We start from the raw sequence: 115,343 nt of genomic DNA, 5'->3' as shown, positions 1-115,343 counted from the left end.
GGTAAGCCGCTTCCAACGTCTCGCTATCGCACTCGCCGTGGAGGTGCACACTGCTTTGTAAACCGTTCTGATCAATCAGCTGTTGCACGCGTTGTGTAAACGCCGCGTCTCGCGCGCCGCCATAGCAGTCGCACTGCCATTGATCACCGGCCACTCCCGCTAGCGCTTGAACCAGAACATCTTGCCCCTTGCGCGGCGTTAGCGTTGCCACACATAGCAGGCGCAGCGTTTCACCAGCTTCTGCTTCTGGGCTAACCGGTGCCTGGGCCACGCCCGGTTCCACTACGGTGACACCTGCATTGATGGGTATGGCGTAGTGCGCCGCCAGTTCCGGCAAACGCCGAGCGGTAAAATGGCTGGTGACAATAGTGCGTGCCACAGAAGCCAGCGCGGTTAACTCGCTGCGATGAAAGCGCTGCTGATCAGCCTCATCAAGGCCCAGTTCATCGCCTAAGGGATGGTGCAGCAGCGCGGTAATGTCCAGCCGCGTTGCATGCTGGGCAACCACGTCAGGCAGCGCCCCCATGGCCAAGCCATCGATCACCACCGCCGCATGGTCGGGAAGTGTCTCAAGCGCTTGAGCTAGTGCCGCTGCCGCTTCGGCGTCCGCATCAGGAAACACGCCTGCCAGGCCCACGACGTCAATCTCCCAGCCCTGGTCACGTAGGGCCGAGACAATACGCGCATCGTAGATATAGCCACCGGTGCGCTGAGCAGGGTCACCGGCAACGATCAAGGTAAAACGCCGACTCATAGTGCGCCTTCGTAACTAGCCCAGGCCACATGAGACTCGTGCAGTTTGATCTCCATATGGGTAATGCCCTGGGCGGTGGTGCCCATTTTGCCTTCGCCGATCGCTTTGGCTAGCTGGTCGAAAATCACCTTAGCCATAAATTCGGTGGTGGTGTTTTTACCTTTAAATTCACTTACGTCATCCAGGTTTTGAAAGTTGTAGCCTGCCAATACCTCTTTGACTGTTTCGCTGGCAAGGCCAATATCGATCACTAAGCCATCCTCATCCAGCTCAGGGCGCTGGAAAACCACATCCACCACATAGGTGGCGCCATGGGTACGCTGGGCGGGGCCAAATATCTCGCCGTTAAAGCTGTGGGCAATCATAAAATGGTCACGAACGCATAAACGAAACATAAAAACTCCTGATTAATTGTTTAAAAACACAAGTTATGCGGAATATCGCAGCCGATGGCAGAGCTCAACACTACCGCGCCCAAACAGCGTATTAGCAAGCGTAGGCAATTGTTTAAAGTCGCTTTCACCGCTGATCAGTGCATCCAACCGCTCATCCACCAGTAAGCTCAGCGCGAGCCTAAGGCGACGCTGGTAGTCCCAACGTGGGCGAAGTTTTGGTGGCAGTTGGCCTACCTGGCTGGCTTTAAGCGTCAGCCGCTGGGAGTGGAAAGCGCCGCCCAAAGGAATCGCGACGTCGCCCTCGCCAAACCAGCTCATTTCGATAATGCGCCCTTCGCTACCCACTAACTCCAAGGCCTGGCGCAAGCCAGCCGAGTGGCCGCTGGCATGGATCACGCAATCTTGATCATGGGGGGCTTGTTCAGGTGTGGCGAAGGCAACGCCTAGCTGCTCGGCGAGCTGGCGGCGCGCTGGGTTGATATCGACCAAATGCACATCGACGCCGGGTACCTGGGCACACAGGTACGCCACTAGTGCACCGACGACACCAGCACCAATAACGCAAATCCGCTCGCCCAGCATGGGCTCGGCATCCCACACGCCGTTGATGGCCGTTTCCATATTGGCGGCCAATACGGCGCGTTTAGCGGGCACATTGGCAGGCACTTCAAGCACCGCTGAAGCAGGTACGGTGTAGTAGTCTTGGTGGGGGAACAGGCAAAAGACGGTTTTATCTAAGAGCGCGTCCGGCCCTTGTTCAACGCGACCAACGCTGCAGTAACCGTACTTGACCGGGGCGGGAAACTCACCCGACTGAAAAGGGGCGCGCATGCGCGAAAATTCGCTTTCAGGCACTCGACCGTTAAACACCAGCGATTCGGTGCCTCGGCTAATACCGCTGTACAAGGTGCGTACCTGCACTTCATCCTGAGCGGGCGTCGCCAGAGGCTCAGCCCGCAACTCGCCTTGGGCTGGGCTGGTCACCCAGAAGGCGGTGGCGCAGCGGTTTTTGCCAGCGTGAAGGTTTTTGCCAACGTATAGTTTTTTGCCAACATCGTCAGGCGTCGACATGAGCGATCCTTTTCGTTACAAGCTCAACTAAACCGAGCTCTATTTCATTCCATTGAAAGTAGCGTGGGGCCATGGCGCTGCACATTAAGGCGAGGTTGCTCGTTATGTGACTTGGCCCCTTACCATACTGGACGGCCACCTCTTGAATGGCCTCATGCAGAACAGTCATTAATGGCTCACCATCTTTAGCGTAGCGGTTGAAGAGAAATTATTCGATTAACAATGTGCAACACTTGAAGCTAACTAGGCTATTTTCCTTGATCATATAGACAACCCTACCTTCTTCTACAAGAATGGTACATATAAAAATACTTGCATCATTTATTTCAACTGCGGACAGCGATGCCGCTTCGTGAGCCACCATGCCGTTTTTTTCAAATGCCTCATCCATGACACTACCCAAACGGCTTTATAGCGCTGCAGAGCTACTGCTGGGCGGCTTGGTGCTGATGGCTGTGGGTAAAGCATTACCGCAATTAATGGCTACCTCGGCTAACTGGTGGGTTGCCTCGGCCTTCTACACGTTTATATCTATCTTAGTGATGGTGTTCTGGACCCACGGTTCACTGGGTTGGGCAAACCGGGTCACGCTGGCCCGCGCGGTATTAGTCGCGCTGCTGGCAGGTGCGCTCGCCGCCAATGCGTTTGTAGAGGTCATCTGGCAGTGGTTGGCAATTGCGGTGATCGCTCTACTGTTGGATGGCGTTGATGGCTGGATTGCCAGGCGCACCAAAAGCCACTCACTGTTCGGCGCGCGCTTTGATATGGAGCTGGATGCCCTACTGATATTGCTACTTTGCGCAGGATTGCTGCGGTTAGAGTCTCTGGGCCTGTGGGTGCTGATGATTGGGGGGATGCGCTACCTGTTTGTAGCCGCCAGTTGGCCGTTCCCCTGGCTTGCAGAACCGCTGTTCGAAAGCTTTCGCCGTAAAGCCGTATGTGTCTGGCAGGTGGTTGCGCTGCTGTTGGCGTTAACGCCACTTACCTCCCACCTTGTTGCCAGCCTGCTGGCCATTAGTGCGTTGCTTTCATTGCTATATTCATTTGGCATTGACGTTTGGTGGCTGTCACGAAAAACACGCCGCTACTAATGCACTGCGTCTTCTAGGGAGCCATTTCGCAGCTTAGCGATAAATGCTTGGATAAGCTGTTTCTTCCTTACTATAGTTATTTTCAAGCTATTCGTAATTTTCAAATTGTCAGTATTTTTTAAGCTGCTTTTTCGCCTGTTCGTGTGCTGGGAGATTCCTATGGATCACTCGATAACAGCACCCTATTCATCCGCCCAGCAAACAGCCAAGGCCATCGCTGCTGCTTGTGAGCCGCTGCCAAGTTTGCAAGAGGAAGACGCATTCGGCGCCCATTTTGATCGTTTCGGCGATGCCAAGATTGTGTTGCTAGGTGAGGCGTCCCATGGAACCTCTGAATTCTATCGCGCCCGCGCCGCCATTACGCGACGACTTATCGAACAGCACAATTTCAATATTGTAGCGGTTGAAGCGGATTGGCCGGATGCTGCATACATCGACCGCTATGTTCGGCATCGCGCTGCAACAAGTGACGACCGACAAGCTTTCACACGGTTTCCCGCTTGGATGTGGCACAACGAAGAGGTGGCGACTTTCACCGAATGGTTGCGCCAACACAATGCCGAGCTGCCTTTCAGCCAACGTACCAGCTTCCGTGGGTTGGATATCTACTCACTGCGCGCGTCCCTTTTCGCCGTGCTTGATTACCTGGATCGAATCGACCCGGAAGCCGCTCAAGCGGCCCGTCAACGTTATGGCTGTTTAACGCCCTGGCAAAGCGAACCAGCCTTGTACGGTCACGCCCTATTACAAGAAGAACAAGATACGTGCGAAGAGGCAGTGGTTGAGCAACTTCAGGCGCTACTGGAACACCGCATTGAGTATATGGCCAAGGAGGGCGAAGAAGCCTATTTCAATGCCACCCAGAACGCCCGCGTAGTGAGAGCCGCCGAACAGTACTATCGGCTTATGTACCGTGGTTCCACCCAGTCATGGAACCTACGAGACCGCCACATGTTCGATACGCTACAGCAGGTGATAGAAGCCAAAGGAGCAGACGCTAAGGTAGTGGTCTGGGCGCATAATTCCCATATCGGTAATGCGTCGGCCACTGAAATGGGCTGGCAGGGTCAATTCAATATCGGCGAGCTGTGCCGCACCGCCTATGGCGATCAAGCTGTTTTAATCGGTTTCGGCACACACACGGGGATCGTGGCAGCGGCTGACAACTGGGATTCGCCAATGAAGATCAAGCAGATCGTGCCGTCACGGGCAGACTCCTTTGAACGAATTTTTCATGAAACACAGTTGCCACGCGCCTTAATTGAGCTGCGCAACCCTCAACACTCTAAGGTTCGAGAACAGCTAACCCAAACACGCCTGGAGCGTGCTATTGGCGTCATCTATCGTCCGGAAAGCGAGTACTACAGCCATTACTTCAAGGCCTCGCTAGCAGAGCAGTTTGATGCCTATGTGTGGTTCGATGAGACCACCGCAGTGACGCCACTGCCGAGCGAAAGGCCCCAGGGAGTACCCGACACTTATCCTTTTGGGGTTTAGGCCGCTTGGCGCTTAGGAGCCACACATGCACACGCAACAAGCACTTTTTGATAATCGACGAGCAGCAGGACGAAAGCTTGCCCACGCATTATCCGGGGCGCGATATGACCTAGTGCTGGCACTACCTCGAGGGGGTGTGCCCGTTGCCTACGAGATAGCGATAGCCCTTAAACTTCCGTTGGATGTGGTCATCGTGCGTAAGATTGGCGCGCCTGGGCAACCCGAGGTTGGGCTAGGCGCTGTCGTCGATGGCGACCCACCTCAGGTGGTATGGACCGCGGATGTGCTGCAGGTTTTTCAGCCTTCTGAACGTTATCTTGAAGCTGAAGTAGAGCGCCAACTAAGCGAGATAACCCGCCGCCGTCAGGCCTATATTGGTAACCGGGCGCCCATTAACGTGAGCGAACGTCATGTATTACTGGTGGATGATGGTATCGCCACTGGCGGAACCGCAAAAGCAGCCGCCAGGGCACTACGCCAGGCAGGCGCCGCTTCCGTTACTCTGGCAGTGCCTGTCGCTCCGCAATCCACATTGGATGAGTTAGCTACCGAGGTTGACGATTTGGTCTGTTTAGCTACTCCCGAGCCTTTTATCGCCGTTGGCCTTCACTATCAAGATTTCACCCAAACCAGCGATGATGAAGTGATCACCCTTTTGCAGAAGGCCCCCTCTTTTTAACGCACTCTTTTGAACGTTCTCTTTGATATAGATGAAAAGACAAAAAAGCCAGCTTTCACGACGTATGAAAGCTGGCTTTGTTTAATCTAGGTTTAGGCTTTTACGCTGCCTTTTTCGTACAAAACCTAGGCAGCCATCGCAGCACACTCACTGGCGCAATGATGGCACGCCTTAGCGCACTCCTGACAATGCTCGGCATCGTGTTTGGCACACTCATCACCGCACGCTTTGCAAATATCAGCGCATATTCGGCAGATGTCCTTGGCGTATTCACTCCCCTGGGCCATGAAGGAAGCTGCCAAGCGGCAAATTTGCGCGCATTGGCGATCCAAACGGATACACTCAGCCATCATTTTCACATCATCTTCTTGCAAGCAGGCAGTAGCGCAAGAATCACAATAAACGGCGCAGACATTACACGCTTCAATACACGACTTATATTTTTCAAATTCCATCTTTCCACCCTCCTTGTCAAAAAACGAGAACACGGCTGGCCATTCGCAAGGCAGGCCTTGCAAGCCGTACGTTGAACTCCAATGGGTCGCATTTCTATGGAGTGCGTATAAAAGAGTAGAACAGCCTGTTTTCAACACAAGCGAAGCAAGCGGCCTCATTAACGGCCTAGCACTCCAATCCTAGCCGCTGGTGCCACTCGGCAAGACTCTCATCCGGGTACTCATCAAAGCATTTGTCTTGAAACTGCGCATTGACCTCGACCCAATCCGCCCGGCTTCCCAGCATCATGTGTGTTTTCTTGGGAGGGGTCGGCAAGTCGGTATCAATCGCTGAGGCAAAGGGATGCACCAGCTCGGGCCAATCGGGGTCATAAACCCATAGCGACGATGCACAGTGTTTGCAGAAATGCCGCTCCCCTGTGCTCTGCTCCCCCTTGATAAGCGCGCGATAGACGCTGATATGCTCTTCACCCGTCACCTTTAGCGTTTCGTTATCGCCGCTAAGGTTGATGGCGTAGCCGCCACCACCTGCCGTTTTGCGGCAAATGGAGCAGTAACAGCGGTTGAAAGGATAAGGGTGGTGTGACGTCACACTAAACGTCACTGCTTGGCAGTGGCATGAACCTTCGAGCAGCATAGTTGCCTCCGTTTGCAGCGGTTACCCAAGACGAATATCAAGGCGCGACAGCATGAACCGAGTGCGATCTTAAGCTCTCTCTTAAGTTCTCACTCAAGCCCTCTCTTAATATCTTAGCTTAGCGCATAGGATCTAGGCCGCTTTTAACGGGGATAATTGACGCTGTTTGTAAGTCAAGGCATCAGCGTTCAGCCTCTAAGGCTTGAAGCAATTCAGCCACGGCCATCTCCCCTTCAGGCTCGTCAAACGCTTGTGCCAGGGAACCTTGTACATAGCTCAAAAAACGAATGGCGGCGGGGGGTAAGCGGCGTTGTCGCCTGACCACAAAGTGCCAACGACTTTTCAGCGGAAAGCCCTGCAGCGGCAGTTCTTGGACACCGTTGGGCGAATCTGCAACAACGTGGCGAGATAGCACTGCTAGGCCCATGTTTGACGCCACCGCTAGCCGAATAGCCTCATTACTGGCGATCTGCTGGGTAGAGCGTAGCTCAATACCCGCATTATACAGCCAGGCATCAAAGGTATGCCGAGTCGCAGAGCCCGGTTCACGCAGCAGAAATCGCTCCTCTTTGAGTGCGTCCATGTTGAGACCCTCTACGCTTGCCCAACGACAATGCTGGGGCCCCACCACTACCAATGGATTGCTCAGAAAAGGCGCGGCTAACACATCGTCATCAATGGGTGGATGACTAAATACGTAGATGTCATCCTCATGGCGTTCAAAACGATTGAGCATCTGCTGGCGATTACCTATCTCCACCGTGACATCTACCTGGGGGTTAGCCTGACCAAACGGCCCTAACAGCCGTGGCAGTACATATTGCGCGGTGTTCACCAAGCCGATACTGAAATGCCCGCGCCCTCCGCGGTTGTACTCTTCCAGGTACTGATTAAACACATCGGCACGGCTAAGCAAATCTTGGCTAAGTTGATAAAGCGCCTGACCAACCTCAGTGGGCACCAAGCGACCTTCCTCGTGGCTCACAATTGGTTCACCGACAATCTCTCTCAGCCGCTTTAACTGCTGAGACACCGTGGGTTGGGTCAGGTGGAGCCGATTTGCAGTGGCCGTCAGTGAGCCTGTGCGAACCACGTCGGCATAGACCTGTAGCAAACGAAAAGTGAGTTGTCGTACTTTCATAGCCAGCACCATAGAAAATCATCTATGACTGTATAAAGTCTATTTGTTTTCATCAATCTCTTTGGATCGCTAAAGTAACCGCTTTAAAACCCATCAAGGAGATTGGCCGTGCCGGATATTGTGGTGATGTTTTTTGTACTAGGAGTGGTTGCCGGTGTGGTGCGCTCTGATCTCAGTATTCCCAAAGCCGCTTATGACATATTGAGCCTGCTGCTGATGCTGACCATTGGCCTTAAAGGCGGCATGGCGCTGCATGGCAGTTTGAGCATATCGCTGCTGGTCGAGTTAGCTGGTGTCACTCTGCTGGGGATCATCATTCCACTGATTATCTTTCCGGTGGTTCACTATTTGGTGAGGCTATCCATTGCCGACAGCGCCAGCCTTGCCGCCCACTATGGCTCCGTTAGCGCCGGTACGTTCGCCGTGGCCCTGGCGTATACCGAAGCGCATAGCCTAATAACAGGTGGGCAGGTGACGCTCTACCTGGTACTGCTCGAACTACCGGCCATCATGCTGGGCCTGTTGCTCTACCGGCGCTTCAGCCGTAAAAAGGCCACTGACACAACGTCAGAGCCGATCAAAACTTCCGGATTGTGGCACGAAACTCTGACCAATCGCGGCGTGATCCTGTTGGTGGGCGGTGTCCTTATTGGCTGGCTATATGGCCCCGATGCTGGTGAGTCGGTGACTGGCCTATATACCAAAGCCTTCCATGGCATTCTGGCGCTGTTTCTGTTGGAGATGGGCCTGGTCGCGGCAGAAACACTGCGCAGCCTGCGGTGGGGGCACAGCCGTCTGATTATATTCGCGCTGGCGGCACCTATCGTGTTTTCTTGCTTTGGCCTGCTAGTGGCGTACTGGCTAGGGCTACCCACTGGCTCAGCGGTAATTTTGGCGAGTCTTACCGCCAGTGCCTCTTACATTGCCGCCCCCGTTGCCATTCGCGCCGCTATCCCAGACGCCAACATTGGCCTAGCCATGTTGGCGTCATTAGGACTGACCTTCCCTTTTAACGTGCTAATCGGCATTCCGCTCTATCATCAACTTTGGGCATGGCTGGTAGGATGAGGTGAAGTATCCAACGTAGAGCTGTGATGGCTGACCAATGGGCCAGACAATTTACGCAGCGCCACGTAGAACACCGGGGTTAAAAACAGGCCAAACAGGGTGACGCCGATCATACCGGCAAATACCGCCGTACCCAGTGCTGCCCGTACCTCGGCACCCGCGCCGGTGGCAACTACCGAAGGCAACACCGCCGCCGTGAAGGCGATCGACGTCATGATGATCGGCCGCAGCCGCAACCGGCAGGCTTCCAGGGCCGCTTCCACTACGTCCTTGCCCTGCAGTTCCAGCTCGCGGGCGAACTCCACGATCAGGATGGCGTTCTTACACGCCAGGCCAATCAGCACCACCAGCCCCACCTGTACAAAGATGTTGTTGTCACCCCCGCCAAACCAGACGCCGATTAGCGCCGCAAGCATCGACATGGGCACGATCAGAATCACCGCCAGCGGTAGCGTCCAGCTCTCGTAGAGGGCCGCCAGCACCAGAAATACCAGCAGGATCGACAACGGAAAGACCACCAGCGCCGCATTACCCTGGGTGGATTGCTGATAGCTCAGGTCGGTCCACTCTAATTCCATGCCCGGTGGCAGCACCTCTTCCGCCAGGGCGGTAATAACATCCATTGCTTGTGTGGAAGAGAGTACCCGAGGATCGAACTCACCAGCCAGATCCGCTGCTGGATAGCCGTTGTAGCGCAGCACCGGGTCTGGGCCGAAGGTTTGCCGGATATCCACCATCGTACCGATGGGCACCATCTCCCCCTGGTCATTACGGGTACGCAGCCGGGCGATATCTTCTACGCTGGCCCGGAAAGGTGCGTCCGCCTGGGCGATCACCTGCCAGGTACGGCCAAAGCGGTTGAAGTCATTCACATAGGTCGAGCCAAGATAGGTCTGCAGAGTGTCGAACAGTTCGGTCAACGGCACGCCCTGGGCCTTGGCCCTCAACCGATCCACCTCGGCATCCAGTTGCGGCACGTTGGATTGATAGCTGCTGATTGGAAAGCCCATCCCCGGCGTTTGCGCAATCGCACCCTGGAGTTGATTGACCGCCTGCTGCAGCGCGCCATAGCCAAGGTTGCCGCGATCCTCGATAAACAGCTGAAAGCCCGACCCATTGCCCAGGCCCAGGATCGGCGGCGGCATAAAGGAGAATGCAAAGCCTTCTTTCAAGCCGCTAATGCCCTGGTTGATGCGGGCATTTATTTCCGCAGCGCTCAGGCTGCGCTCACCAAAGGCGCTGAGAGTAAGAAAAGCTACCCCGGTGTTGGAAGTATTGGTGAACTGCAGCGCGTTAAGGCCGGGAAAGGCAACGGCGTGCTCCACGCCTTCGGTCTCCATGGCGATGTCCACCACGTCCTGAAGCATCTGATCGGTTCGCTCCAGCGACGCACCTTCCGGCAGAATGACGCCCGCAATCAGATAAAGCTTGTCCTGCACTGGAATAAAGCCGGGTGGCACCGCCTTGAACATCACCCCGGTGCCCAGCAGCAACAGCGCGTAGACCACAAACACCGCGCCACGATGCTTCAGGGAGCGGGCTACACCGCCCTGGTACTTGTGGGAGCTGGCGTTAAAGAAACGGTTGAAGGGCCGGAAGATCCAGCCGAATAGTGTATCGATCACGCGAGTGAGTCGGTCTTTGGGCGCGTTATGCGGCTTAAGCAGCATCGCCGCCAGCGCGGGCGACAGGGTCAGCGAGTTGATGGTGGAGATCACCGTGGAGATGGCAATCGTCACCGCGAACTGGCGGTAGAACTGCCCGGTCACGCCAGAGAGAAAGGCCATGGGGATAAACACTGCACACAGCACCAGCCCCACGGCGATGATCGGCCCGGAAACTTCCTTCATGGCCTGATGCGCGGCGGCCTGGGGCTTGAGGCCCTCCTCGATGTTCCGCTCCACGTTTTCCACCACCACGATGGCGTCGTCCACCACGATACCGATGGCCAGCACCAGCCCAAACAGGGTCAGTGTGTTGATGGAGTAGCCCAGCAGGTAAAGCGCCCCAAAGGTGCCGATCACCGAGACCGGCACCGCCAGCAGCGGAATAATGGAGGCCCGCCAGGTCTGCAGGAACAACGTGACCACCAGCACCACCAGCAGTACGGCTTCCATCAGCGTTTTCACCACGGACTCAATCGAGTCATTGACGAAGATCGTGGTGTCGTAAACCGCTTCATATTCAACGCCTTCCGGGAACTGTTCGGACAGCTCGTCCATGGCGGCGACCACCTGCTCGCGGATAGCCAGTGCATTGGCCCCCGGCGCCTGGAAGATACCGATGGCGACCGCGTTCTGGCCGTCCAACTGCGAGCGCAGCGTATAGTTCCCGGCACCCATTTCCAGCCGGGCCACGTCCGAGAGCCTCAGGATCTCGCCGTTCTCGCCGCGCTTCAGCACGATGTCACCAAACTCCTCCACCGTCTCCAGCCGCCCTCGGGCATTGATCAGGGTGAGAAAGTCACTCTCTTCAATGGGTTCGGCCCCCAACTGACCGGCGGATACCTGCACGTTCTGTTCGCGCATGGCCCCCACCACGTCGCTGGCCGTCAGGCCACGGGCGGCTATGCGATCGGGATCAAGCCACGCCCGCATGGCGTAGTCACCCCCGCCGAATATTTGCGCGTCGCCTACGCCTTCAAGCCGGGCCAAGCGATCACGGACATTCAGCCGCACATAGTTGCGTAAGTAGAGTGTGTCGTATTCACCGCTGGGCGAGGTCAGGTGAACGACCATCAAAAAGGTAGGCGACTGCTTCTGAGTGGTGACACCTTGACGACGCACGGCTTCCGGCAACCGAGCCTCGGCCTGGCTAACGCGGTTCTGTACGCGAACGGCAGCCTGCTCAGCATCGGTGCCGGGACGGAAGGTGATGGTCATTTGCAGCACGCCATCAGAACCCGCAACAGACTTGAGGTACATCATGTCCTCGACGCCATTGATGGCTTCTTCCAACGGCGTCGCCACGGTCTCGGCGATCTCCTTCGGGTTGGCGCCGGGGTAAACCGTCCTCACCACCACGGAGGGCGGCACTACATCTGGGTACTCGCTGATGGGCAGATTGGGAATGGAGATCAGCCCCACCGCAAGAATGATGATCGACAGCACCGCCGCAAAAATTGGTCGGTCCACGAAGAAACGGGAGAAATTCATGGCGGTTTACTCCTCCCTGGCCGCAATGGTGGGCTGATCGTCGGAAATAGGGGCATCAGCCGCTGGGGCGGCCGCTACGCTTTGCGGGCTCACTTCCATTCCGGGGAAGAACACTTTTTGCACGCCATTGACGATCACTCGATCACCCGCTTGAAGCCCTTCGGTGATGACTGTTCGTTCTGCCACCTGCCGCCCTGTGGTTACCTGGCGCTGCTCTGCCTGGTTATTCTCATTGACGACATAGACGTAGCGGCGATCCTGATTAGTCAGCACTGCCTTGCGGTCTACCAGTAATGCTTGCTCTAAACGAGCGACCGGCATTTCGACCCGTGCAAACTCTCCAGGCCGAATGCGGCCCTCCGGGTTGGCCAGCACCGCCCGGAATTGCAGAGTGCCCGTATTGGGGTTTAAGCGATTGTCGATAAAGTCCAGGGTGCCCGTGTACAGCCGCTGGGGGTCGCCGCCCAGCTCGATTGTCAGGCTATTCGTCGCGCCAACGGTCAAGAGTGTCTGGCTGGCAAACGCGGCCTGCTCATCCGCCTCAAAGTAAACGTGTACTGGATCAATGCTTACCAGCGTGGTCAGCAGGCTCTGATCGGCATTGGCCAGATTGCCGCGGGTTACCATTGTCCGACCGGCACGACCACTAACCGGCGCCGTAATGCGAGTGTATTCCAGGTCTAGCTCGGCGGTATCTAACGCTGCCTCGGCGGCATCCACCATGGCGCGAGTATTATTCAGTGCCGCTTGACGCTGGTCATGCACCTCTTGGGAAATGGCCTGACGCCCCAGCAATACCCTGGCACGCTCGGCTTCGCTGCCAGCTTGAGCCAGCTGGCTCTTGGCCTGAGCAAGGTCCGCCTGGGCGGCGCCAACACGGGCCTGGTAAGGCCGCTGATCGATCAGGAACAGCAGGTCCCCCTGCTCGACCAGTTCTCCCTCTTCAAACGCCACTTCCTGAATATAGCCACTCACCCGGGCTCTTAACTCGACCGTTTCAGCCGCTTCCACCCGCCCGGTAAACGACTCGCTCAAGACCACCGGCCGAGCGACGATTTCCGCGACGTCGACTTCCGGCGGCGGCGGTGAAGCAGGCGCTGCTGCCTCCTCACTCTTGGCCTCGCACCCGGTCAACAAGGCCGTTAGTAGCAGGAACAGAATCACCGCCCGGCTGCTTACAAAACGGGTTCTTTGAGACAGACTTCCCATGATCACTTGCTCCAATGGCTACCGAAAACCGATAGCAGCGTTCGTTGTACATTGCGCACCGCGCAGGCGGTTGACGATTAACTAGTCGTTTAAACAACGTCAGAATCGACAGTCATTTATTGTTATCAGGAGGGCTGAATGGGCTGGCATGATTGAGCAGTGCCTTACTGTCAACCGGACGTTACTCACCATAGGCGACACGAACGCATTCGAGGTAGCGGGTTTCTGCGGGAAGATTGCCTAATTCTGCCGTGGCGGTTGAAAGCATTAACAAGGCGGGCGACTCAAGATAAAGCGTTATTTCCGCGCCTGAGCTTGATGAAGGACTGATGACACTCAGTGTGGATTGCCGGTTTCTGCGAGGTGCTTGCCTGAACCTGCAAAAACACATGAAAAAGCATTCGATTGGTGAAGCGAAAGCATATACTTCGAGCTATTAGGGAGGAGAGCCATTGACCGTTATCGTGCCTGAGCAGATCGCCCATTTCAGCGACAGCCTGCCCCAGCAGCTGAGCCAAATCGCCCGCCGTTGGACGCCCTTGGAAGAGCTCCAGGATACGGCGATTGCCGAAGTGCAACTCGTGCGTGCTGACGCCCCCACCAGCTTTCACTGTGCCGTATACGAGCCATGCCTGTGCTTTGTCATTCAGGGCAGCAAGACCGTGCTACTGGGTGACAAGGAGATCGTCTACACCGGCCCCAGCTACATGGCGAGCGCCGTTCATCTACCGGTGGTAGGCAGGATTGACCATGCGACTCCCGAACGCCCCTACTTGGCGGTAAAGGTGTCGGTGAATCCTCAGGAGGTAGCGGGACTGATACTGGAACTGGGCGACACAGCGCCGCCCGCGGGGAATGACACTATCTGCCCCGAGATGGACTGCGGCTTAAAGTCGGCCCCGATGGATTCACGTATGCAGAGCGCGCTTTACCGACTTTTAAGCCTGCTCGACGCTCCTGAAGATATTAAGGTGCTTTCGCCCCTGGCCCGTCGTGAGCTGATCTATCGGGCACTGATGGGTGCAATGGGGCCTCACATGCGTCGGTTTACCGCCTCGGACTCCCAGGCTAACCGCATTGCGCGGGTCATCTACGCCCTTAATGAACACTACGCCCAGCCGCTAAAAATCCGCGAGCTGGCGGCAGTCGCTAATATGAGCGAATCAACCCTGTACCACAGCTTCCGGCAAGTCACCCGTATGTCGCCGCTACAGTTTCAAAAGAAGCTACGCCTGCACGAAGCGCGGCGGCTCATGCTGGCCGAAGGGTTGGAAGCAGCCACCGCAAGCTACCGGGTAGGTTATGAAAGCCCTTCCCACTTCAGCCGCGAATATAGCCGCATGTTTGGAGCCCCACCGCGGGCAGATGTTAGCCAGTTGCGTGCAGCCGGAGCAGCACCGCTGCCCGCTTAGTCGGCAGCGTTATGGGTATCTAACGCAGTTGATGGGGAAGCAAACTCACTATGCAGGCAAACGTTGGCTGCATCGGCACCTGTTTTATCGAACGTGTCGTAAAAACACATCTGATTAGAACCGGCTTTTTTGGCTTGATACATCGCCTGATCCGCGGCTTCCAACAACGCATCGGGAGAGGAGGCGGCGCCAGGATAAAACGCGATCCCAATGCTGACGGAAATCTGAATGCGCTGTTGCCCCATGTGAAATGGCATCGCCAGGGCATCGATGATCGTCTGCGCCACAAGTTCTACATCTTTGCGCTGCTCGGCGCCGGTGAGAATCACGGTAAATTCATCCCCACCTAGACGTGCCACCGTATCGTTGGCTCGCACACAGTCGGCAAGGCGTTCCGCCACATCAGACAGTATGCGGTCACCCGCTTCATGGCCAAGCGAGTCGTTGACGTCTTTAAAGCCATCGAGATCCATAAAGAGCAGCGCAAGAGGCCGACTACGGCGATTGGCATGTTTGATTTCCTGTTCCAACCGGTCCAGAAAAAGGCGCCGGTTCGGCAAGCCGGTCAAAAGGTCATAGTGGGCGTTATGCCATGCTTTCTCTTCCGCAATGGCCTGCTCAGTAATATCGCGGGAAATGCACACCGTCGCTTCAGTGTCTTGTTGCTCATCAAGCACAGGGGCAAGTAGATACTCGAACCGCTCACCCTGGCCAGAAGCAAAGGTATGGGCAAACTTACCGCGAAAAGTAGTCTGTTCAGCAATGACCTTATCCAAATTGCGCTGAAAGTCAGAGGCAAAGGAAAAGCCAAGGTCAAATGTGGATTTACCAATAATCGCCTCAGGCGCCATCGCGAACAAATCGGCAGTGGCCTTATTGGCATAGATAAACCGACCGTCGAGATCCAATACATAAATTGGGTCTGGGGATGCGAGCAGAATGGCACCGAACAGGCGTGTTTCCATCTCTTTTTCGGTAGCGTACTGCTCCAATGACTCTGCGACGGCCTGGTCTATCGCTTCATGGAAACGGGTGAGATCTTCAAGCCGTTGGCCCGCAAGCGTTGGGTGCGCTTTACTCCAGTGCGACACCACGCTCGCGCGCAGCGCCCGAAACTCAGATACCGTTTCAATAACGGTGAAGCCGCTATTCTGCCGGTCCCCACCGTGCACTTCTGCCCAGGTCTCCTCCTCGCCCTTTGGTGTGCCCCCTTTCGATTTAGCAGCCTGTGCGGACTCATCCTGAGGTGAATCGATATCAGCGGCAATCGCCAACAGCATTTCCTTGGCATGATCGCGCAGACTCTCCCTGTCCATATTCTTAGCATGATAGAGGGTCTTAGAAAATCGTTCCCAATCAAGCAGAATCGCCTCAATTTCAGCCCGAATAAACGCCGCTAATCGCATATTAATCTCTACTTATTTAGCTCAAAGTAACAGCAGAAAAGATCAAGAAAATGCCCGCTTCATGGGGACTTTCACTTAATAGCACTGTTTCAACCATACTCAGCATGCTAGCGAATACCGGCGGAAATTCAGTGAGTACATACTGTAACACGAGCACCCAATGGTGAAGCATGATTTTGTCTGCCCGGCGGTGACGACCAAGTGCTTGCACAGCGAGCAGCTAAATAACAGCACTTAACCTTATTAGCTTAAACAACCAAACATGGCCGTCTATCAAAACATTTAAGCCATGATTTAAAACCCACAAAATAATTAACACCATCTTAAACATTAAAAAACCGAGCCTATTAACCAAAGTAGATACAACATTAAAAAAGGCAACAAAATCAGCTAGCACACACATTGTTAGCCAAGGCTATGTTAGTTCGCTATTTCAAACTTTATTTTTATAAAACCACCTTGTTTGTTTATTAAAAGCTGATAGGATTCAGCACTATTAAATACCCGACGATTAAACTCAAGTATGGATTCTGCTTTCATACTGACGGGGTTCTACGCGGTACTTTTTCAGCGAGCGAGTTCATATTTCATGACGCCTTTCACCCTGTTGTTCCTGGCCGTTTCCATGTCGGCAGACGCCTTTGCCGCCTCCCTCAGCAAAGGCGCCGAGCTGAAAAAGCCCCGTTTCCGGCATGCTATCGGTATTGGTTTGGTATTTGGCGTGATTGAAGCAATAACACCGGTACTTGGCTGGGCGGCGGGTAAGGCATCGCAGCAGTATGTGCAGGCCTGGGATCACTGGGTGGCCTTTACGCTGCTCTCGATTATTGGCCTGCATATGATGTATGCCGGACTCAAAAAAGACGACAAGATAGAACAGCGCAAACAAACACTGTGGCTATTAGTGTTAACCGCCACGGCGACCAGTATTGATGCCATGGCCGTGGGCGCCAGCCTTGCATTTATTGATGCCAACATTGTCGCCACCAGCTTAGCGATTGGCCTCGCCACCACCGTCATGGCTTCCATGGGCACCTTCCTGGGCCACAAACTCGGCAAGTTTGTTGGCCACTGGGCGGAGTTGATTGGCGGCGTCGTATTGATTGGTATTGGTTTAGCAGTATTGGCAGAACACACCGCGTTTTTTTGAAGAATTCCCTCCCCTTCAGGCTTCCTACTTCCCCAGCTCGTTAGCGCGTCTACCTGTACTGTTCAAGCCTTAGGGAGTAGGGTAGCCCATCCGGATTGATCCTCTCAGCGCTTTGCTGCTGCTTTATTGCAGCTTTCTGCGCGCGTTTAATCCGGCCCCTCTATTAAGGCGCTTCCAACGCCTGAACTTGCACGACCAGGCTGCCAACCGCAGTCTCATCTCGCTACAGACATACCTAGAAAGATGTTCTGTTTTTTACTTACGTCCTGTCGCGGCCACCCCGTAAAGGGAGCTGTGGTTGCCATTTAGGATGCTAGGGCTGCAAAGCCTACGGGTATTCAATGAACGAAGAAAATTTCTATCAATTCTCGACTCTGACTGTGCTCGCCTTGCTGGCGGCTTTTTATGGCGGCACTTACCTGCTCACTCTGCTGATCAAGAAGAAAAAGGAGAATACCGACGCCTTCATGGTGTCCAATCACCAGATCGGTTTTGGCCTTGGCGCTGCCAGCATGACCGCCACTTGGATCTGGGCGGCCTCATTCTACGGCGCCGCTACCTCGGGTTACACCTACGGCATTTCCGGCCCTTTGCACTACGGGCTGTGGGGCGCGTTGATGATTCTGTTCATCTACCCCTTTGGCCGTCGCTTTCGCAAACTGGCGCCCAACGCGCACACCCTCGGTGAGCTGATCCATGCCCGCCATGGCTCTTCAAGCCAGTTGATTCTCGCCTCCTCCAACATTCTGGGTAGCATCATCAGTCTGATGGTGAACTTCACGGCTTCTGGCGCGCTGGTCTCGGTGCTTTCACCTCTCTCGTTTCAGGCCGGTGTGGTGATTGCCGGGGTCGGCGTGCTCTCCTACACGCTGTGGTCAGGTTTCCGCGCCTCGGTGCTGACGGATTTCGCCCAGCTAATGGCGATGATGGCCGTAGCCATTTTGATTATTCCAGCGGTGATGTTCGCCCTCGGTGGCCCAGAAACGCTGTCAGATGGCATGAGTCTCCTTACGCCAGAACAAGCCAACCTGTTCTCGATGGACGCGATTCTCAATCAAGGTGCGCCCTTCTTTGTGGCGGTGCTGGCTTACGCGATTGGCAACCAGACCATCTCCCAGCGGCTATTTGCCGTTCGTGAAGACCATATCAAACCGACCTTTATCACCGCGACCATTGGTTACGGTGCGATCGTTATCGGTTTGGGCATGATTGGCTTGATGGCGCTGATGACCGGCATGGAGCCCATTGGTGGCGACATGAACAACCTGATCCCGCAGATGGTTTCGATGTACCTCTCGCCAGTGTTTATCGGGCTGTTCTTTATCCTGGTGATCGGTTCGCTCTCCTCTACTGCTGACTCGGACCTCTCTGCCATGTCGGCGATTGTGATGGCCGATGTGTACGGCAAGAACATCGCCAAAAACAAACCTGACCCGACCAAGATGCTGTTTATCGGCAGGCTGACCATGATCGTTGCAACGCTGATTGGGGTGATTCTCGCCAGCTTCTCGATGGACATACTGATCATGCTGGTCTTTGTTGGTGCTCTTTGGGGCGCGATCGTGTTCCCGGTTATCGCCAGCTGCTTCTGGGATCGCGTGACCAACAAGGCCTTCACCTCTGCGGTGATCGCGGGCTTGGTGATGTTCTGCGTCGCACGATTCGAGCTAGTACCGATGATTGGCGTCACTGCGGGGCTGTTTGAACTACTCGCCGCCGTCGGCGGTGGTGTAGTGCTCGGTTTAATGGCCTTCGGGTTCTGCGGACGCCGGGTTGGCTTGGTCTTCGGCACACTCTGCGCCATCGTGCTGGCCTACTTCTGCGTCGGATTCCTGCGGGACTACACGGTGCTACTGGCCTCCTTAATGGCCTACGGCGTCAGCACCATTGTCTGCATCGGCGTCAGCCTGATGAGCTCCAATAAGTTCGACTTCTCCCAGATCGATCAGAAAGTGATCAACTACGATCCGGCCAAGCCTGCTACACAAGGCTAAGCCCGGCGTTACGTTCGAGTCACTTCATCCGCTGGTGCGCCAAGCGCACCAGCCAGACAATAGGAAAGCACATGCAAACCTTTATCTTGGCGTTATACGTACTGATCTGGCCGTTAATATCACTCGCCATATTCGCGATCATCGGCATCGCCACCGTCAAAGACATCCGCATTGCACGACGTTATAAGCGTGAGCTGGTGTGACATAGCTATTCATAGATGAGCAAGTAGTAGGGGAAATAAGTGCGGCAAAGGACTGCCGTGACTTATAGGCCTACATCAAGCTCCAAAAAGCATCGACCAGCGGATTTTTTAAGTTTTTCTTCAACGTAAACAAGCCAATATCGTAGGGTTCCAGCTCCGGCGTCACGTCGAGCACCCGAATACGATCCACCAATGGGCTGTTATCGAGCACAATTTTTGGCACCACGCCAATGCCGAAGCCCAAACTCACCATACTCACAATCGCCTCATTACCCGTGACCTGTGCATAAATGCGCGGGGCGATATCGCGTTGGCGGAACCATTCGTCTACACGCGCTCTTGAGACACCGCTCTCCGATAAGATCATTGGGATACTCGCCCACTCTTCCGATGCGGTTGGCGAAGTCGTGGGAACGTTCGGCACTTGCTGCTCAAGCGGCGCAATAAATAACAAAGGCGACGTCGCAATGGGCTTAAAGGCTAACCCCCGAGGTAGGTTGGCGGGGCGTGCCGCGATGCTGAGGTCTTCTTTACCATCCAGCACATGCGCAATCGCGTGTTCCGGGTCCCCCGTGCGCAGCTTTATTTCAATTGCAGGATAGGCAATACGAAAGCGGCGCAGCAGCTCGTATAGAAAACTGTAGCTAGCGGTGACGGAACCGTACAAGCTGATTTCACCGCTTAATTGATCAGCGTTGTCGGTTAACTCATGGCGGATCAAGTTCCACTGGCTGCTGGTATCGCGCGCGTATTTAAGAAATTTCTGGCCTTCCTGGGTCAACACCACGGTTCGATTGTCGCGATTAAACAACGGCACACCCAGCTCGTCTTCTAAATGACGAATATTGCGCGACAGCGCAGAAATGCTGATATGGCACTCATCGCTGGCGCGCCCGAAATGCAGCGTTTCTGCCAGGGCGAGGAATTGCTTTAACAGTTTAATATTCATAATAAAATCGGCGCTCCGCGACTGCGCTCATGGCAATATCCGAATACTAACCGACCGTTGCTAAAAATGGGACGTGTTATTGCAAATATATCAATTTAAGAAAGAGTCGTACTTGTATACATTAGCCCTACTCACATGCTCTTAAAGACATGCTCTTACAGACATGGCGCTAGCGCTCATTCCTAGCGACGGTGTCACCCTTTTTAATATCGGTGTACCTTACATCGACACATTGATCATAAAATTAGGATGTTAACGATGGCTAACTATTTCAATACCTTACCGCTTCGCGAGCAATTGGCTCAGCTAGCACAATGCCGCTTCATGCACACCGTTGAGTTTGCTGATGGCGTCGAAGCGCTGAAAGGCAAAAAAATGGTGGTTATCGGCTGTGGTGCACAAGGTCTTAACCAAGGTTTGAACCTACGCGATAGCGGCCTGGACGTTTCTTACGCACTGCGCCCGGAAGCCATTGAGCAAAAGCGCCAGTCTTGGAAAAACGCCTCTGAAAACGGTTTTGTAGTAGGTACTTACGAAGAACTGATCCCCACTGCAGACGTTGTGTTGAACCTCACCCCCGATAAGCAGCACACCTCGGTAGTGAACACAGTGATGCCGCTGATGAAGGAAGGCGCCTGCCTGTCTTACTCTCACGGTTTCAACATCGTGGAAGAAGGCATGAAAGTGCGCGATGACTTAACCGTCATCATGGTGGCACCGAAGTGCCCAGGCTCTGAAGTTCGCGCTGAATACGTGCGTGGTTTCGGTGTTCCCACCCTGATCGCTGTTCACGAAGACAACGACCCCAAAGGTGAAGGCCTTGCGCTGGCAAAAGCCTACGCGGTCGGTACTGGCGGCCACAAAGCGGGCGTGCTGATGTCCTCTTTCATCGCGGAAGTGAAATCCGACCTGATGGGTGAGCAAACGATCCTGTGCGGCATGCTGCAAACGGGCTCACTGCTGTGCTTCGACAAGATGATCGAAGAAGGTATCGACCCGGGCTACGCCTCTCGTTTGATTCAATACGGCTGGGAAACCGTCACCGAAGCGCTGAAGTACGGCGGCGTAACGAACATGCTAGACCGTCTTTCTAACCCAGCGAAGATCAAAGCGTTCGATCTTTCTGAAGAGTTAAAAGAGATCATGCGTCCGCTGTACAACAAGCACCAAGACGACATCATGAGCGGCCACTTCTCTAAAACCATGATGGAAGACTGGGCGAACGATGACGCGAACCTTCTAAAATGGCGCGCCGAAACCGCTGAAACCAACTTCGAGAAAACACCCGCTGGCGATGTCGAAATCACTGAACAAGAGTTCTTCGATAACGGCATTTTGATGGTGGCAATGGTGAAAGCCGGCGTTGAGCTTGCTTTCGAAACCATGACAGCAGCAGGCATCATCGCTGAGTCTGCTTACTACGAGTCGCTACACGAAACACCGCTCATCGCGAACACCATCGCACGTAAGAAGTTGTACGAAATGAACGCGACTATCTCGGATACTGCGGAGTACGGTTGCTACCTCTACAACCACGCCTGCGTACCGCTGTTGGCAGACTTTATGAAAGGCATCAAATCCGACGTGATCGGTAAAGGCCTGGATGTCGACGACAACGGTGTTGATAACGCACGCCTGATCGAAGTTAACACCGCCCTTCGTTCACACCCCGTAGAAGCCGTTGGCTCGGTTCTTCGTGGCTATATGGCTGACATGAAAAAAATCGTTTAATCGCCTGATTAACCGATAGACGTTCAGGTCTTCAACACCTAGGCCGCCAAAAAAAGCCGAGATATCACCACGATATGCTCGGCTTTTTTGTTCCTCGAACAGCATAAGGAAGACAGTAATGGATTCGTTAACCCGCCTAGACGATATTCACCAAAACCGTATCCGCCTATCAAAAGCGACGGTCAGCTTTGATGATCGTTTCACGCTAAGCGAGATTGATTGGACCATTACGCCAGAACAACATTGGGTTATCACTGGCCCCAATGGCGCAGGTAAATCCGCCCTAGCGGCTGCGCTCGCGGGCATTGGTGACATTCAGAGCGGCAGCATTCAAGGCGTTCCCAACAACGTGGAAATCGTCTCTTTTGAAGTCCAGGCGGAGCTCATCGCCCAGGAGTTGAAGAAAGACGACGCCGACATTATGGACGTCATTTCACTCGGCACCCCCGTCAGTGAAATGATTTTCGACCACTGCCAAGACACTGAACTTGCCCAATCCCTGGTCGAAAAATTTGGCCTAAGCAAACTGCTAGATCGTGCGTTTCGCAAACTTTCCACCGGCGAAACCCGTAAAGTCATGCTGATTCGCGCACTGGCCAACAAGCCTGATTTACTTATTTTAGACGAGCCGTTCGATGGCTTGGATGTCGACACCCTCGCCATGCTGCAAGCACATCTAGCCTCACTCATCGACACCGTTCCCATGGTCATGGTGCTAAACCGCTTTGATGAAATGCCAGACTTCATCACCCATGTGGCCTATTTAGATAAAAAACGGGGGGATAAAGACCGTTCGGTTAAACAGCGTGGAGACAAAGGCCGCCTGAAGCTCACGGTTGACCGTCAGGACGACGCCGCCTTCAATGAGCTCTACCAATTACTGCATTTAAAAACCACCGATCTAAGCGTGCCGGAGGCCGACCCCACCAATAAGCTCCCCGCTCTCGACCCGAGCCAGCCATTAGTCAAACTAACCAAAGCGACCATCCAGTACGGCGACACGGTGATTGTCGATAAGCTCGATTGGACGATAGAACGGGGCCAACATTGGCAGCTGAGCGGCCCTAACGGTAGCGGCAAAACCTGCGTTTTATCGCTGATCACCGGCGACCATCCGCAGTGCTATACCAACGATATTTTCGTGTTTGGTTTCCAGCGCGGTAACGGCGAAAGCATCTGGCAGGTTAAACAGTTTATCGGCTATGTCTCCACTAACCTGCAGTGGGAATATCGGGTGAGCACCAGCTGCAAAAACGTGATTATTTCCGGTTTCTACGACAGCATCGGCATGTACACCAAGTCTACCGACAGCCAGAAAAAAATTGCCGACCAGTGGCTGGCACTACTCGGCATGCAAGACCGCGCCGACCAGCCGTTTAACAAGCTCTCTTACGGCGACCAGCGCCTGCTGCTCATTGCACGCGCCATGGTCAAACATCCGCCCCTGCTGATTCTAGACGAACCCTGCCTTGGCCTGGACGACATCAACCGCCAACTCGTCCTCGCCCTGATCGAAAAAATCTGCCAAGGCTCAGAAACCACCGTGCTCTACGTCAACCATCACGCGGAAGACCAAATCTCAGGCATCGAGCATTATTTAGCGCTGGAAAAGAATCACTAGATGCCATAAGCCCGCTCGACCTTGGCAACTCGGACTTTAAATTCGGCGTACCACGCTTTGTGCCCCAGGCGCTGGGCTTCAAGATGCTCAGCGTTCTGCTTCCACTGCTTGATGGCTTCCTCGCTTGCCCAGTACGACACGGTGATCCCCACCTCCTCACGCGCTGACTCAATACCCAGAAAGCCTTCCTGCTCGGCAGCCAGCGCCAGCATTCTGTCAGCCATGGCCCCATATCCATTATCTCCCTCGGTGCGCACAGAGCTGAAAATAACCGCGTAATAAGGTGGGCTGGGGGTGTTAGCGATGGCCATTCAATCCTCTGCTTGCGTTACGTCTGCGTTAATCGAGATTAGCTGAAAATCTCATTGAGTTCATCGTCCATCAAGGGTGGCACGATCAGCTTCCGCAACGATGTCAGAATTCATTTCTTGGATTCCTATACGAGATGTTAAAGGCCGTTACGCCGCAGGGTCGTCACCTTGTTCAGGCACACCGGGTAAAACCCCAAGCTGCTGCATTAAGCCCATCGTATCCATAAGAATGCGGGTGGACTTCACCTTCTCCCCTTCAAACTGATCAATGACCATGCCCCACACGCTGACGGCACGGTGAGTCGGTGGTATTCCCAGAAAAGCACCTCGCTGAGTTCCTTCCCAAACGAAGCGTGTTAAGACGCGGTTATCTTCTGCAATCTGCTCCTCGACGCGCCAGCGCATATCTGGGAAGGCTGTTCGCAGTTCGACTAACGTTTCCATGAGACCTGCAAGGCCTGGCCCCTGGCTTGGAAACGGAACCTCTTCCACCATATCTTCATGGAAGTATTCACCAGTGGCGGAAATCTCCCCGGCTGTGAGAACACGGTCGAGAAAAGCTGCAATATGAGCTTTATGTTGTTCTGACACGTGAGCCTCCTGTTGAGGATCAGTGGGCTAGGCGCCCGCTGACACGCCTCCAACGGGTCGTTATTCGCCAACGTTTAATAGGGGTATTTGGCAGTATAGCGGCCCATTTCGATAATACCGCTGGAGATGTACGACGCGGAATAGCGCCAGCAAAATCACCGGTGTGCTTCTCAAATGGGGTGGCTTTCGATATGGATATTCTACAATTGATCCACGAACGGCGATGATGGCAGGCAGTCACAGCAGCATCACTGCAGGAAATACACTAGGAGAGTGAGATATGCAGACGATCGAACTAGGCGGCGTAAGCGTACCCCGTATCGGCCAGGGCACTTGGCATATGGGCGAGAATGCCGGGCAGCGGCAGGCTGAAGTCAGGGCGCTGCGTGAGGGGCTAGATCTAGGCATGAAGCTGATCGATACCGCCGAGATGTATGCCGAGGGCGGCGCTGAAGAAATCGTGGGCCAAGCGATCCACAACCGGCGCGATGAGGTGTATCTGGTCAGCAAGGTCTACCCACACAACGCCAGCGCCAAGGGTGTTCAAGCCGCCTGCGAGCGCAGCCTGCGCCGATTGGGCACCGACACTATCGATCTATACCTGCTGCACTGGCGCGGCCAGTACCCGCTGAGCGAAACGGTCGAGGCCTTCGAACGGCTGCGCGAGCAGGGCAAGATTCTGCGCTGGGGCGTGTCGAACTTTGACGTTGACGACTTAGCTGAGCTCGACGCGCCTGCTTGCGCCACCAATCAAGTGCTCTACAACCCCGAAGCACGCGGCATTGAATACGACCTGCTGCCCTGGCAAGCACAACACAACATGCCGCTCATGGCCTACTGCCCCATCGGGCAAGGTGGCGCGCTACTGCATGACATCGCCCTGCAACGCATCGCCGACAAACACAGCGCCACCACCGCGCAAGTCGCCCTTGCCTGGGCACTGCGCCACCCCGGTGTGATTGCTATTCCTAAAGCCGTGAATCTGGAGCACCTCAAACAGAACTCTGAGGCAGATAACGTTAGACTCGACGCCGATGATCTGGCCCAGATCGACGCCACCTATCCTCCGCCAACGCGCAAGCAGTCTTTGCAGATGGTGTGAGGAGGAGCCATTAACGGCCCAGGATTAACGGAACAGGACAGGAGCGATGTCATGTCACTGCCCGCCCCACAACCCAACGCCTGGATCAGCTTCCTCGCCCACCTGCTGTTTATACTCGCGGCGTGGACGCTATTCATCAAATACCTGTTTCCCATGGGTTACTCGCTGGCATACGGCGAGCCCTGGGCACGTTATATCTATTGGGATCTGTGGCCACTGGCGCACGTCTGGCTGGGCTGGGCGCTGCTCGCAAGGCCTCGCTATACGCGCGCATTGGCGGTAGGCATGTCCGTCATTGAAATCCTCATCATCTGTACCCTGTTCGCCGGTTTTCTCGCCGACCCAGAGTGGACGATCTGGCGTACCAACTGGTTTGTGAATAAGGTATTTGTACTGACCTGCTTTGTGCTGGTGTTGGCTGCCACGGTGCCGATTCAAAAAAATCGGAAGGAGCGACCGCTATGAACCCTCTCATCAAGCATCGCATCAAGCATCGCATCACGCGCAGACAAAGCCTTACGCTCATCGGCGCCACGCTCGCCGTCATGGTGCTCCCCACCGCATCGCTTTTTGCCAACACCGGCGGGCTGCGTCAGAAGACTTTTGCAGGTACGGACAAAACGCTGCCCGTTATCGGCATGGGCACTTGGCGTACCTTCAACGTTGGCAGCGACCCAAAATTGCTCGATGCCCGCACCGAGGTGGTTAAGGCATTCTTTGAGCATGGCGGTGGCCTGATCGACTCTTCGCCCATGTATGGCTCGGCGCCGGACGTCATGGGCTATGCCCTGCAACAGCTTGGCACGCCCGAAAGCCTGTTTTCCGCCGAGAAGGTCTGGAGCCCCGCCGGTGGTTCAGCCCGCGAGCAGGTAGCGGAGCTTAAAGAGCGCTGGAAGGTGGAGAACTTCGACCTGGTGCAGGTGCATAATCTGACCGACTGGCGTGAGCACTTAGCAGCGTTGCATGAGATGAAAGCCGAAGGCATCATCCGCCATGTCGGCATCACCACCTCGCACGGGCGCCGCCACAGCGAGATGGAGCAGATCATGACGTCAGAGGACATCGACTTCGTTCAGCTCACTTACAACATCACCCACCGCGAAGCAGAAAACAGGCTACTGCCCCTGGCAGAAGAGCGTGGGATCGGCGTGATCGCCAATCGCCCTTACGATGGCGGCAGCCTGATCAAAAATCTCAAACGTCGTAACCCGCCATTGCCCGAATGGGCCAACGCTGAATGCGGGTGCACAACCTGGGCGGACTTTCTGCTAAAGTTTATCGTTAGCCACCCGGCGATCACCTGTGCAATACCCGCCACCACCCAGGTCGAGCACCTGCACGAGAATATGCGCGCTGGCTACACTCCCATGCCCTCACCCGATGCTCGGCAGCGGATGGCCGCCTATATCGAGTCACTATGAACGCGTGGACGAGCTACCAGCTGCAGGATTTTATTCCCTTCACGGCGGATGTTTACTTTCGCCTGTTGGAGCGTATGGGCGAAACCTTCTGGCCACTGCATCTGCTGACCCTCGCCCTAGGCGCTGCCACTCTTGTATTGGCGCTGCAACAGCGTACGCAAATCGCCTGCCTGCTACCCGCCCCACTCTGGGCCTTCGTCGCCTTCGCGTTTTTCTTTCAGCTCTATGCAGAACTTAACTGGGCCGGGGGCTATGTTGGCGACGCTTTCATCGCCCAAACCGTACTGCTGGTAGTGATGGCGATAACGGGCTGGGGAATGGATAAAGCCTCGCGCCGCACCAGCCCACCCGTCGTTATGGGCACCGCCATCACCCTCTTCGGCCTGATCATCATGCCGATGATGGCGCCGCTAAGCGGCGGCTCCTGGTATCAGGCAGAAGTGTTCGGCATTCATGCCGACCCCACTGCGGTTTTCACGCTGGGCATGGTGCTTATCATGCTTCGGGGTTTCGCCCTTTGGATCGCCGCCATCATTAGAGCGCTCTGGCTGGTCGTTTAGGCCTGACGTTGCAAGCGCTGGATTCGTCAGGCACCACGGTATTGTTCGCCGTACTGGCGATTGCGCTGGTTGGGCTAGTCTGGAAAAGCATCAAGGCCAAGCGATAACGTGGCAGCACCTTCAATGGGGAATGGTGTTGGCCAGCCCTTTCCATCAACATCGAACTGGGTCCCGAAAAGCTAAAGCTGAATCTTGCCAGATAAGGAACGAACACCGACAGGGGTATTCCTCCTTTCTTGAACTGACTCCCGCATACCCAGCACTGCAGCAGGCAAAGCGCTTTATGCTATGGCTTATCATTGCCTTTTTGAATTCAGCACTTGCTTAATAGCATCATGCCTACCCAGTCTATTCCCTTTATCCCGTGTACCTTCTTTAGCAAGAGATTTATAGTGATATATCTCTTTAATGCAATCAGAAAAGTATCTTTCAAGCAACTCTTCATTATCATAATTATCAATAAAGTCGCGATAATTTTCCACCTGCCTTTGTGAGAGATTTAGCTGATCAATTGTCAACTCATAAACAGCAGTAAACAAGCTATACAAATGCACTTGTCTCCTGAGAATCTTAACTCTCTCTTTATTTCCCTGTATCACGACTCCTATTTCGTCCAATACAGACCTAAACCTTTCTATATCATCATCTTTAGAAGGGTAGCTATCATTATACAAGTCATATATAGTATTTAAATTATCATTTCTTATATCTTCCTGAATGCCTTGCTTCATAAAAACTAGCAGCGTACTTATAAATGAAATATCACGCATACGTCTTCGATCAGCTATTCCAAACAAGGAATTTTCAGTCCAGAAATCTAGCTCTGACAAATATGATGTGACTTTCATAAACTCACCCTCGAATTCAGCATTTCTGAGCTCTTGAGGATTAAGAGTCATATTATTACTATTTAGCCTTAAAAACATAGTAACTATATCTTCTCTTCTCACACTATTTCTAATGACTCTTATAGAGAACACATAAGCCCAAATAGCTTTCTTATCACTGGGGTCTAAATCTTTGAAAAGCCTATTTTTAATCCTACCAAAACATTCATTAAGTTCATTCAGAGCTGACTCGTTTAACTTAAAGGAATTAGCTATATATTGAAAAATTGCGCCAGTTCTTTGCTGCCCATCAACTATCGAATAGCAAGTATCTCCAGAATCTTCGTCCGTCCCTGTATTCCAAAGATAAACTTCTGGGATTGGATAGCCCATCAATATAGATTCAATTAATTGAACTTGGTTTTTCTTTGTCCAAACATAGTTCCTTTGAAAAGAATTATCGACAATCAATAAGCCTTTATTATGTAGGTCGAATAACCACTTAACGGTTTGAGGCTGGATATCAATTGAATCAATTAATTTCATTATTTATTTCACCCTTAAGTTTTGCTATCCCTCTCACATGGTAGTCTTGTACTGACTCCCAGTCGGAGTAAATGCGATAATTTATTTCGTGGTATATTTTAAATTTAAGCTGAAGATCTGCTTTGAAAGTTCGCACCTTTCTTTGCCAATCTTGAAGCACATCATTTCCGTATGTCTGGTCCGAATCTTTTATGCTAACAAACCCATTAAATATATTTGCACACTTCCACTGAAAGCCTTGCAAATAACTTTGCTGTGATATTTCTCTATAAGCAGACCATATCTTTTTATACAAATCATTAGAAACGATAATTAAGTCAAAATCGGACCTATCATCAAACTCCTTAAATTTCTTTTTCGGAGAAAAACTATACTTTGTTTTTGCACTACCAACGATAGAAATATTATTAAAAGGGACATCTAATTTTGTAGAAATAAATTTTTTAAATTCATCATAATTTGCACTAAACTCACCTCCATCTCGTTGAAAATACCACACATCCTGGCCAATTAGATATTTGTAATAGATTTCCACTTCATTGTTTGAGTCAATAAACTCTTTTAGCTCAGCCTCATCCATCTCAATTCTTTAACCTGCTGATTTGATAATTTTATTGAATGGCCATCATAATTATTACAAGCCCTGTTCCATAACATCAATGATGCGGCGGATCGTTGACTGAAGTTATGCATCTACTAAATTTGACTGTACCCTACTATTCCACTTCAGAGCAAAGCCAATTTTGGCAATATACTCAAAATTCGATGCTTGCACGATTTGTCACCTCCAATCCCCCTCTTGCACCTCACTTACCCGCCTCCTACCCTTCACTCACGAAGGAACCTCATGATTAACTATTGCGCTTGCCTATACGGCATTGAACTTGTCCTAAAAATGCTCATTTACCCCCGTTTAAACACCGCCTTTTAGGTCAATTTCGCCTTGTTTAGCCTTCGCTCATTACGTTACTCAGAGGCTCCTAATAGCTTGACGTGTGCCGGTGATATCCGGCTGAGATGGCGCAGGGTGAGCCTTTGGCTGCCAAGCGCTGGTCCCGCTGAACCTGATCCGGCTAATGCGCTGCTCACATAATGAGCGGCGCGGGTACCGGCGTAGGGATCAAGCGATGGCCACGGCTTCATTTCACGCCACCTTCCGCGTCATTCCCTCGATTTTTCTCGCCTGCCCTCCGGATCATTACTACCAGAGGCAACATGGGCTACCGCTTTACAGATCTCACCACCGCCTGCCAGTAAGATTGGCGCACCCTTATTGAGCGCGATGCTGGAATGTTGCGAAGCGCTGAAACGATGCCGAAAGCGATGCAAAACTGCTGTTCGCTGATTCCAGAGGTTTGTGTGTATCAAGTGTTAGGTATTCAAAGCCTTTCGATCAACATATCGATAAAGGCGCGTACAGCAGGGTTGGTGCGACGGCTCTGTGGCCATAGTGCAACAATATTATGCCGCTCTACGTCGAAAGCGGGCAGGATTGGTACCAGTTCTTTTCGCCTAACCCGCGGGGCAGCCATGAAACTTGCAGCCATACCAATGCCTGCCCCCGCTGTCATAGCGGCTATGACGGCTTCGCTTGAATCAACGATAACAGGGGAAGGTGGCACTATCTCGACCTCCTTCCCACCGATCCGGAACGGCCACCGAAACATTTGCCCCGTACTTTGGTAGCGCAAATTGATCGTTTCGTGCCCCATCAGTTCATCTGGATGCTCGGGAGCTCCAAACCTAGTCAGGTAGTCTGGCGAAGCGTAGCAAGAGAGCCTGTAAGGTGAGAGTCGCCTGGACAAAAGTGACGAATCCGCAAGATCACCGATCCGTACTGCAAGATCAATGCCCTCTTCAACCATACCGACGATGTGGTCGCTCAGCCGCAGGTCGATCATCACCTTCGGGTAGCGTGTTCGAAAATCCGTAATAGCAGGAGTAATCAGGTGCAGTCCCAGTGGAAGTGATGTCGCAATTCGTAATGTGCCTGCGGGCTCGGAACGAGCAGACTTCACTACCTGCTCTATCTCTTCTGCCTGGCGCAGTAGCTCTAGCACACGTCCATGCAAGTCGCGACCCTCGGCCGTGAAAGACAGCGAGCGTGTCGTACGAGTGAAAAGAGAGACGCCGAAGTGACGCTCCAACCGCTGGATGCTTTTACTGATCGCAGAGGGCGAAACAGACAGCGAGCGCGCCGCAGCGGTGTAGCTGCCTAAAGAGCCGGCGCGTGCAAATGCGATAAGCCCCGTAAGGCGTTCCAATCCGATTTGTTCCTTCATGGAACTATTAAAACGAATCTACGCACCATTATCAATTACAAGGAACTTCCTTACTATTTGCCATGTGACTATTCTTGAGTGAGGTTGTGATGAACGACATGATGAAAGCAGTGCAGCTGCATAGTTTCGGTGGCCCTGAGGTCTTGTTTTACGAAGATACTCCCCGACCCGAAGTACAAGCCGGTGAAGTGCTTATCCAAGTGCATGCGGCAAGTCTTAACCCACCAGACCTTTACCTGCGTGACGGCTATCGGGCGCTACCGCCAGAATGGCAGCCTAGCCCCAACTTTCCGCTGATATTAGGCACTGATGTGTCAGGCGTCGTTGCTGCCGTTGGCGACGAGGTTTCCAAGGTCAGCGTAGGTGACCACACCTTTGCAATGGTTCGTTTCCCTGAAGATTTGATGAAGGGCAGCGGCGCCTATGCCGAATATGTCAGCGTTCCTGAAAGCCAATTAGCGTTGAAGCCAAAGAGCATTTCTCATGTCGAGGCAGCAGGTGCCCCGATGTCATTGCTTACTGCCTGGCAATTTCTGGTTGACCCTGGTCATGACCGGCTCAACCCATTCCAGGCATTTCGGCATGTGCCTGTCCCGCTCGAAGGCAAGACCGTCTTGATCAATGGGGCTGGCGGTGGCGTGGGGCATCTAGCGGTTCAAGTCGCTAAATGGAAAGGGGCGCGTGTGATCGCGGTTGCCTCAGGCAAGCATGAAGGGCTGCTTCGAGAGCTGGGTGCTGACGACTTCATTGATTACACCAAGGCAGCCGCAGAAACGGTCGCACATGACGTGGATCTGGTGCTTGACGCTGTGGGTGGCCCGAACATGGAGCGCTTCCTCAGCATCATTAAACCAGGCGGCTCGCTCTTTCTGGTCAACCCCTTGGGCTTTTCTGCCAAGGATGAAGCCGACAGGCTAGGGATTACGGTTTCCTCGCTACAGGTGCAATCAAACGGAATGCTGCTGGCGCAGGCCGGTCGCTTGCTCGACGACCGTACCATTCGGGTCGTGACCGACAGTACCTATCCGTTGGCAGAAGCATCGGCTGCGCATCAGAGAGCTATGCAAGGCGGCGTTCAAGGCAAGGTCGTGCTTATCGTTAAGCAGTAAATTGTTGCCGCTGATCAAAGCAATTCCTTGCTCCAACGGCGGTATTATGAGGAAAAAAGCATGCTCATCGTTACCGGATACTTATACGTCGCCTCGGCTGATTTAGCGCAATTTATGACTCACCTAAAAGCACTTGCCAACGTCACGCGACAACGTGACGGAAACATCTCTTATGACGCGGCAGTGGATGACGCGGATACTGGACGGTTGCTCTTGTCGGAGCGTTGGGCTGATCAAGCTGCACTGACTGCTCATCTAAACGCCGACGAGACCGAACTATTTGTTAACCAATGGAGCGGGAGGATGCGCGCTGATATCCGCAAGTACGACGCATTGAATGAACGAGACCTCATGGAGGATTAGAAAAGCCTGTAAACGCACTAGGCATTTGAAGCTGGTGCGAGATGCATATCGACTTGATCCCGCTGTGAAAAGCACATCTCTCCTTTCACCCATGATCATCAGTACCTTACCAATGCTGGCGGCGTACCGCCTGGAAGTATGTGAGGGTTGCGCGAGATAAAACAGCAGCGCCGGGGCGAGCCCCGGCGCTGATATCACACATGGAAAAACAAACTGACGGTTAGAAGCGCAAGCCTGCTGATACGGTAAAGGTGTCAATCTGATAGTCGCTGTCGAAGTCGTAGCGCTCGTATTCAGTACGGACCAGGAAGGGATCGAAGTTGAACTGCGCGCCGACACCGTAGACCGGATCGGTGCCGTCCTGATCTTCAAGATCAACGCTAGCACCACCAAGGTTACCGTCGACGTCGGTTTCCCACTTGGCCACACCGGCCTTAGCGAAGGCGGTAAACCAGGAGGTGATGGGCAATTGACCGACCAGACTCACCCCGTAGGCGTTTGATTCCAAATCGGTATTGGCGTCACTGTTACCCTTCAGGCGCGTACGCCCCAGATCGGCATAGAAGACTTCGGTAGCGAAGTAAGGATTGAATTCGTAGCCGACGAAACCTTTGAAGACGTTGTCTTCGTCATCATCCAGATCAAAGTCTTCAGCGCCATCAGAGATGAAATTGTCGACATCATCGTCGTCATTCTCCAGCGAACTGAAACCGGTACCGATACCCAAATAGAGTCCATCCGCATTGGGTGCGGCGAATGCCGAAGGTGCCGCAGCCAGCAGAGCGGTAGAGGCAAACGAGGCGGTAAGTAGGGTTCTGAGTTTCACGTGTATTCTCCTTGTGACGACTTGCTATGAACGATTCTATGAATCGTCATGGTTCATGGTATTGAAAGGCTATCCTGCCGTGATTCACGCAATGTGACAGTCGTTTGATTCACACGTATCAACCATAGGAAAAACACTTTTCGATAACAAGGAAGATCCGGTTACGGTAGGTAAGTTTTTGTTACAAAAGCGCCACTACCGGGAAGGCAGAGGAGTTGGCCCTCATTCTTCTACTTCATTCCCGCTCTCAGGTGCCGAAAAAATTGGAGACTCCAATACAGGTCTTTCAGCTTTTCTTGCGAAGTACTGATTACAGGTGTGGCAAACAGCCCCCAAAGGAAGAAGATGCAACGAGTCATTTCAGTATGCATAACGCCAATGTTCAGTGGTCGAGTGCGGCAACGCAGCAAACCGGTCCAGTAGAGGCCCGTTAGGGCCGGAACGTACTGCAACTATTGGTCATGCTTTGGCATTGATGGTGGTGGTGGCGGTGGTATTATCTGCTGTTGACTTGTGAAATGCATCTCTTTCAAATGCTGACATAAGCCATCAAAGTCTGGAAAAAGAGTCATATCGTTAATACCCATGGAATCTAACTCTTTCATGACGATGGTTCTTTCTGAAGCTGGCATGTCATAACGCCACAAAAATTGGACTCCAACTTGTTGGCCTTTTTGTACTATAAAACTCTCAAGGTCGGAAACGTTGGTCGCGGTAGTTACCGCCATTTGCCTAACCATTCTCTGATTACCAGTTGCATATACTGCAAAATCGCTAACAAAATCTTCGTTAGCTAGAAAGCTGGTTTCAGAGCTAAATTGTTGACTCCATCTTTTAACATCAAAAATAAATATTGACACCTTGTCGCTAGGCTTTGCTTTCAAAGGAGCGCCTTTGAAAGCAAAGAATGCTGCCACATAACCAGACAACGTCCAATCTAACAATGGCGTAGGAAAACCATGATGCTGTAACTTGCCCAGAAAGGTTAAATATTCCACATTATCTTGAAAGTTAACGGGCGCATCAAAAGCAGCAAATTGATAATTGACATCTTTCATTATTTTATCAAAATAATGAGAAAGTGATATCCCCTTTAGCTCTGAATTTCGGTGAAATGATGTTTTCAATTTCCACGAGACTTCACTTTGCCCACGATAATAATATCGTTGCCCTATACGAGTAGCTTCAGCAATCCACTTTTTATAATTCTCCCAGTTTTTTTCCATTCTATATCTCTAATCTAAAGGTTCGACCGATTCATAAAGCATAACGAGAAGCGCATCGTCGGACTTTAGTACGTCCGCATGGCGCGACTTAATTATGCAAACCTTTTATATAAAAGCCATAGCCCCCAGAACCCTCTGGATATAACATAAAAAAGAATACCGAAGGCAACTACACTCAAGTCAAAAGGAGCCACTTCTAAGTTCCCCCAAACCTCTATCATCTTTCTATTAAGCTCCTGACTCCTCTCTATTCCTTCTTGATCAAAACCAGGAGGAATAGAACTAGTCTGTTCTATTTGTGTCTTTAATAAAAACTGCATTACCGGGGCTAGAACCGAGGTTCCGTATGCAAGATAAAGAGAAAAAGCTAAAGCAAGAACATCAGCTATTGTCCTAAAGATTTTTTTTTCGACCATCCAGCCAATTCTAACAAGTTAGGAAAATATTCTGCCGTAAAAACGTTAACAAGCAAAAAACTAAAGCCAGGAAAAAAAGTAAACTTTTGACGCCAATTCATTTTGGAAGGTGAAAAGGTGTACGATTATCAAGGTGTGCAAACATGCTTCTATGAAATTCTTGCTCGGACTATTCATTACGTTCTCTCGTCCAAATTCATCTCTTCCTGCATAACAGGGATTCTAAGCCCCACTGCATGATATCGATGAACGAAAGGGCATATTGATTGAGACTAAACAGCTACCAAAATTAACTCTACCCCATTGATTCTACAGGTAGCAAAGAAAATTTCGGCAGTCCATCCAAAACAAATGTCCTTAGGTGGTTCTCCAACCCCACAACAAGCCCTTGCATCCACCCCACCCACCTCCTACACTCCACCAACGAACAGCTTGACGGGGTGCCGGTGATATCCGGCTGAGATGGCGCAGGGTGAGCTTTTGGCTACCGAGCGCTGGTCCCGCTGAACCTGATCCGGCTAATGTGCTGCGGCTTTCATAAGTTCGCTGCACGGGTACCGGCGTAGGGATCAAGCGATGGCCATGGCTAGCTCTCACGATTGCACGCCACCTCTCTGCGCCATTTTCTCGATCTTTCCCGCCTGCCCTCCGGATCATTACTACCGGAGGCAACATGGGCTACCGCTTTACTGATCTCACCACCGCCTGCCAGGACGATTGGCGCGCCTATATTGAGCACGATTTTGTGCGCCAACTAGGCACCGCCACGCTGCCTGAAGCGTCGTTTCGCCACTATTTAAAGCAGGACTACCTGTTTTTGATCCACTTCGCCCGCGCCTACGCGCTGGCTGCCTATAAAAGCCCCACCCTCGCCGATCTTCGCCAAGCCCACGAAGGCTTAAAAGCCATTGTCGATGTGGAGCTGGGTCTGCACGTGGGCTTTTGCCAGGAGTGGGGGATTTCCGAGCAAGAACTGGAGGAGCTTCCCGAAGCCCGCGCAACGCTTGCCTACACCCGATACGTATTGGATACCGGCAACCGAGGCGACTTGCTTGATTTGCATGTGGCGCTGGCTCCCTGTCTGGTCGGCTACGGCGAAATCGCCAACTGGCTCAACGCCCAGCCTACCACCCTGCGCGGCACACAAAACCCTTATGACGCCTGGATTGCCATGTACGAAGGCGAGGAGTTTCAGGCCGCCATGCAGGCGGAGCTTGAATGGCTGAATGCCCGCCTTGCCGACGTTACTCCCGCCCGCTTTGCCGAACTGAGCAAGATCTTCCGCGATGCCACTCGCCTGGAAATCGACTTCTGGCAGATGGGCCTAGAGCTAATAGATGAAGACCTCAGACATTAATGACTAACAACTAAAAGGAACCTACCAATGAGCAAAACAAGCCATTTTCTAGCCGAAACCGCCGAGGTCGATGCCGCCGCCATTCAGCCGCTGCCCGGCTCACGGAAGGTGTACATCGAAGGCTCCCAGCCGGATATCCGTGTGCCGTTTCGGGAGATCACCCTGTCACCGACCAAAACCACCGGCATCGATGAAGAGAACCCGCCGCTGCTGGTATACGACACCTCCGGCCCTTACACCGACCCCGATGCCCAAATTGATCTACGCCGTGGCTTACCGGAGCTACGTCGTGCCTGGATCGAAGCGCGGGACGACACCGAATTTCTATCAGGCCTTACGTCTGAGTACGGCAACCGCCGCGCCAACGACCCCACTCTTGCCCAGCTGCGCTTTGATTTAACCCGCACCCCGCGCAGGGCTAAAGTGGGCCAAAACGTGACCCAACTGCACTACGCCCGCCAGGGCATTATCACCCCGGAAATGGAGTTTATTGCCCTGCGCGAAAACCAGCGTCGCCAAACGCTGGGTACCGCTGAAGTTGAGCGGATTCTGGGCCACCAGCATAAAGGCCAGAGCTTTGGCGCCAGCTTGCCGGAGGAGATCACCCCAGAGTTCGTGCGCGAAGAAGTGGCCCGCGGGCGGGCGATTATCCCCAACAACATCAACCACCCTGAAAGCGAGCCGATGATCATTGGCCGCAACTTTCTGGTCAAGATCAACGGCAACTTGGGTAACTCGGCGGTAACGTCTTCCATTGAGGAGGAAGTGGATAAGATGACCTGGGGTATCCGCTGGGGCGCGGATACCATTATGGATCTCTCCACCGGGCAGAACATCCACGAAACCCGCGAGTGGATTCTGCGCAACTCGCCGGTGCCGATTGGTACGGTGCCTATCTATCAGGCGCTGGAGAAGGTCAATGGCGTGGCCGAAGACCTCACCTGGGAAGTCTTCCGCGATACGCTGATCGAGCAGGCCGAACAGGGTGTGGACTACTTCACCATTCATGCAGGGGTGCTGCTACGCTATGTGCCGCTCACCGCCAAGCGGGTCACCGGCATTGTCAGCCGCGGCGGCTCGATCATGGCCAAGTGGTGTTTGTACCATCACCAGGAGAGCTTCCTGTATACCCATTTCGAGGAGATCTGCGAGATCTGCAAGCAGTACGATGTGGCGTTTTCACTAGGCGATGGCCTGCGCCCCGGCTCGGTGGCCGATGCCAACGACGAAGCACAAATGGCGGAGCTCAAGACCCTCGGTGAGCTGACCCATATTGCCTGGAAACATGATGTGCAGGTGATGATCGAAGGCCCCGGCCACGTGCCCATGCACCTGGTGAAAGAGAACATGGACAAGCAGCTGGAGTACTGCGACGAAGCGCCCTTCTATACGCTTGGCCCACTAGTGACGGATATCGCCCCCGGCTACGACCACATTACTTCTGGCATAGGGGCGGCGATGATCGGCTGGTTTGGCTGCGCCATGCTCTGCTACGTCACCCCGAAAGAGCATTTGGGTCTGCCAAACAAAGATGATGTCAAAACGGGCATCATTACCTACAAGATTGCCGCCCACGCGGCGGATCTTGCCAAGGGTCACCCGGCAGCGCAGCGGCGTGATAATGCCCTCTCCAAGGCGCGCTTCGAGTTCCGCTGGGAAGACCAGTTCAACCTGGGGCTAGACCCGGATACCGCCCGTGAATACCACGATGAAACCCTGCCGAAGGATTCCGCCAAGGTGGCGCACTTCTGCTCCATGTGCGGGCCGAAGTTCTGCTCCATGAAGATCAGCCAGGAAGTGCGTGACTATGCCAATGAGCACGGCCTGAACGGTGATCAGGAAGCGGTGATGAAAGGCATGGAGGAGCAGGCGGAGAAGTTCCGCAACAAAGGGAGTGAGCTGTATCAGGAAGTTTAAATCTACCAACGCACGATAATTTACTGCTTGCTGCGGCTTTTCCCTGGGGAGCGCTAAAAAATGGCCGCAACCTCCCATCGCTTGTGTGCTCCTTTGTTTTCTAGCGCTGCCCCAAAAGTATGGCTTAACAGTAGTTTTGCGCAACGTAGCTCATTTAACATTTGAGAGTGACGAAAAAAACCTTGGTATAGCTACCCAGCTCATAGCAAATACTATCAATTAAATACCGACTAGTCGGTATTTAATTGACCTAAATCAAAATCACAATTAATAATAATAGGATAATAGAATCCGTTTATTACGTTCTGTGATGCGCCACCGCTGGCACAGAGCGACGAGCTTAAGCCCTTTGGCCCTGGCCCATCCTCTGAGCTGCTCATCAATCGTCTGGCCATCCGCCAACCGAGGATGCAACATTATGAAGTTCAGCAGTAAAAGACAGTGGTTCAAGGGCCTGGCAGCCATAGTTGTTATAGGCATCGCGGCCTGGTTGACCTGGTGGGAACTGCAGCCGGAGGGCCTAGGCGAGGGCATCACCCAAGGCAATGGGCGCATCGAAGCCACCGAGATCGACATCGCCACCCGGGTCGCTGGCCGCCTCGAGGAAGTACTGGTCGAGGAAGGTGAGTTCGTCGATCCAGGCCAAGTGGTCGCCCGTATGGATACCGCCACCCTGGAGGCTGAGCTGGCTCAGGCCAGCGCACAGTCCCGCCGGGCCGAAAACGCCCTGGAGACAGCTCGAGCCATGGTAGCCATGCGCCAGAGCGAGCTGGAAACCGCCAGAGCCATCGTCAACCAGCGCCAGGCAGAACTAAACGCCTCTCGCAAGCGCTACGAGCGTTCAGCCAGCCTAGTGGAGCGCAACGCCATCTCTCGCCAGCAGTTCGACGATAGCTTGGCCGACTACCAGAGCCAGCAGGCCGCCCTGGCCTCAGCCAATGCCCAAGTACTCTCCGCTCAGGCCGCCATCCGCGCTTCCGAATCCCAGGTCATTGAGGCCGAGTCAGAGATAGAAGCCACCCTTGCCGCGATCCAGCGCATTGAGGCCGACCTGGACGACAGCGAGCTCAAAGCCGACCGCTTGGCCCGTGTACAGCTCCGGGTGGCCGAACCGGGCGAGGTGCTCAGTGCCGGTGGCAAGGTACTCAACCTGATCGACCTCACCAAGGTCTACATGACCTTTTTTATGCCCACTCGAGATGCTGGTCGGGTGGGCATTGGTGACGAGGTACGCCTGGTGCTGGATGCTGCCCCTGACTTCGTGATCCCGGCACGGGTGAGTTTCGTGGCCAGCGTCGCCCAGTTCACCCCCAAGAGCGTGGAAACCGAGAGCGAACGCGAGAAACTGATGTTCCGCGTGCGCGCCCAGATCGATCCAAAGCTGCTGCTTGAGCATATCGAGCAGGTCAAAACAGGCCTGCCCGGCATGGCCTACCTGAAGCTCGAGGATGACGCCACCTGGCCCGACCACCTAGAGGTCAACGTCACCCCATGAGCGAGAAGACGCAACCCGTAGCCCAAGTCAGCGCGCTCACCTTACGCTACGGCCGCACCATAGCCCTGGACGCGCTGGATCTGGCACTGCCGTCCGGCTGTATGGTCGGGCTGATTGGCCCGGATGGCGTCGGCAAATCCAGCCTGCTGTCGCTGCTCGCTGGCGCTCGTGCCGTGCAACAGGGTGTGATCAAGGTGCTGGGCGGCGACATGAGCGACAAGCGCCACCGTAACTCAGTTGGCCCGCGCATCGCCTATATGCCACAAGGGCTAGGTAAGAACCTCTACCCTACGCTCTCGGTGGAGGAGAACCTGCAGTTCTTCGCCCGACTATTCGGCCACGGAGCCGGTGAACGCCGGCGGCGTATCGACGACCTGACCCGCAGCACCGGGCTATATACCTTCCTCGAGCGACCCGCTGGCAAACTCTCTGGCGGCATGAAGCAGAAGCTCGGACTCTGCTGCGCGCTGATTCACGACCCCGACCTGCTGATTCTCGACGAGCCCACGACCGGCGTGGACCCGCTGGCCCGCGCCCAATTCTGGGAGTTAATTGCAAGCATTCGTGTTGACCGCCCGCAGATGAGTGTGTTGGTCGCCACCGCGTACATGGACGAAGCCCAGCGTTTCGACTGGTTGGTGGCTATGGACGCCGGCAAAATACTTGCCACCGGCTCCCCGCAGGAACTACTTGCACGCACCCACAGCGACTCCCTGGAAATGGCGTTCATCGAGCTGTTGCCGGAAGAAAAAAAGCGCGGCTATGCGCCGGTGCACATCCCGCCGCTGGCGCAGGATGACAATGAAGTCGCCATCGAGGCCAAGGACCTCACCATGCGTTTTGGCGACTTCATCGCCGTCGACCATGTGAGCTTCCGCATCCGGCGTGGCGAGATCTTTGGCTTTCTCGGCTCCAACGGCTGCGGTAAGTCGACCACCATGAAGATGCTCACGGGGCTGCTACCCGCCAGCGAGGGCCAAGCCTGGCTGTTTGGCCAGGAAGTGGATCCCCGCGACATTAACACGCGTCGCCGGGTTGGCTACATGTCCCAGGCATTCTCGTTGTACGGCGAACTGACCGTACGTCAGAACCTGGTGCTGCATGCGCGCCTGTTCCAGATCGCAGAACATGACATATCGGCAAAGGTCGCCGAGATGGTCGAACGGTTCAGTCTCGAGCAGGCGCTCGACGCCCTGCCGGAGAGCCTGCCACTGGGCATCCGTCAGCGTCTCTCCCTGGCGGTGGCAATGGTCCATAAACCCGAGCTACTGATTCTTGACGAACCCACTTCCGGCGTGGACCCCATCGCCCGCGACGCCTTCTGGCGCCTGCTGATTGAGTTGTCGCGCCGCGACCGCGTGACGATCTTCATCTCCACCCACTTCATGAACGAAGCCGAGCGTTGCGACCGCATGTCGATGATGCACGCAGGGAAGGTGCTCGACAGCGATACCCCCTCAGCACTGGTAGCGAAACGCGGTGCGGCGACCCTGGAAGAAGCCTTCATCGGCTACCTGCTCGAAGCTGGCGCCGATCAGGAGAATTCCGCGCAGGAGACTTCACCACAAAAAGCCAGCGATGCCCCGGATACGCCGCTCGTCACCGCAGAGACTCATCACGACACAACACGCCATCGACGCTTCAGTCTCCAGCGGATGCTCAGCTACATGTGGCGCGAAACTCTCGAACTACGCCGCGATCCGGTGCGTGCGACCCTGGCGCTGGTTGGCTCGCTGATCCTGATGTTCGTTATGGGTTTTGGCATCAGCATGGACGTGGAGGAGCTCAGCTACGCCATCCTTGACCGCGACCAGACGTCGCTAAGTCAGAGCTACGCGCTGAACCTCTCGGGATCGCCCCATTACTTTAGAGAGCGCCCGCCTATCTCAGACTATGCCGCGTTGGATCGACGTATGCGCAGCGGGGAGCTGTCCCTGGCAATCGAAATTCCCCCCGGGTTTGGTCGTGATGTAAAGCGTGGCCACAATGTCGAGATCGGAGCATGGATCGACGGCGCCATGCCTCAACGCGCCGAAACCGTGCAAGGCTACGTACAGGGCATCCACCAGCAGTGGCTGCTGGCGCAAGCAAGGCAATCCGGAACCGCCGTCAGCGCAGCAGCAGCCAATATCGAGAACCGCTACCGCTACAATCCTGACATTCAGAGCCTGCCAGCAATGGTTCCTGCCGTGATTCCACTGCTGTTGCTGATGTTGCCAGCAATGCTCACGGCACTCTCGGTGGTGCGTGAAAAAGAGATGGGCTCAATCATCAACCTTTATGTCACCCCGGTCACCCGCGCCGAGTTTCTGATCGGCAAGCAAATTCCCTACATCGGCTTGGCAATGGTCAATTTTTTATTGATGACCGGGCTGGCGATCACATTGTTCGGCGTACCGATCACCGGTAGCTTCCCGACCCTAGCGCTGTCGGCCCTGGTATTTTCCATCATCGCCACCGGCATGGGCCTGCTGGCCTCGACCATCACCCACAGCCAGATCGCCGCTATGTTCTTCGCTATGATCGGTACGCTGATTCCCGCCATCCAATTTTCGGGCCTCACCGATCCGGTCTCGTCGCTGGAAGGCACCGGACGCTTCATCGGCAATATTTATCCAGCCAGCTACATGTTCACCATTAGCCGCGGCGTATTCAGCAAGTCCCTAGGGCTAGGTGACCTTATCGGGTCGTTCCTGCCGATGCTGCTGGCGGTACCGGTGATCATGGGCATGGCGATCGCCCTACTGAAAAAGCAGGAGAGCTGAGATGCGCAGGATTGCAAACATTTATCGCCTGGGCGTCAAAGAGTTCTGGAGTCTATTGCGTGACCCCATAATGCTGGTGCTGATCGTCTATGTGTTCACTGCTTCGGTCTACACTTCCGCGACGGCAATGCCCGAGACGCTGAACAACGCTCCTATCGCTATCGTCGACGAAGACGACTCACCGCTTTCCACGCGTATCGTATCGGCCTTCTACCCACCACAGTTCGTGCACCCGCAAATCATCACCTTCCAGGAAATGGATGCGGGTCTGGATGCGGGAGACTACACCTTCGTACTGGTTATTCCCGCCAACTTTCAGCGCGACGTGCTGGCCGGACGCGGCCCCGACATTCAGCTCAATATCGACGCCACGCGCATGAGCCAGGCCTTCTCGGGTAATAGTTATGTACAGCAGATCGTCATGGGCGAGATCAATGAGTTCGTAAGCCGCTACCGCGCAAGCACCATCCCACCAGTCAACTTGGCACTACGAGCGCGCTTCAATCCGGGCCTTGACCAAGCATGGTTTGGCTCACTGATGTCGATCATCGACAACGTGACCATGCTCTCAATCATCCTCACTGGCGCGGCACTAATTCGCGAGCGCGAGCACGGCACCATCGAGCACTTGCTGGTGATGCCAGTGACCCCTGCCGAAATCATGCTGGCCAAGGTGTGGTCGATGGGGGTTGTGGTGTTGCTAGCGGTGACGTTATCGCTGACTTTCGTCGTACGCGGCCTGCTTCAAGTGCCGATAGAGGGATCGGTTGCACTGTTTCTGGCTGGCGCGGCCCTGCACCTGTTTGCCACCACCTCAATGGGCATCTTCCTGGCGACGCTGGCCCGTAGCATGCCCCAGTTCGGCATGCTGATGATCCTGTTCCTGCTACCCCTACAGATGCTCTCAGGAAGCACCACGCCCCGCGAGAGCATGCCCGAGGTCGTCCAGAACCTTATGCTGCTGGCACCCACAACCCACTTCGTCGAGCTAAGCCAGGCCATTCTGTTTCGCGGTGCCGGCATCGACGTTGTATGGGGACAGTTTCTGACACTGTTAGTCATTGGCAGCGCTCTGTTCGCCATTTCGCTCTCTCGCTTTCGCAAGACCATCAGCCAGATGGCCTGATGCAACCCGCGCGCACATCGGCGCATCACACCAGAAGGAATATACAATGAACCACAATACCATCTTACCTCTGGCACTTTATCAAGCTAATCAGAACCTTTGCCAACAAACGATAGCGCTAGTGCAGAAAAGTCAGCAGACATGGTACGAATTGGGTACACAACCCTTCGCTGGCGGCCCCCCAATGCAGCAGATCTTTGATAATCAGAGCGCTCTGCTGCTTGGCCTCTTCGATACGATGCAAGCCTGGCAGGTACAAACGGGAAAAGCCTTGATTGAGACTGTCAGCGTTGTCTCCCCAGCACTCTACTGGTTAACCGCCAGTTCGCAAGACGATCCGGGTACAACAAATAAAGGAGATTGAACCGATGACTTATCAGCACACAGCTCTGGTCACCGGCGGTATGGGTGGCCTGGGTGAAAGCATCGCCCGAACTCTGCACGATGCAGGGCATAGCGTTCTCGTCACCCATTCGCCAAACAACGACCATGTCCAGACCTGGCTGCAGAAGCAGGCCAGTGAGGGCTACCACTTCTCTGCCTACTCTGTCGATGTGGCCGATTTTGACGACTGCCAGCGACTCGCAAACGATATCCAAGCCGAAGGCACCGTTGTCGACATATTGATCAATAACGCTGGCATCACTCGCGATACCACTTTCCGGAAGCTCTCCAAGGTCGACTGGGATGCAGTGATGCGAACTAATTTGGACTCGATGTTCCATGTAACCCAGCCGTTTTGCGAAGGTATGGTCGAGCGCAACTGGGGCCGTATCGTCAATATTTCTTCGATTAACGGCTCCAAGGGCCAGTTTGGCCAGACCAACTACGCCGCGGCGAAGGCCGGCATCCACGGTTTCACCAAGTCGCTGGCAATGGAAGTGGCAAAGCGGGGTGTCACTGTCAATACCGTCTCACCCGGCTACCTGGAGACCAAGATGGTGCTAGCGGTTCCTAAGGAGATACTGGAATCGAAGGTGATCTCGCAGATCCCGGTTGGGCGGTTAGGCAAACCAGACGAGTTAGCGGCGCTGGTCGCCTTCATCTGCAGCGAACAAGCCGGTTTCATGACCGGCAGCAACGTGGCAATGAATGGCGGCCAGCATATGTTTTGAACATGCGGCCTAGCGGGATGGGTGGCCATGTCGTCTATCCCGTCCGGTATTTTCTCGCACTCACGCAGGAGAAGTTCTCATGGCAAGCGAAGGTTCCAATGATCGCCCCTGGTATACGGACGCATGGCCACTATTGAGCATGGCTCAAGACTATGTAGCTGCCGCGCTAAGCTACACAACCGATGCATGGCAACGCTCGATACTCTACGCCGATGTGATGCGTCAGCGTGGTGATCAGTACCAAGCACACCTTGAGGATGACGCTCCTCACGTGCTCGACTTTCCCTATGAGGTAGTGATATCTGGCCATGAGCTGCCGCGCCCAGTCAACTATGGGCTGGCGCGCATTCTGCTGTCAGAGGGCTCTCCCCCCGCGCCAAGCACAAGCAAACGCCCCTTCGTCGTGGTTGACCCGCGTGCTGGCCATGGCCCCGGCATCGGCGGCTTTAAGGCCGAAAGCGAGGTTGGCGCTGCTCTCAGCGCAGGACATCCTTGCTATTTTATCGGTTTTGGCCCCGACCCTGAGCCCGGTCAGACAATAGAAGATGTGGTGCTCGCCGAAGTCGCTTTCCTTGAGAAAGTCATCGCACTTCATCCACACAGCGAGGGCAAGCCGGCAGTGGTCGCCAACTGCCAGGCTGGCTGGCAGATATTGATGGCCGCAGCCCTTCGCCCCGAGCTATTCGGGCCCATCATCGTGGCTGGTACGCCGGTGTCGTACTGGGCGGGTTGGCCAGGCAAAAATCCGATGCGCTACGCTGGCGGTCTGCTCGGCGGCAGTTGGCTAACCGCACTCGCTAGCGACCTGGGCAATGGCCGCTTCGATGGTGCTTACCTGGTTCAGAACTTCGAGAACCTCAATCCGGCCAACACACTATGGGGCAAGCAGTACAATCTGTATGCAAATGCCGACAGTGAGGCAACACGCTACTTGGGCTTCGAAAAATACTGGGGTGGCTACGTATTCCTCAACGATATAGAGATGCAATACATCGTCGACAACCTTTTCATCGGCAATCGGCTGTCAAGTTCCGAACTGATAACCTCCGAAGGTATTCGCCTGGACTTGCGCAATATCCGCTCGCCCATCGTGGTTTTTTGCTCCAACGGCGACAATATCTCGCCACCGCCGCAGGCACTGGGCTGGATCACCGACCTCTATCGCGATGATGATGAAGTACTCAGCCACGACCAAACCATTGTCTATGCCACGCACGATAACATTGGACATCTGGGCATCTTTGTTTCGGGCAGCGTCGGCCGCAAAGAGCACCGCGAATTCACCAACAATATCGACTTAATTGATGTGCTACCCGCCGGTATCTACCAGACGCAGATTCAGGATAAGCGAGTGGATATGCCCCTTGCGGAACTCGTCGAGGGTGACTATGTGATGTCGATCCAGCGGCGCAGCGTCGAGGATGTGAGCCAGATTGTGCAAGTGGATGCTGAGAACGACCGCAAATTCGCCGCAGTCAACCATATATCGCGAATTAACTTAGGTCTTTATCGCCAGTTCGTTCAGCCCTGGGTACGTACCTGGACTACTCCCGAATCGGCACGATGGCTGCAGAGCGTACATCCGTTGCGTCTCTCTTACGAACACTGGTCGAGCCGCAACCCGATGGCTTTGACAGTGGCTGAATATGCACAGAAAATCCTCGCAGCACGCCAACCAGTAGCGGCAGACAATCCTTTCCTGCAGTGGCAACAAGCCTATTCCGATACCGTGATCTCTGCGTTGGATCATTGGAGGAAACGGCGCGATAACGCTTACGAACAAATATTCAACGTAGTCTATGGATCGCCGTGGGTACAAGCCATGGCAGGGCTATCTGCCGATGACTGCCCCCCGCGTACACATCCTGGGGTCTCGCCCGAGCATCTCACTTTCGTTGCTGAAGAAATTGAGCGGCTGCGCGCCGGAATTTATCAGGGAGGCCTGCTTGAAGCCAGTATCCGCGCACTGTTCTACGTCAGCCGCTTTCGTGGCGAAGCCGACGAGCGCCGCTTTAATCTAGCGGCCAGCTTGCAACAGCCGGACTATCTAGTCCACTTAGATATGGCCTCATTCCGACAGCTAGTACGTCGCCAGGCCAACCTGATGCGCCTTGATCTTGATGCTGCAACCGCTGCCATCCCGCGACTGCTGGCGGACAGCGCCGCGAACGAGATACGCGATCAGGCGCGGCTTCTTGAGCAGATGCTGACCGCCACGGAAGCATTATTGCCAGAAGAAGAGGCAAGCTTAGCGCAAATGCTGAAGGTGTTCGACGATGCAGCCCATGAACAGGAAGCCATCGTCACAGCAGGTAAACGCAGCCTAGGAAGGTCGAACGAAAATAACACTGCCAAGCCTGGAGAGCCATAACCGCCAAGCTTCGTGCCTGACTTATATTAGAAGTATTCACTTAGGAGTCATCCATGTACACCAAATTGCTGGTACCTATAGACGGCAGCCGCACCTCACTTTTAGCCTTGGCACAGGCAAACTATTTAGCAAAGCTGACGGGAGCCAGCATCGAGCTACTACATGTGGTTAATGCAATGGAGTACTCCAATGGTTTCGAAAGCCCGCGCGCCTATATAAAAAAAGTCAGACCCTATTTTCTGAAAGTCGGCAATGATCTGCTCGACAACGCTCGGATACAGCTTGAAGCCCAAGAACTCAGTGTCACCACAGTACTTGTCGAGGCCGAGGGCAAACGAGTATCAGAACACGTTGCGGATCACGCAGCTAAGTGCCAGTTCGATCTGATAATTCTAGGCACCCATGGCCGACGTGGCATGAAACGACTTCTCCTCGGCAGCGACGCCGAGCAAGTGGCACGTATTGCGCCGGTGCCCGTCATGCTGGTCAGAGACGTAAACACACAAGCAATTTCTCGTACTCTAGACAAAGAAATGATAAAAGGTGCCGCATTAAAGCAACCAACTGATGAGTAACTGCACCTTGCCTTCCTCTCCTACTAAACAAGCTCGCAAACATCGCCGACTCCCCCCCGATGTGCGTATAGAGCAGATCCTCTGTGCGGCTTTGTACGAGTTTTCGCAACACGGGTTCGCCTCTGCCCGCATGGAGGATATTGCTCAGCGGGCGGAACTCTCGAAAGGCGGCCTCTATGCTCACTTCAAGAGCAAGGAATCGATATTTGAAGCACTACTATTAAAACGCCTGACACCAAGGTTCAACAATCAGCAGTGGGTGCTCAGCGGCGGCGACTCCCTGAGCGAAGCTATCGAATCCTTTATTGATCACCTCTATAGCCAACTGAGTGATCCAGATGTCATAGCTATGCTGAAGCTGCTGATGACGGAAAGCCGACGCATCCCTCATCTTGTTGATTTTTGGCGCAGGGAGGTAATTGACAAATACCTCGCAGAACAACAGGCCATTTTGAAAACTGCAGCCGATAAAGGGCATCTTCGTCACAGCGCCTTCCTTGAAGACGCAGCGCTGCTAATGGCACCAGCGCTATATGGTGCCATTTGGCAAATGATTTTTGATGAAGCGACTGCCGCCGCCACCGTTGGCTCGCTGCGCCGAGCCCATTTGCGAATGCTGCATGAATTCTTAGCACCATGATCAACTGATGGTTGACTCCCAAATCACCGTTAACTGTAGGTAAAGTTCATTCACTAAAAATCGCCCCGAAAGCGCCACATGACCGATTAATAAGGTGTCGTTGTGAAACCAGCTAAGCTTATCACTTTACTCAACACGCTACTTATTATCCTAATAGTGAATGGTTGTGCCATGGTTGGCGTCTCTTCGCTTAGCCCTGGTGAGTATATCGCGCTTAAACGCGGAGACCTGCTTACCAGTGGCGAGCTAAGCGCAGCTACCCAGGAAACCATCAAAGTTATCGGGCTGGATGAAGGGAGATGCCGTGAGCACTCCCAAAACTGCGTAGATATATTATCCAGCACCGCTGGCATAGCTGAAGAACGCAGACTTTCCGCACTGGCAGAGCTGTGGCTTCAAGAAGCGATGTCAAAAGCAGGATCATCAAGTGATATCCCGAGTACCGAGGCTGACATTTACGCTTGGATTGAGGTTGCCAGACATGCTTATGCTTACTTGTTTTTCTCCGAACGATCTCCTGGGGAACGCGCCTTCGAAGATCGTCAGATACAAGTACGCGACTATTATAACTATTCAGTTCAACAGATTGTTTCAGGGCTTTTTCAACAGAATCTCTCAGCCATTGAAGATAAAAGCCGCTCCTATTCTTTGGATACGCCTAGGCTTTCTGGCTGGAAGGTTACAACCGATCTCACCGGCGTACGCTTCGCCGGCGACATCGACTTACCCGAGAACCTAGTTCCAGCATCTTCACTGGTCTTTTCCGGCTTGCGTAGCACTTATCGCCGTGACGGCTTTGGTGCCGAACTGGTCGCGGTATTAGACGATAGCCTCGCGCTTCATCGCGCTCGACCTTATAGCGAAATGCCTTTTCCGGCACTCACCGCACTAATCCATTTTTCCGGTGAGGATTTGGCTCAGGTGCTATCGACTCAATCACTAGAGGTGATCGTAAGAGACCCCTACCAAGACGACAGCATACAGTTGCATGGGCAACAGATTCCCCTAGCCGCAAATTTCACTGCGGGCTATGGACTATGGCTGGCGCATTCAGGCTTTTCGCGTCAGGCCATACGCTCTCTGCTAGGCCACAGCCAAGGTATCAACCGACCACACCTTTATATGATGCAGCCCTTCGATCCTGAGCGACGCATCATCCTCATGCTGCATGGCCTTGGCAGTAGTCCCGAAGCCTGGGTAAATGTAGCTAATGAAGTGCTGGGCGATGAGAGCCTGCGGCAACATTTTCAGGTATGGCAAATCTACTACCCTACCAATATGCCACTGTCGATTAATCATACGGCGATACGACGCACTGTGAATGAAACACTACTGGAACTTGATCCCACCACAGAAACGCTGGCTTCACAAGGTATCGTTCTAATTGGCCATAGCATGGGGGGTGTATTGGCACGCCTGATGGTCTCTTCTAGCCAAGGTAGGTTGTGGAGCGAATTCGTGGAACAACGCCAATTGCCAAAGGCACATAGGCAACTCGCCCAACAACGCCTAGCTCCCCTACTACGTTTCGAATCGCTACCAGAGATAAAACGAGCAATTTTCATCGCAGCACCACATCGCGGCACACCGGTGGCCGGTAATCGTCTAGGGAGAGCAGTCTCTCGTTTCGTTCGTCTACCACTCACCTTGCTGGAAGAGTTCGACGATGTCATCAGGGCTCTGGCTAATACTGACGCCGAATCAGATGGGGCATACCTGCGCCTTCCCAACAGTATCGATAATTTGAGTGAGGCAGATCCGTTCATTAGAGCAACGGCCAATCTGCCTATCTCCCCTCAAGTTCACTACCATTCTATCATTGCCCAGCGTGACACCAGTGTACCGTTAGAGGTTTCAGATGATGGGATAGTGCCGTACGCCAGCGCACATTTGCCGGGAGCCATATCAGAAAAAGTGTTTATCGCTGGGCACAGCGTCCAGGAAACGGCCCAAGCGATTCTGGAAATCAGGCGTATCTTGCATCAAGACCTAACCGAATATAGTAATTGAAATTCAACCCAGCTGCGTCTTACCACCACTGCCTAGTGCTCTGCGCAGATAAGCAATGATGACAGGTATAAAAGAACGGGCGGAGAAATTTCGCCACAAAAGCAGAGTACTGTACCAGGAGGCGTGAGCTGAGCACACCTCCTACTGAAGAACAGCCTTGCTGCTGAACATCAATCTTAGCTTTGAACCTCAGGAGACCTCAAGCGCCACTTTCAATACGCCGTCTCGCTGGTGGGCGAAGAGATCGTAGGCTTCGACGATATTCTCCAGCGCATAGCGGTGGGTGACCATGGGCCCAAGATCCAACCGACCGGCGTCGATGATGCTCATCAGCCTGCGCATGCGCTCTTTACCACCGGGGCATAGCGAAGTGATAATCTTATGGTCGCCGAGGCCAGCACAGAAAGCGCTCAGCGGAATCGTTAGGTCTTGGGAGTAAACGCCCAGGCTGGAGAGCGTTCCGCCGGGTTTTAACACCCGCAGGGCGGATTCAAAGGTCTGTTGCAGGCCAAGCGCTTCAATCGCGGAGTCGACGCCGCGCCCGCCGGTGAGCTTGAGAATTTCCTCGACCACATCCACCTTGCGGAAATCCAGCGTTACGTCCGCGCCCATCTGCTTGGCCATGGCCAAACGCTCATCAACCCCGTCTACCGCAATGATCATCCCGGCCCCACGCAGCCGCGCCCCCGCCGTGGCGCATAGGCCAATCGGCCCTTGGGCGAAGACCACCACCGTGTCGCCGATTTTGATACCGGCGGCTTCGGCACCGGCAAAACCGGTGGACATAATGTCCGGGCACATCAGCACCTGTTCGTCGGTTAGGCCATCCGGCACTGGCGATAGGTTAGCCTGGGCATCCGGTACCAGCAGGTACTCGGCCTGGGCACCATCGATGGTGTTACCAAAGCGCCAGCCGCCCATCGGTTTATACCCGTGGCCGTGGTGGCCGCCATCTTGTGAGCAGCAATCATCCTGGCAGGCGTAAGAAGTAAAGCTGGGGCAAATGGCGCCAGCAATTACCCGCTGGCCTTCCTGGTAGCCTTTTACGTTGGCCCCCAGTTTTTCGATCACGCCCACGGGTTCATGGCCAATGGTCAGGCCACGCTCCACCGGGTACTCACCTTTCAGGATATGGATATCGGTGCCGCAGATCGTGGTGGTGGTCACGCGCATCAGGGCATCGTTGGGGCCAATCTCGGGGATGGGTTTATCGTCAATTTCGATACGGCCGGGTTCAACGAAGATGGCCGCTTTCATCATGGTAGGCATGGGTCGCTTCCTCAGTGAGGGGAGTCAATGGCACCTCACCATTAAGGCATAGTTGGAAGCGGAAATGATTGCGCTAGATCAAGCTTCGAATTGACGTGAGGCAAGTTGCCAAGCGCCCATCCGCTCTAGACTTAAGTAGCCACTCAAGCACTGCTTTATTGCCTGTGAGCGTACCGCAGCCACCTACTTACTATAGGGTTCCACGATGCCGACGCTACCTTTCAAGCCCTTGCCAACCGCTATTGCGGTGGCGATCACTCTACTGATATGGCTGGCTATTCCACTGCCGGAGGGTCTCACTTCGGACGCTTGGCTGATGCTGGCAATTTTCGTGGGGACGATTGCCGCGATTATTGGTAAGGCAATGCCCATAGGGGCCATCTCAATTATTGCCATTGCGATTGTGGCGGCGAGCGGGGTGACCAGCGACAACCCAGGTACCGCGATTAACGATGCGTTAAGCAGCTACTCCAACTCGCTGATCTGGTTAATTGCCATCTCGATTATGATCTCTCGGGGGCTAATCAAGACAGGGCTAGGAGCCCGCATCGGTTACTATTTTATCTCCATCTTCGGCAAGAAGACGCTGGGGATCGGCTATAGTTTGGCGTTTTCAGAGCTTTGCATTGCACCGGTTACTCCCAGCAATACCGCTCGCGGCGGCGGAATCATGCACCCCATCATGCGCTCTATTGCTAAAGGTTTTGATTCACGGCCGGAAGACGGCACTTCGAGCAAAATCGGCAAATATTTGGCACTGGTGAACTATCACAGCAACCCGATTACTTCAGCAATGTTTGTCACTGCCACTGCTCCCAACCCACTGACCGTGGAGCTAATTTCCATCGCTACAGGGGCGGAAATCCAACTGAGCTGGATGACCTGGGCGCTCGCCATGCTACTTCCTGGTTTGGTCGCTATACTGGCTATGCCCTATATTCTTTACCTGCTTTATCCGCCGGATATTAAACAGACACCCCACGCCACGCAGATGGCTCGGGATAAACTTGCCGAAATGGGTAAACTCAGCCGAGACGAAGGCATTATGCTGTTTGTCTTCTTAGTGTTATTGCTGCTGTGGGCAGATATCCCGGCGCTATTTCTAGGTGACTCGGTAACCCTCAACACCACCACTTCGGCGTTTATTGGGCTATCGATACTGCTACTGACCGGCGTATTAACCTGGGATGATGTGCTAGCAGAAAAGAACGCCTGGGATACCCTACTCTGGTTCGGCGCCCTGATCATGATGGCTACCCAGCTCAACCAGACCGGCTTGATCGACTGGTTCTCTACCAATATGCAGAACTGGATCACCATGATGGGCATCGGCTGGATGGGAGCATCGGCCCTGTTAGTGCTGACTTTCCTCTACACTCACTACTTCTTTGCCAGCACCACCGCACATATTACTGCCATGATGGCTGCTTTTCTTACCGTTGGGTTAACACTCGGCGCTCCGCCCATGCCGTTTGTGCTTATCATGGCCGCCACCTCCTCCATCATGATGACCTTAACTCACTACGCCACAGGCACATCGCCTGTCATTTTTGGGTCGGGCTACCTAACGCTGGGCGAGTGGTGGAAAGCAGGCTTTATTATGAGCGTGGTCAATCTTGTGATCTGGGTAGTTGTCGGCGGTTTGTGGTGGAAATTACTGGGTCACTACTAAACACACTTCTCCAGGCTATTCCCAAATGCTTCAGCGCTGAAGATGAGAAACGGGAGTTTCCAGACCGCATAAACGCCAACAGGGGGCCGAAGCCCCCTGTTGGTATCTGTGTTACATGATTAGCGCTGTTTTTTCTGGCTCTCCTTGGCGTCGCCTTTGCCTTTTTGCAGTTCGCCTTTCGCCTGCTGGGCCTTACCTTTGGCTTCAGTTTTGGTGCTACCGGTTGCCTTGCCCGCGGCTTCTTTCACTTTACCTGCTGCTTTGTTGGCCGTTCCTTTAGCTTTATCATCTTTACCAGTTGTCATGACGAACACCTCTAATCCGTTAGTAGGGAAAACGCCGTGTGTGAAAGGTGCGAGTAACACGGCTAATCACACGTCGACACATTCATCAGAGTAGCCTTTATTAAAAAAGTTGCGCTAATTAATTTATGGCAAGTTGCTCGCGGGTAAACGCGTAGGCGTCCAGCGGTTAAACGCAAAATGCAAGCAAGCTAAGGTCAGCAGTGTAAGGACCAGAGCAATGCTCATCGAAGAGAAGCGATAGAGGGCGCTATACACCAGGTCCTGCTGCGGGCCCAGCGACTGGCCAAACAGAATCCCCAGGGTGGTCATCCCGCCAAAGCCGATTCCCGAGCCACCGCCTTCATGAATATGCTCCCGAGCGAAGAGCATGAGCCCCAGCCAGTAGAGCAACACCACCAGCAAAAAATGGTGACTTTGGGTATAAAGAAGTAGCTGCATGAGTAGCGCCAAGTTACACCCTAACAACGTTCCTACCGCTCGCTTGGCGGCTGATACTTTCGCTCCAGAGTAGCCCAGCGTAAACAGCACCAGAATGGTGGCCATTTGCGCAGACAGTGAGCCCTGCAAATCGAATACCTGAAACACCACAAATGAGAGCGTGGCAGTTAACCCACCCATTAAGGTTTCATGGCGAATTTGCGAGGATGTTTTGGTAACCCGTGGCGGCGGCTTGCGTGCTTCCACGTCGGGAAACAGCGTATGCATCAGCATGGCAATAAATACCGCCAGACCACTGGCGACGAGATTACAGGCGAGTAAATCGCTCAAGTCCACATTGGTGTAGCTGGCAAAGTGCAGCAAAATACTGAGCGTCAGTACGCCATTGGCGCCAAATAGAAACAGTGGCCCCTTCGCCATCAGGTTAAAGCGAAATAGAAAAATGCCCATTACGGCCAAAGTCATCACTACCGGCATATGCTTGAGCAAGCCCACCACCAGACTAACTTCGAGCACGTTGATCGATATATTAGCTAAAAACTGGCGAATGATATGGCCGTTAAGAATCGGCACCATACCCAGTAAAAACATCGGAAAAACGGTAAAAAACACCCCGTAGTTCCACCCCATCAATTGGCTGACCACAAATCCTAGCAAGCCACCCCCGGCGACTCTAAAGCACTGACGCAGGCCATTCTTTGAGAGTTCGGGCTTGCGCTTAGTTGTCGCTACGCTCGAAGACCGCAATCTGGGAAGCCTATTTTTTATAGACCTAGAACTGATTTTAATAAACATAGTGCAGCCAACTGATCAGATGCGCCTGTAACCACACAAATGGCTTCGCCAAGGCAGTATCACCGGGCTGAAGCTGCACCGTGGCGCGTGCACCGCTGGGTAATAAATTCACGATTGGCTGGGTAAGCGCTAGGTGTACGCGCATACGCTGGGCATCGCGTACCCAGCGGTCGGTGGTGGAAATATCGGCGAGCTGACCATTGGCGGCCAACTGCCCTTCGAGAACACCGGCCTCCATGGCAAGCACTTGCGCATCAAATACCTGACCCGGCCAGGCATCAAACACCACTTGCGCGGCATCGCTGGGAGCCACATGGCGCAGGCTTTTTTCACGAAAATCAGCAATGATATCTATCCCATCCGCCACTACCGCTACCGCTGGCTGCCCCGCCTGAACGAAGTCACCTACACCTAGCTGCAGATTGGCAACCCGCCCGGCTTGCGCGGCGCGCACCTGGGTATGGGCAAGATCCAACTGTGCCTGCGAGAGCGCATTATCTGCTTGACGCAAACGCAGGTTTGTCTCACCAGCATCGCCCAACTGCACTTCCAGGCTGACGATTTTAGCCCTGGCTGCTGCTACGCTAGCCTGAGCGGTGCGCTCAGCGGCCACCTGCTGTTCGTACTGTTGGCGCGATACGCTCTGCTGCGCCACAAGAGTTTCAGCACGCTGCAGTTCACCCCGCCGCTCGGCAGCCGTCGCCTCAGCAGACGCCAGCTCCGCTTGTGCAGAGGTTAGCTCTGCTTCCAGCTGGGCATTCTCTCGCCCGGCCTGTTCGCGGTTAAGCTCCGCCTGCTCAACGGCTAAGCGAAACGGCGCCGGGTCTATCTGAAACAGCACGTCACCTTTGGCCACATGTTGATGATCACTCACCAGCACCTCACTCACTGGGCCGCTGAGTTCGGGCGCTATACGCGTTACCGGCCGCATCACCCTCGCCTCCGGCGTCATGGGCATAAAGCTATCGGCTACCAGAAAATAGATAAAAAGCATTACAAAGGCAGCAAGGGCTACCTTCACCCAGCGGGCAAATGTTTGATCAGGGGTCATGCAGAGCTCACTTGTTAGCCACCAGGCAACTACCTGGCCAGCGCCTCTCAACGGGCACGTATCGTGTAGGGAATCGCATAGGGGACTTTAGTCTAACAATTAATTAGCGCGCTAACAATATAGATGTTGTAATGATGAAAATAAAAACCCCATAGCCAATTTTTAGCTACAGGGCTTTATATCGAATAAATCTCACGGTGATATTTACCGCCCCTTGGATAAACTCAGCACGACAATGCCGCCAACCACGACTGCCCCACCTACCAACTGACCGGGGCTAAGCATTTGCCCCAACACGAAGTAACCCAGCACCAGGGAGGCAACCGGCTCGATATTCATCACCGGTGCGTTGCGTGCCATATCGAGTCGCGGCACAAAAATAAACAGCGTCGAAAACGCCGAGCCATACAGCAGACCAAGCAGCGTCAGCCCTAGCCAGCCGGTACTGTTATCCGGCAGGCTCATACCCCCTGGCACCACACCGGCGATGCCGCCAATGAGCATGACGATAAACACCGTCTGCATGGTCAACAGGCTGCGCAGGGTGCTGCCGACCCCGGCGAGGCGGTGCTCGGTAACCCACAGCGCGCAGGCAAATACGAAGGCCGCCAATAGCCCAAACCCAATGCCTGCTATCCAACCCGGCCCCATTCCATCGGCGCTGGCAATCCATGAGGGAATATCCAGCACCACCAGTAAGCCGATTAAAATCGTGCCCATAATCAGGCAGCTACGCAGCGTTGGGCGCGGACCACCCAGCGCCCAACTGAGCAGGGCCAATTGAATCGGGAAGGTATTCACCAGCAGTAGCGCAATCACCACCGGCAGCCTTGCCACTGCCGAGTATAAACTGACGCTTTGAACCGCAATCAGCAGCCCCACCGAGAGCTGCCACGGCCATGAGCCAGCGGGCAGCCATAGGCGCTTTCGCTGCACGATGACCAGCGCTAGCAGGATTAGGCAAGCCACTCCTGAACGGGTTAAAACGGCTAGCAGCAGCCCCGTGCCATTATCAAACGCTAAGCGCGCCGACACGTGGTTAGCGGCGAACATAGTGGCGACGGTCATCATTAGCAAAATCGCTAAATGACGCGGCAATAGTTTGGGCAATGGGGATGCTGACATAGGAACGGTATGGCTCGTTAGAAGGTCTAGAGTGGGTGTAAGTAGATAGGTAAAGAATCCAGCATGCCAAGCTTTTGCATAGAAGGCTAACGAAATACTGGCGCTGCTTTTCCGCAGCGCAGCATGTTAAACTAAAGTCTACCCATTTGCTCACTAACCTCCTAGTGGAAAGGTTTTTATGAACGCACCGGTGCTGGTCATTAACTGCGGCTCTTCTTCTATCAAATACGCGCTGATTGATGCTGATCCTCAGGCACCGCGACTTGAGGGCATAGCAGAGCGCCTAGGTAGCGAGGAGGCGCGTTTAAAAGGCAAAAACAGCGCAGGGGAACGTTTTAATCAGCCACTTCCAGGCGCTGACCATACCCAAGCACTGAATGCCATACTTGAGCGCATGGAGGGTCGCCTGCCAGCGGCGGTGGGCCATCGCATCGTGCATGGTGGTGAGCACTTCACCCAAGCCGCCCTTATTGACGACAATGTTATCGCGGCTATCCAAACCACCGCAGCGCTTGCCCCACTGCACAACCCAGCGAATTTAGCGGGTATTGCGGCGACCCGAAATGTTTTTCCTGAGTTGCCCCAGGTGGCAGTGTTTGATACCGCTTTCCACCAAACCATGCCGCCGCGAGCGTACCGTTACGCCCTACCTGAAAGCCTCTATGCTGAGCATGGCATTCGCCGCTATGGCTTTCATGGCACCAGCCACGCTTACGTTAGCCAGCGCGCAGGCGAGTTGAGCGGCCGCGATGCAGGCGGCTGGCTGACCGCCCACCTTGGCAATGGCTGCTCCACCAGCGCGGTTTGGAACAATCAAAGCCAGGATACCAGCATGGGCCTGACGCCACTGGAAGGCTTGGTGATGGGCACCCGCAGTGGCGACGTTGACCCCGGCCTGCACGCCCATCTGCACCGCCAACTGGGCTGGTCGTTAGACAAAATTGACAACGTGCTCAATAAAGAGAGCGGCCTACTGGGACTGTCAGGCTTGACCAACGATATGCGCGAAGTTGAAGAGGCTGCTGAACAGGGGCACACCGCTGCGCAGTTGGCGGTGGAAGTATTCTGCTACCGGATTGCTAAATCGCTGGCGGCGCTCTCCTGCGCACTGCCCCAGCTTGATGGGATTATTTTCACCGGTGGCATCGGTGAGAACTCGCCTATTGTGCGTCGCCGTGTGCTGTCGCTTATGCCCCACTTTGGCTTTGCCTTGGATAACGACGCGAACGAAGCGACTATCCGTGGCAAAGAGGGCAAGTTGGATAGCGCTGGTCACCAAGGCCCCCAGGTGTGGGTGATTCCTACCGATGAAGAGGGGCGTATTGCCATGGAAACTCGTCACTGCTTGGAGTCAAATGCATGACGCTTCCCCCCGAACAGCCACAAGCTATTCTACTAGTGCCCACCAGCCAGGGCGTCGGGCTTACTTCGGCCTGCCTGGGGTTGATTCAAGCGCTGGATACCATCGGCCTCAAAGCCGGTTTTTTAAAGCCGTTTATGCAGAACGAGCTGAACGGCCCAGGTTTGGATCGCTCAACCGCGTTGGTTTCCCGGGCACTTAACCAGCGCCCGCCGTCGCCGATTTCCCAGGCACGCCTGGAGCGTTTGCTGCGCGACGACCAAACCGATGAGCTAATGGAGAACGCCGTCGAACTCTATGAGCAAGTCGTTCAGCAGGCCCACCGCGATGGCAGCACCCTAGACTTAGTCGTGGTAGAGGGCGTAGTACCCACACAGCACACCACCTATGCGACTCAAACCAATGCCCAACTCGCCGACGCGCTGAATGCGCGGATTATTCTTGTCGGATCTGGTGACTTAAACGAGCCCCAGGCACTGGCCGAACAGCTTGATATGCACGCACGCAGCTTTGGCGGGGTTAGCTCCAGCCGCACCCTGGGCGGCATTTTGATGCGCATGAAGAACCTGCCTTACGCTCAGGAAGACGATCTTTCTGCCGCGCCGGGCACCTTCAAACCGCAGCTGGAAGAGTCGGTACTCACTGAGCTACGCCAGTACTCCCCTGCCCTGGCAACCGATAAATTCCATCTGATTGGCGTGGTGCCTTACAGCAAAACCCTTAGCGCCTTGCGCACCCTGGATGTGGCCCGAGCGCTTAACGCCAAGCTGCTGAACGAAGGCGAGGCAGCCAGCCGCCGGGTGCTCTCCACCAGCCTCTGCGCACGCAGTGCTGCCAACGCCCTGCATATTTTCACTCCTGGCAGCTTGGTAGTCGCCTCAGGTGACCGCGACGATGTGGTACTGGCCTCAGCGCTAGCGACCATGAACGGTATTCAGCTAGCGGGCGTACTGCTGACCAACGGCTTTATGCCTAACGACAGCATGATTGAAATGTGCCGCCCCGCGCTCAAAACGGGCCTACCGGTATTGGCGGTAGAGACCGACAGCCTGACCACGGCACAGAACCTCAGCCAGTTAAGCACCGAAATCCCTATGGACGATTTCGAGCGCGCCGAACAGGTGGCTCGTTACGTCGCCGCCCATATAGATCTTGAGTGGTTGAAAGCCCACCTGAGCAGCGGTTATACCCGCCGCCTTTCGCCTTCAGCGTTTCGCCATCAGTTGGTTAAACTCGCTCAATTGGCTAAAAAGCGCGTGGTGCTACCAGAGGGTGATGAGCCACGTACCGTAGAAGCGGCCATTATCTGCCAGCGCCGCGGCATTGCCGACTGCGTGCTGCTGGGTAAGCGTGACGATATCGAAAACGTAGCGCGTAACCGCGGACTCACGCTGCCCAAAGCGCTGACGATCATCGATCCCGAAAGCAGCCGCGCGCGCTATATCGGCCCGATGGTCGAGCGTCGTCGTGGCAAGCTCAACGAGCTAACCGCCGAAGCGCAGCTGCAAGACAACGTAGTGCTTGGCACCATGATGCTGCAGCTGGATGAAGTCGACGGGCTAGTTTCCGGCGCCGTCCACACCACCGCCAACACCGTGCGGCCCGCCTTTCAGTTGATTAAAACCGCGCCGGAGTATAACCAAGTCTCGTCGATCTTCTTTATGCTGCTGCCCGAGCAGGTGGTGGTCTACGGCGACTGCGCGGTTAATCCCGACCCGGACGCTGAAACCCTGGCGGAAATCGCCCTGCAAAGCGCCCGCTCCGCTGAAGCCTTCGGCATCGAGCCCAGAGTGGCCATGATCAGCTACTCCACCGGTGACTCCGGCACCGGTGCGGATGTGGATAAAGTCCGCGAAGCCACTCGCATTGCTAAAGAGCGCGCGCCGCACCTGGCCATCGACGGCCCGCTACAGTACGACGCCGCCGCCATCGAGAGTGTGGGCAAACAGAAAGCCCCCGACTCGCCGGTGGCAGGTAAAGCCACCGTGTTTGTGTTCCCCGACCTCAACACCGGCAATACCACCTACAAAGCGGTGCAGCGTAGCGCCCGCGTAGTAAGCGTTGGCCCCATGCTGCAAGGGTTGAACAAGCCGGTGAACGACCTTTCCCGAGGCGCGCTGGTCGACGATATCGTTTATACCATTGCGTTGACGGCTATTCAGGCCAGCCAGCGGGAACGCTGAGTTACAGAAACTTTCCCTACCCAATAAAAACGCCCCAAGCAGTTGTCTGCTTGGGGCGTTTTATTAACGGCTTAACGGTATGAGAGGGCTAAACCCACATCGGCACCATTGCTTCCAGCACCATGACTAAGCTCATCGCGGTGATGGTAAGTATGGAAACACCAAACACCTTCTTGGCCCAGCGCACATCGTCGTCTAACCGATAGCCGCGCAGTGCCAGGTAAAGCCAGTAACCGCCCATCACCAGCGCCACGCAGAGATACCCCATGCCCGCTTGGCTGGCTAACACCAGCGCCAGCGAGGCAGGAATAAACGCCACGATATAGCCCAGGATATGGTGTTTCGCCATTTTGACGCCGCGCACCACCGGTAGCACCGGAATCGATGCCCGTTGATAATCCGCATAGCGAAAAATCGCAATCGCGTAGGAGTGCGGCATCTGCCACAGGCAGAAGATCACCAGCAGCATGATCGCACCGCTATCGAATTGCCCCGTCACCGCGCAGTAGCCCACCACCGGCGGCATGGCGCCTGAGAGGCTGCCCACCAGGGTGCCGTACTCTGAGCGGCGCTTCATGTAGAGGCTATAAAGCCCTACATACACACCCCAGCCAATCACCGCCAGCGCGACGGTTAAGCCGTTGGTACCTAGCGCTAAACACACCACGCCAGTCACGCCCAGTAGTGCCGATACGCCCAGCGCTTGGGTGATGGAAATGCTACCTCTGACCAGGGGGCGATGGCGCGTACGCGCCATCAATGCATCAATATCGCGGTCAATCACGTTGTTACACGCACAGCCTGACGCGATGATAAATGCAATCCCTACCATGACAGAGACAAAGCTTAGCCACTCAAACTGCCCCTGGGCGGCAAGAAAATATCCACCCAACGTCGCAATCAAGTTGCCCCCGATAATGCCGGGTTTAGTCAGCTCAAGCAGATCCCGCCAGCGGCTAGGTGCTGAAATCAGCCGATCATCATGTTGAGATGTAGATGCTGCATGATCCACAGCGAGCCTCCTACCACTAAGACGAGAATCGTCAGTGTGAAAACGAAGGACATTAGATTCCAGCCCTCGTCAGCTTTGGTATTCATATGCATGAACATGACCAGCTGCACCAATATTTGCAACACAGCCGTCACGGCCACCACTATAACAGTGGAGAGTATGCTTAGCGCGCCACTCATTACCACCGCAAAGGGGATAATGGTCAGTATCAGCGACAATACCAGTCCTGTCACATACGACTTTACGCTGCCATGGGCATTCGCTGAGCTAGAGGAAGAATGGCTCATCTCACAGTACCCCCATCAGATAGACGAATGAGAAGACGCAGATCCAGACAATATCCAGGAAGTGCCAGAACAGGCTCAGGCACAAAATCCTTGGCCGGGTCATATCGTTCAAGCCTTTGGTAGAGAGCTGCACCAGCATCACCAGGATCCAGATCAACCCGAAGGTCACGTGAAGGCCGTGGGTGCCCACCAGGGTAAAGAAGGATGACAAAAACGCACTGCGATCCGGCCCATACCCCTGGTGAATCAAATGCTGGAATTCATAGATTTCCATGCCCACAAAGGCAGCGCCGAGTAAAAACGTCACCGCAAGCCATGCCTTCACCTGATTAATGCGATTGGCATTCATCGCCAGTACGCCCATACCAAAGGTAAAGCTACTCACCAACAGTAAGAAGGTTTCCACCAGCACAAACGGCAGCTCGAAAATATCCGCCGCCGTCGGCCCGCCCGCCGTGCCCTTCATCAGTACGGCGTAGGTAGCGAACAGTGACCCGAAGATCACCAAGTCGCTCATTAGGTAAACCCAAAAGCCAAACACTTTGGTGCCCGCGGCATCATGATGCTCATGGGGCTCGAGTGATGCGCCGTGGTGTAATGTATCCGTTGCCATAATGTTTAAACCTCCACGTAGCGCTGATGCTTACGTTCAGCTCTTTCAACGTCAGCAACCGATTGATAGGACTCGGAGTTTTTCACGCGCTGTTGATGCTCACGTTCGATACGCTCGACTTCAGCGGCCGGTACGTAATAATCGACGTCATCATTGAATACTCGGGCAATAAAACTACCCATCACACCAATGGCACCGACCGCTGCCAGCCACCAGATATGCCACACCAGGGCAAAGCCCAGCACCAGGGCAAACAGGCTAATCACTGGCCCGGCAACAGTGTTACGCGGCATATGGATATCGGTATAGGGCGCTTCTTCAAGCTGCTCATTGCTACGCTGTTTCTGCGACCAGAAGCTGTCGATGTCACCCACTTCCGGCAAGCGCGCGAAGTTGTAGAACGGCGCGGGTGAAGAAGTTGACCACTCCAAAGTACGGCCATCCCACGGGTCACCGGTCACATCAGCGTTCAGCTTGCGGTCGCGGATGCTGACCCAGAACTGGATGACGGTGCAGGCGATGCCCATCATGATAATCACCGCGCCTACCCAGGCCAGAATCATCCACGGCTGCCACTCAGGGTTCGCGTAGGACTGCATGCGGCGCACGGCGCCAAAGAAGGCCAGGACGTAGAGCGGCATAAAGGCGACATAGAAGCCAATGAACCAGCACCAGAATGAACGCTTGCCCCATTTTTCGCTCAGCGTGAAGCCAAACGCTTTGGGGAACCAGAAGGTCAGGCCCGCCATCATGCCGAACACCACGCCGCCAATAATGACGTTGTGGAAGTGAGCGATAACAAACAGGCTGTTATGCAGCACGAAGTTGGCGGCTGGCACGGCCAGCATCACACCGGTCATACCGCCCAGCGTAAAGGTGATAATAAAGCCCAGGGTCCAGAGTACCGGCGACGTCAGTTCCAAACTGCCACGGAACATCGTGAACAGCCAGTTGAAGACTTTCACCCCAGTGGGGATGGCAATGATCATCGTCATAATGCCGAAGAAGGCATTAACATTAGCGCCCGCCCCCATGGTGAAGAAGTGGTGCAGCCAGACGATAAACGACAGCAGCGTAATCGCAATCGTCGCCCATACCATGGTCATGTAACCAAACAGCCGCTTACGGGCAAACGTCGAAATGACTTCCGAGAACACGCCGAAGGCGGGCAGAATCAGGATATAAACTTCCGGATGGCCCCACGCCCAAATGAGGTTGACGTACATCATCATGTTGCCGCCAAAATCATTGGTGAAGAAGTGCATGCCTAAGTAGCGATCCAGCGTCAGCAGCGCAATGGTGGCGGTCAAAATAGGGAACGAGGCGATGATCAACACGTTGGCGCACAGCGATGTCCAGGTGAAGATCGGCATGCGGAACATGGTCATGCCTTTGGTGCGCATCTTCAGAATCGTCACGAAGAAGTTGATACCGGTGAGCGTCGTCCCTATCCCGGATATCTGTAATGCCCATATCCAGTAATCGACCCCCACCCCGGGACTGAACTCGATCCCCGATAAGGGCGCGTAAGCCAGCCAGCCGGTTTTGGCGAACTCCCCCACCACCAGCGAGATATTGACCAAGATCGCGGCGACGGCAAACAGCCAGAAACTCAGGTTATTCAGGAAGGGAAAAGCGACGTCGCGGGCGCCTATTTGCAGCGGCACCACCAAGTTCATCAAACCGATGACCATGGGCATAGCGACAAAGAAGATCATGATCACGCCGTGGGCGGTGAAGATCTGATCGTAGTGTTCGGGCGGTAAATAACCCGCGGCGCCCCCGGCGGCCATCGCCTGCTGGGTTCGCATCATAATCGCATCCGAGAAGCCACGCAGTAGCATGACCAGAGCAACGATGAAGTACATAATGCCGAGCTTTTTGTGGTCAACGGAGGTAAACCACTCGTTCCACAGCCAGCTCCATTTACGGTAATACGTTAACGCGCCTAACAGCGCGATCCCCCCAATGGCCATGAAGGCCGCGACGACCATAATGATCGGTTCGTGGTAGGGAATTGACTCTAAACTGAGTTTTCCAAACACGGCTTAACCCCCTGCTTCAACGCTAGTGGGATGGCTGCGCATGGCATGATCCTGACTAGCATGGTTGTTGGTGTCGTGGCCAGAGTCGGCCGCTTGATGGGTGTTAGGTGCGTTATCGCCATCAGAAGAATCAGCATGGTCGCTGCTCAACTGATGATCGCCGCCCATCTCGTGTTCACCGCCGGTGTGAAAGCTTTTCAAAATGCTTTCGTATAGCGCTGGTGAAATAGCCGAGAAGTACTCCACTGGGTGCGATTCGCTAGGCTCCGCCAGGGCTTCGTAGCCTTCTGGGTAGGTCAGCGTTTCAGAGGCACCGCGCACGGTTTCAACCCAGTCATCAAACTCGCCGGGGGTCGTCACTTTGGCTTCAAACGTCATGCCCGAGAAGCCCGCGCCACTGTAGTTGGTAGAGCGACCTGGATAGCTGCCCTTTTCATCGGCAATCAGATGGACATCGTTATCCATGCCCGCCATGGCGTAGATTTGGCTGCCAAGATGGGGAATGAAGAAAGCATTCATTACCGAACCTGAGCTAACACGGAAGCGCACGGGGGTATCGACGGGAAAGGCCACTTCATTAACGCTGGCCACGCCCTGCTCGGGATAGATAAACAGCCATTTCCAGTCCAGCGATACGGCCTGAATTTCGATCGGCTCCACGTCGCTTTCCAGCGGTTTGTGGGGATCCAGGCTGTGGGACGTTTTATAGGTCAACAGCGCCAGCACCGCGATAATCGCGCAAGGCACGATCCAGATCACCGCTTCAATCGCGTTGGAGTGCGCCCAATCGGGAAGGTACTTAGCCCCGCTATTACTACGCCGATAGCGCCAGCCGAACAGCAGCGTCATCACAATAACGGGAATAACTACAATCAACATCAGGCCAAAAGCGGTCAGAATCAGCGTCCGCTGCTCTGCGCCAACCTGCCCTTTGGGGTCTAATAGCGCTGAACTACAGCCTGCTAGAAACAGGCACAGCGCAAGGAGCACTAACGTGCCTCGCCTGCGCCATAGTGAGCGTCGTTGCATGGTGTGATCTCGTCCAAGGTGTTAAAAGTTAGGGTTTAAAACACACTAGCCAGCCCTGCGGTCATGATAAATAGCAGGCTAACTATTACCCCATACTCTTCCCAAAACATGCTCGTGGGAGCATCCTCACAAACCTGTGCGTGGTGCGTTGAGCGTCACTGTTCCGGGAAAAATATGCGCCGCCACGTAGGAATAGCGGCGGGTCTTGCTCGCCTATGCTTTAAAAGCGACAGCAGGGCTTTAAAAGCGACAGCAGGTAAGACGAAAGTATTTTCTATTGATCGAGATCACGAAAGAAGTGGCGCATTGCCGCACCCAAGCTATTGACGGCTATAGAGAAGCGAAACATTTCTACGCAACGGTTACCACTGGCACCTCGCGGCCATGCCCCTCTAGCAGTTGCGGCGCGCCCTCTTCGTCAGTAACCACCACATCAAAATCGTCTAGGGCTGCGAAATAAGCCGGTCGCACCACGCCAAACTTGCTGGCATCCACTACCAGCAAGCGCTGCATAGCGGTGGCAATGGCGGCTTGTTTAGGCGCGACTTCGTGAAAGTGGAAGCAGCTTACGCCTCGCTCCAAGTCCACCCCCGCCGCGGAAATCAACGCTTTGTTGATACCCAATCGCTCGATGGCGGCGGCCATATTGTCGCTGCCAAATGATTGTGAAGCGGCATAAAACAGCCCGCCCAGTAGTACAAGGCGTACGTTAGGCAAGGCGGCAACGGCATTGGCGACGTTGAGCGCATAGGTCACCACCGTTAGTTCACGGAAATGACTTAACTGACTCAGCAACGGAATCAGCGTCGAGCCACAGTCAATAAACAGTGTATCGCCCTCTTCAATAAAGGCGAGTACTCGCTGACAGAGCCGATACTTCGCCTGATAGTGGCTAGCCTGCTGCTCGGTTAAGTCATATATCGGTGTGACCCCGGGGTAATTCGCCATTACCAAGTGCCCGCCCAGCAGGCTCATCGCAGTAGGCTGGGTGGTGAGATCGCGCCGGATGGTCATCTCCGATACATCACAAAGCTCTGCAGCATCGCGCAGATGAAGAGTGCCGCCACTGGCTAGCGCTTCCTGAAGTTTGGCAAGGCGCTGAGCGCTGCGGCCATTCATGGTGGGCATCTCCTTAACAACCCCTCTTGTTGTGATTAGCGCAACATAAGCCTTCATGTTGCCTCTTATTTCTTTCTATGCTGAGCGAGCAGCGACGGAATTTCCACTGCGACAACGACCATTAACGCTATTCGTGATGCTTACGGTAGTTATATGACATTTAAATAGCGTTGATGTGACAACACTTGCAAATCAACGTTAGAAAAATAACACTAAATGTTATAATTTTAACATTCACGCCAGCCCGCACGACTATAACCACGGATAGCCACACTCAAATGGCTCCGCGACAACCCCCGTTGAGGCTTACATGACTGCTCGAAAACACACTCGCTCTTCATCGCTTGTCACCCTTAGTGCTGGCGCCTTACTGACAAGTACCGCCCTCGTCACTCCAGCATTGGCAGATGACGCTCAGCCCCATCCGCTTGACCGGCTGTGGTCGTTTGCCAATGTCTCGGTCAACTATCTCGATTGGTCGAACGGCACCGAAGCACGCACCGCCCCTAACGCGGCGAAAAGCGACTTTATGTTTCTCGAAATTGAAGGCGGCGCTGGCTTTAGCTGGGGCGAATTCTACGGTTTCTTTGATTTCGAGAACCCCACCAACGATCAATTCGATGAATCCAGTGGTGGCAAAGACAACTTCCGCACCGCGGGTAAAATAACCTCGCACATTTACCTGGGCGACAGCCCGCTGTCTATTTACGCTCACCTTTACGACTTCCGTGATTACGGCTTTGAAAGCCGCGAGCAGGATCAAATTTTGGGCCTGGGTTACCGCACTACTTTTGATAATGGTTTATGGTTCAAGCCATTCATTGGTGCCGCGCGGGTGCAAAGTAACAGCTACAGCGGCATGAACGGCTTTATGGCTGGCTGGGTCGCGGGTTATGATTTCGCTGCGCTCGACCAGAACTTCAGCGTGACTAACTGGCATGAGCAGACCTTTGGCCGCGATGACGAGTATCTGGATGAAAATTACGTGAACGGCACAGCAGGCAGTGTGGGCACCAACGGTGCACTGAGCCTGTGGTGGCATCCGAGCGACTTGATCACCACCGGTATTCAGTACCGCTACTCTGACAATAAGTTGGGCACGCCCAATAATTATCAGAATGCGATGATCTACTCCGTCAAGCTCAACTTACTATAAGCGCGGCACGTTCGCGCAGACTCGAAGGATCCCCTTATGACACTCCTTATGAGCTTGGTGGGTATGGTCACCCTGGTGGCCATTGCCCTGATTTTCTCTTACGACCGTAAGTCTATTCGGCTACGCACTGTGCTGGGCGCTTTTGCGATTCAAGCGGGCATTGGTGCGTTTGTACTTTATGTGCCTTTCGGTCAGGCGGTGCTGCAAGCCATCTCTTCTGGCGTTAGCCAAATTTTGGTGTATGCCAACGATGGTATCGGCTTTCTGTTTGGTGGTTTAGCGGACGTAGAAAACGTCGGCTTTGTGTTTGCCATCAAGGTTCTGCCGGTCATTATCTTCTTCTCTTCTCTCATCGCCGTGCTGTACTACATCGGCATTATGCAGTGGGTAATCCGCATCCTGGGTGGCGCTCTGCAAAAAGCCCTGGGCACTTCACGTACCGAATCGCTCTCCGCGACCGCGAATATCTTCGTTGGCCAAACTGAAGCACCGCTGGTGGTACGTCCGTTTATCGCCCGCATGACGCCTTCGCAGCTGTTTGCCGTTATGTGTGGCGGCTTGGCGTCGGTGGCGGGTTCGGTGTTGGCGGGTTATGCAGCGCTGGGTATTCCCATGGAGTACCTGGTAGCAGCTTCCTTTATGGCGGCGCCCGGCGGGCTGTTGTTTGCCAAGCTGATCATGCCGGAAACCCAGGATGTGTCCGATAGCGACAGCGTTTCCAAGGTAGAAGAAGAAATTGAAGCCCAGGAAGATAAGCCCGCCAACGTGCTGGATGCTGCCGCCTCCGGCGCTACATCGGGCTTGATGCTGGCCGCTAACGTGGGCGCGATGTTGCTCGCGTTCATTGGTTTGATCGCGTTGATCAATGGCATTCTCGGCGGCGTTGGCGGCTGGGTGGGCTTTGACTCACTGAGCTTAGAACTGATCTTGGGCTGGCTGTTCGCCCCGCTTGCCTTCCTGTTAGGTGTACCCTGGGAAGAAGCCACCCTGGCAGGCTCGTTTATCGGCCAGAAACTGGTCGTCAACGAATTTGTCGCCTACATCAACTTGGCACCCTACATTGATGGGGAACAGGTAGTGGCGGCGACGGGTCAGATGATGACGCCTCACACCATGGCGATTCTCTCTTTCGCACTGTGTGGCTTTGCTAACCTCTCCTCCATTGCGATTTTGCTGGGTGGTTTGGGCAGCATTGCACCGACGCGCCGTAAAGAGATTGCCCGCTTTGGTGTTAAAGCCGTCTTGGCCGGTACACTATCCAACTTGATGTCGGCCTCTATTGCTGGCTTCTTCATCGCGCTGAGTGGCGCGTCTGCATAGCGCTTGCCACTGCTTGCATGATTAGCGCAATGACGGCTACTTAACGCATCGGGCGCTGCGGTTTTATCCGCAGTGCCCGTTTTTATCTTTTACTGATTTGTGAGAACTCCATGACTGCGACAGCCTCCCCCCATATTGTCCAAGCCGCCCGCCAAGCACTTACCCTCATGGATCTGACGAGCCTGAACGATAGCGACACTGACAGCACCATTGAAGCACTTTGTCAGCAAGTAAAAACGCCCTTTGGCACGCCTGCGGCAGTGTGTGTCTTTCCCCAGTTTATTGTCACGGCCCAGCGTGCATTGACCGCTCATACCCTTAACGACCAAGTGAAGATCGCCACGGTCACCAATTTCCCCGACGGCGGCGACGACATCATGGGTGCTGCCCGTGAAACGCGCGATGCGGTTGCCTCTGGTGCCCATGAAGTCGATGTCGTATTCCCCTACCGCACCCTGATGGCGGGCGATGAAGAGACTGGCCTCGAGCTCGTTGAGATGTGCAAAGCCGCCTGCGCCGGCCAAGCACTGCTCAAAGTGATCATTGAGTCCGGCGAACTCAAAGACCCTGCGCTGATCAAACGCGCCAGCGAAATCGCCATTGAAGGCGGCGCGGATTTCATTAAAACGTCGACCGGTAAAGTGCCCGTCAACGCAACGCTGGAAGCCGCCGAGATCATGCTCAAAGCCATCAAGGCCAGTGGCAAAGACGTTGGCTTTAAAGCAGCCGGTGGCGTTAAAACCGCCGAAGACGCAGCGGCATACTTGGCCCTTGCTAACGAGATCATGGGCCCAGCCTGGGTGACGCCTGCACACTTCCGCTTTGGTGCATCCAGCCTGCTGGGCAATCTGCTGGATACGTTGACCGGCAGCACCAGCGCGGCACCCCAAGGCCAAGGAGGTTACTAATGTCTGCCAACACAACCCAACACGCGTTGCTGCCCCAGGAGCTGATTCGCCTTAAGCGAGATAACCAGCCGCTGCCTGCGGAAGAGATCAAAGCGTTTGTACAGGGCATTGCCGATGATCGCATTAGCGACGCACAAATTGGCGCTTTCACCATGGCTGTGTTTCTTAACGGCATGAGCCGTGAAGAAGTCGTGGCGCTGACTACCGCCACCCGCGACTCCGGTCACGTGATGCAGTGGAGCGACCTAAACCTGCCCGGCCCGATCGTGGATAAGCACTCCACTGGCGGCGTGGGTGACTTGGTCTCGCTGGTACTCGGCCCTTGGGTCGCCGCCTGCGGTGCCTTTGTACCCATGATTTCCGGACGCGGCTTAGGTCACACCGGCGGCACCCTGGATAAACTCGAATCGATCCCCGGCTACGATCCCTATCCCGCGCCAGCACGCTTCCGCGAGGTGGTGAAATCCACTGGCGTGGCGATTATCGGCCAGACCGGTGACTTGGCGCCTGCCGATAAGCGCATCTACGGCGTGCGTGACGTGACCGCCACCGTGGAATCGATTCCGCTGATTACCGCCTCTATCCTGGGTAAAAAGCTGGCCTCAGGGCTGGATGCGCTGGTGATGGACGTTAAAGTCGGCAGCGGTGCCTTTATGCCCACCCCAGAGAAATCCCGCGAGTTGGCCAAAAGCATCGCCAATGTGGCCACCCAAGCGGGCACGCCCACCACTGCCCTGCTTACCGATATGAGTCAACCGCTAGCGCCCTGCGCCGGTAACGCCGTTGAAATCGTCGAGACGCTGGCACTACTGCGCGGCGACCGCCCCAATAGCCGCGTGATGCAAGTCACCCGTGAATTGGCAGTCGAGATGCTGATCGCCGGTAAGCTCGCGGGTTCCCGTGAAGACGCACTGACTCAGCTTGAGAACGCGCTGATCTCCGGCGCTGCCGCTGAAGTGTTTGCCCAGATGGTGCGTGAACTGGGTGGCCCTAGCGACTTTATGGAGCGCTCGGAGCACTACCTGGCCAAGGCAGAGGTCATTAAACCCGTGTATGCCGAGCAATCAGGGATCGTACAACGCATCGATACCCGCGCCGTGGGCATGAGCGTGGTGGAGCTGGGCGGTGGCCGCCTGCGTAACGACGCCAGCATCGATCACAGCGTTGGTTTCACCGATATCGTCGAGATCGGCGACAGCGTGGATAGTCAGCGCCCCATCGCCATGGTGCACGCCCGTAGTGATACCGCCGCTGAGCGTGCCGCCGAGCAGCTGCGCGCGGCGTTTACAATTGGCGAAGGCGCTGCCAGCGCCGACACTCTGCTGCAAGACACCTTCCGTGGAGAAGCCTCATGAGCCGTGCGATTTTACTGGTACTCGATTCATTTGGGATTGGCGCCGCCCCGGACGCCGCCACCTTCGGTGACGAGGGTGCGGATACGCTGGGCCATATCGCCGCCGCCTGCGCCCGTGGCGAAGCGGATAACGCCAACCGTTCAGGCCCTCTCAAGCTGCCCAACATGGCCAAGCTGGGGCTATTTCACGCCCACCGTGATGCCACGGGCAGCGTTGCCGAAGGCATCACGCTGCCGGAAAATCTGGAAGGGGCTTACGCCCACGCCAAAGAGATTTCCAGCGGCAAAGATACCCCCTCCGGCCACTGGGAAATCGCCGGTGTCCCGGTCCGCTTTGACTGGGGCTACTTTCTGGATAAAACTGACAGTTTCCCTCTTGAGCTGCTCGATGCCATCGTTCAGGAAGCCGACCTCACCGGAGTGATTGGCAACTGCCACGCCTCCGGCACCGAGATTATCGCCCGCCTGGGTGAAGAGCACATAGCCACCGGCAAACCCATCGTTTACACCTCGGCGGACTCGGTATTTCAGATCGCCGCTCACGAAGAGCATTTCGGTCTGGAGCGGCTTTATAAGCTGTGCGAAACCGTCCGCGAGCTGCTGGAGCCTTACAACATTGGCCGCGTGATCGCGCGTCCGTTTATCGGCGACGACAGCAACACCTTCGCCCGCACCGGCAACCGTCGCGACTACAGCGTTGAGCCGCCGTCGCCCACCGTGCTGCAAAAGCTCGATGATGCCGGTGGCGAAGTGGTCTCGATTGGCAAAATTGCCGATATCTACGCCCACTGCGGCATTACCCACAAGGTAAAAGCCAGTGGTCACGATGCACTGATGGACGCCACGCTTAAAGAGATTGAGCGCACCAGCCAGCGCGGCTTTGACAAGAAAAATCAGGGCGAACGCGCCATGATCATGACCAACTTTGTCGATTTTGACTCGGTCTATGGCCACCGCCGGGACGTGCCGGGTTACGCCGCCGCGCTAGAAGATTTCGATGCCAAGCTGCCCAAGCTGCTGGCGGCGCTAAGCGAAGATGACCTGCTTATTCTGACGGCTGACCACGGCTGCGACCCGAGCTGGCACGGAACTGAGCACACCCGCGAGTACATCCCCATTCTGGTACACGGCCCCGGTTTCACCCCCGGCCCGCTGGGCGAGCGCGGCACCTTTGCCGATATTGGCCAAACCCTGGCCGACTTTTTCCTGCTACCGGCCATGGCCGATGGCAAAAGCTTTCTACCTGAAGCCGCTTAATGATAAGTGGTAAACCACTAGCACAAGATCAGAATCAACCCGTAGCGGGGGTCTTTCGCCATGGATGGCGAAAGTAGCGCCCAGGGAAGGGTTCACAGCGCCCCCGCCTAGGGTTTATTCGGATCGTTAAATTATTGATATGGGAGCGTTACATGGCTACACCACATATTAATGCAGAGATGGGCGATTTCGCTGATACCGTCCTGATGCCCGGCGACCCGCTGCGCGCCAAATACATCGCCGATACCTACCTGGAGAACGTCCGCCAGGTCAACGATGTGCGCAATATGTTTGGCTACACCGGCACCTACAAGGGCCGCGAGATTTCCGTGATGGGCCATGGTATGGGCATTCCGTCGGTCTCCATCTACGCCAAAGAGCTGATCACCGACTACGGCGTTAAATCGCTGATTCGCGTGGGCTCCTGCGGCGCGGTACGCGACGACGTCAACGTGCGCGATGTGGTCATCGGCATGGGCGCCAGCACCGACTCCAAGGTCAATCGCATGCGCTTTAACGACCACGACTTCGCTGCGATTGCGGATTTTGAACTGACCCAGCACGCCGTCGCTGCCGCTAAAGCCAAAAACGTGCCGGTCAAAGTCGGCAACATCTTCTCAGCGGACCTGTTCTACAACCCGCAAACCGATATGGCTGAAATGCTCAAGCGCTACGGCATTGTCGGCGTCGAGATGGAAGCCGCTGGCCTTTACGGCGTCGCCGCCGAGTTCGGCGCCCGCGCCATGACCATCTGCACCGTGTCGGATCACATCCTGAAAGGCGATTCGCTCTCCAGTGCCGACCGTCAAACCACCTTCGACGATATGATGCTGATTGCACTCGACACCGTGTTGCGCGACGACGCTGCCAGCGCCTAGAACGTTAAAGCGAGAACGTTGAAAAGAGCGCGTAGAAGCGGCCAAAAGGAAAAATGATGGAACAGGTATCAGAAGAGCACGTATCAGAAGAGATCGTTCAAACGCTGTTGAGCGCGCGGGCTAACGCCTACGTGCCTTACTCAGCTCACCCGGTGGCGTCAGTCATGGTCACCCCTGATGGTCAGCAGTTTGCGGGCACTAACGTGGAAGTGGCGCACTACAAAGGCCTATGCGCCGAGGCCTCGGCCATTTCCGCCATGATCACTGCCGGGCAACGCCAGTTGGCGACGGTCTACGTGATGGGCCCAGGTGACCACCTCTGCACACCCTGCGGCGACTGTCGTCAGCGGATTCGCGAATTCGCGACGCCAGAAACCCAAATCAAGGTACTTTCCGGCAGCGGTGAATTGATGAAAACCTACACCATGGAAACGCTGCTGCCCGACGCCTTTGGGCCCGAGCAGTTACCGCCGCGTTAAGCCAGTCCCTTCAGCAATCAAAACCAGCCCCACGCGGGCTGGTTTTGTGCTTTTATTGCTCGTACTCTTAGCAGCCACTGTATATTTTTGATGAAGTGTGCCGATGAGCGCACCGCCCTTATTTGGAGAACGCCATGGCTGGTTTACTGCCCAACGTCGATCCCGACGGTTTGCTTGAGTACTCAGTGGTCTACACCGACCGCTCGCTGAACCATATGTCGCAACAGTTTCAAGGTGTGATGCGGGATATATCGGCCACGCTGAAAGAAGTCTACCACGCTCACTCCGCCGTCATCGTTCCCGGTAGCGGTACCTTTGGAATGGAAGCAGTGGCGCGTCAATTTGCCGTTGATCAGAACACTCTGGTGATTCGCAACGGCTGGTTCAGCTACCGTTGGACACAGATCATTGAGATGGGCCGTTTAACCGACCAGCACACGGTGCTAAAAGCACGGCGTCTTAACACCGATGACTCGCGCTCGCCATTTCAGCCAGTACCCATTGATGAAGCCGTCGCGCAGATTCGTCGCGAAAAACCAGCGGTGGTCTTTGCCCCGCAGGTAGAAACCTCGGCGGGCCTGCTGCTTCCAGATACGTATATTCAAGCACTCGCCGAGGCGACACACGAGGTAGGCGGCCTGTTCGTGTTGGACGCCATTGCGGCAGGCACCCTTTGGGTGGACATGCAGGCACTCGGCATTGACGTGGTGGTCAGTGCGCCGCAAAAAGGCTGGAGCGGCTCGCCCTGCTGCGCCATGGTGATGCTGTCAGAGCGGGCTACGCAGCGCTTGAGCGAAACCCAGAGCAACAGCTTTGCCTGCGACCTGGGCAAGTGGCATAGCATCATGCAAGCCTATGAAAACGGCGGGCATGCTTATCACGCCACTATGCCCACGGACGCCTTGCGACAGCTGCGCGATATCATGCAGGAAACCCGTGCGTACGGCTTCCCCAAGGTAAAAGAGGAGCAGCAAGCGATTGGCCGTGAAGTCCGTGCCATGCTCAAGCGTCACGGTTTTGTCAGCGTGGCGGCGGAAGGCTTTGAGGCCCCAGGGGTGGTGGTCTGCTACAGCGACGATAGCGGCTTGGTAGGCAAACTGGCCCAGGCGGGGGTGCAAGTAGCCGGCGGCGTACCGCTCATGTGCGATGAAGGTGATAACTTCCAAACTTTCCGCATTGGCCTATTTGGTTTAGATAAGTTGCACCACACTGAGCGCAGCGTGGATAGTTTAGAGCAAGCAATTAAAGCCGTGGTGTAAGGTGGTATAAAAAGGTAAGGCCCGCTATTAACCTAGCGGGCCTTACTGGTTACTTAAAGCTATATACGCCAAATTGACATTACATATATCCTACGCCCCGCGGCATCATCCCTAGATGATTTTCGACGCGAGTCACCCCCGCCACATTTTCTGCTGCAACCGTCACCGCCTGCTTCTGTTCAAGCGATTCGACCAGCCCCCAGATTTCGACTGCACCGCCATCCACAATCACGCTAATGCCTTCGACTTGCACGCCGGTGTTGTGTTCTACCTCGTCCAGTATGGCTTCGCGGATGTGTCGATCGTCCGAAGGTGACTGCGTCGGCGATACCGCCGCATTAGCAATGCCTTGCAGCAGATTGGCACGGCTGACGATACCCACCAACTTACCTTCACGCACAACGGGTACGCGTTTGATGTGGTGTTTTTCCAGCATTCGCGCAATGGTATGCAGTGGCGTGTTCTCTTCCACGGTCAGTGGATCTGGCGTCATCACTTCGTGGGCTTTACGACCATGCATCTTGACATAGTCGCCAGCATCCTTGCCGCCCGTAAATAGCGATAACCACCATGAGTGACCGTGGTCACTGTCATCTTTTACCCGGCGCATCAAATCGCCTTCGCTGACAATACCGATCACCCGGTGATCTCCATCGACGACAGGAACGGCGCTGATACGATGCTTAAGCAGCAGTTGCGCAATTTCACGCACTTCCGTATCGGGTCCCACACTCACCACTTTGGGTGTCATGATATCAATAGCTTGCATGGCGCTTCTCCTTGCGTTCAACCTTTAAAGACTGAGCCGCAGCTGCAGGTCACCCTGCCTTCTCTTTGAGCCTAGTTCGCTCCTGGAAATTTGCCTATGCTGGCTGGCTATCTAAAAGAACGCATTGAGACTAATTTGATCTAGCGCAGCTTTATGCTTGCTTGCCTGTTGGTGTGTTCGCCTCTGTGGCGCTACTCTCTTCCACTTTCTCCACATCAACAATGCCTGAGCGACTTACCACGACTTTCCAGCGGGCAAGGTAGGGCGTATCTTCACTGCCCGTTTCACGAATCACCAGATTAAACAGGTGGCGGCGTTCGACGCTTTCACGCACTGCCTGGCCATCTTTAAGCCGATAGATGTGGTGCTTCCCTTTACTCATTAGCCGCGTGAGCATGGAAATATCCAAATTCAGTGTTTCGCGCGTATGCTCGTAGCCGCTTAAAAAGCGCGTGGGTGACATACGTGAACTTGAGCGGTAGTGCAGCACTACCTCTTCCCGCTGGGCCACCTTGCGACGGCGCAATTGTTGGATGTCATCACTCAGCGAAGCGAAGCGCTTGTAGTCAAACCACTCCAGCTGGCGACCCACCACGGCATTTCGCGTGGGGTCTAGATACTGGCGGCGCCACTTAGGGCGGCCTTTGCGCAGCAAGCGCCAAAGGGTATTGCGCAAATCATCCTTAAAAACTTCACGCATGGCGTAGAGCAGCGCCATGGCTAACACGAATAGCGCAGAAAGATCCCCTAACGCGCTACGTAACTGCAGCACACCTAACGTCACAAACCCCATTACCACCGCCGTGGCCAGGGCTTTGACCGCTTTCTGCTCGCCGCCGCCAAGCTCCAATGCCTCTTGTTTCAGCGTAATCGGATGTTCAATCAAACGCCGCAGTAAGCGCATTTTGTTCGACATGCGCGTCGGGTCCGCCATTACTCGTTCGGCGTTGTATTGCTGTTCGCGGCGATGTTCGCCCTCCCGGTGGCACACGCTGATAAAGCGTCGACGAATCTCAGTAAACTCACCACCACGGGGCATATGCGCCACTAACGCCAGTAGCTGCTGTTCGGTAAACCAGGAGAGGTAATTATCAATATTGGCGAAGTATTTTTTGAAGCTTTCGTCATCCGGCTGATTGCGCCGCAGGCGCTTGAGGATTCCGTCACTCAAGTCGATCATTTCATGCAGTTGGTCACGTAAGGCAACCGCACTTTCTTGCTCCTCGCTGGTCTCTTCCCGCTGTTGCTGGCGGGTATGACGTAACTTTTTGGCGCTTACTAACATCGCTTGCGTGGTGCGCTCCATCGCTTCCACGTATTGGTAGGCGTAGAGGCTCAAACTCAGCCGGTACGAGTCACTCCCCAGGCGGTTACGACTGGCCAACCGGCTGTGCACCAGCGGCAGCAGGTATTCGTCACTGTAGTAAGTGCGCGATACATGAATGGCGGCATGATAAAAAGCCTCCTCTGAGATAAGCTGAGTACTTAACCCCAGCTCGCCAGGCACAAAAAGATAGACGTCGAGGTTATGCGACGTCTCTTCCTTGAGCCGACGAGTAAGACGCAGCTGAAAGCTGTTTTTACGCTCAACGTTGATCAACCCACCAATCTCCTACTCCTTTGCCTAACGTGATGATATACCATGGCTAAAATAATCATGGCGCTGCACAAGACCACTGCCGCCTTTTCATCTGTGGAGCTAGGAAATGTCCATTGCCCGTTTTTCACCCTTTGAGCTGCTGTTATTAAAGAGCCGCAGCCAAGTGGATACGGCAACCCTGCTGTTGTTGGCTTGGGTGCTGGTGCACCGCCAACACGTTTCTGAAGGCCAGCGCCGTCGTCGCCTGGCCCAGGTAACCGCACAGTTTCGCCACGGGCATGAGCTGGGCCCGGTCATGAGTATTGCGCATAGCCAAGACTTGCAAGCGATCCAGTTAGCCGCCGAGGTTGTGCGCAAAGAGTGCGGTAAAGAGCGCAGCCTAAGCGTTATTCACCAAGCGATTACGGTTGCCACCGATGATGGCGAGCTGTCGCTTGCCAACCACTATATTTTACGCTTTTTTGCGGACTTACTAAGCGTTGCCCCCACCACCTTAAACACCCTATTTAAGGAACTGACGGGCACACCGCTGGCCAGCCCTGAAGACCCTAGTCGTGATACTTATTGGCAAACCCACGATCCAGATTACCATGCCCGCAAAGCACGCGATGCCGCAGCGGCCGAGCAGCAGCAACAACAGGCCAATGCACGAGCAGAACAGCAGCAGAGAGAGAAAGAACAACGCCATCATCAGAAGCAGCAAAAACAGCAAGAAAAGCAACAAGAGAAGCAGCGGCGCCAAGAGGAAGCCCGCCAGGCGCGGGAACAAGCACAGCAGCGCCAGCAGGAACAGGAGCGCCAACGCCAGCGCGAGCAAGCCGAGCGGGAGCAGCAACGCTCACGACAGCAAGACTCGCAACAGCAACGCAGTTCTTACCAGGAGGAGCGACGCAATAACCACTCACGCCAGCAGCGCGCTTCACCACCGCCTCCCGATCGCACCACACGGGCGCTTTCCATTCTGGGACTTAACCCCGGCGCTACCCGCATAGAGGTTCGGCACGCTTATCGGCGTATGGCACAATTACACCACCCAGACCGCTACTATTCAGAAAGCGAACAACAGGTAGCATTGGCCTCGGCACGCTTTCAACGTATCAAAAACGCCTATGATTATTTGATGCAAACTTACTGAGACCATGCAACGCCAGCCTAAGAGAAACCATAGCCACCTATGCGCGATTTGTACCAGCGCCTCGCGATCCCCCCCGAGGCTAATGAGCAAGCGATCCAACACGCTGTGACGAGTTGCCAGCATAGCGCGCTACGCCAAGATGCCGAGGCGGTATTTAGCGTTGCTGAGCGCCGCGAAGCCTACGATACGCTGCACGACACTGTAAGCGATATTGGCAAGTTACGCGCACGCCTGGGACTCAGCCACGGCGCCCACTGGCAAGGCGATGTAGCTAATGACTTTTCGCTGCCTCCCGATCATGCGATCTCGCGTCACGACGAACTGGTTGACCGCGTTAGCCACGCGGTCTCTTTGTATAACCGTTGGCGCCGCTTACGCGGGCCGTGGTTACTCATCGCCGTGTTCGCCGCCGGTGCTGGCATAGGTGCCGGCCTGGGGCTTGCCTTGTGCTGGGGGCTTTTGCCGGTGTGAGGCGGCGCGATTAGGCGTCTCATCGTGCTTGCGCGCCTGCTCATCGCGCCGTATTTCTGCCTTGGTCGGGCGGGGTGCCGGCTTCGGTGGTGCGGGTTTCTTATGATCGTCTGTGTCTGTTTCGCTTTCTTGCTCAGTATCTGACTCACCCTGGTCACTTTCTGGTGCTTCATTGTCCAGCGAAAACGACGTGCCCGCGGTCGCCTCCATGCGGTCTTCTGAGCGCGATTCCATACTGATGCTGAGACGCGGCACGCCCAGGTCGATCTCTTGAGCTTCCATGCGCTGTTTGAGCAGCAGATTAAAGGCCCGCGAAACATCCCACTGCATTTCTGGCGCGGTGCGAAAACGCATACGCAGGATCGGGCAGCCATCTTCAAACCCCTGAACCCCCTGCATTTCCAGCGGTGACCAGATGTAGTGACGCATCATCGGGTCGCGGCGCAGCTCCTGAGCGGTTTCCTGCATCAGCGTAATGGCATCGTCGATTTTCATATCAAACGGAATACGAATTCGCATCAGCGCAATGCCGAACTGCCGAGACATATTATGAATCGACTCAATGCGGCTAAAGGTGATGATATGCACGATCCCGTCCAAGTCACGAAGGCGAACCGTGCGCAGCGTCAGCCCCTCGACCGTGCCCATGTGGTTATTGATCTGCACAAAGTCATCTACCGCCAGGGAATCTTCGATCAAAATAAAGATGCCGGTGATTAGATCCTGCACTAATGTTTGGGCACCAAAACCAATCGCCAGACCAATCACACCAGCACCGGCTAACAGCGGTGTCACGTTGACACCCAGGTTCGCCAACCCGGCGATGACGGCAATAATCAAGATAGTCACGAAGATGACGTTGCGAATCATCGGCGTGATGGTTTGCGCCCGGGCCTGATTGACCCGCCGTCCGCGTGAGCGCGCCGACGAGGTAAGCGCCCGCTGAATGGCGGTGTCGGCAAAAATCCACACCAGCCACGCCAACAGCACCGTGGCGCCAAGACTGACCAGCGCTTGCCCAATGCGGGCGCTAGCGACTGCTTGCTGGCCCAAGCCAAAGAATGAACTGCCCCACACTTGCATTGAGAGTTCAGCAAACACCATCCATGCAAAGATATGGGCGAGAACAAAGCCGAAACGCTCTAAGCGTTTGCGGTATTGGCTCTGACGATGACGGTGACGGCGCTTGCCCATCCGCTCCGCTTGGCGGCGCAGCAGCCCGGTCACTACCAGCGTAAGCACCAGCAGGCTGGCAGAGATAATTGAGCGCGCCAGCGCAGTGCCGACATCGCCAACGGTAATAAAAATCGCCAGCAGCGAACCACTCACCAGGAGTAGCGCGGGAATGTGCCATAGCCCGCCCAGCGAGCGGATCATCTCAACCGCAGTGCTGGCGTCACGGCGTTGTTTGAACGGTCGGTTGCAAATCAAATGACGCACTGGGCGTTTGAATTTAAGAATAAACCGCGCTGAAAGCAGCGCCGCCAGCATATTGGAAAGCACCGAGACCAGGCTCGATAGTTCGCTGCCCAACAGTTCGACCAAGCGGGTGGAATTAGCCGCATCGCCAAGCGCAATCAACGCACCAATCACAAACATACCGCGCAGGGCATGCTGCTGAAGCAGTTGAACCGCCGTAAACCGATGGCCGCGGCTAAAGAAGGCGATGACCGTTTCAAACACCACCGACAGCGCCCGCCCGCATAGGCAGATATAGGCCACCACGAGCACCAGCGTCCGCCCAGGACTATCAGGTAATACTTGGCCAATCCCGAGCGTAATCGCAAACGCCAACGCCCAGGGCAGCATACGGCGCAAGAAGTGCACCGCCATTAGCCAGGCTTTGGGGTCCCGCGGCAGATCCAGTGGCCACTCTCGGCGGGTAGCGACCATGCGCCCAAAAGCAATCATTACCACCAGCAGCCCGATCCAAACCAGAGCCAGGACAGCTCCTTCAGCAACCGCACGAATGGCTTCGCCTTGGTCGGCACCATCGTTCAGGGCGCGTAAATCGTCCGCCCCCTGAACCAGCTGACGTGCCCACTGGTCAACCGGCGAGTCGCCTGCCTGCGCCTGGTCGCCAAGGTCGCTTAGCGTATCGGCCAGGGCCCCCAGCAGCCCTTGGCGCACCACGCCCTCATCATCGGTGGCAGCATCTGCGGTTACCTGCAGCTCGCGCAGCGACGTGAGCAGCTCAGTGCGCTGCTCCTCGTTTTCAAGCATGGTGATGACGTCAGTTAACGAGGCCTGGAACTCTTCGCCACTGACCTCAACTTCCTGCTCCTCAGAGCCACCGCCCAAACCGGGTATTGACACCACTTGCGCCTGGGCCTGCGTGATTGCCATGCTCGTCAGTAGTAGGCTTGCCAATACAAACAAGACAACGCCTATTACCGCGCTAATTAACCAGTGCTGTCGCACGCCTTACTCCTGAATATTAATCTGAATGGCGTCCTGCTTACCGTTTTACCGCCGCTTTAGTTTATAGCCCTTAGGAATGCACTCAGCCTCAACGCGTGACTATGATAGGCTGGATGCTTAAACGTTCACCTCAAGGATGCCGAGATGACGCTACAAGCTCCACCTAACCGCTTAAACAGTCATGGGAATATCCGGCAGGTTGGCGTCGAAATTGAATTTGCTGGCCTGCCACCCCGAGACACGGCGATGATCGTACGTGAACTGTTTGGCGGGGAGCTTAACGTGGTAAGCCCTCATCGGCTACTAGTAGAGAATACCCGCTGGGGCGAATTTGGCATTGAACTCGACACTCAGTACGCTCACCCTGACAAAGCCCTACTGGAAGACCCTCACGCTCAAGACAGCGAGTGGGCACGCCACCAGCACCAACGACGAATCCAGTTCCATCAAAAAACCCGCGAACTGATTGGTGATATGGTCACTGGCCTAGTGCCTACCGAAATTGTTTGCCCACCGGTGCCCTGGAATGAACTTGAAGATTTAGACGCACTGTTTGCAGCACTACGAAAGCATGGCGCCAAGGGCACCGATGCTAGCTTGATGTATGGGTTCGGGTTGCATCTAAACCCTGAAGCAGAGCGCTTTGACGCCGACTATTTGCTTGCCATGCTGCGCGCGTATTTATTACTTGCCGGATGGCTGCGCGATGAAATTAAAGTCGATATTACCCGCGAGGTACTGCCCCATGCCAACCCCTTTCACAAAGCATACGCACTAAAGGTTCTGGATAGCCGCTACTCACCTGATCTGGACACCTTGATTGACGACTACCTGCATCATAATCCAACGCGCAACCGTGAGCTGGATATGTTGCCGCTGTTTGCTTATCTGCGCCCTGACCATGGCCATGAGTTACTGCATGCTCAGCTTACGAAACCACGTCCCACTTTTCACTATCGTTTACCCAATGCCCAGCTTTCCCAACCGGGTTGGGGCTCGGCAATGGAGTGGAACCGCTGGGTGGAAGTTGAGAAACTTGCCGCTAACTCGGACGCGCTGCTCGCTCGCTGCGCTGAGTATATTGCCGAACATAACCGACCGATGCTGACCCGCGTAAAAGAGAAACTGAGCCGCTGGCTGCGTCGCGAACGCTAATTTTTAATGTTCCATTTTCAACTTCACATTTTTCAACTTTATTTCTTGTCACAGTGAGTAACCACCTGCATGTCTCGGCCGCTTATCGGAATTACCACCTCTGACCGCAAAAGCCACTTAGCATGGTGGTTTGATTGGTTCGCCGTCTGGCGCCATGGCGGCAAACCGCTGCGGTTATCGCCTTCACGCCCCCAGCCTGACCATTTAGATGGTTTAATCATTGGTGGCGGTGATGATATTCAGGCCCACCTTTACGGCGGCGAAGTGCAGCTGGATGTGCGCCTCGACCCGGCACGGGATGAGTTGGAGCTTGCGCTGCTTGAACGGTTTATTCCGCTGCATACGCCCGTGTTGGGCATTTGCCGGGGGGCACAATTAATCAACGTCCACCTAGGTGGTACCTTAGACCCGGATATTTACACCACGCATGAAGGGCTAAAACGACGCCGTACGGTACTGCCGCGCAAAACCGTCGATATTGTCGGCGCGAGTAAGCTACATCGGTTGCTAGGCGTGACGTGGTGCCGAGTTAACAGTCTGCATCACCAAGCTGTTTATGGCGCAGGCAAAGGGATAGAGATTGTCGCCCGCGACCGGGATGGATTGGTACAGGGCATCGAGTCACGTGAACATGAATTTTTAATTGGCGTGCAGTGGCACCCCGAGTGGCTAATTTTCAACCGCCCCCAGCAACGCTTGATTCGCGCGCTGGTGACGGCATCACGACGTCATGCTAGAAAACGCCTGCTGTCAGCTCAAGACGGCTAACGCTGCGTCGTAATCTGGTTCGTTTTTCAGCTCGCTTACCAACTCACTGTGTAGCACGCGATTATCGGCATCCAGCACTACTACCGCACGAGCACACAGCCCCTCCATCGAGTTATTACACAACGCGACGCCCCAGTCTTCACGAAACTCTGGGTGGCGGAACGTAGACAGCGTTTCAACGTTATCCAGCCCTTCTGCACCGCAGAAGCGCTTGGCAGCGAAGGGTAAATCAGCCGAAACTACCAATACCACGGTGTCAGCAAGGTTTGAGGCCAGTTCGTTAAAGCGACGCGTCGACATCGCGCAGGTAGGCGTATCCACACTGGGAATAATATTAAGCACCTTACGCTTGCCCGCATAGGTCGCAAGCGTAACGTCTTGCAGCTCAGTGTTGGTCAGCGTCATTTTAGGTGCTGCCTGATCTTTAGCAGGCAGTGTGCCAGCCACATCCAGCGGCTCGCCCGCACGGGTAATTTGTTGCATTATCGTTTCCTTATGTCGTTAATAACGAATGAATTCTTACCATCCAAGAGGCCATGGTAGGCTATCATCATGCCTTTGTGCTCTTCCTGAAAGACCTTTGTTTAACATTTGCGTTTCATCGTACCGAGGGAGTGATATGGCCTGTGTATTAATCGTTAAAACCGGCGATGCTTATCCAGAAGTCGTCGACCAGCACGGCGACTTTGAAACGCTATTTGAAAAGCAGCTTAGTACTGCCCTACCTGCGCATTTAGAGGTACAGGTGTGGGACGCGCGACGCAACCCTACTCCACCCGCTCTAGACACCTTGGCAGGCATACTGATCACTGGCTCGCATAGCATGGTTAGCGATGCAGAGCCCTGGAGCGAAGCACTTAAACCATGGCTGCAAGACGCGTTGGCAAACGATACGCCCATGCTGGGCGTTTGCTATGGCCATCAACTCATGGCCGCCGCTTTTGGCGGTGTCAGCGATTACCACCCAGCGGGCCGCGAGTCGGGCACTCATACAGTGCGGCTGACGCTGGCCGGCCAACAAGACCCACTATTTAGCCAATTACCGGAAAGTTTTGCGGCGCACCTTTCCCATGCGCAGTCGGTCATGCAGGCGCCCCACGGCTGCACCGTGCTGGCCCACAACAGCCACGACGCCCATCAAGCACTGCGCTATGGCCCGCGCCAATGGAGCGTACAGTTCCACCCCGAATTCAACGTACCTGTCATGCGCGCCTATATAGAGCGCCAACGCGCTGCGTTACGCGACCAGGGTAAGAACCCTGCAAGCCTGTCAGCGGAGGTGACTGATGCATCAGACGCAGCCAGTCTGCTCACGCGCTTCCTCGCGTTTGTATAGCCCCGACTAACGCTGATCTCGCCGCGACGCTAATCGATCGGCAAGCCGTGTAGGTTCAGGCAGTTTGGTACGCCCTAAACAGCGCATCACCCAATTAAGCGACGTTTCCAGGGTGATGCGATGCCCTGGTGACACATACACCGGCTTTACCTTGGCACGAGAGCGCAGCACGGCCCCAATAGTTTCTTGCCCCGCGTAAAGCGGCACCCAGTCGCCGCGCTGCTCGCCCACTTCAGCGTGTTTGCCATATAGGCGTGATTTGGCAATCCCAATAGTGGGCAAATCAAGCCACAGCCCTAAATGCGCCGCCACACCTAAGCGCCGTGGGTGGGCAATTCCCTGCCCGTCGACCATGACCAGTTCAGGTGACACGCTGAGCTTTTCAAACGCCCCCAGCGCCGCTGGAATTTCACGAAACGAGAGCAGGCCAGGAATATACGGCATGCGGGTGGGCTCACGATGAACCATTTGTTCCACCACGTTTAAGCTGGGTGCGGTAGCAGGGTCCCACTCCAGCAACACTACGGCTGCCCGGGTTGTTTCGCCGCCATCTTCAAAACCGATATCCACTCCCGCAATATGCTTCACAGGGGCCAAGCGGTCGGATAATTCCAACCCCTTCGCCAACTGTGTCTGTAATGCCCTCGCTTCCCTAGGTGCTAAATTCCATTCGTGTAGCGGTGCGGACATGTCATCCTCCCTGACAATAATCAATCCAATGAATGAAGAGTAAGGTAGCAAAAAAACGCCCCCGCACCAGTAAAGGAGCGAGGGCGTTTGAGATTTTCTCAGTTGCCGCTTGGCGGCAGCTGATTAATCCTTACGGCGAAGACTTAGGCGCGTTCGCGACGACGAACCGGCGCATCGCCTTCGTCACGACGGCGGCGCGGAGCGCGCTCAGCCGGGGCGCTGTCTTCGCTGATTTCCAACGGACGACCGGCCACACGGGCACGTGCCATCTTGGTCAGAATCGTCGAGGGCAAGCCGCTCGGCAGTTCGACGACAGAGAACGCGTTGCGGATATCGATACGACCGATACGCGCGCCTTCAATGCCGCCTTCGTTGGCAAGAGCACCGACTAACTGACCCGGCTTCACGCCATCTTTATGACCTACGGAGACGCGGTAGCGCGTCATACCTTCGGTCGGGCCGCTAGTGCGTTCACGACGGGCACCCGGCTTACCAGCAGGAGCGCCATCACGCGAGGGCTTCTCTTTACGTGGTGCCTGTAGGCGACCAATCGGCGGCTCATCAGCACGCGCCATCGCGGCAAACGCACACGTTAGCTCGATCGGGTCGTGGCCTTCTTCGATCAGACGCTCAATCAGAGCACGCTGCTCTTCGGCGCCTTTCGTCAAGGAGGCAATCACGCGCTCATGGAAGACTTCATCGCGATGAGCGCGAATAGCGGCTTCGTCAGGCAGCGGCATTTCGGTCATTTTCTGGCCGGTTGCCTGCTCCATCCAGCCTACTTTGCGGCCTTCACGGAAACCAGCAAAGGTAATCGCAATACCGCTACGACCCGCACGGCCCGTACGACCAATACGGTGCGTGTAGGCTTCTGCATCTTGCGGCAGATCGTAGTTAATAACGTGCGTAATACGCGACACGTCAAGACCACGGGCGGCTACGTCGGTGGCAATAAGTACATCGACTTTGCCACGCTTCAAGCGCGTAATAGTACGCTCACGTAGGCTCTGGTCCAGATCACCGGACAGGCCAGCGGCGTTAACGCCACGGGCAGTCAACTGCTCAACTAGCGTGGTACAAGCGGCACGGGTACGCACAAAGACGATAGCGCCATCGACCGGTTCGACTTCGAGAATACGCGACAGAGCTTCAAGCTTAGCGCCACCGTCAACGCGTACAATGCGCTGTTCGATGTTTTCGCCAGTCGTGGTTCCCGACTCAATCGCTACTTTCACAGGGTTAACCAAATAACGGTTAACAATGCGCTCGATTTCAGTCGGCAGTGTTGCCGAGAAGAACACACGCTGAGCATCTTTCGGGGTATCGGCAACCACGCGTTTTACGTCGTCGATAAAGCCCATGCGCAGCATTTCATCAGCTTCGTCCAGCACTAAAGCGGACAGGCCATCTAGCTTCAGGCTACCGCGGTCCAGGTGGTCGATAATACGGCCGGGGGTACCCACAACCACTTGTGCGCCACGCTTAAGGGCGCCTAGCTGTTCACGGTATTCTTGACCGCCACAAAGGGTCGCTACTTCGAGACCTTTGAGGTTTTGGCCATACTTACTAAACGAGGCAGCTACTTGCTGAGCTAGTTCGCGAGTCGGTGCCATTACTAGCACTTGCGGTTCGCGGCGAGTCAGCTCTAAACGTGACAGTAACGGTAATGCAAACGCTGCAGTTTTGCCGGTGCCGGTTTGTGCTTGGCCCAGCATATCGCGGCCTTCAAGCAGCGCAGGGATGGTTTGCGCTTGAATCGGCGAAGGAGTTACGTAGCCCTGAGATTCAACAGCAGACAGAACGGCAGGCAAAAGAGCAAGATCGCCGAAGCTCGGCGAAGCGACAGAAGTCGAGGTCATTAATCACACCTTGGTAGGCCGGTAAGTACCGGCAAAAAACATCATAAGCGTCCCTGACTCTGTTATCGCAAAAACGCCAATCAAATGGTCGTTATCGAAAACAGGCACCGCCGTAGCGGTCATAGCCATCAATGGAGTCGGAGACGCCGGTCGCACCTAGCATCCGGTTGGCAAACACCGCATTCGCGGGCCAGCCGTTGTGGCGACCTTCTGCGCCGATTTCACCCGTGTGGTGAAATACTGGAGGCGCGCCATCTACACAGCAATGAACATCTAGCAATTGGCAAGATGTTCCCGCAAGCGATACTGCTAATAACTATTAATGAAGACTCATCAATAACTATGCAAGTAAACGCTCACCGTCGTGATGGAGGGGTCAGCACATGCGAGGAGCGCGCATCCTAACATCGCATTTTGCTTCTGACCAGCACTTTTAACTTACACCACACTGAATCAGGGACTTGCGCTCATACAAATATGGTCTAACCTAGAAAGGACCTAATCAAGTTCACTACTCTCAAGGAGCGATGCAATGAACTGGGATCAGATTGAAGGCAAATGGACAGAAATGAAAGGCAAGGCTCGGTCTAGCTGGGGTGAGTTTACCGATGATGAACTGGATCAGATCGGCGGTAAGAAAGATCAGCTAGTTGGCAAGCTTCAGCAAAAATATGGCCTTGAGCGTGAAGAAGCAGAGCGTCAGGCAGACGACTGGGCTGATAAGCAGTAAACCTGTATTTACAGTACCTATATTTCTATATTTACAGAAAAGTTTTCAGTAAACATTTTTATTGATCATTTATCGTAGCCACATGGAGAGATGCTATGCGTAAGACAATCCTCACAACAGCGATTGGCACGGCCCTACTAGGAAGTTTTGCTATGAGTGCTCACGCGCAAAATGAGCCTCAAGGCATGTATTCTGCCGATGACATTCTCGATGCAGAAGTCTATTTCGCCGGCGGTTCCGGTGAGGAAATCGGTGACGTTGACGACATCTTGTTCGATGAAGAGATGCGCATCAGTGCCATTGTTATCGAAAGTGGTTCCGTACTTGGACTAGGCGGTCGTGAAATCGTGGTAGATACCGATTACTTCACGCTGGAAACCGATACAGAAGAAGACGGTGATACCGAGCATCGCATCATGGTCGAAGCTAGCCAGGAAGAAGTCGAAGCCTTCCCCGCATATGATAACGATTGGTGGGAGCAGACTAAAGCCAACGCCCGTGATGCTTGGCAGACAACCCAAGAAGGTGCTGAAAGCGCTTGGCAGCGCACGCGAGAAGCAGTAGATGCTGACGAATAATGGCTAAACGCTATCGTTAGATTGACTGAATAGCGAAGTTTAAAGGGCCGCCTAATTAGGCGGCCCTTTTTGATGCGAATTGTTTGTGGTGGACTATTTACGTCGTACGCCCTGCCCCGGCAAACGCTCCCGGTCATGAGCACGCTCAAAATCAAGCAGCGGGCCCGCTGGCACAATCCGCGTCGGGTTAATCGTGTCGTGGCTATAATAGTAGTGGCGTTTGATGTGATCCATATTGACGGTCTCCGCCACACCAGGCCACTGATAGATCTCTCTCACGTAATTGGAAAGATTGGGATAGTCTTCAATACGCTTAAAATTGCATTTGAAATGGCCGTAATAAACCGCATCGAAACGTACCAACGTGGTAAACAGACGAATATCGGCTTCGGTCAACCATTCACCTGCCAAGTATCGCTGCTCTGCTAAACGCGCCTCCATACGTTCCAAAGCGTCAAAAAGCGCTTTCACGTGTTTTTCGTATACCGCCTGCTCGGTAGCAAAGCCCGATTTATAAACCCCATTATTAATGTGGTCATAAACATCAGCGTTAACGTCATCGATCACGCTGCGTAGGTCTTCCGGGTAAAAATCCAAGTCGTTGCCGGTCAGTTCATCAAACGCACCATTAAACATACGCAGCAGATCGGCAGACTCATTATTCACAATGGCACTGCGCTGCTTGTCCCATAGCACGGGCACCGTGACGCGGCCGGTATATTGCGGATCGGTTTTGGTGTAAAGCTGATGATGGAAGTCCACCTTGTTAATCGGGTCACCACTAGCGCCTTCATCCTGGCGGTAGGTCCAGCCTTGGTCGAGCATTAGTGGGCTGACATGAGAGGTGCCTATCAGCGACTCCAACCCTTTCAGTTTGCGCATGATCAGTGTTCGATGCGCCCAAGGGCACGCAAGCGATACATATAAATGGTAGCGATCTTTTTCTGCAGGATAGCGGTCGCCATCTGTTTCGGGCTCGGCGCCCACCCAGTCGCGTAGTTGGGCGGATTCACGTACAAACTCGCCACCGTGTTTTTTGGTGTCATACCACTGGTCTTGCCATTTACCATTAACGAGCAGTCCCATGGGGCGTCTCCTGAAAGTCTTTCGGGTGCTTGGCTAGATGCCTTACGCTTTTTTCAGCATACCCCCGCCTCAAGGATGCTCAAGCGGATGTTTTACGCCTTTTCGTTCGAGTGAGTCGAATCATGCTGGGCACACTCGCTAATCACTGCCTGTTTTAATGCAGCGGCCATCGCATGAGCCGCAGGCCCTGCCCGGTCTCGGTCGCGGAAAATCAACTGAATAGGTATTTCACGAATACCGCCGGCAGGTAACGGCAATACCTTTAATTGGCCGTTTTTTAACTCCTCACCAATACGTGTTTCTGGCATCCAAGCAAATCCCAGTCCACGCCGCAGCATATCAAGCGATGTATTGAGATGAGTAACGGTCCATCGCTGCTCCGCTTTCAACCAGCCCGCGTTGGTTGATTGACGCAGCGCTGAGTCGCGCACTACCAACTGGCGGTGTTGAGCCAGGTCTCGCAGATCCAACGAGCGGCCCAACTGATGCAGGGCATGTTGAGGATGCGCAACCGCCACAAAGCGAACCGTTACCAGCGGCTCGCCTAAAAAACCTTGCGCCTCAATGCCGGAGACCACCAAGTCTGCGCGGCCATCGTAGAGCATTTCAATGCCCCCATTGAGCACACTTTCGTGCAACTGAACACGCACCTGAGGATACGTTTCAGAAAAGCGCTCGAGCGCCTTGGCTTGAGCCCCCGTTGGAAATACCTGATCAATGGCCACCACGATTTCTGCTTCTAAGCCGGCGGCTAACCTGGTAGCCACATCTTCAAGCGAGGCTGCGCTTTCGATTAACTGGCGCGCACGACGAAGCAACAGCTCACCCGCTTCAGTTAAGCGTACTTGGCGGCCAATGGGTTCCAGCACCTGAACGCCTAGCTGCTCTTCTAATTTATGCACGGCATGGTTGAGCGTAGAAGGGCTTTTATGTACGGCTTCTGCCGCTCGCGCGAAGCCACCATGGTCAACCACGGCAGCCAACATTTGCCATTGTGAAAGTGTTACCCGGGACATTTCGATTTCCTCAACGCAATACAGCGGAACAATGCGCTTATTATTCGAAAAAACATGACTAGAATGCCAGGAAACAGTCTTCAATGCCGCCTATGTGTATAAAAAGCCTGTTACTCCTCTTAAGTAATGGGTATTGAGAAGTTTGAACACTGGGATGCTATATAAATTTTAGACATTTGCTATATTTATGCTTTAGAAAAATCAGTTTTCGTCTATGATTGGTACAGAGTATGTAGTTAGCCTGCTTTTTCAGTTACATTTGTTAGCAAACGGTGTTTATAAATAGTAATCTTTGTCTATTCTTGCCATAATTCTTTTTAATTAAATTTTATGTATAGACATACAGTCTATTCACCCTTGCCCTCATGGGGTATGGTTCCTGGGTTTATGCGCTTAACTGTTGCTTTTAATCACGAACTCGGCGGTCCATTTACCCATGTTGCGAATCCTTTATTCGCTGCCCCGCACGCACAAATTATTACTGTTACCTGTGGCCACTATGGTCACTGTGCTGGGCACACAGAAGTTACTGACGACATACCAAGATCTAAATCAATCACACACACCGCTTGAAAGCGTGCTGGTTCCGCTTCCTAGCGATTCTGCTCCGGGGGTTCCTTCCCTGCGTCAAGAACGCACGCCGGTAGCAGATGCGATCGATCGCGCTTCACGCGCCCTCGACGCCACCCGCGACAATATTCCTCTCAGCGAATTAACCGCTACCGAGATCGTAGATCTCGATATGAATGTCATCTCCAGTGCACAAGCAGATATGGCCGGACAAGCCGCCTTGGGCGACGAAGTAACGGTACTTAATGCCGCAGCCCTGGATGCACCAGCTCTTGATATCGCAACGCTAAGTGGCACAGGGCTTAATGACGGCGCTTTGCATATGGCAATTGTGCTGGGCACCCTCTCTAGCGGCATGCTGGATGCAGACGACGCTTCATCAGTTGAAATTGCCGATGCCACTTCTTATGAGGATTACGGTACTGAGCTATTTGGTGACATCTCATTTCTGGATCTAGAACTGGCAGCTGAAGAGCCGTTTGTTCCTGAGTGGGAAACGCATATTGTTGAATCTGGCGAAACGTTCGCTTTGCTGGCACAAAATGAATTAGGCCTTGGGTACAGCGAAGTGTTGGCCCTGCTTGAGGATTTGCCCGATCAACGCATGCTAACCAACTGGCGCGCCGGACACAGCTTTGATTACCAGCTAGACGAAGATGGGCGTTTACTTTCCTTACGCATGATGAAAAATACCCGTGACGGTATTTTATTGGAGCGTGATGCAAACCACTTCGCTATCACCACTATTGAGCGGCAAGGTGAACCTGTTCAACGCCTTTATGCCGGTAGCGTCAGCGGTAGTTTCGCGCGGTCAGCCCAGGCAACTGGCTTAAACAGTGGCGCGGTGACGGAACTGACCAAGCTACTTGAGAAGAAGCTCGATTTTCGGCGGGATAGCCGCCGTGGCGACCGTTTCCAGGTACTGGTGGAATCAGACATGATCGACGGGGAAACGCTTGATTCGCGAGTGCTGGCGGTTCAATACAATGGCGAGCGCATGGACCTTACCGTTGTACGTAACGCTACCGACGATAACTTCTATACGCCTGAGGGCAGCAGCCTAGACCCTGCGTTCTCACGCCATCCTTTTGAAGGCAGCTACCGCTTAAGCTCGAACTACAATCCACGGCGTAAGCACCCGGTAACTGGCCGCATTAGTCCGCATAATGGTACTGACTTTGCTATGCCAATTGGCACGCCTGTAACAGCGCCTGCCAATGGTGTCGTTGAGCGCGTGAGTAACCACCATGCGGCAGGTCGTTATATCGTCGTTCGTCATGACAACGGTTATCGTACCCGCTACCTACACCTTTCCCGCCCACTGGTTAGCCAGGGTGAGCGTGTAACAATGGGCGAGCGCATAGCGTTATCAGGCAACACTGGCCGCAGCACTGGCCCTCACCTGCATTATGAAGTCATCGTCAACAACTCACCGGTCAATGCGATGACCGTCGCCCTGCCCGAAAATACCAGTTTAAGCGGCGATACGCTGATTGCGTTCCAGAGCCAAGCAGCTCCGATCCTGGCCACCTTAGAAAGCGGTGAGACAGGTCCGGTTAGCGTAGCTACCTTTCAGCAGGAAAATGACGACTAACCTCGGTATTCATTGATGCTGAATTGAATATGCTTAAACGCAAAACACCGCCCTTCGGCGGTGTTTTGCATTGTGTCACTAGCATTGAAACACTTAAACAGGACGCTGCAGCGCTGCTAGCAGTGTTGCATCACGACGATAGATATCGGGCCTAAACTCCACTTCCCCTTGTGCATTTGGCCAGGCGGTCAAATAGTGCAGGGCAATCGGGATGCGCTGAGTCAGGTTCACGTTGAGATCACTCCCTTCATTTAACAGGGTGCTAAATTGGTAACGGCTGCCGGTATCTTGAAGCAGCATCTGCGCCAGTTCAGCCACCCCCTCTACCCGCACACAACCTGAACTGAGTGCGCGCTGGTTACGCTGAAATAGCCCGCGTGCGGGGGTATCGTGCAAATAGATCATGTCATCGTTGGGAAACCTCACCACGACACGACCAAGCGGGTTACCCGAACCCGCCACTTGGCGCAACATCACGCCGCCTGGTCGCTGCCAATCGATCTCTTCTGCCACGAGCGGCTCGCCGGAAGGACTAATCACCCGAATATTTTGGCGCGCCAAGTAATCAATATCCGCTCGCACGCGAGGCAGTACATCTTCACGCATAATCGTCGGCGGGATGGTCCAGGATGGATTAATCGTTAAATGGCTGATAGTAGAGTGGATGATCGGCGTTTCACGACGCGGCGAGCCGACGACCACTCGCGCATCCCAGTGCTGGCCATTAGGACGCACATAGTGCATCCGGTAACCGGCAATATCGACCCATACTCGTGGCTCGGCAGACTGCATGGGGCGGATCCACCGCGCGCGTTCTAAATTGACACGCAGTTGGTCGATCCGCGCTGACACCGGCGTATTTAACGCTAGCCGGGTCTGTTCACCCACCACACCATCTTCCTGTAGTAAATGGCGGCGCTGAAAACGCTTCACAGCAGATTCAAGTGCCGCATCAAACACGCGCTGATTAGACGCTGCTTGCACATCAATTAGTGGATAGGCCCTGCTATCAGCCACCATCAAGTCCGTTTCACCCCAGAGTGCCAAACGCTGGCGCAGCACAATAACATCGTCGGCTTCATCCCCCGGCCGAAGAGACTCCTCCCTGGCGGCTAAGTAAGGTGCGCTTCCCAGGCTCGCCAACTGATAGTATTGCTTTAAGGCGTCACGCAATTGCTGATACTCACCTGACGAAGGCCTGGCCAGCGCGGTGGCATTATCCAGCGCACGGTCTTCAACGGCATGTACAACACGTAGCAGCGAGTAGTCGCTTTCTGGTCGCGGCGCATCCCACTGTGGCTCTACGTCTCGCGGATTCACCTTACCGCGCTCTAAATGGTCCAGCGCCAGCAATAGCGAGCGAGTGGCTTTGATATCAAACGAGGCCTGTGCAGCATCATCACCCGACTGACTGCGCTGAAACTCACCAAGCAACGTATCAGCGTGATAATCTTCCGGCACCAAGCCATCGTTTTCCAAACTGTTGAGCGCCTCGACCAGTGACTCAACCGCACCCGCTGCCTGCCACGCGGGTTGACCATCACTTAGTTGATAAAACTCAGTAATAGGAAGTTGTCGCGCGTCTGCCGAGCTTAATTGTTGAGCTATCGCCTGCTGCAATGAATCTGAGGCTGAATCCGCATATACAGGGCTGATGCCTAAAGGGCCGTAGGTAAGCGTTAGACACAGAGCGCTCCCTATCGCCCATCGTCTTAGTAGCTGTCTCTCGTTCATCACCCTCTCCTTGCGTTACTATAGTCTTCCACATCGCCGACCCTGTTTTTTGTATTAGTCGGCTAATTTTCATAATGACTGATATTGCTGGTAGGATCGACTTTTATGGCTCTTCGTTTAAATGTTGCCACGTTATTATTTTCTCTACCTTTTATACTATTTACATTACCGCTACACGCCGCCAGTTTCTTTGCCCAGGTTGAATCTACACCGCCACGCGGCGTACTGCCTTTACATCACCAGTTATTGCAGCTCGCCCCCCAGGCAACGCCCGCAGCACTGCGTTTAGCCGCTCAGGCACTCAATTGTGCCGACCCCACTGCCGAGCGCCTTGCAGTCATTGACTACTCACTGCCGTCTACCGAACCACGCCTATGGGTATTTGATTTACGTCAGCATGAACTGCTCTTTGAGGAGCTGGTTTCTCATGGCCAAGGGTCTGGCGATGCCCAGGCCAAGACATTTTCCAACACGCCTGATAGCCACCAATCCAGCATTGGCCTATTTCGCACCATGAATAGCTATTACGGCCGCAACGGCTATTCGCTGCGTCTGGAAGGCCTTGAACCTAACGTCAACGACCTAGCTTTCGAGCGTGCCATTGTGATCCACGGTGCTGACTATGTGAGCGATGCGTTCATTACCCAAACGGGGAGATTAGGACGCAGTCATGGTTGCCCTGCAGTACGTGAAGACGTTACTTACCCACTGATTGATAGCCTAAAGGAAGATCAATACGTATTCGCTTATTACCCCGATGCCGAGTGGCTTGCCACCTCAGCGTTTCTAGGCTGCACAGCCGCTGCCGCTCAACTTGCCCGCCGCTGATGCCAAACGCTTAGCTATTCTGACATTGAGCTATTCCGACGTTGAGCTATTCTATCTTTTAGCTATTCTGGCTTTTAGCTACCCCGTCTTTTAACTATCTAACCTCTTCGCTCTTCAGACTCTTAATAAAGAGGGCGTTAATAATCTCATTCTCGCAGACCATTGGCAGCTGAATTTCATCATTGAAAGCAGCTAAACCAAGCGTACAGGGGAACCCTCTGCAATAATTTGTGACAAATTAACACAAAATATTGCTATCTGCCGTAGGTGTCTCTGCCATGTTCACCTTTATGCATCCTTTTCAAAAAATTCGCCGCCTGGAACAGGAGGTCGCTGACTTACGCACTCAGCTCGACGCCGCTACCCCCTCGCCCAGCAGCCGGCTGCTAAGCCTAATGAAACCGTCGCAATCCATCGGCATGCTGCAAGCGAGAGGGGCGGATATGCTGGCCTCGCTCAATAACGGCCTTCAAGAGTATGCCGACCAGCTTGCCGGGGAACGCGCCACCCTAACGGAGACATTTAACCTGATTGCTGCTGCCGAGCATGCCATCGACACCCTTGATCAGCGTTGTCACGATCCTGAATATACCGAAGCGCTCCCCGCCTCGCCGTTAGTATTAGCTAAGACCCTACACGCTCTGAGCCAACTGCAAGTAGCATTTGCTCGCAATGCGGGTCACGCGCAAGCATTAGCGGTTAGCACAGCACTCGAAACGGCCCATCGCCAAGGCCTGGGGAGTGCTGATTCCGCTAGCCAGCAGTCACCAGGAATAGCCGCCATTGCAGATGATGTTCACCGCTTAGCGCTTAATATGCAGCAGCTAAGCCATCAGCTCAGCCTGCTAATGGAGCAAATGAATAGCCAGGTAAGAACGCATTCGCAAGCAGTGGTGAAAAAACGCCAAGCCGACGAAGACACTGCCCAAAAGGCACAGTCAGCTAAGCACGCATTACATCGGTTAACGGATCAAACGCAGCATATGCACAAGGTGATACATCACAGTGCTACCGCTGCATTTTTACACTCCGCCAAACTTGACCATGCGGTGTGGAAATGTCGCCTCTATAAGCAGTTATTATCTGCCAACACCGACACACCACTAGAAGATCACCATCAATGCCGCTTAGGGCGCTGGCACCAGCAAGGTGAGGGCTACCAGCGCTATGCCCGCACTGAGTCTTATCGAGCATTAACGGCGCCGCACAGGCGCATGCATGAAAGCGGTGCTGAAGCGCTTAAGTTTGCCCGCTTAGGCGACCGCAATGGTCAATTAGCTGCTTTAGGCGTCATGGAAGAAGCCAGCCAACAGCTAGCCCTACAGCTGGACAATCTCATGGAACACGCCATATTTGAGGCGCCCTACTCAACCAGTCATCACTCACCGTTAGCAGGTTCGCCTTAACGCACAGACGATGACTTCACAGATGCTAAAAAAGCATCGGCTGCTACGGATGAGCAGCCGATATTGGCATTGTTTCTGTTTTAGATTGCTCTTGGCTTAGAAGGCCTCCCACTCAGTTGGGTGACGCTGATCGCTATTTCGCGGCGCGGGCCTCAATCGTGACTGAGCGGCTGGCAGCGCTGATGCAGTTGCTTCCATATCCCCCAGCACAAACGACTCAAGCAAGCGTGAAAGATGCTCTGCCCCTGCTCGCAGCCGCTGGGCTGAGGTGGCACTCTCTTGCACCATGGAGGAATTCTGCTGGGTCATGGAATCCATCTCGGCCACCGCCGTATTCACTTCACTGATACCCGCACTTTGCTCCCGCGCGCCCGCGCTAATTTCAGCAATCACATCGGTCACCCGGGTAATGCTATCGACAATCTCCTGCATGGTGGTACCCGCTTCGCGCACCAAGGCGGTGCCACCTTGGGTACGCTCCATTGAGCTGTCGATCAACTGGCGTATCTCTCCGGCGGCATCACTGGAACGGCTGGCAAGCTTGCGCACTTCTTCAGCGACCACGGCAAAGCCGCGCCCATGCTCACCAGCACGCGCCGCCTCAACAGAGGCATTGAGCGCCAGGATGTTGGTTTGAAACGCAATAGCATCTATTAGGGTAATAATGTCGCCAATTTGCGTGGCTGACTGATTGATTTCACCCATCGTATGTTCAACACGCTGCATAACGGAGTTACCTTTACGGGCAACATCCACAGCCCCTTGAGACAGCTGCGATGCCTGATCAGCGGCTTCGGTGGTGTGATGCACGGTCGACGTGATTTCTTCCATGGAGGAAGACGTTTGCTGTAGGTTAGCCGCCGACTGTTCTGTGCGCGTGGCTAACTCGTTGGTGCCTTGATCGATATTCTGCGACGCAAGCAACACACTCTGGGTCGTGCGATGCACATCTTGAAGGGTGATCTGCATCCGCTCGACAAAGGCGTTAAATTGCTGGGCCAAATCGCCAATTTCGTCATTGCGCTCCACCCGGAGGCGCTGGGTTAAATCCGCCTCGCCCGTGGCAACGTCATGCATCGCAGCGGCAGCACGCTTCACCGGGCTCAGCGCCCGCTTGACCAGCCAAGTTGCCAGCACCCCCACACCTAGCAATAGCACCAGCGCTACAACGCCCTTGGCGATCAAGTCATGACGAAACTCCTGCCACGCCAACGCCTCCACCTGCGCCAACCCCACATCAATATCACTTAGGTAGATCCCGGTGCCGATCATCCAATCCCATTCAGGGATAGCAATCGCCATGGAGTGCTTTGGCTCGATGTCACCGGTGGCGGGATTAATCCACTGATAGTCGTAAAAGCTTGTATTCCCCGAGCGGGCACGTTCAATTAGGTCTTCCACAAAGGCGTTGCCTTCACTATCGACCAGCCCCACCATATTGGTACCCACCCGCTCTGGCGCAGCGGCCATCGCTCGCGCCGTGCCGTCAAAATCAAAGGCGAAAACATAGTTGGCATTGCCGTAGCGAAAATTCTGCAGTATCTCTTGCGCCTGCTCTTGTGCCTCTGACTGGCTAAGCTCAGCATGGTCAACGAGGTGTGAGACCGCATTACGGGCGGACTCAACTAAGTAGCGCACCGTCGTTTCACGCTCACTGACCAACACATCACGCTGCTTATCGAGCGTTTCTTGCATACTCGTTATTGAGCTGCGCACTTCCAACGCGGACAGCACTAAGGCCAAAATCAGCATGGGAAGTAACACTAAAGCGACCATTTTCGCCTGCAGACTCATGCTAAAGCGTGCTTTATTTTTTTGCGCCATGCTCGAGAATCCCCTTGTAATGTTTTTTATAATTCATATGTTTATAGAAATAGTTTACGTTAACGTAACTGTTGTTTATTAATCTTATCGCATGCAGTCGACCACACTCTATCGTTTAGGCCAATCATAATTTGGTATTACCTTTTGTATTCCCCGTTAAATAGCCTTGTATATTCTCTAACTGCCTATGCCATGCTGGTCTTACTGCAACCACACATCACACCAGTCGCAATGGGAAAAAGCATATGGCACAGGTCAAAAAGCTAGACCTCGCATTACAAGGTGGTGGCGCTCACGGCGCGTATACCTGGGGCGTGATTGATCGCCTATTAGCGGATGAACGCATTGAAATTGAAGGGATCAGCGGCACTAGCGCCGGGGCCATGAACGGTGTCGTCATGGCCGATGCATTAACACGCGGTGATAAAGAGACGGCTCGCCAGGCACTGTGCGACTTTTGGAAAGCCGTCAGTCGAGCGGGTATGACAAGCCCAATCCGTCGTACGCCCCTGGATATATTGACCGGCAATTGGAGCCTGGATAACTCACCCGGCTTTATTGCTATGGATCTACTAAGCCGCGTGGCCTCGCCCTATCAGCTCAATCCGCTCAACATTAACCCGTTACGCGATATCGTGGCTGAGCATATTGATTTTGAACGGGTTCGAAAATGCGAACAGCTAAAGCTGTTTGTGGCGGCTACCAACGTGCGCACAGGAAAGCAGCGCGTGTTTCGCCGAGAAGAGATGAGTGTGGACGCCGTGATGGCCTCCGCCTGCTTGCCGTTTATCTTCCAAGCCGTAGAAATTGACGGCGAAGCGTATTGGGATGGCGGCTATATGGGCAATCCGGCACTGTTCCCACTCATGGAAGAGTGCAGCGCACGGGATATTCTGCTGATTCAAATCAACCCCATTAGCCGCAATGATGTACCCACCTCTGCGTCAGCTATTATGAACCGTCTCAACGAGATCACGTTTAATTCAGCACTGATTAAAGAAATTCGCATGATCGCGCTGCTTAAACATGCGCTTGATGAGCAGGGAATTGAAAATTGCTACCAGCAGGCGCTTTTTCATCGTATCAGCGGTGAGCTGGCGCTTGAAGGACTCTCTGTGTCGAGTAAATCCAATTCCGAGTGGCCTTTTCTCTGCCACCTTTTTGAACAGGGCCAGGACGCCGCCGAACGCTGGCTAGGTGAACATTTCGATGCCATTGGCGAATACTCCACGCTCGATGTAGATGCTGTCTATTTACATGAATAACGGCCAACATGAATAACGGGCTAAGCGAAGAGCGCCGATATTTACCCGCTCGACCGAGGCCCTTTTAAGCACCAAGATGCCGCAAAAAAAGAACTGCATGCCCACTCATGCAGCATATTCACTTTACTCATGTGCTAACAAAACAACAAAAACAAATTAAGATTATGATTTTTAACAACAAATATTCAACTGGCAAACTACCTGCATATTTTCAGTAGTGGTGGTAGGCGTGGACCAGGCCCAACTGGGTACGAGTGCGTCGAGCCTGACCTTCAATGGAGAAGGCATGTTCTCGTCAATTGCTGACGCAAAGCGCTAATTTTCGCGTTTAGCGTAGTGATCAACTCGTTTTATGCCCCGTGAGGCCATCCCATGGACATACGCAACAAAGCCAACCGTATTCGGCTGCTTAATTTTTCGACCCCTCAAATGCGCGCTTTCCACTTTTCATGGTTTGCGTTTCATATCTGCTTCTTCGGCTGGTTTGGCATCGCCCCTCTTATGGCGATTGTTCGTGAAGACCTTTCACTGACCCAAACACAAATCGGCAATACTATTATTGCGTCGGTGGCGATCACCGTCATTGTGCGCCTAGCCATTGGCGTACTGTGTGACCGTATTGGGCCGCGTAAAACCTATACCGGGTTACTGATGTTAGGTGCTATTCCGGTGATGGGTATTGGCTTAGCCGATAGTTTTGAAACCTTTCTATTAGCGCGCTTAGCCATTGGGGCCATTGGCGCCTCCTTCGTTATTACCCAATACCACACCTCAATGATGTTCGCCCCCAATGTGGTTGGCACCGCCAACGCTACCAGCGCGGGCTGGGGTAATTTAGGCGGCGGTACCACACAAATTCTGATGCCGCTGATCTTCTCAGGCATGCTGATGCTGGGCGTCAACGAAGCCTTTGGCTGGCGCTTAGCGATGATGGTACCCGGCGTTGTGATGTTCTTTACCGGGATCGGTTATTGGTTCTTTACTCAAGATGCACCCAACGGGAATTTCAGTGACCTGCGCGCAACTGGCGAGCTGCCTGAGGCGACCGGTGAAAACGGCGCAAAACATAGCTTTCTAGCTGCCGCCAAAGATATTCGTGTATGGGCGTTGTTTGTTGTGTACGGCCTGTGCTTTGGCGTAGAGCTTACGATTAATAATATTGCCGCTATCTACTTTTTTGATAAATTTGACCTCACTTTAGCCACGGCGGGCCTGATCGCTGGCTTATTCGGCCTGATGAATATTTTTGCCCGTACTCTGGGCGGTGTCTTTTCTGATTTATTCGCCAAGCAAGGCGGCCTAAAGGGGCGTGTACGCTGGCTGTTTATTGCCTTGATTTGCGAAGGGATTGCGCTGGTAGCGTTCTCGCAAATGCATGTACTCAGCCTAGCGATTGGTATCATGCTGGTGTTTAGCCTGTTTGTGCAGATGGCCGAAGGCGCCACTTATGGGGTCGTCCCGTTCATCAATAAAAAAGCCCTGGGTGCTGTTGCGGGCATAGTCGGTGCTGGCGGCAACGTGGGCGCGGTCGGCGCTGCCTTCCTGTTCCGCAGCGAAAGCCTGAGCTATCAGCAAGGCCTGTTCTACCTAGGAATAACAGTGCTGGCACTGGCATCCTGTGTTTTGCTGGTACGCTTTAGCGACGCCACCGAAGCTGAAGAGGCCAAAGCTTACCGCGATGCAGTTGGTGACGACGTTGGAGCAGGCGCTCTCTCGCTACGTTAAGCGCTTTCCAATACACTCAAGTACGCTCCCATACGCCCTTATCCAGTTAGGTAGCGATATGGGAGTGTTTACATTTAGGCGGCGAGCCGTTAAGGAAAATTCTATGTCTTCAGCGCAGCAACTGCTCTTAACCGCCCTCCGTTGCGATATCGACAACCTTACTCACCTTGCCACCACCGCCGATATTGTCGGTGACATTAGCCGCTTTATTCATATGCTCCAACGTGAACGAGGAGCGTCAACGATCTATCTAGCCTCTCAAGGCCAGCGTTTCAAAACCCGCCGCGATACTTACCGCCAACACAGCCAGCAGGCGGAAACCTTAATGCGCCAGCGGCTGGAAGCGCTCAGCCAAGAGGCTCGCCCCCAGGCAGCCGCTCGCTTACTACGCCGGATTGCCGCCGTTTGGTATGCCCTTGATGAGCTTGATGAACTCCGTCTGGCTATCGACACCTTTGCCATCTCGCCTGATGCAGCCACTCAGGCCTTTAATCAACTGACCAGTGGGCTGCTAGCGATTGTATTTGAAGCCGCTGACTCCTCTATCGACCCTGATATCACTCGCCATCTGGTTGCCATTTTTCACTTAATGCAGGGCAAAGAATTAGCTGGCCAAGAGCGAGCCTGTGGCGCATTCGGCTTTACCCATGGCCACTTCGATGAAGCGCACCGCGCTTTATTGAATCAGCTAGTGACTGACCAGCAGCGCTGCTTTGACACATTTGTAGAGTTTGCTACGCCTGAGGCGCAGCAGTCATGGCAAAAGGAGCTTTCACCTCGCACCCTGGCCGGTATTTGCCATTTACGCGACATCGCCTGCCAGCGTCATTCGGCATCACAAACACCACCCAAAGACACATCTGATTCACTGGGTGAAACCTGGTACGAACTAACTACGCTACGTATCGACTCGATGAAAACAGTTGAGGATGCATTGATCACTCAGCTGAGTGTGTTTTGTCACCGCAAAATCGCTCAGGCCGAAGATGGATTGGAAAAAGCCAAAGCAGGGCCCTGTCGTCCTACGCCTGCCCCCTGCGCACACTTACTAACGCTGGCGGGTGCGCAACCATTAGGTGACCTGACAGCCAACGCGCTAACCTCACCGCTAGGGCGCTCGCTGATTGAACTCACCCAGGCACAGGCCAGCCGCTTACAAGGGCTTAGCGATGAGCTTGAAAACACCCGTAAAGCGCTGCGTGAACGCAAACTGATTGAACGTGCGAAGGGGCTCATCATGGCTCATCAAGAGATGAGCGAAGAAGAGGCCTACCGGTTTCTGCGTAAAACCTCTATGGATCAAAGCAAAAGCATGGCGGATATGGCCCAAGCTATTCTGGATCTCTCTGCAATGCTAAAACGCAAAGAAGATGGGCACGCTCGCTAACGTAAGTAGTAGAGCCGTACCGCAATGGTTAGGTAGGTATGTTTGCAGGATGCCACTCCCTTAGCCATGCTAAAGTCTTACTTAGTTAAACGAGCAAGGAGTGCAACCCATGCATAAAGGCGTGTTATTGATTACCGGCGCATCCAGCGGTATTGGCGCGGCTACCGCCCGAGCAGCCTCTCGCGAAGGCTACAAACTGGTGTTGGCCGCCCGTTCTAGCGAAAAACTCACCGCTCTGGCTCAAGAACTGGGGCCAGAAAACGTACTGACCTGTGAGTTGGACGTGACTAATTTTGAGCAGCAACAGGCGATGGTTGAGCATGCACTGGAAACCTTTGGCCGCTTGGACGCGATCTTTGCCAACGCCGGTCGCGGCGGCTCTCCAGGCGGGTTTAGCGGTGCGGATCACGACGCATGGCGTGAGATGATTCTTACCAATATTTATGGCGTTGGGCTCACCATTCAAGCTTGCTTACCCGCCTTAAAGCGTAGCAAAGGCCATGTGTTATTAACCGGTTCAGCGGCAGGCCGCACGACCATCCCAGGCTCAATGTATAGCGCTACGAAATGGGCGGTCACGGGGATTGGCTATAACCTGCGTGAAGAGCTACGCGGCACCGGTATGCGCGTGACGTTGATTGAGCCTGGCATGGTCGACACGCCATTCTTTAATGAACCACCAGAGCATGCATTAGAAGATCGTGATATCGCCAATGCCGTGGTTTATGCGCTTGCGCAGCCTGCCCATGTGGACGTTAATGAAATTCTTATTCGCCCCACCCCGCCGCTTGAGTAAGCGTGATCGTACCGGCACTCCGCTCTCATCCAGTCCATTCCGGCACACGTCACATCTACATGGCTCAGACCTTGCAATTTATGTTCACTGACCGCATAACGTGTAATTACCAAGCGCGCTAAGTAATTTTCACTCAATGCGCCCACGAATTAACTTGCAGGTGACCCATGAGCCAACTCGCTTCCACGGCGCTTTCCGTTCTTGATCTGGCCCCTATCCGCCAGGGCGGCAGCGCCGCTGAGACCTTCCAAGACAGCGTCTCGCTGGCACAGTTAACCGAGCGGCTAGGCTACACCCGTTACTGGCTAGCAGAGCACCACAATATTGCTGGCATCGCCAGCGCTGCCACCGCGGTGCTGATCGGTCATATTGCTGGACAAACTTCCACCATCCGCGTGGGTAGCGGCGGCATTATGCTACCGAACCACCCGCCGCTGGTGATTGCCGAGCAGTTCGGTACGCTGGAAACGCTCTATCCTGATCGTATAGATTTGGGGCTAGGCCGCGCACCCGGCTCAGACGGTGCGACGATGCAAGCCATGCGGCGCAACGCTCATGCCGGCGTCGACGACTTCCCGCAATTGCTGAACGAATTGCGCAGTTATCTAGGCGATGCAGAGCCCCAGCAACGGGTGAAAGCCGTCCCTGGTCAAGGCACTCATGTGCCTATCTGGCTACTGGGTTCTAGCGGCTACAGCGCACAATTGGCAGCCAAGCTGGGCTTGCCTTTTGCGTTTGCTGCTCAGTTTGCGCCAGACTATTTATTTGAGGCACTGCGCTTATATCGCGACAATTTCCGCCCTTCCGAACACTTGAATAAGCCCCATGCGATGGTCGGCCTGCCCGTGATGGCAGCGGAAAGCGATGCGATGGCCCACTACTTGGCCACCACCGCGCAGCAGAAATTTCTTAACCTTATTCGTGGCAAGCCAACCCAGTCGCAGCCGCCCGTGGAGCAACTAGACTGGTCACCGGTTGAGCAAGCCCAAGTCAGCCAGTTTTTAGGGGCGGCGATTATTGGTGGCCCAGAGACGGTCAAAGCCGAACTTGAAGAGTTCCAAGCACGTACCGGTGCTGATGAATTAATGATTAACAGCGATTTTTATAACCATGCCGACCGGCTGCGCAGCTACGAGATTGTGGCTGAGGTCGCCCGTTGAACGGCGGCACTACTATGTCTACATTTATGTCTACATTGCATTTCGCCCCCATGTCGGACGAAGACTTCACCAGTTTTTGGCCTACTTTCAAGGCGATTGTCGAGGCGCAAGAGACTTATGCCATTGACCCCGACATCAGCTTTGAAGCTGCCCGAGAGCTATGGTGCAGCACGCCTAAAACCAGCGTGGTCGTTAAAGATGAACACGATCATATACTGGGTGCTTACTACCTAAAAGCCAACGCGGCAGGCCCCGGCGACCACATCTGTAACTGTGGTTATATGGTGACACTCGCCGCACGCGGAAAAGGGGTAGCACGCGCCATGTGTGAGCATTCACAGGCGCAGGCCAAGGAGCTAGGGTTTCAGGCCATGCAATACAACGCCGTGGTCGCAACGAATGAGGTGGCCGTCGCGTTATGGCAAAAACTGGGATTTCAGATTGTAGGCACCGTTCCTAATGCCTACCGACACGCACGCCTTGGTTTTGTCGAAACCCATGTGATGTATAAAGCGCTATAGCGATTTTGTCAGGCTGCCCTCAGTCAGTTTAGACATTGACTCTTTTTGCGACGTTTTGCTGCACATGACACTTTTTCTGACCGTTTCATTGCTGCAAACGTCGCGCATATTGAAAGCTTTTCCGGTAAAGTCATTCTCATAACATAAATTAAAACGTTTGGTTGATAAGCATCTATTGATCGCCCTAACCATCCGAGCATGACTCAAACCACGGTAAAGCCTTTTGTAATGTTTTATAGCTCCTCTTTTTTCTCACACTTTTCGCTGCGCTCGCGTTTTATCATCCTAATTGTCGCCTTGGTATTTGCCACGACGCTACTTCTTGGCTGGGTGGCTTCTCGAGAATCAGCTGAGCAAATGGAAGCCAATATTGGCAATGCAGCCTCTGAAGCCGCTTACCAAATGGTTGATAAGCTGGATCGCAGCATGGATGCCCGTATTAAAGAAGTGAAGCTGCTACTGGGTATCCAAGCGCTCACTAACGGCACGGATACTAGCCTGCTACGTGAGCAGCTAGAGCGTTTGCAAGATAATCATAACGTTGTGTCGTGGATCGGCTTCACCGACCCTGATGGTGTTGTTCAAGCCGCTACCGAGGGGATTTTAGAAGGCGTTTCTATCGCTCAACGCCCCGTCTTTATTGAAGGACGCAAGGCGCTCTGGGTGGGCGACGTGCATGAAGCTGTCATGTTGGCCCAGTTGCTGACCAACCCCAGCGGTGAAGAGCTTCAGTTTGTCGATATCGCGACCCCGATGTATAACCGCAACGAAGAGCTGCAAGGCGTCCTGGCCGTTCATTTAAGCTGGCAATGGGCTGAGTACGTCCAACAATCCATGCTTACGCCTTCTGGATACCTGGAAGACACTGAGATACTGCTGCTCTCCGCTAACGGCACAGTGCTATTAGGCCCAGAGACGCTGATTGGGCAATCGTTAGACAGCCTGAAACATATACCGAGTTCCACCACGACATCACCACAATGGGCGATTGAAACATGGCCCAACGGCGAACGCTTTGTGACGGGCTATGCACGCAGCAGCGGCTTTGAAGATTTTCCTGGTTTAGGTTGGATAGCGGTTAGCCGTCAACCCGTGGCTACCGCCTTTGCACCTGTTGAAAAACTGCAAGATGCCATTACGGGAACAGGTCTATTACTTGCATTACTGTTTGCTATAGTTGGCTGGATAATCGCGTCAAGACTCGCGGCTCCTCTCACTCGCTTAGCCAATGCTGCCGACAGAATGCAGGATGGCGAACACGCCGATAGCATTCCGCTTGAAGGTGGCTCTCCAGAGCTTAAGCACCTATCGACCTCTATGCGCAACATGGCCACCCGCTTACTGGATCAGCGCAGCACTATTAACCGCTTAGAAGACTTAGCCAATACCGACCCGTTAACAGGCCTGCCGAATCGTGCGTTTTTAAATCAGTACATACAGCTTGCGATACCGGAGGCGGAAAGAAACCAACAGAGTATGGCTGTCATCTTTATCGACCTGGATAGTTTTAAACAGGTCAATGATGAGCTAGGCCATCATGCGGGCGACCTCCTGTTGATTGAGATTACCCAGCGATTGAAAAGCGCACTACGCAGCGGTGATGTGGTAGCCCGAATGGGCGGTGATGAGTTCGTGATGGTGCTTAAAACGAAGGAAGAGCATCTTGAAATGCTCACCCATGAGATTAGCAAACGCTTGCTGAGCTCCATCGACCAACCCGTTTTATTACCTGATAACGAGCAGGCACGCGTTGGAAGTAGTTTAGGCGCCGCTTGGTGGCCCCACCACGGGCTTCATATCAATACCGTTCTGCAACTTGCGGATGACGCGCTGTATGCGGCTAAAGCTAAAGGCAAACATCAGCTTGTTATTCACTCCACCTGATTAACGGATTCGAAACAGCGTTGCAGCTGCTGCTCTGCAGTGTCGCTGCCCATCGCCGTTAACTTGGCAATATTGCGTTCGGGAATAGCGTCGGTATCGCCATAAAACTCGATAGCCTTTTCAACGCTCTCTTCGCGTAGCAGATGCACCATGGCGTAGGGAGAGCGGTTGGTATAATTAGAGGCATCATCAGGTTCGGCACCGTCAAAGCAATAATCTGGGTGAAACGTGGCTAACTGATAAACACCTTCATAGCCCTGATCGACCAGGACGCTTTCAGCAAGCTCCACAAAATCCAAGTAGTGATCAAAGCTTTTAAACAGCGTCGGGAACACCAACAGCGTGGTTTCTGTTTCGGGGTGCTCATCCAACCACTGCACTTCCACCATCAATTCCTCAAGCGCCACTTCAATTTTTTTAGAGCGCACCACTTCCACACGAATCGTTTCACGCTCCAACTCCCGCTGCGCAAACGGGCAAATGTCATGCGCCACAATAAAGGTGCGCACCCAGGTCAGCGTTTGCGCGACTATTTGGTTATCTGTGTGCATAGCACTCTCTTTACTCATCTGGACGGCGACGGAGGACATTATAGGGGCAGCAGTTTACACACTGCAGACACGCTGTGTCGTCGCTACTGAGGCAGTTTCTCCTGCTAGGCGTGCTCTTGATAACGTTTTAGGGCAACTTCGTAAGATTTATGAATATGATCATCCATTAATTCACGCGCTGCTTTGGCATCACGCTGTAATGCCAGCTCCACGAGTTGATGATGCTGCTCGTCCAGCTCTTGACGAATCGTCGGCATTTTCGGCCCCAGGCGGCGATAGCGGTCAAACTGATCATGCAGCTGCTCAATAAAACGCAATAACCAAACAGAGCCACAGGGGGCGACTAACGTACGATGAAATTGAGTATGCAGCCGCTCCCACTCCTCGCCTTTATCCAGAGTGATGTCGGCCCGCTTGAGGCGGTGCGCCGCGGCTAATAAGTCAGCCTCCCAGAGCGAATCACCGTTAGCAATGGCCCGCACTAATGCCATGCCCTCCATTTCCAGACGCATCTGGGCGATATCATCGAGCTCATCCCGTGAAAGCTTCGGCACACGAAAACCGCGTTGATTTTCCTGAATTAATAACCCATAAGCCGCCAATTTATTAAGCGCTTCGCGCAGCGGGCTTAAACCGACTTGGTAGCGTTCTTTGAGCGCATTGATGGCGAGTTTTTCTCCCGCCGCAAAGTGTCCACCGACGAGATCCTTACGTAAATTATCAAATACGCGACTTGATGCAGTACCTGCTGGACCTACTGGCGTTGCTACCTTGGGTAAAGAATTATTCATGACGATATCCTTTATTCATCTCAGCTCCCGCTGTCCATTCAGTTTTTCACGGTTGACGTCGGATCGGGCACTACCTATATTCTATTTTAGACAAGATAATCGATTTTTTAACCAACAAACGATAAATAAGGTCTGGGTATGCTTCTGATCACCCCATTAGCTTTGCGGGAAACGCGTCCATGAAAACACGCGGCGCCTGCTGGCAACTGTTCTGGGCTTTTTTCCGCGTCGGCATTTTTGGCTTCGGTGGTGGGCCCGCCATGATTCCCCTGGTGCGTGCCGAAGTTGTCACCCGCCATCACTGGCTCACCGATGAAGAGTTTGCCGACGTACTGGCGATCGGCAATACCTTACCCGGCCCCATAGCCACCAAAATGCCAGGCTATATTGGCTACCGTGTAGGCGGTGTGATCGGCTGTATCGCTGCCGTTATTGCCATTATCTTGCCCATGATTGTGGCAATGATTGTCATGTTAGGCATTTTTAGCCGATACCGCGATGTCGCGTGGATTCGCGGCATGGGGCAAGCGGTGGTCCCCGTCGTGATGGTGATGATGGCACAACTCACCTGGGATTTTTTTGATAAATCCAAAGCCGCACTTGGTTGGTGGGTCAGTATTGTCATGGCCATTGTTGCCGCTGGCTTGATCTACTGGCTTGGCATCCACCCCGGCTGGGTGATTGGCGCCATTCTCGCTGCCGCCCTACTGCGCCCTGCCGGTAAGAAAAAAGCGGAGGGGTCAGCATGATCTATTGGGAGCTCTTTTTAGCTTTTTTCATCCCGAACATTATTGGCTACGGCGGCGGCCCGGCGATTATCCCTCTGATCGAGGCTGAGGTGGTTGGCCGTTATGACTGGATGACGGCGCAAACGTTTGCTGAAACATTAGCCCTAGGCAACGCCCTGCCAAGCCCTATCGCCACCAAAATGGCGGGCTACGTAGGTTATGAAGTTGCAGGTATTGGCGGGGCCTTCATCGCGGTGGCCGCCACGGTCATCCCGACGCTGCTCTTGATGCTCGGCGCACTGGGGCTGCTGTACCGTCATCGCGATTCCCCCCGGGTTAAGCGCATGAGCCAGTGGGTTCGCCCGGTCATTGCCATGATGATGGCCTGGCTAACGCTGGGATTTATGCTCGAAAGCCTCAACACCAGCGGCGCACTTCATACAGCGATTATTGGGATAGTCGCGGCTATCGCACTGATTCGCTTCAATACGCACCCCGCGTTTGTGGTCATAGGCGCCTTGATTTATGGAGGGCTTATTATTCCTTAAAGATAACCCAAACCTTTACAAAAACACTTGCACGTATAGCTAATACTCACATCAACACTCACAACAATTTAAGTATCATCAATGGGGTAACTAATGACTTTTAAATCGCTATTCACCGCTACCGCTCTAGCAACAGCACTCGCCATTCCAGCATTCGCTACAGCTGCTGAGAATTATCCTGAAAAGCCTATCGAGTTTATTGTGCCTTGGGGACCAGGTGGTGGCAGTGATTTGCTAATGCGCCTAGTGAGCAAACACTTAGAAACCGAGCTGGGCCAAGCGGTACCTGTTATTAATATGCCTGGTGCAAGTGGCACGGTAGGTTTACGCGAAGCCTCTCGCCGAGACAACGATGGATACACTATTTCTCAGATACATGAAGGCTTACTGATTGCTCATCATTCAGGTGTTACTGACCTCAATTGGGACGATTTTGACGTTGTTTCCATGATGACCAGCGATAACTCGGTCATCGTAGTAAATGCCGATACGGGATGGGAAACCCTTGACGATATGTTTGAGGATGTTACTTCAAGCCCAGGTGAATATCGTATGGGCGTTACGTTAGGTGGGATCCCGCATTTATGGGCAGTGCAATTTGAAGAATCCACTGGCACTGAGTTTGGATATGTCGGCTATGAAGGGACTGGAGAGAGGTTGCGTGCGCTTGCAGGTGGGCATATCACAGTGGCTATAGAGGACTATTACTCAGCACGCGCATTCGTAGAAAATGGCGATCTGAACGTGTTAGCAGCGGCTACTTCTGAACGCATTGAAGAGCTGCCTGATACACCTACACTTAAAGAATTAGGGCATGATCTTGAGTTTTTAGTTACTCGTGGAGTTGTTGTGCCCAAAGGAACACCCGAGTCGGTCATTTCAACATTGGAAAGTGCACTTAAAAATGTCGCTAACAGTGAAGGATTTAAAACCGATATTGAGAATGTAGGTGGCACAGTGCGTTACCTTAACAGAGAAGACTATACCGCTTATTTAGAGCGTAATAACGAGTTCATTGAAAACAACGCCCACCTCCTTAATTAAGGTAACGTTGTTCTTTAGGAGGCCTTTATGGAGCGCAGAAATACAGAGGCAGCATTAATCCCTACGTTACAGCTGCTGTCTTATCTCATCATCGCCCTGGGTGCTTTATTCATGGCCTTCAAGGCCGGCTCATTGCCGGCCTCTCGTTGGGAGCCAATGAATGCAGGTACTTTCCCACAAATTATTTTTTTTAGTATTGCAATTTTATGCGGCATGGCAATTATCTTTGAATTCTCCAAACACGGCTTACCTCGTACAACCTTTTGTATTGCCTGGAGAAGTTTAATCTCACTTAAAACGGTCATCATCAACCTGGTGCTCTTTACTGTGTATATGGTAGCAATGCCTATTGCTGGATTTATTATCAGCACTTTTGCATATCTGCTTACTACACAGCTTTATCTTGCACCCAGGAAGCCCACTACTGTAGCAATTGCCATCTTCGTCGCCATTCTCTTTTCTGCTGGGCCTTATTATTTATTTTCTGAGGCCTTCAACATCTACCTTCCTCGTGCTCAATGGTAATCTGATCTATGACTGATGCTTTCCTCGTAGCGCTAGGGGGTGTGACCGAACCCTATACGCTATTACTCATGGCAGTAGCGACTTTTGCAGGTATTGTTGCCGCCGCAATACCCGGCTTTACGATTACAATGGCCATTGTCCTTACATTGCCTCTTACGTTTGCCATGCCCCCCATGCAGGGCATTGCGGTCATGCTATCTGTATACGTAGGTGGACTAAGCGGCGGTTTATTTAGTGCCGCTCTGCTGGGCATCCCAGGCACACCTTCATCAGTTGCAACCACCTTTGATGCCTTCCCCATGGCTCGACAAGGTAATCCTGGGAAAGCGTTATCCTTGGGATTATTTGCTTCGTTCGTGGGCTCTATTATCTCGATTGCCGTACTGATCGTTGCCGCGCCTCCACTCGCACTTCTGGCGGTTAAGTTAGGGCCCTGGGAATATTTTGCACTTATTATTTTTGCTTTGACTGTCATAGCAAGCCTAGTGGGTGACTCTCTTATTAGGGGACTGATCGCAGGTCTAATCGGTATAGGCATAGCCACTATTGGGCCTGATCCACTCATGGGCCGTGAGCGCTTTACCTTTGGCTATGAAATCCTGACCGCGGGCATACCGTTTCTGGTTGTGTTAATAGGTATGTACGCCATGAGCCAACTACTTTCCGAATTAGAGCCTGCCACCGGAGACAGACAGCCCTCTTCAGGTGCGTTAATCAGTGGAGATATGCGCCCCCACCTCTGGCAGACCATAAAAAACATCCTATTGAAGCCCGTCAATGTTATACGCTCATCCTTGCTCGGTGTGTTTATTGGCGCAGTACCTGGTGCGGGTAGCTCAATTTCTAACCTGTTAGCTTATGACCAAGCTAAACGAGCATCTAAACATCCAGAAACTTTTGGTAAGGGTGAACCTCAGGGCGTTGTTGCTTCCGAGTCAGGCAACTCTTCAACGGTAGGTGGTAGCCTTATACCCTTGATAGCGTTAGGTATTCCAGGATCGCCCGCTGATGCAGTTCTCATGGCAGCCATCATGGTACACGGCATAAGCATTGGCCCGCGCTTAATACTTGATCATCCCGACTTGGTTTACAGCATGTTTATTGCCATGGCGATCGCTTCTGTCTTCATGCTGGTAATAGGCGTTATCTTGATGAGGGCTTTTTTACGTCTATTAAATGTACCTAAATATATTGTTGTGCCCGTTGTACTAGCCTGCTGTGCAATTGGTACTTACACTCTCAACAACCGCTTATCTGACCTTTATCTGCTTGCCTGCATTGGTGCGGTGGGCTACCTTCTTAAAAAATTAGATTACCCGTTAGCGCCTCTTGTACTTGGCGTTGTACTGGGCCCTATAGCAGAAACCAACTTAAGACGAGCCTTCCAAACTAGCACTGACTGGACGCTTTTCTTCACTCGGCCAATATCAGCGCTGCTGCTTACTCTGGCGGTCGTTTCTGTGATTTACAGTATTTATAGCTATATGAAACAGCGCCGTCTGATGGCTCAACGTCTAGAAGCTACATCTAAATAGGAATATCAATGCTTACTGACCCACACTATTACCCTTCCGCCTCACGCCGTATGGTCACGTTTGGAAAACGAGGAATGGTTGCTACGTCTCAGTCGCTTGCCGCACAAGTAGGCATAGATATGTTACGTAAAGGTGGCAATGCCATTGATGCTGCCATTGCGACAGCTGCTGCTTTAACCGTCGTTGAGCCAACCTCTAATGGTATTGGCAGTGATGCTTTTGCCCTTGTATGGGTAAAAGGTGAGCTTCATGGCCTCAATGCTAGCGGCCCTGCTCCAAAGAGTATTTCATGTGATGCCGTCAAGGCCCTAGGTCATGATGAAATGCCAGCTCACGGCTTAGTACCAGTCACAGTACCAGGCGCTCCTGGCGCCTGGGCTGCGCTTTCAGAACGCTTTGGCAAACTACCTTTTGAACAGTTGTTAGCGCCAGCAATAGAATTAGCTGAAAAAGGTTTCGCTGTATCACCCGTAGCTAGCCAGCTCTGGAGAAGTGCAGAAAAACGCTATGGTCAATATGAGACAGCTGAGTTCAAGCCCTGGTTTTCTCATTTTACTCCCAACGGCCAAGCACCTAAAGCAGGTGATGTATGGCGTTCTCCTGATATGGCGAAAACGCTGAGTGAAATTGCCAGCAGCAAGGCTGATGCGTTTTATCAGGGAAATCTAGCAGATGCTATGGATGTCTTTTCCCGTGAACATGGCGGTTTCTTACGCAAAGAAGATTTGGCCGCTTATCAGCCAGAGTGGGTTGATCCGATTAGCGTGCGCTACAAAGGTCATGACATTTGGGAAATCCCACCCAATGGCAGTGGATTAATTGTTCTTCAAGCTCTAGGTATTCTTGAATCATTAGGTGATGAATCAAAAGATCAGGAGGAAACACTGCACCGTCGTATTGAGGCAACCAAGTTAGGCTATATAGACGGATTACATTATATTACTGAACGTTCAGCTATGAAACCGAGCGTTAAGCAAATGCTTTCAAGCAATTACCTCTCGCAACGCGCAAACCTGATTGGCCAAGAAGCTATTGACCCCATTCATGGCAACCCAGTAAAAGGCGGCACCGTTTATCTGGCAACAGCTGATGATGAAGGCAATATGGTGTCATTTATTCAAAGCAATTTTGAAGGCTTTGGGTCTGGTATCGTAGTTCCCGGCACGGGTATCAGCCTGCAAAACCGTGGCTGGTCGTTCTCACTCGACCCGCAGCATCCTAATGCTCTGGCGCCCGGCAAACGCACCTATCACACCATCATCCCCGGCTTTATCACCAAAGATAATCAAGCCGTTGGGCCGTTTGGCGTGATGGGCGGCTATATGCAGCCGCAAGGTCATGTGCAGGTAGTAACGGCGATGCTAGAAGATCAGCTTAACCCCCAAGCGGCCCTCGATATGCCCCGCTGGAAGTGGACCAAAGGCAAAACCATCGAAGTGGAAGCGGACTTCCCTAATCATTTAGCGCTTGCGCTGGCCCGCCGGGGCCACGACATCGTCAAAGTGGCCGATTCCATCAGCTTTGGCCGAGGTCAAATCATTCTGCGCGACCCTGAAACGGGCGTACTGCAAGGCGGCACCGAACCGCGCACCGACGGGGCAGTGCTTCCCTGGTAAATCGCTGCCCTTAAGCATCTATACAGGTAATTCCCTCTCCGCCGCGTTGCCGTTGAAGGCAACCGGCGGTTGAGCTGGCTATCCACGCTTAACCACCGCATCATGGCACTCCTTTTTCACTCGGTGTTTTGCCAGTCTTACTATGTCACCACCACCCTCTGAATCTACTTCCTCCTCACCGTTAAGCGGTTTTTTTGGCGTGTTTCGATATAGC

Annotated in this window: 104 protein-coding genes and 1 riboswitch (1 of these 105 running past the window's edge); of the genes, 61 read left to right on the top strand and 43 right to left on the bottom strand. The window is 54.0% G+C overall.

Going from position 1 to position 115,343, the window contains the following annotated elements; translation table 11 throughout:
- The 4 genes from CXF87_RS06370 to CXF87_RS21735 all read right to left on the bottom strand — a co-directional run.
- On the bottom strand, positions 1–754 hold the 5' portion of the coding sequence (locus CXF87_RS06370; protein WP_101145951.1) for a glycosyltransferase. 1,211 nt of this gene lie to the left of the window's left edge; only the first 754 of its 1,965 coding nucleotides appear in the window; the start codon lies at positions 752–754; its stop codon lies off the left edge, out of view.
- A complete protein-coding gene (locus CXF87_RS06365) occupies positions 751–1,149 on the bottom strand; it encodes a 6-pyruvoyl trahydropterin synthase family protein (protein ID WP_008958245.1) in 399 nt (132 codons plus the stop codon). Before CXF87_RS06365 ends, CXF87_RS06370 begins: the two co-directional genes overlap by 4 nt.
- A 33-nt stretch (positions 1,150–1,182) precedes the next feature.
- Positions 1,183–2,220, bottom strand: a complete 1,038-nt coding sequence (locus CXF87_RS06360; protein ID WP_101145950.1) for a zinc-dependent alcohol dehydrogenase — start codon at positions 2,218–2,220, stop codon at positions 1,183–1,185.
- Between the two features lie 208 nt (positions 2,221–2,428).
- Positions 2,429–2,611: a hypothetical protein gene (locus tag CXF87_RS21735; protein ID WP_008958248.1), complete on the bottom strand. Its 183-nt coding sequence runs from the start codon at positions 2,609–2,611 to the stop codon at positions 2,429–2,431.
- Here CXF87_RS21735 and CXF87_RS06350 point away from each other — a divergent pair.
- From CXF87_RS06350 to CXF87_RS06340, 3 genes are all read left to right on the top strand, one after another.
- Positions 2,583–3,311 (top strand): CDP-alcohol phosphatidyltransferase family protein, encoded by a 729-nt coding sequence (locus tag CXF87_RS06350; RefSeq protein WP_101145948.1) that lies wholly within the window; start codon positions 2,583–2,585, stop codon positions 3,309–3,311. The genes CXF87_RS21735 and CXF87_RS06350 overlap by 29 nt on opposite strands.
- 159 nt (positions 3,312–3,470) lie before the next feature.
- On the top strand, positions 3,471–4,808 hold the full coding sequence (locus tag CXF87_RS06345) for an erythromycin esterase family protein (RefSeq protein ID WP_101145947.1): 1,338 nt from the start codon (positions 3,471–3,473) through the stop codon (positions 4,806–4,808).
- A gap of 25 nt (positions 4,809–4,833) precedes the next feature.
- Positions 4,834–5,487, top strand: coding sequence for a phosphoribosyltransferase (locus CXF87_RS06340; RefSeq protein ID WP_101145946.1), 654 nt, complete (start codon positions 4,834–4,836; stop codon positions 5,485–5,487).
- A 125-nt stretch (positions 5,488–5,612) separates the two neighbouring features.
- Here CXF87_RS06340 and CXF87_RS06335 read toward each other — a convergent pair whose 3' ends face one another.
- The 3 genes from CXF87_RS06335 to CXF87_RS06325 form a co-directional block, all read right to left on the bottom strand.
- A complete protein-coding gene (locus CXF87_RS06335; RefSeq protein ID WP_348534232.1) occupies positions 5,613–5,837 on the bottom strand; it encodes a four-helix bundle copper-binding protein in 225 nt (74 codons plus the stop codon).
- A gap of 271 nt (positions 5,838–6,108) precedes the next feature.
- Positions 6,109–6,579 carry a GFA family protein gene (locus CXF87_RS06330; protein WP_101145944.1) on the bottom strand — a complete coding sequence of 157 codons (471 nt, stop codon included), beginning with the start codon at positions 6,577–6,579 and terminating at the stop codon, positions 6,109–6,111.
- A gap of 181 nt (positions 6,580–6,760) precedes the next feature.
- Positions 6,761–7,720 carry a LysR family transcriptional regulator gene (locus CXF87_RS06325; RefSeq protein WP_232774720.1) on the bottom strand — a complete coding sequence of 320 codons (960 nt, stop codon included), beginning with the start codon at positions 7,718–7,720 and terminating at the stop codon, positions 6,761–6,763.
- A 108-nt stretch (positions 7,721–7,828) separates the two neighbouring features.
- Here CXF87_RS06325 and CXF87_RS06320 point away from each other — a divergent pair, with 108 nt between their 5' ends.
- Positions 7,829–8,788, top strand: a complete 960-nt coding sequence (locus CXF87_RS06320; protein ID WP_101145942.1) for a sodium-dependent bicarbonate transport family permease — start codon at positions 7,829–7,831, stop codon at positions 8,786–8,788.
- Here CXF87_RS06320 and CXF87_RS06315 read toward each other — a convergent pair.
- Together CXF87_RS06315 and CXF87_RS06310 are read right to left on the bottom strand one after the other, a co-directional pair.
- Entirely contained in the window at positions 8,761–11,943 is a 3,183-nt protein-coding gene (locus CXF87_RS06315) for an efflux RND transporter permease subunit (protein WP_101145941.1), read from the bottom strand. The two genes, CXF87_RS06320 and CXF87_RS06315, sit on opposite strands and share 28 nt — an antisense overlap.
- Before the next feature lie 6 nt (positions 11,944–11,949).
- Positions 11,950–13,152, bottom strand: a complete 1,203-nt coding sequence (locus CXF87_RS06310) for an efflux RND transporter periplasmic adaptor subunit (RefSeq protein ID WP_101145940.1) — start codon at positions 13,150–13,152, stop codon at positions 11,950–11,952.
- Positions 13,153–13,604: 452 nt separating this feature from the next.
- Between CXF87_RS06310 and CXF87_RS06305 the strand changes: the two genes are divergently transcribed.
- A complete protein-coding gene (locus CXF87_RS06305; protein ID WP_101145939.1) occupies positions 13,605–14,564 on the top strand; it encodes an AraC family transcriptional regulator in 960 nt (319 codons plus the stop codon).
- Here the strand turns inward: CXF87_RS06305 and CXF87_RS06300 are convergent.
- The gene (locus CXF87_RS06300; RefSeq protein WP_101145938.1) at positions 14,561–15,970 is read right to left on the bottom strand and encodes a GGDEF domain-containing protein; all 1,410 of its coding nucleotides are present in this window, start codon (positions 15,968–15,970) and stop codon (positions 14,561–14,563) included. The two genes, CXF87_RS06305 and CXF87_RS06300, sit on opposite strands and share 4 nt — an antisense overlap.
- Positions 15,971–16,559: 589 nt before the next feature.
- Here CXF87_RS06300 and CXF87_RS06295 point away from each other — a divergent pair.
- From CXF87_RS06295 to CXF87_RS21900, 3 genes are all read left to right on the top strand, one after another.
- Positions 16,560–17,120 carry a manganese efflux pump MntP gene (locus CXF87_RS06295; RefSeq protein ID WP_101145937.1) on the top strand — a complete coding sequence of 187 codons (561 nt, stop codon included), beginning with the start codon at positions 16,560–16,562 and terminating at the stop codon, positions 17,118–17,120.
- Positions 17,121–17,461: 341 nt separating this feature from the next.
- Positions 17,462–19,114 carry a sodium:solute symporter family protein gene (locus CXF87_RS06290; protein ID WP_101145936.1) on the top strand — a complete coding sequence of 551 codons (1,653 nt, stop codon included), beginning with the start codon at positions 17,462–17,464 and terminating at the stop codon, positions 19,112–19,114.
- Positions 19,115–19,185: 71 nt separating this feature from the next.
- Positions 19,186–19,317 (top strand): putative transporter small subunit, encoded by a 132-nt coding sequence (locus CXF87_RS21900; protein ID WP_232774718.1) that lies wholly within the window; start codon positions 19,186–19,188, stop codon positions 19,315–19,317.
- 70 nt (positions 19,318–19,387) lie between these two features.
- On the opposite strand, the gene ilvY is transcribed toward CXF87_RS21900, so the two are convergent.
- Positions 19,388–20,266, bottom strand: a complete 879-nt coding sequence (gene ilvY, locus CXF87_RS06285) for an HTH-type transcriptional activator IlvY (RefSeq protein WP_101145935.1) — start codon at positions 20,264–20,266, stop codon at positions 19,388–19,390.
- Between the two features lie 258 nt (positions 20,267–20,524).
- Here ilvY and ilvC point away from each other — a divergent pair, with 258 nt between their 5' ends.
- Positions 20,525–21,997 carry a ketol-acid reductoisomerase gene (gene ilvC, locus CXF87_RS06280; protein WP_101145934.1) on the top strand — a complete coding sequence of 491 codons (1,473 nt, stop codon included), beginning with the start codon at positions 20,525–20,527 and terminating at the stop codon, positions 21,995–21,997.
- Positions 21,998–22,115: 118 nt separating this feature from the next.
- Positions 22,116–23,618, top strand: coding sequence for a molybdate ABC transporter ATP-binding protein ModF (gene modF, locus CXF87_RS06275; RefSeq protein ID WP_101145933.1), 1,503 nt, complete (start codon positions 22,116–22,118; stop codon positions 23,616–23,618).
- On the opposite strand, the gene CXF87_RS06270 is transcribed toward modF, so the two are convergent.
- Positions 23,615–23,929: an antibiotic biosynthesis monooxygenase family protein gene (locus tag CXF87_RS06270; RefSeq protein WP_101145932.1), complete on the bottom strand. Its 315-nt coding sequence runs from the start codon at positions 23,927–23,929 to the stop codon at positions 23,615–23,617. The two genes, modF and CXF87_RS06270, sit on opposite strands and share 4 nt — an antisense overlap.
- A 147-nt stretch (positions 23,930–24,076) precedes the next feature.
- Positions 24,077–24,520: an ester cyclase gene (locus tag CXF87_RS06265; protein ID WP_101145931.1), complete on the bottom strand. Its 444-nt coding sequence runs from the start codon at positions 24,518–24,520 to the stop codon at positions 24,077–24,079.
- A 280-nt stretch (positions 24,521–24,800) separates the two neighbouring features.
- Here CXF87_RS06265 and CXF87_RS06260 point away from each other — a divergent pair, with 280 nt between their 5' ends.
- Genes CXF87_RS06260 through CXF87_RS06245 form a run of 4 tightly spaced genes read left to right on the top strand, consistent with a single transcriptional unit; the run spans position 24,801 to position 27,603 of the window.
- Positions 24,801–25,622, top strand: a complete 822-nt coding sequence (locus CXF87_RS06260; RefSeq protein ID WP_101145930.1) for an aldo/keto reductase — start codon at positions 24,801–24,803, stop codon at positions 25,620–25,622.
- Between the two features lie 51 nt (positions 25,623–25,673).
- Positions 25,674–26,087: a hypothetical protein gene (locus CXF87_RS06255; RefSeq protein ID WP_101145929.1), complete on the top strand. Its 414-nt coding sequence runs from the start codon at positions 25,674–25,676 to the stop codon at positions 26,085–26,087.
- Positions 26,084–27,043, top strand: a complete 960-nt coding sequence (locus tag CXF87_RS06250; RefSeq protein ID WP_101145928.1) for an aldo/keto reductase — start codon at positions 26,084–26,086, stop codon at positions 27,041–27,043. Before CXF87_RS06255 ends, CXF87_RS06250 begins: the two co-directional genes overlap by 4 nt.
- The gene (locus CXF87_RS06245) at positions 27,040–27,603 is read left to right on the top strand and encodes a DUF6064 family protein (protein ID WP_198556018.1); all 564 of its coding nucleotides are present in this window, start codon (positions 27,040–27,042) and stop codon (positions 27,601–27,603) included. Before CXF87_RS06250 ends, CXF87_RS06245 begins: the two co-directional genes overlap by 4 nt.
- A gap of 296 nt (positions 27,604–27,899) precedes the next feature.
- On the opposite strand, the gene CXF87_RS06240 is transcribed toward CXF87_RS06245, so the two are convergent.
- From CXF87_RS06240 to CXF87_RS06230, 3 genes are all read right to left on the bottom strand, one after another.
- Complete coding sequence (locus CXF87_RS06240) at positions 27,900–28,976, bottom strand: DUF262 domain-containing protein (RefSeq protein WP_101145927.1); 1,077 nt, start codon at positions 28,974–28,976, stop codon at positions 27,900–27,902.
- Positions 28,963–29,556 (bottom strand): hypothetical protein, encoded by a 594-nt coding sequence (locus CXF87_RS06235; RefSeq protein ID WP_101145926.1) that lies wholly within the window; start codon positions 29,554–29,556, stop codon positions 28,963–28,965. Before CXF87_RS06235 ends, CXF87_RS06240 begins: the two co-directional genes overlap by 14 nt.
- A 799-nt stretch (positions 29,557–30,355) precedes the next feature.
- Complete coding sequence (locus tag CXF87_RS06230) at positions 30,356–31,240, bottom strand: LysR family transcriptional regulator (RefSeq protein WP_232774707.1); 885 nt, start codon at positions 31,238–31,240, stop codon at positions 30,356–30,358.
- Between the two features lie 107 nt (positions 31,241–31,347).
- Between CXF87_RS06230 and CXF87_RS06225 the strand changes: the two genes are divergently transcribed.
- Positions 31,348–32,367, top strand: a complete 1,020-nt coding sequence (locus CXF87_RS06225; protein ID WP_101145924.1) for an NADP-dependent oxidoreductase — start codon at positions 31,348–31,350, stop codon at positions 32,365–32,367.
- A 60-nt stretch (positions 32,368–32,427) separates the two neighbouring features.
- Positions 32,428–32,730, top strand: coding sequence for a putative quinol monooxygenase (locus CXF87_RS06220; protein WP_101145923.1), 303 nt, complete (start codon positions 32,428–32,430; stop codon positions 32,728–32,730).
- A gap of 220 nt (positions 32,731–32,950) precedes the next feature.
- Here the strand turns inward: CXF87_RS06220 and CXF87_RS06215 are convergent, their stop codons facing one another.
- The 3 genes from CXF87_RS06215 to CXF87_RS06205 all read right to left on the bottom strand — a co-directional run bounded on the left by CXF87_RS06215 (position 32,951) and on the right by CXF87_RS06205 (position 35,198).
- Positions 32,951–33,556: a porin family protein gene (locus tag CXF87_RS06215; RefSeq protein ID WP_101145922.1), complete on the bottom strand. Its 606-nt coding sequence runs from the start codon at positions 33,554–33,556 to the stop codon at positions 32,951–32,953.
- Between the two features lie 452 nt (positions 33,557–34,008).
- Entirely contained in the window at positions 34,009–34,782 is a 774-nt protein-coding gene (locus CXF87_RS06210; RefSeq protein ID WP_101145921.1) for an FRG domain-containing protein, read from the bottom strand.
- Between the two features lie 92 nt (positions 34,783–34,874).
- Positions 34,875–35,198: a hypothetical protein gene (locus tag CXF87_RS06205; RefSeq protein WP_101145920.1), complete on the bottom strand. Its 324-nt coding sequence runs from the start codon at positions 35,196–35,198 to the stop codon at positions 34,875–34,877.
- A gap of 426 nt (positions 35,199–35,624) precedes the next feature.
- Positions 35,625–35,784, top strand: a riboswitch (TPP riboswitch).
- An 87-nt stretch (positions 35,785–35,871) separates the two neighbouring features.
- Here CXF87_RS06205 and tenA point away from each other — a divergent pair.
- From tenA to CXF87_RS06150, 11 genes are all read left to right on the top strand, one after another.
- Positions 35,872–36,555 (top strand): thiaminase II, encoded by a 684-nt coding sequence (gene tenA / locus CXF87_RS06200; RefSeq protein ID WP_101145919.1) that lies wholly within the window; start codon positions 35,872–35,874, stop codon positions 36,553–36,555.
- Between the two features lie 27 nt (positions 36,556–36,582).
- Positions 36,583–38,472 (top strand): phosphomethylpyrimidine synthase ThiC, encoded by a 1,890-nt coding sequence (gene thiC, locus CXF87_RS06195; protein WP_101145918.1) that lies wholly within the window; start codon positions 36,583–36,585, stop codon positions 38,470–38,472.
- 418 nt (positions 38,473–38,890) lie between these two features.
- A complete protein-coding gene (locus CXF87_RS06190) occupies positions 38,891–39,967 on the top strand; it encodes an HlyD family secretion protein (RefSeq protein WP_041157797.1) in 1,077 nt (358 codons plus the stop codon).
- On the top strand, positions 39,964–42,732 hold the full coding sequence (gene rbbA / locus CXF87_RS06185) for a ribosome-associated ATPase/putative transporter RbbA (RefSeq protein ID WP_101145917.1): 2,769 nt from the start codon (positions 39,964–39,966) through the stop codon (positions 42,730–42,732). Before CXF87_RS06190 ends, rbbA begins: the two co-directional genes overlap by 4 nt.
- 1 nt (position 42,733) lies before the next feature.
- On the top strand, positions 42,734–43,858 hold the full coding sequence (locus tag CXF87_RS06180; RefSeq protein ID WP_101145916.1) for an ABC transporter permease: 1,125 nt from the start codon (positions 42,734–42,736) through the stop codon (positions 43,856–43,858).
- Positions 43,859–43,904: 46 nt separating this feature from the next.
- On the top strand, positions 43,905–44,222 hold the full coding sequence (locus tag CXF87_RS06175; RefSeq protein WP_041157795.1) for a hypothetical protein: 318 nt from the start codon (positions 43,905–43,907) through the stop codon (positions 44,220–44,222).
- 4 nt (positions 44,223–44,226) lie between these two features.
- Positions 44,227–44,973 carry an acetoacetyl-CoA reductase gene (phbB, locus tag CXF87_RS06170; RefSeq protein WP_035559361.1) on the top strand — a complete coding sequence of 249 codons (747 nt, stop codon included), beginning with the start codon at positions 44,227–44,229 and terminating at the stop codon, positions 44,971–44,973.
- Between the two features lie 79 nt (positions 44,974–45,052).
- The gene (locus tag CXF87_RS06165) at positions 45,053–47,344 is read left to right on the top strand and encodes a DUF3141 domain-containing protein (RefSeq protein WP_198556017.1); all 2,292 of its coding nucleotides are present in this window, start codon (positions 45,053–45,055) and stop codon (positions 47,342–47,344) included.
- Between the two features lie 53 nt (positions 47,345–47,397).
- Positions 47,398–47,919 (top strand): universal stress protein, encoded by a 522-nt coding sequence (locus CXF87_RS06160; RefSeq protein ID WP_101145915.1) that lies wholly within the window; start codon positions 47,398–47,400, stop codon positions 47,917–47,919.
- The gene (locus tag CXF87_RS06155) at positions 47,912–48,559 is read left to right on the top strand and encodes a TetR/AcrR family transcriptional regulator (RefSeq protein WP_045812156.1); all 648 of its coding nucleotides are present in this window, start codon (positions 47,912–47,914) and stop codon (positions 48,557–48,559) included. Before CXF87_RS06160 ends, CXF87_RS06155 begins: the two co-directional genes overlap by 8 nt.
- A 171-nt stretch (positions 48,560–48,730) precedes the next feature.
- Positions 48,731–50,569 carry an esterase/lipase family protein gene (locus CXF87_RS06150; RefSeq protein WP_157826475.1) on the top strand — a complete coding sequence of 613 codons (1,839 nt, stop codon included), beginning with the start codon at positions 48,731–48,733 and terminating at the stop codon, positions 50,567–50,569.
- Positions 50,570–50,758: 189 nt separating this feature from the next.
- Here CXF87_RS06150 and CXF87_RS06145 read toward each other — a convergent pair whose 3' ends face one another.
- Positions 50,759–51,838 (bottom strand): NAD(P)-dependent alcohol dehydrogenase, encoded by a 1,080-nt coding sequence (locus tag CXF87_RS06145; protein WP_035559355.1) that lies wholly within the window; start codon positions 51,836–51,838, stop codon positions 50,759–50,761.
- Between the two features lie 205 nt (positions 51,839–52,043).
- On the opposite strand from CXF87_RS06145, the gene CXF87_RS06140 reads away from it, so the two are divergent.
- On the top strand, positions 52,044–53,510 hold the full coding sequence (locus CXF87_RS06140) for a DASS family sodium-coupled anion symporter (protein WP_101145913.1): 1,467 nt from the start codon (positions 52,044–52,046) through the stop codon (positions 53,508–53,510).
- A 119-nt stretch (positions 53,511–53,629) separates the two neighbouring features.
- Here CXF87_RS06140 and CXF87_RS06135 read toward each other — a convergent pair whose 3' ends face one another.
- From CXF87_RS06135 to CXF87_RS06120, 4 genes are all read right to left on the bottom strand, one after another.
- Complete coding sequence (locus CXF87_RS06135) at positions 53,630–53,815, bottom strand: CsbD family protein (RefSeq protein WP_101145912.1); 186 nt, start codon at positions 53,813–53,815, stop codon at positions 53,630–53,632.
- 123 nt (positions 53,816–53,938) lie between these two features.
- Complete coding sequence (locus tag CXF87_RS06130) at positions 53,939–55,048, bottom strand: DUF2955 domain-containing protein (RefSeq protein WP_232774705.1); 1,110 nt, start codon at positions 55,046–55,048, stop codon at positions 53,939–53,941.
- On the bottom strand, positions 55,038–56,099 hold the full coding sequence (locus CXF87_RS06125; protein ID WP_101145910.1) for an HlyD family secretion protein: 1,062 nt from the start codon (positions 56,097–56,099) through the stop codon (positions 55,038–55,040). Before CXF87_RS06125 ends, CXF87_RS06130 begins: the two co-directional genes overlap by 11 nt.
- A 204-nt stretch (positions 56,100–56,303) precedes the next feature.
- On the bottom strand, positions 56,304–57,224 hold the full coding sequence (locus CXF87_RS06120; RefSeq protein WP_101145909.1) for an EamA family transporter: 921 nt from the start codon (positions 57,222–57,224) through the stop codon (positions 56,304–56,306).
- A gap of 178 nt (positions 57,225–57,402) precedes the next feature.
- Between CXF87_RS06120 and CXF87_RS06115 the strand changes: the two genes are divergently transcribed.
- Positions 57,403–58,587: an acetate/propionate family kinase gene (locus CXF87_RS06115; protein WP_101145908.1), complete on the top strand. Its 1,185-nt coding sequence runs from the start codon at positions 57,403–57,405 to the stop codon at positions 58,585–58,587.
- Entirely contained in the window at positions 58,584–60,767 is a 2,184-nt protein-coding gene (gene pta / locus CXF87_RS06110; protein WP_101145907.1) for a phosphate acetyltransferase, read from the top strand. Before CXF87_RS06115 ends, pta begins: the two co-directional genes overlap by 4 nt.
- An 88-nt stretch (positions 60,768–60,855) precedes the next feature.
- On the opposite strand, the gene cyoE is transcribed toward pta, so the two are convergent.
- From cyoE to CXF87_RS06080, 6 genes are all read right to left on the bottom strand, one after another.
- Positions 60,856–61,779 carry a heme o synthase gene (gene cyoE / locus CXF87_RS06105; RefSeq protein WP_101145906.1) on the bottom strand — a complete coding sequence of 308 codons (924 nt, stop codon included), beginning with the start codon at positions 61,777–61,779 and terminating at the stop codon, positions 60,856–60,858.
- Complete coding sequence (cyoD, locus tag CXF87_RS06100; RefSeq protein WP_101145905.1) at positions 61,737–62,066, bottom strand: cytochrome o ubiquinol oxidase subunit IV; 330 nt, start codon at positions 62,064–62,066, stop codon at positions 61,737–61,739. The genes cyoE and cyoD overlap by 43 nt, the downstream gene beginning before the upstream one ends.
- Position 62,067: 1 nt before the next feature.
- On the bottom strand, positions 62,068–62,679 hold the full coding sequence (gene cyoC / locus CXF87_RS06095; protein WP_101145904.1) for a cytochrome o ubiquinol oxidase subunit III: 612 nt from the start codon (positions 62,677–62,679) through the stop codon (positions 62,068–62,070).
- 5 nt (positions 62,680–62,684) lie between these two features.
- On the bottom strand, positions 62,685–64,724 hold the full coding sequence (cyoB, locus tag CXF87_RS06090; RefSeq protein ID WP_101145903.1) for a cytochrome o ubiquinol oxidase subunit I: 2,040 nt from the start codon (positions 64,722–64,724) through the stop codon (positions 62,685–62,687).
- Positions 64,725–64,727: 3 nt separating this feature from the next.
- Positions 64,728–65,753: a ubiquinol oxidase subunit II gene (gene cyoA, locus CXF87_RS06085; protein WP_101145902.1), complete on the bottom strand. Its 1,026-nt coding sequence runs from the start codon at positions 65,751–65,753 to the stop codon at positions 64,728–64,730.
- 351 nt (positions 65,754–66,104) lie between these two features.
- Entirely contained in the window at positions 66,105–66,872 is a 768-nt protein-coding gene (locus tag CXF87_RS06080) for a DeoR/GlpR family DNA-binding transcription regulator (protein ID WP_101145901.1), read from the bottom strand.
- 310 nt (positions 66,873–67,182) lie between these two features.
- Between CXF87_RS06080 and CXF87_RS06075 the strand changes: the two genes are divergently transcribed.
- From CXF87_RS06075 to CXF87_RS06040, 8 genes are all read left to right on the top strand, one after another.
- Complete coding sequence (locus CXF87_RS06075; RefSeq protein WP_101145900.1) at positions 67,183–68,028, top strand: outer membrane protein OmpK; 846 nt, start codon at positions 67,183–67,185, stop codon at positions 68,026–68,028.
- A gap of 36 nt (positions 68,029–68,064) precedes the next feature.
- Positions 68,065–69,348 (top strand): NupC/NupG family nucleoside CNT transporter, encoded by a 1,284-nt coding sequence (locus CXF87_RS06070; RefSeq protein WP_101145899.1) that lies wholly within the window; start codon positions 68,065–68,067, stop codon positions 69,346–69,348.
- Between the two features lie 110 nt (positions 69,349–69,458).
- On the top strand, positions 69,459–70,256 hold the full coding sequence (deoC, locus tag CXF87_RS06065) for a deoxyribose-phosphate aldolase (RefSeq protein ID WP_101145898.1): 798 nt from the start codon (positions 69,459–69,461) through the stop codon (positions 70,254–70,256).
- Entirely contained in the window at positions 70,256–71,611 is a 1,356-nt protein-coding gene (deoA, locus tag CXF87_RS06060; RefSeq protein ID WP_101145897.1) for a thymidine phosphorylase, read from the top strand. Before deoC ends, deoA begins: the two co-directional genes overlap by 1 nt.
- A complete protein-coding gene (locus tag CXF87_RS06055) occupies positions 71,608–72,867 on the top strand; it encodes a phosphopentomutase (protein ID WP_101145896.1) in 1,260 nt (419 codons plus the stop codon). Before deoA ends, CXF87_RS06055 begins: the two co-directional genes overlap by 4 nt.
- Before the next feature lie 152 nt (positions 72,868–73,019).
- A complete protein-coding gene (deoD, locus tag CXF87_RS06050) occupies positions 73,020–73,745 on the top strand; it encodes a purine-nucleoside phosphorylase (RefSeq protein ID WP_101145895.1) in 726 nt (241 codons plus the stop codon).
- 56 nt (positions 73,746–73,801) lie between these two features.
- A complete protein-coding gene (gene cdd / locus CXF87_RS06045) occupies positions 73,802–74,224 on the top strand; it encodes a cytidine deaminase (protein WP_431313161.1) in 423 nt (140 codons plus the stop codon).
- Between the two features lie 134 nt (positions 74,225–74,358).
- Positions 74,359–75,483, top strand: coding sequence for an aminotransferase class V-fold PLP-dependent enzyme (locus CXF87_RS06040; RefSeq protein WP_101145893.1), 1,125 nt, complete (start codon positions 74,359–74,361; stop codon positions 75,481–75,483).
- Positions 75,484–75,562: 79 nt separating this feature from the next.
- Here the strand turns inward: CXF87_RS06040 and CXF87_RS06035 are convergent, their stop codons facing one another.
- Both CXF87_RS06035 and CXF87_RS06030 read right to left on the bottom strand, forming a co-directional pair.
- Positions 75,563–76,252 (bottom strand): CBS domain-containing protein, encoded by a 690-nt coding sequence (locus CXF87_RS06035; protein WP_101145892.1) that lies wholly within the window; start codon positions 76,250–76,252, stop codon positions 75,563–75,565.
- Positions 76,253–76,403: 151 nt separating this feature from the next.
- Positions 76,404–77,852 carry a hypothetical protein gene (locus CXF87_RS06030; protein WP_101145891.1) on the bottom strand — a complete coding sequence of 483 codons (1,449 nt, stop codon included), beginning with the start codon at positions 77,850–77,852 and terminating at the stop codon, positions 76,404–76,406.
- Between the two features lie 106 nt (positions 77,853–77,958).
- Here CXF87_RS06030 and CXF87_RS06025 point away from each other — a divergent pair, with 106 nt between their 5' ends.
- Both CXF87_RS06025 and CXF87_RS06020 read left to right on the top strand, forming a co-directional pair.
- Positions 77,959–78,987 carry a J domain-containing protein gene (locus CXF87_RS06025; protein ID WP_101145890.1) on the top strand — a complete coding sequence of 343 codons (1,029 nt, stop codon included), beginning with the start codon at positions 77,959–77,961 and terminating at the stop codon, positions 78,985–78,987.
- A gap of 39 nt (positions 78,988–79,026) precedes the next feature.
- On the top strand, positions 79,027–79,458 hold the full coding sequence (locus tag CXF87_RS06020; RefSeq protein WP_101145889.1) for a hypothetical protein: 432 nt from the start codon (positions 79,027–79,029) through the stop codon (positions 79,456–79,458).
- On the opposite strand, the gene CXF87_RS06015 is transcribed toward CXF87_RS06020, so the two are convergent.
- Complete coding sequence (locus CXF87_RS06015) at positions 79,375–81,879, bottom strand: mechanosensitive ion channel family protein (protein ID WP_101145888.1); 2,505 nt, start codon at positions 81,877–81,879, stop codon at positions 79,375–79,377. The genes CXF87_RS06020 and CXF87_RS06015 overlap by 84 nt on opposite strands.
- Before the next feature lie 144 nt (positions 81,880–82,023).
- Between CXF87_RS06015 and CXF87_RS06010 the strand changes: the two genes are divergently transcribed.
- The gene (locus CXF87_RS06010) at positions 82,024–83,034 is read left to right on the top strand and encodes an amidoligase family protein (protein WP_101145887.1); all 1,011 of its coding nucleotides are present in this window, start codon (positions 82,024–82,026) and stop codon (positions 83,032–83,034) included.
- A 69-nt stretch (positions 83,035–83,103) separates the two neighbouring features.
- Positions 83,104–83,802, top strand: coding sequence for a gamma-glutamyl-gamma-aminobutyrate hydrolase family protein (locus tag CXF87_RS06005; protein WP_008957692.1), 699 nt, complete (start codon positions 83,104–83,106; stop codon positions 83,800–83,802).
- Here CXF87_RS06005 and tpx read toward each other — a convergent pair.
- Positions 83,785–84,285, bottom strand: a complete 501-nt coding sequence (gene tpx, locus CXF87_RS06000) for a thiol peroxidase (RefSeq protein ID WP_101145886.1) — start codon at positions 84,283–84,285, stop codon at positions 83,785–83,787. The genes CXF87_RS06005 and tpx overlap by 18 nt on opposite strands.
- Before the next feature lie 136 nt (positions 84,286–84,421).
- Between tpx and CXF87_RS05995 the strand changes: the two genes are divergently transcribed.
- Complete coding sequence (locus CXF87_RS05995; protein ID WP_101145885.1) at positions 84,422–85,138, top strand: glutamine amidotransferase; 717 nt, start codon at positions 84,422–84,424, stop codon at positions 85,136–85,138.
- Positions 85,139–85,144: 6 nt separating this feature from the next.
- On the opposite strand, the gene nfi is transcribed toward CXF87_RS05995, so the two are convergent.
- From nfi to CXF87_RS05980, 3 genes are all read right to left on the bottom strand, one after another.
- The gene (gene nfi, locus CXF87_RS05990) at positions 85,145–85,828 is read right to left on the bottom strand and encodes a deoxyribonuclease V (protein ID WP_101145884.1); all 684 of its coding nucleotides are present in this window, start codon (positions 85,826–85,828) and stop codon (positions 85,145–85,147) included.
- A 143-nt stretch (positions 85,829–85,971) separates the two neighbouring features.
- Positions 85,972–87,687, bottom strand: a complete 1,716-nt coding sequence (locus CXF87_RS05985; protein ID WP_101145883.1) for a DEAD/DEAH box helicase — start codon at positions 87,685–87,687, stop codon at positions 85,972–85,974.
- A 91-nt stretch (positions 87,688–87,778) separates the two neighbouring features.
- Positions 87,779–87,967, bottom strand: a complete 189-nt coding sequence (locus CXF87_RS05980) for a hypothetical protein (protein ID WP_035559269.1) — start codon at positions 87,965–87,967, stop codon at positions 87,779–87,781.
- Between the two features lie 252 nt (positions 87,968–88,219).
- Between CXF87_RS05980 and CXF87_RS05975 the strand changes: the two genes are divergently transcribed.
- Both CXF87_RS05975 and CXF87_RS05970 read left to right on the top strand, forming a co-directional pair.
- Positions 88,220–88,417 (top strand): CsbD family protein, encoded by a 198-nt coding sequence (locus CXF87_RS05975; protein ID WP_008957698.1) that lies wholly within the window; start codon positions 88,220–88,222, stop codon positions 88,415–88,417.
- 95 nt (positions 88,418–88,512) lie between these two features.
- On the top strand, positions 88,513–88,995 hold the full coding sequence (locus CXF87_RS05970) for a PRC-barrel domain-containing protein (protein WP_035586732.1): 483 nt from the start codon (positions 88,513–88,515) through the stop codon (positions 88,993–88,995).
- Positions 88,996–89,088: 93 nt separating this feature from the next.
- On the opposite strand, the gene CXF87_RS05965 is transcribed toward CXF87_RS05970, so the two are convergent.
- Positions 89,089–90,081, bottom strand: coding sequence for a glutathione S-transferase family protein (locus CXF87_RS05965; protein WP_101145882.1), 993 nt, complete (start codon positions 90,079–90,081; stop codon positions 89,089–89,091).
- Positions 90,082–90,173: 92 nt separating this feature from the next.
- On the bottom strand, positions 90,174–91,097 hold the full coding sequence (locus CXF87_RS05960) for a LysR family transcriptional regulator (protein ID WP_101145881.1): 924 nt from the start codon (positions 91,095–91,097) through the stop codon (positions 90,174–90,176).
- A 436-nt stretch (positions 91,098–91,533) separates the two neighbouring features.
- On the opposite strand from CXF87_RS05960, the gene CXF87_RS05955 reads away from it, so the two are divergent.
- On the top strand, positions 91,534–93,261 hold the full coding sequence (locus CXF87_RS05955; protein ID WP_101145880.1) for a peptidoglycan DD-metalloendopeptidase family protein: 1,728 nt from the start codon (positions 91,534–91,536) through the stop codon (positions 93,259–93,261).
- A 93-nt stretch (positions 93,262–93,354) separates the two neighbouring features.
- Here CXF87_RS05955 and CXF87_RS05950 read toward each other — a convergent pair whose 3' ends face one another.
- A complete protein-coding gene (locus tag CXF87_RS05950) occupies positions 93,355–94,995 on the bottom strand; it encodes a L,D-transpeptidase family protein (protein WP_101145879.1) in 1,641 nt (546 codons plus the stop codon).
- 105 nt (positions 94,996–95,100) lie between these two features.
- Here CXF87_RS05950 and CXF87_RS05945 point away from each other — a divergent pair, with 105 nt between their 5' ends.
- Together CXF87_RS05945 and CXF87_RS05940 are read left to right on the top strand one after the other, a co-directional pair.
- Positions 95,101–95,823 (top strand): murein L,D-transpeptidase catalytic domain family protein, encoded by a 723-nt coding sequence (locus CXF87_RS05945; RefSeq protein WP_101145878.1) that lies wholly within the window; start codon positions 95,101–95,103, stop codon positions 95,821–95,823.
- A 278-nt stretch (positions 95,824–96,101) separates the two neighbouring features.
- Positions 96,102–97,229 (top strand): CZB domain-containing protein, encoded by a 1,128-nt coding sequence (locus tag CXF87_RS05940; protein ID WP_101145877.1) that lies wholly within the window; start codon positions 96,102–96,104, stop codon positions 97,227–97,229.
- A gap of 96 nt (positions 97,230–97,325) precedes the next feature.
- Here the strand turns inward: CXF87_RS05940 and CXF87_RS05935 are convergent, their stop codons facing one another.
- A complete protein-coding gene (locus CXF87_RS05935) occupies positions 97,326–99,053 on the bottom strand; it encodes a methyl-accepting chemotaxis protein (protein WP_101145876.1) in 1,728 nt (575 codons plus the stop codon).
- A 245-nt stretch (positions 99,054–99,298) separates the two neighbouring features.
- On the opposite strand from CXF87_RS05935, the gene CXF87_RS05930 reads away from it, so the two are divergent.
- From CXF87_RS05930 to CXF87_RS05900, 7 genes are all read left to right on the top strand, one after another.
- Positions 99,299–100,318, top strand: a complete 1,020-nt coding sequence (locus tag CXF87_RS05930) for a patatin-like phospholipase family protein (protein ID WP_101145875.1) — start codon at positions 99,299–99,301, stop codon at positions 100,316–100,318.
- 372 nt (positions 100,319–100,690) lie between these two features.
- A complete protein-coding gene (locus tag CXF87_RS05925) occupies positions 100,691–102,043 on the top strand; it encodes an MFS transporter (protein ID WP_035559246.1) in 1,353 nt (450 codons plus the stop codon).
- A 103-nt stretch (positions 102,044–102,146) separates the two neighbouring features.
- Positions 102,147–103,430 (top strand): nitrate regulatory protein, encoded by a 1,284-nt coding sequence (locus tag CXF87_RS05920; protein WP_101145874.1) that lies wholly within the window; start codon positions 102,147–102,149, stop codon positions 103,428–103,430.
- A gap of 109 nt (positions 103,431–103,539) precedes the next feature.
- The gene (locus CXF87_RS05915; RefSeq protein WP_008957710.1) at positions 103,540–104,226 is read left to right on the top strand and encodes an SDR family oxidoreductase; all 687 of its coding nucleotides are present in this window, start codon (positions 103,540–103,542) and stop codon (positions 104,224–104,226) included.
- A 167-nt stretch (positions 104,227–104,393) separates the two neighbouring features.
- A complete protein-coding gene (locus tag CXF87_RS05910) occupies positions 104,394–105,386 on the top strand; it encodes an LLM class flavin-dependent oxidoreductase (RefSeq protein ID WP_101145873.1) in 993 nt (330 codons plus the stop codon).
- Between the two features lie 26 nt (positions 105,387–105,412).
- On the top strand, positions 105,413–105,907 hold the full coding sequence (locus CXF87_RS05905; RefSeq protein ID WP_101146125.1) for a GNAT family N-acetyltransferase: 495 nt from the start codon (positions 105,413–105,415) through the stop codon (positions 105,905–105,907).
- A gap of 198 nt (positions 105,908–106,105) precedes the next feature.
- Positions 106,106–107,791, top strand: a complete 1,686-nt coding sequence (locus tag CXF87_RS05900; RefSeq protein ID WP_232774703.1) for a sensor domain-containing diguanylate cyclase — start codon at positions 106,106–106,108, stop codon at positions 107,789–107,791.
- Here the strand turns inward: CXF87_RS05900 and CXF87_RS05895 are convergent.
- Positions 107,779–108,342, bottom strand: a complete 564-nt coding sequence (locus CXF87_RS05895) for a DUF1415 domain-containing protein (protein WP_101145871.1) — start codon at positions 108,340–108,342, stop codon at positions 107,779–107,781. The two genes, CXF87_RS05900 and CXF87_RS05895, sit on opposite strands and share 13 nt — an antisense overlap.
- Positions 108,343–108,446: 104 nt before the next feature.
- Complete coding sequence (locus CXF87_RS05890; RefSeq protein WP_101145870.1) at positions 108,447–109,133, bottom strand: GntR family transcriptional regulator; 687 nt, start codon at positions 109,131–109,133, stop codon at positions 108,447–108,449.
- A 179-nt stretch (positions 109,134–109,312) separates the two neighbouring features.
- On the opposite strand from CXF87_RS05890, the gene CXF87_RS05885 reads away from it, so the two are divergent.
- From CXF87_RS05885 to CXF87_RS05860, 6 genes are all read left to right on the top strand, one after another.
- A complete protein-coding gene (locus tag CXF87_RS05885; protein WP_101145869.1) occupies positions 109,313–109,882 on the top strand; it encodes a chromate transporter in 570 nt (189 codons plus the stop codon).
- A complete protein-coding gene (locus tag CXF87_RS05880) occupies positions 109,879–110,409 on the top strand; it encodes a chromate transporter (protein WP_101145868.1) in 531 nt (176 codons plus the stop codon). The genes CXF87_RS05885 and CXF87_RS05880 overlap by 4 nt, the downstream gene beginning before the upstream one ends.
- A 93-nt stretch (positions 110,410–110,502) precedes the next feature.
- Complete coding sequence (locus tag CXF87_RS05875) at positions 110,503–111,453, top strand: tripartite tricarboxylate transporter substrate binding protein (protein ID WP_101145867.1); 951 nt, start codon at positions 110,503–110,505, stop codon at positions 111,451–111,453.
- Between the two features lie 27 nt (positions 111,454–111,480).
- The gene (locus tag CXF87_RS05870; protein WP_101145866.1) at positions 111,481–111,978 is read left to right on the top strand and encodes a tripartite tricarboxylate transporter TctB family protein; all 498 of its coding nucleotides are present in this window, start codon (positions 111,481–111,483) and stop codon (positions 111,976–111,978) included.
- 41 nt (positions 111,979–112,019) lie between these two features.
- Positions 112,020–113,513 carry a tripartite tricarboxylate transporter permease gene (locus CXF87_RS05865; protein ID WP_232774701.1) on the top strand — a complete coding sequence of 498 codons (1,494 nt, stop codon included), beginning with the start codon at positions 112,020–112,022 and terminating at the stop codon, positions 113,511–113,513.
- A gap of 8 nt (positions 113,514–113,521) precedes the next feature.
- The gene (locus tag CXF87_RS05860; protein WP_101145864.1) at positions 113,522–115,129 is read left to right on the top strand and encodes a gamma-glutamyltransferase family protein; all 1,608 of its coding nucleotides are present in this window, start codon (positions 113,522–113,524) and stop codon (positions 115,127–115,129) included.
- Positions 115,130–115,343 lie beyond the last annotated feature (214 nt).

The organism is Halomonas sp. MES3-P3E (assembly GCF_002836035.1).
Lineage (GTDB): Bacteria > Pseudomonadota > Gammaproteobacteria > Pseudomonadales > Halomonadaceae > Vreelandella > Vreelandella arctica.
The sequence above is the reverse complement of the archived record's forward strand: the minus strand, read 5'-3'. Positions and strand labels throughout refer to the sequence as shown.

Coding starts and splice junctions, on each gene's coding strand:
- CXF87_RS06365 (WP_008958245.1), bottom strand. CDS start 1,149: ATGTTTCGTTTATGCGTTCGTGACCATTTTATGATTGCCCACAGCTTT.
- CXF87_RS06360 (WP_101145950.1), bottom strand. CDS start 2,220: ATGTCGACGCCTGACGATGTTGGCAAAAAACTATACGTTGGCAAAAAC.
- CXF87_RS06350 (WP_101145948.1), top strand. CDS start 2,583: ATGCCGTTTTTTTCAAATGCCTCATCCATGACACTACCCAAACGGCTT.
- CXF87_RS21735 (WP_008958248.1), bottom strand. CDS start 2,611: ATGGATGAGGCATTTGAAAAAAACGGCATGGTGGCTCACGAAGCGGCA.
- CXF87_RS06345 (WP_101145947.1), top strand. CDS start 3,471: ATGGATCACTCGATAACAGCACCCTATTCATCCGCCCAGCAAACAGCC.
- CXF87_RS06340 (WP_101145946.1), top strand. CDS start 4,834: ATGCACACGCAACAAGCACTTTTTGATAATCGACGAGCAGCAGGACGA.
- CXF87_RS06335 (WP_348534232.1), bottom strand. CDS start 5,837: ATGGCTGAGTGTATCCGTTTGGATCGCCAATGCGCGCAAATTTGCCGC.
- CXF87_RS06330 (WP_101145944.1), bottom strand. CDS start 6,579: ATGCTGCTCGAAGGTTCATGCCACTGCCAAGCAGTGACGTTTAGTGTG.
- CXF87_RS06325 (WP_232774720.1), bottom strand. CDS start 7,720: ATGAAAGTACGACAACTCACTTTTCGTTTGCTACAGGTCTATGCCGAC.
- CXF87_RS06315 (WP_101145941.1), bottom strand. CDS start 11,943: ATGAATTTCTCCCGTTTCTTCGTGGACCGACCAATTTTTGCGGCGGTG.
- CXF87_RS06310 (WP_101145940.1), bottom strand. CDS start 13,152: ATGGGAAGTCTGTCTCAAAGAACCCGTTTTGTAAGCAGCCGGGCGGTG.
- CXF87_RS06300 (WP_101145938.1), bottom strand. CDS start 15,970: ATGCGATTAGCGGCGTTTATTCGGGCTGAAATTGAGGCGATTCTGCTT.
- CXF87_RS06295 (WP_101145937.1), top strand. CDS start 16,560: ATGACGCCTTTCACCCTGTTGTTCCTGGCCGTTTCCATGTCGGCAGAC.
- CXF87_RS06290 (WP_101145936.1), top strand. CDS start 17,462: ATGAACGAAGAAAATTTCTATCAATTCTCGACTCTGACTGTGCTCGCC.
- CXF87_RS21900 (WP_232774718.1), top strand. CDS start 19,186: ATGCAAACCTTTATCTTGGCGTTATACGTACTGATCTGGCCGTTAATA.
- ilvY (WP_101145935.1), bottom strand. CDS start 20,266: ATGAATATTAAACTGTTAAAGCAATTCCTCGCCCTGGCAGAAACGCTG.
- ilvC (WP_101145934.1), top strand. CDS start 20,525: ATGGCTAACTATTTCAATACCTTACCGCTTCGCGAGCAATTGGCTCAG.
- modF (WP_101145933.1), top strand. CDS start 22,116: ATGGATTCGTTAACCCGCCTAGACGATATTCACCAAAACCGTATCCGC.
- CXF87_RS06270 (WP_101145932.1), bottom strand. CDS start 23,929: ATGGCCATCGCTAACACCCCCAGCCCACCTTATTACGCGGTTATTTTC.
- CXF87_RS06260 (WP_101145930.1), top strand. CDS start 24,801: ATGCAGACGATCGAACTAGGCGGCGTAAGCGTACCCCGTATCGGCCAG.
- CXF87_RS06255 (WP_101145929.1), top strand. CDS start 25,674: ATGTCACTGCCCGCCCCACAACCCAACGCCTGGATCAGCTTCCTCGCC.
- CXF87_RS06250 (WP_101145928.1), top strand. CDS start 26,084: ATGAACCCTCTCATCAAGCATCGCATCAAGCATCGCATCACGCGCAGA.
- CXF87_RS06245 (WP_198556018.1), top strand. CDS start 27,040: ATGAACGCGTGGACGAGCTACCAGCTGCAGGATTTTATTCCCTTCACG.
- CXF87_RS06240 (WP_101145927.1), bottom strand. CDS start 28,976: ATGAAATTAATTGATTCAATTGATATCCAGCCTCAAACCGTTAAGTGG.
- CXF87_RS06235 (WP_101145926.1), bottom strand. CDS start 29,556: ATGGATGAGGCTGAGCTAAAAGAGTTTATTGACTCAAACAATGAAGTG.
- CXF87_RS06225 (WP_101145924.1), top strand. CDS start 31,348: ATGAACGACATGATGAAAGCAGTGCAGCTGCATAGTTTCGGTGGCCCT.
- CXF87_RS06220 (WP_101145923.1), top strand. CDS start 32,428: ATGCTCATCGTTACCGGATACTTATACGTCGCCTCGGCTGATTTAGCG.
- CXF87_RS06210 (WP_101145921.1), bottom strand. CDS start 34,782: ATGGAAAAAAACTGGGAGAATTATAAAAAGTGGATTGCTGAAGCTACT.
- CXF87_RS06205 (WP_101145920.1), bottom strand. CDS start 35,198: ATGGTCGAAAAAAAAATCTTTAGGACAATAGCTGATGTTCTTGCTTTA.
- tenA (WP_101145919.1), top strand. CDS start 35,872: ATGGGCTACCGCTTTACTGATCTCACCACCGCCTGCCAGGACGATTGG.
- thiC (WP_101145918.1), top strand. CDS start 36,583: ATGAGCAAAACAAGCCATTTTCTAGCCGAAACCGCCGAGGTCGATGCC.
- CXF87_RS06190 (WP_041157797.1), top strand. CDS start 38,891: ATGAAGTTCAGCAGTAAAAGACAGTGGTTCAAGGGCCTGGCAGCCATA.
- rbbA (WP_101145917.1), top strand. CDS start 39,964: ATGAGCGAGAAGACGCAACCCGTAGCCCAAGTCAGCGCGCTCACCTTA.
- CXF87_RS06180 (WP_101145916.1), top strand. CDS start 42,734: ATGCGCAGGATTGCAAACATTTATCGCCTGGGCGTCAAAGAGTTCTGG.
- CXF87_RS06175 (WP_041157795.1), top strand. CDS start 43,905: ATGAACCACAATACCATCTTACCTCTGGCACTTTATCAAGCTAATCAG.
- phbB (WP_035559361.1), top strand. CDS start 44,227: ATGACTTATCAGCACACAGCTCTGGTCACCGGCGGTATGGGTGGCCTG.
- CXF87_RS06165 (WP_198556017.1), top strand. CDS start 45,053: ATGGCAAGCGAAGGTTCCAATGATCGCCCCTGGTATACGGACGCATGG.
- CXF87_RS06160 (WP_101145915.1), top strand. CDS start 47,398: ATGTACACCAAATTGCTGGTACCTATAGACGGCAGCCGCACCTCACTT.
- CXF87_RS06155 (WP_045812156.1), top strand. CDS start 47,912: ATGAGTAACTGCACCTTGCCTTCCTCTCCTACTAAACAAGCTCGCAAA.
- CXF87_RS06150 (WP_157826475.1), top strand. CDS start 48,731: ATGGTTGGCGTCTCTTCGCTTAGCCCTGGTGAGTATATCGCGCTTAAA.
- CXF87_RS06145 (WP_035559355.1), bottom strand. CDS start 51,838: ATGCCTACCATGATGAAAGCGGCCATCTTCGTTGAACCCGGCCGTATC.
- CXF87_RS06140 (WP_101145913.1), top strand. CDS start 52,044: ATGCCGACGCTACCTTTCAAGCCCTTGCCAACCGCTATTGCGGTGGCG.
- CXF87_RS06135 (WP_101145912.1), bottom strand. CDS start 53,815: ATGACAACTGGTAAAGATGATAAAGCTAAAGGAACGGCCAACAAAGCA.
- CXF87_RS06130 (WP_232774705.1), bottom strand. CDS start 55,048: ATGTTTATTAAAATCAGTTCTAGGTCTATAAAAAATAGGCTTCCCAGA.
- CXF87_RS06125 (WP_101145910.1), bottom strand. CDS start 56,099: ATGACCCCTGATCAAACATTTGCCCGCTGGGTGAAGGTAGCCCTTGCT.
- CXF87_RS06120 (WP_101145909.1), bottom strand. CDS start 57,224: ATGTCAGCATCCCCATTGCCCAAACTATTGCCGCGTCATTTAGCGATT.
- CXF87_RS06115 (WP_101145908.1), top strand. CDS start 57,403: ATGAACGCACCGGTGCTGGTCATTAACTGCGGCTCTTCTTCTATCAAA.
- pta (WP_101145907.1), top strand. CDS start 58,584: ATGACGCTTCCCCCCGAACAGCCACAAGCTATTCTACTAGTGCCCACC.
- cyoD (WP_101145905.1), bottom strand. CDS start 62,066: ATGAGCCATTCTTCCTCTAGCTCAGCGAATGCCCATGGCAGCGTAAAG.
- cyoC (WP_101145904.1), bottom strand. CDS start 62,679: ATGGCAACGGATACATTACACCACGGCGCATCACTCGAGCCCCATGAG.
- cyoA (WP_101145902.1), bottom strand. CDS start 65,753: ATGCAACGACGCTCACTATGGCGCAGGCGAGGCACGTTAGTGCTCCTT.
- CXF87_RS06080 (WP_101145901.1), bottom strand. CDS start 66,872: ATGAATGGCCGCAGCGCTCAGCGCCTTGCCAAACTTCAGGAAGCGCTA.
- CXF87_RS06075 (WP_101145900.1), top strand. CDS start 67,183: ATGACTGCTCGAAAACACACTCGCTCTTCATCGCTTGTCACCCTTAGT.
- CXF87_RS06070 (WP_101145899.1), top strand. CDS start 68,065: ATGACACTCCTTATGAGCTTGGTGGGTATGGTCACCCTGGTGGCCATT.
- deoC (WP_101145898.1), top strand. CDS start 69,459: ATGACTGCGACAGCCTCCCCCCATATTGTCCAAGCCGCCCGCCAAGCA.
- deoA (WP_101145897.1), top strand. CDS start 70,256: ATGTCTGCCAACACAACCCAACACGCGTTGCTGCCCCAGGAGCTGATT.
- CXF87_RS06055 (WP_101145896.1), top strand. CDS start 71,608: ATGAGCCGTGCGATTTTACTGGTACTCGATTCATTTGGGATTGGCGCC.
- deoD (WP_101145895.1), top strand. CDS start 73,020: ATGGCTACACCACATATTAATGCAGAGATGGGCGATTTCGCTGATACC.
- cdd (WP_431313161.1), top strand. CDS start 73,802: ATGGAACAGGTATCAGAAGAGCACGTATCAGAAGAGATCGTTCAAACG.
- CXF87_RS06040 (WP_101145893.1), top strand. CDS start 74,359: ATGGCTGGTTTACTGCCCAACGTCGATCCCGACGGTTTGCTTGAGTAC.
- CXF87_RS06035 (WP_101145892.1), bottom strand. CDS start 76,252: ATGCAAGCTATTGATATCATGACACCCAAAGTGGTGAGTGTGGGACCC.
- CXF87_RS06025 (WP_101145890.1), top strand. CDS start 77,959: ATGTCCATTGCCCGTTTTTCACCCTTTGAGCTGCTGTTATTAAAGAGC.
- CXF87_RS06020 (WP_101145889.1), top strand. CDS start 79,027: ATGCGCGATTTGTACCAGCGCCTCGCGATCCCCCCCGAGGCTAATGAG.
- CXF87_RS06010 (WP_101145887.1), top strand. CDS start 82,024: ATGACGCTACAAGCTCCACCTAACCGCTTAAACAGTCATGGGAATATC.
- CXF87_RS06005 (WP_008957692.1), top strand. CDS start 83,104: ATGTCTCGGCCGCTTATCGGAATTACCACCTCTGACCGCAAAAGCCAC.
- tpx (WP_101145886.1), bottom strand. CDS start 84,285: ATGCAACAAATTACCCGTGCGGGCGAGCCGCTGGATGTGGCTGGCACA.
- CXF87_RS05995 (WP_101145885.1), top strand. CDS start 84,422: ATGGCCTGTGTATTAATCGTTAAAACCGGCGATGCTTATCCAGAAGTC.
- nfi (WP_101145884.1), bottom strand. CDS start 85,828: ATGTCCGCACCGCTACACGAATGGAATTTAGCACCTAGGGAAGCGAGG.
- CXF87_RS05985 (WP_101145883.1), bottom strand. CDS start 87,687: ATGACCTCGACTTCTGTCGCTTCGCCGAGCTTCGGCGATCTTGCTCTT.
- CXF87_RS05975 (WP_008957698.1), top strand. CDS start 88,220: ATGAACTGGGATCAGATTGAAGGCAAATGGACAGAAATGAAAGGCAAG.
- CXF87_RS05970 (WP_035586732.1), top strand. CDS start 88,513: ATGCGTAAGACAATCCTCACAACAGCGATTGGCACGGCCCTACTAGGA.
- CXF87_RS05965 (WP_101145882.1), bottom strand. CDS start 90,081: ATGGGACTGCTCGTTAATGGTAAATGGCAAGACCAGTGGTATGACACC.
- CXF87_RS05960 (WP_101145881.1), bottom strand. CDS start 91,097: ATGTCCCGGGTAACACTTTCACAATGGCAAATGTTGGCTGCCGTGGTT.
- CXF87_RS05955 (WP_101145880.1), top strand. CDS start 91,534: ATGTTGCGAATCCTTTATTCGCTGCCCCGCACGCACAAATTATTACTG.
- CXF87_RS05950 (WP_101145879.1), bottom strand. CDS start 94,995: ATGAACGAGAGACAGCTACTAAGACGATGGGCGATAGGGAGCGCTCTG.
- CXF87_RS05945 (WP_101145878.1), top strand. CDS start 95,101: ATGGCTCTTCGTTTAAATGTTGCCACGTTATTATTTTCTCTACCTTTT.
- CXF87_RS05940 (WP_101145877.1), top strand. CDS start 96,102: ATGTTCACCTTTATGCATCCTTTTCAAAAAATTCGCCGCCTGGAACAG.
- CXF87_RS05935 (WP_101145876.1), bottom strand. CDS start 99,053: ATGGCGCAAAAAAATAAAGCACGCTTTAGCATGAGTCTGCAGGCGAAA.
- CXF87_RS05930 (WP_101145875.1), top strand. CDS start 99,299: ATGGCACAGGTCAAAAAGCTAGACCTCGCATTACAAGGTGGTGGCGCT.
- CXF87_RS05925 (WP_035559246.1), top strand. CDS start 100,691: ATGGACATACGCAACAAAGCCAACCGTATTCGGCTGCTTAATTTTTCG.
- CXF87_RS05920 (WP_101145874.1), top strand. CDS start 102,147: ATGTCTTCAGCGCAGCAACTGCTCTTAACCGCCCTCCGTTGCGATATC.
- CXF87_RS05915 (WP_008957710.1), top strand. CDS start 103,540: ATGCATAAAGGCGTGTTATTGATTACCGGCGCATCCAGCGGTATTGGC.
- CXF87_RS05910 (WP_101145873.1), top strand. CDS start 104,394: ATGAGCCAACTCGCTTCCACGGCGCTTTCCGTTCTTGATCTGGCCCCT.
- CXF87_RS05905 (WP_101146125.1), top strand. CDS start 105,413: ATGTCTACATTGCATTTCGCCCCCATGTCGGACGAAGACTTCACCAGT.
- CXF87_RS05900 (WP_232774703.1), top strand. CDS start 106,106: ATGACTCAAACCACGGTAAAGCCTTTTGTAATGTTTTATAGCTCCTCT.
- CXF87_RS05895 (WP_101145871.1), bottom strand. CDS start 108,342: ATGCACACAGATAACCAAATAGTCGCGCAAACGCTGACCTGGGTGCGC.
- CXF87_RS05890 (WP_101145870.1), bottom strand. CDS start 109,133: ATGAATAATTCTTTACCCAAGGTAGCAACGCCAGTAGGTCCAGCAGGT.
- CXF87_RS05885 (WP_101145869.1), top strand. CDS start 109,313: ATGAAAACACGCGGCGCCTGCTGGCAACTGTTCTGGGCTTTTTTCCGC.
- CXF87_RS05880 (WP_101145868.1), top strand. CDS start 109,879: ATGATCTATTGGGAGCTCTTTTTAGCTTTTTTCATCCCGAACATTATT.
- CXF87_RS05875 (WP_101145867.1), top strand. CDS start 110,503: ATGACTTTTAAATCGCTATTCACCGCTACCGCTCTAGCAACAGCACTC.
- CXF87_RS05870 (WP_101145866.1), top strand. CDS start 111,481: ATGGAGCGCAGAAATACAGAGGCAGCATTAATCCCTACGTTACAGCTG.
- CXF87_RS05860 (WP_101145864.1), top strand. CDS start 113,522: ATGCTTACTGACCCACACTATTACCCTTCCGCCTCACGCCGTATGGTC.